Here is a 110,162-nt window from a genome sequence, read left to right on the forward strand (position 1 = left end):
GCCGCGAACAGGCACGCCCCGGTGAAGATCGGCACCGTCGTGGGTGAGGACGACGAACGCGGCGGTGCCGCTAGCGGTCGGCGTCGGTGCGTGGCCGGACTGGGGCCGAGAGGTCGATGCGCCAGCTGTGCCGGCCGTTGCTGTCGACCAGTTCGACGTGGCTGATCTCGACGGGCCGGCGCGGCGGGTCCCCGGCGTCGGATACGCCATCGTCGCTGGTCACCGTGGTGATCTCGTCCCAGGCCGGCGGCGCCAGCCCGGGTATGCCTGGATGCGCCATGTCCCATTCGGCGGGAAGCGTCCGCAGCGCCTCCCAGAGTGACTCGGGTGTCGGTGCGGGATCGTGGGCTGCCGGGTTGAGTGGGCAGAGCTGGCGGGCCAGGGTGTCCGCCAGGCCATCCCGCCGCCGGAGCGTCTCCGCGCACGCGGGCATCGTGGCGATGCGGTGGACGGTGCTGCCCTCCTGGCAGAAGAAGACGAGTCGGCCGAGGAACCCGGCGGCGGGCTCGTCCGCGCTGAGCCGCAGTGGATCCGCGACCAGCGTCCAACCATTCTCTTGGAACTCGGCCACCAGCGCACGACGCGCCGACTCGTCGCCGGCCGCGCCGAGAAGGCCGGCGATGGCACGCCGCACAGGCTCGCGGGCGAGCACCTCGTCAAGGCTCGCCGACGCGGGGCCGCCAACGGCCGGCCCGGAAACCAAGGAGCGGTCGGGCGAGTCAGCGCCGGGCGAGGAGTGGTCAGGCGAGTCAGCGCCGGGCGAGGAGCGGTCGGGCGAGCCAGCGCCGGGCGAGGAGCGGTCGGGCGAGCCAGCGCCGGGCGAGGAGCGGTCAGGCGAGCCAGCGCCGGGCAAGGAGCGGTCAGGCGAGCCAGGACCGGGCGATGAGCGGTCGGGCGAGTCAGCGCCACGGACCAGGAAGCGGTTGATCCACACCGTCGCGTCGCCGTGGTCGGCCGTGGGGATTCGGGCGTGTCGGATTCGTCCCTGTACGGCCGCCAGGAGGTCCTCGCGCCGGCCGTCGTGGTCCAGGGGTGTCACGTCCCAGCCGTCGCCGAGGTCGAGGTCGCCCGGTTCCGGCCCGAACGGGTCGTTGGCGAGCACGACCTTCGGCGTGGTCACTTCGGGTCGGTCGGGCGCTCCACGCACCTCGGCGCTGATGTCGGCGATCGGGCGGACCGGCGAGCGGACGAGCTGCTCGCGCACCGCGGGCAGTTCCCGGTCGGTGACGGCGGCCAGGAAGAACGGCCAGAGCAGGAACGGTACGGGCTCGCCCGTGACGATCCGGTGCCATTCCGGGCCGGAGTCCTGGAACGCGCCGGAGGCGACGGCACCGGGGGAGATCCGCTCGGACCGCCAGAACTCGTCGGTGGTGGCGCCGGTGCCGTGGTCGGTCACCGTACGGTGCAGCAACAACCATCCGGCGGCGGATCCGTGCGGCAGCCAGACGAACCTTGTCGTGACGGTCCTCGACCCGCTGTCCCGGCTCATCCGGCCTCCTGGGGGGTGCGACTCACCGCAAGCAACTTAGCGCCGGAGCGCGGTGGCGTCACCGGTCGCCCGGGATCGGTCTTTTCCGATCTTCGGCGGTGAAGACCTCGGCCAGGAGGGATCTGGCGCTCTAGGGTGGTGGGTAGGGACGGAATTTCCGCAGAACCGGGAGGACATATGCGCATCAGCGACATACTGCGTGACAAGGGCGACGGGGTCGTCACCGTGACCCCTGACCTCACCGTCCAGGACTTACTCGCCACCCTCGCCGAGCACCGGATCGGCGCCGCGGTCGTGTCCGCCGACGGTGTCGGCGTCGAGGGCATTGTCAGTGAGCGTGACATCGTCCGGCAGCTCGCCGCCCGGGGCGCCGCCGTGCTCGCCGAGTCCGTCTCGTCGATCTACACGGCCCAGGTTCACACGGTCGAGCCCGAGGCCGATGTGGCCGACGTGGAGCGGCTCATGACCGAGCATCGCTTCCGGCACGTGCCGGTCGTCTCCGGCGGGCGGTTGGCCGGCATCGTCAGCATCGGCGACGTGGTGAAGAAGCGGATCACCGAGCTGGAGGTGCAGACCACCGCGCTCAGCGGCTACATCACCGGCGAGCGCGTCTGACGGTTGGCGCCGAGGGGCTCCGCGTGGGCTCCCGCCCACACCGCGGGGGTTCGGCTCGACCAGGGGCTGGCGTGCTCCACCCGGGCGGCGAGGCGGAACAGGCGTCCCTCGTGCGCGTACCCGGCGGCGAACTGCATGCCGATCGGCAATCCCGTCCCGGTGTCCACGGCGACGGCACCGTCATGGCGGGAGTGCCTGCCACGTTGAAGGCGGTGGTGAACGGCGAGCGGTCGAGGACGCGCCGGATCCAGCCGAGGCCGTCCAACTCGTCGGCGCCCTCGGCGAGCTCGCCCGCGGGCGGGGGGAGCTCCGGGGTGGTCGGGGTGAGCAGCGCATCGTACGTTTCGAAGACCCTTGGCAGGCCGCGGGCGACCCGGTTGCGGGCCGCCAGGGCGGTGACGAGCTGGGTGCCGCTGACGCGTTGCCCGTAGTGGTAGCGGGCGAGGGTCACCGGTTCGAGGGTCGAGGCGTCCTTGGGCCGGCCGAGGGCGGCGGCGAGCTCGTCGATCGTCGCCGTGAGGTTCGCCGTCCACAGGTGGGTGTTGGCCAGAACGAACTGTTCCCAGTCGAGTCCGAGGTCGACGTCGGCCTCCTCGACCCGGTGGCCGAGGGACTCGAGCATCCGGGCGGTGTGGGAGACGGCGTCGGCCACCGGCGCGGTGGTGCGGCGCCCACCCCAGGCGTGGGTGAGGACGCCGATCCGCAGCGAGCCGGGATGGCGGGTGATTTCTTGCGCGTACGGGCGGGGCGGCTGTTCAGCGAAGTAGGGGTCGCCCGGCTCCGGGCCGCTGATCTAGTCGAGCAGCACCGCGCTGTCCCGCACGGTGCGGCTGACACAGCCCTGCACACCCAGCCCGTTGAAGACCTGTCGAAGTCCGGCCCCGAGGAGATCCGTCCCCGCGTGGGCTTCATTCCGAATAGGCCGTTGTAGGCGGCCGGGATGCGCAGTGACCCGGCGGCGTCGGTGGCGTGCGCGAGCGGCACCATGCCGGCGGCGACCGCGGCTGCCGCTCCACCGCTGGATCCACCCGCGGTGTGCGGAAGGAAGGGGCCCAGGTCAGCACCCAGAACGGCAGCATCGACAACAGCAGTGAGCGGCTGATGCGCATGATCGAGCGGATTGTCGTCAACAGTTCCGTGCTCTGATGTGGCCGGAGCGGGCCTCACCCCGCTGGGCCCGTACCTTTGACCAGCGGGCCTCGGTCGAGGAAGGCGAAGGTCGTCCAGATCGTGGCGTCTCCGACCTCCTGGAGGATGATCCGCTGGTCCTCCTCGGACCATTCCACAGCACCGTACGCGTTGCTGTAGATGTAGTACGTCGGGCGGCCGGCGTCGTCCTTCTTGCCGGTGGCGCTGATCTCGAACACCGTCGCGTCGGTCTGGTGGCACGGCGCCGTGACCAGGATGGCGTTGACGCCGGGGTTGATCCGTACGCCCAGGCAGTGGTCGGGGTAGTCCTCCGAGAGCCATTTGATCTGGTAGTCGACCCCGAACGGTTCGAGCGCGAACAGCGTCTCGTCGTCCTCGCCGCCGGCACCCAGGGCGGTGCCGGTGGTCTCCGCCTCGCCGCCGTTGGGATAGAGGTACATGTTCTCGTCCAGCTCGGCGAAGTGGATGACCGCGCGCCGGCCGCCGGCGAAGAAGCCCTGGACCCGCGAGGGACGCCGCGGGGACGGCGGGACCGAGGCGGACGGCGAGGTCGTGGGCGACGCGGCGACAGATGTGCCCGAGGCGAGGTCGGTGGGGGAACTGTCGTCCGTGAGGTACTTCCCGGCGAAACCCGCCGCGCCCAGCAGGACGAGCACCGCGGCCGCCGCGACGGCCCGGTGCGGGCGGGACGGGCTCGAGGCCACCGCGGGATGCGAGGACGGGGCCGAGACCGGGAGGTCCGCGGCTGGGAGAGTCGAGGCCGGCGACGGGGCCGAGGCCCGGCGTAGCCGGCGGGACCGGCCCGGGCTCGCCGGCGGGTCCGATGGCGTGGGGGCGACCTGCGGATCCGGCTGTGGGTGCACCACGACCGGGCCGCCGTCGACCAGGGCGTCGAGCAGTTGGCGGGCGGTGGGCCGGTCGGCGGGGTCCTTGGCCAGGGCGCGCTCGACGAGATCACGCAGCGGACCGGTGACGCCGTCGAGGTCGGGCTGGCGGGTGAGAATGCGCATGGCGGTCGCCGGCGGGGTGTCGCCGGCGAACGGGGTGCGGCCGGTGGCGGCGTGGGCGATCAGGACACCCCACGCGAAGATGTCGGCCGGAGTGCCGGCGAGGTGGGCGTGTGCCGGTTCGAAGCGCTCCGGCGCCATGTAGGCGATGGTGCCGACCATGTGGTGGGTGGCCGTGTGGTGGCTGGTGAGTTCCTGGGGGCGGGCGATGCCGAAGTCGATGACCTTGATGCCGCCGGGGGGCAGCAGGACGTTGGCGGGTTTGAGGTCGCGGTGGATGACGCCGGCGCCGTGGATGGCGGTGAGCGCGGTGGCGGTGCCGATGGCGAGGGTGTGCAGGGCGGCGCCGGTGAGGGGGCCCTGGTCTTGCAGGATGGTGTGCAGGCTGGGGCCGTTGACGTATTCGACGACCAGGTAGGGCGGGTCGTGGTCGGGGTCGGCGTCGAGAACTTCGGCGGTGCTGAACGGGGGTACCTGTTGGGCGCGGTTGACCTCGCTGCGGAAGCGGCCTCGGTATTCGGGGTCGTGGGCGTGTTCCGGGCGGACCATCTTGAGGGCGACGGGTCGTCCCTCGGGTGTTTCGCCGAGGTAGACGGTGCCCATGCCGCCCTGGCCGAGGCGGGCGAGGAGGCGGTAGCGGCCGATCTGTCGGGTGTCTCCGGGCAGCAACGGCATGGCCATTTCGACTTCTCACCCCCACCCGGCACGGCACGCGACCAGGCACCATACCCCGATTTCCGCCGCGCGCGCCCCGGCCCGGCGGGCAGTTCTCGGCCAGGGCCAGCGGCTACCACCAGCAGCGTTTTTGGCATTACGCAGAGCGACCTCAACGGTGCCGGCGGAGCACCGCCTCGACCTGGGCCGCGGCGTCCCGGTCGATGGCTCGCAGCGCGTTGTCGTCGAGCTGGTGGTCGGTGTGCATCCGTGCGGCGAGCAGGGCGACGGGATCGTGGCCCGGCCGGGGTGTGCGCACCCCCAGCAGGCAGGGACCGGCGGCCACCCGCAGCGTGCTGATCTCGGTGGTCACCGCGCCGGCGACGGCTTCCACGTCGTCGCCGGCGACGGACAGGACCGTCGCGATCGGCGAGCAGTCGGGTGTCTCGAGCCGGTCGCCCCGGCAGAAGAGCACCGGTAGGCAGGCCGCCGCCGGGACCGGGCCGGCGGAGAGGCCGGCGAACACTCCGGCCAGGGGGCCGGGTCCCGGGGCGCAGACCGCGACGATGCGCCGCCGGCCGCCGCGGGCCATGGCCCGCGCGGTCTCCCACGCCTCGGCGGGGTTGTGCGCCGCCGTGACATCTCCGCCGAAGAGCTGGGCCGCGGCGCCGACCGCGCGCCAGGCGCCGCCGTGTCCGGCCGCGACGAGGGCGTCCTGGGGGCCGAGGGCGCTGAGCAGGCCGACGGCGACGGCCTCGTCGCCGGTCCGGATCGCGCGGTGCTCCTCCAGGCGCCGGACCAGGAGCATGCGGTGCAGCAGGTCGGTGCGCTGGGCGGCCGTGGCCGTCGCGTGGTGGCTCATCGCCACTCCTCCCGGGGGCCTGTCCCGCGGCGGCCCTCAGACGCATTCTCCGCCCGCCGGTACGTCGGGACCAGAGCATCCCGGCGGCGACGTCAGGGCCGGGAGCGAGTCGGGTGCGGCCGCGCCAAGGTCCTCACGCCCGTGGTGGCGCGGCCGATCGGCGGATCACGGTGCCCGGCTAGCGAGGGAGGTGGTGCCGGCGATGTGGAGACAGGCCCTGGTCCTTCTCTTCGCCGTCTCCGCGCTGGTCGCGGCCGCGGTGACGGTCGAGAGCTGGCGCCGGCGGTCCGCCAACGCGGCGATCCGGGCCCTCGTGCTCATCGGCGCCAGCACCGTCGTCTGGGCGGTAGCCGACCTGTGCGGCGTCCTCGCCGACGATCCCGCCGGCACGGTGGTGGCCAAGGCCGCGATCTTCCCCGCCGTCTGCGCGATCATCGCGGGCGTCTTCTGCCTGTGCCGGTCCGTGGTCGACCGAGGCTGGCGTCTGCCGCGCCGCACCGTGGCGCTGCTCGCCGTCGAGCCGGCGCTGGTCCTGATCGCCGTCGCGACGAACGGGTGGCATCACCAGTTCGTCCTGGCGGAGGTCCGGCCCGGGCTGGGGGGTCTGGCGGTTCCCGGCTTCGGGCTCCTCTTCACTCTGCACGCCGTCTATTCGAACGTCCTGATCGTGGTCTCGATCGGTCGCTTGATCGCCGCCCGGCGGCAGGCGTCGCCGGCGCACCGGCGTGTGCTGGGGCTCGTGCTGGCGGTCGTGGTGCCGCCGGCGCTGGTCAATGCCGCAGTGAACCTGTCGCCCGTGCCGATGGTGGACGTGACGGTCGCGGTCTTCGCCTTCTCCGCCGCCCTACTGCTGTGGGGCCTGGCCCGGCGGTTCTTCGCCGACCTGGTGCCGGTCGCCCACCAGCGGATCCTCGACACCATCGACGACGCCGTCACCGTGGTCGACCTCTCCGGCCGGATCCTGGACCACAACCCGGCCGCGGAGCGCCTGGCCCGGCGGCTGGTGCCGGAGCTGCCCGAGGTCCTCGTCGGGATGCCGGTGGCGTCGCTGCTGGGCCAGCTCGTGCTCACCGACGCCGGTGCGGAACACGACATCGTCGACGCCCACCACCGCGGCATCGATCTCAACGTGCGGGTCAGCGTCCTCGACGACGGGCGGGGCGGGCATCTGGGCTGGACGCTGGTGGCGCGGGACACGACGGAGGCGAACCGGCAACGGCTGGCGCTGGAGCACGCGAACGAGCAGTTGCGTGGGCAGTTGCACACCATCGAGTTGCTCCGCGCCGACCTCGCCGAGCAGGCTGTCCGCGACACGCTCACCGGCCTGCACAACCGTCGGTACCTGATGACGGCGCTGCACCGCGAGGTCTCTCTCGGCAGCCGGGCCTTCACCGTGGCTCTGATCGACATCGACCACTTCAAGCGGGTCAACGACACCTACGGCCATGCCGTCGGCGACGAGGTGCTCAACCACGTGGCCGGGATGCTCAGCGACGAGATGGGCCACGACGACATCGCCTGCCGCCACGGCGGCGAGGAGTTCGTGCTGGTGCTCTTCGACGCCGATCCGGCGGTGGCGCGTGCCCGCGTCGAGAGCCTGCGGGAACGGCTCGCGACCACGCCCGTACGCGCCGGCGACACCTTCGTCCCGGTGACGTTCAGCGCGGGCCTGACCGGATTCACCGGCGCCGGGACGCCGTCGACGCTACTGGCGTCGGCCGACGAGGCCCTCTACCGGGCGAAGCGTAACGGTCGCAACCGGCTGGAGCTGGCGAGCGCCGAGTCGACGTTGTCGTCGGCGGGCTGAGCCCGTCCTACCCCCGGTCGGCCGGACGGTCCCAGCCGTCGCAGCGGTCGGCGCCCTGCTCGCCGTGCGGGTCGACGTCGAGCAGGTCCAGCAGGTCCGGCCCGGAGTGGCCGGTGTCCACCGTCCTGCCGACGAGGCCCAGCTGCGTGGCGCAGTCGCGGCCGAAGCCCTTGACCATGCGATCCGCGCGGGTCGGGTGCCCGCACCGGGGACACTTTCTCATCGGCGCGGGCGCTCGACCGGTTGTCATGATTCCAGTATTCAAGGCGCGGAGCGCGGGTCAGTGCGAACCCTCCGGTTCCGAGACCGAGGCGGCATCCGATTCTTTCCGGGTACGCCTGCGCGTGCGCAACCAGGAGATCGCCGCGACCGACCCGAGGACCAGCAGGAGGGCCGCCTTGAAGCCGAACTTGGAGAAGCCCAGGAAGGCCGCGGCGCGCACCAGGCCGCCGGTCCACCAGTTGGGATCGGTGAGGCGGTCCCAGTCGTAACGCGGCTCCCAGCCGACGATCCACCAGCCGACCGCGTACAGGGCCAGCCCGGCGGCGCCGGCCATGAGGGCGGCGGCCACGAGATGTCCACGGCGAATGTCCTGCGTCCTGCTCACGGGTTTCACCGTACGGACGTCCGACGCCGCTGCCATCCGGCCCGGGACCGACCGGAGGCCCTATCCAAAGTTGGAGTGAGGGGATGGGTCAGGCGGAGACGGCGACCCGGGCCGGCTGCCACTGCTCCGAGCCGAACACCTCGTAGCGGATCCGGTCGTCGCTCACGCCCCGGCGGTGCAGGCCGGCGCGCACCAGCCGCATGAACGGTACGGGCCCGCACAGGTACACCTCGGCCCGAGGCGCCAGCGGGATCAGGTCGGGGTCGAGGAACCCGGTGTACGCGTGCGCGGCGCCGGCCGGCCGCTCGTACCAGACGAGGTGGCGGAAGCTGCGCAGCCGGGAGCCGTGGCTGGTGATCTCCGCGAGAAGGGGGTGCCGGTCGGGGCCGCGATCAGCGTGCGCGACCGTGACGTCGCGGCTGGGGCGGGTCCGGGCGACGTGGTCGAGCATCGCCGCCATCGGCGTGATGCCCACTCCCGCGCTGATCAGCACCAGGGGCGTGTCGTCGTCGCGCAGGGTGAGGTCGCCGTACGGTCGGCTCAGCCGCAGCGTGTCGCCGGGCCGGACCCGGTCGTGCAGGAAGCCGGAGACCACACCGTCCGGCGCGTCCCCGGTGCCACGCACCCGGCGTACGGTGACGCGCAGCGTGCCGCCGGTGGGGGCCTGCGACAGCGAGTACTGCCGGAGCTGGCGACCGTTGCCGGGCAGGTCGACGGCGACGGTGACGTACTGGCCGGGGCGGAAGGCCGGGGCCGGGCCGCCGCCGACCGGGGTGAGCACGAAGGACACCGTGTCATGGGCCTCGGTCACCTTGCTGACCACGGTGGTCTCGAGCCACGGATCGCCGTCGCCCGCCCCCGCCTGCGCGAACAGGCGGGCCTCGCGGCCGATCAGGCGGGCGGCGAACAGCCAGTAGACCTCGTCCCACGCGGCGGCGACCCGCGGGGTCACGGCGTCGCCCAGCACGTCGCGGATCGCGCCCATCAGGTAGCGACCGACCATCGTGTACTGCTCGGGGCGGACGCCGAGGGCGCAGTGCCGGTGGGCGATCCGCTCGACCACGTGGTCGATGGCCGCCGGCTCGGCGCCGGTCAGGTGCGCGGCGAAGGCGGCCACCGCACCGGCCAGCGCGGAGCGCTGCTCGCCGGTGGCCTGCGCGCTGCGGCTGAACAGGTCGAGCAGGTCGGGGTTCTCGCCGAGCATCGTCGCGTAGAACGCGTCGGAGATCGCCGGCAGGTGGTCGGCGACCACCGGCAGGGTCGCCTCGATCACCGGGGCGCTGGTTGCGGACAGCATGAAGTCCTCCTCGAAGGGGGGTTTGCGGGTCAGCGGCGGCCGAGGCTCAGCAGCACCTGGCGGGCCGGGGGCGCGGCGAGGTCGCCGACCGTGATCGGGTCGAGGCTGGTGTAGAACGCCTCCTGCGCGCGGCGCAACGCTCCGCGGAGCCGGCAGCCGCCGCTGAGCGGGCAGGCCGGTTCGCCGTCGCAGTCCACGACCTCGCTCGCGCCCTCGAGGGCGCGGACTATGCCGCCGAGCGAGGACTCCGCGGCGGTGGCGGCGAGGCGGACGCCGCCGCTGCGGCCTCGCACGGTCTCGAGGAGCCCGAGGTGCTGGAGCCGCTGCACCACCTTGGCGAGGTGGTGGCGGGGCACGGCCAGGGCGTCGGCCAGCTCGTCGATGGTGAGCCGGTCGTCGCGGGTCGCCCCCAGCATGAGGATCCGTAGGCCGATGTCCGTGGAGCGGTTGAGTCGCACGGGAAGGACCCTACGGAAAAGAGAGTCTCAAAGTCCTGTTTTATGGCCGGGATCACGATGGTCGATCATGGACGGCTGTTGCGGGGCAGCGTCGCGAGGCTGCGACCACGGACGAGGGCCTGGCGGCGGCCGATCTCGCGTCCGTCGGAGGTGACCTCGATCCCGTCCACCTCGTACCAGTTGTCGTTGTCGTAATGCACCGGCCGGTTCCAGTCGATGCGTTCGACCCGCATCCGCAGGGGGCCCGCTCCGAACCGGTAGTCCGATTCGGGGAAGAGGCTGACCGGGCCCGCCGGGCCGCGATTCCTGTCCATCCGCCGCTCCTGGAGTCACCGTGCCCGTCGCCGGGACGGCCTGCTCGCCGGCGTCACCGATCACCGGCGACGGCGCCTGAGGGGGCACGCGCCAAGCATGGCCATATGCGCACGCCGATGCAAGTACTCCTGCACGTGCATATGCACAATGAGTCGGAAACGGAAGGTTCGGATGTGCGTCATGCACCGATCGGAGGACACCCCCGCGGATGATCAGCGCCCCGGGTCGCCGATCTCGTCGAGGATGGCGCGTACGAGGGCGGGCGTGCGATCGGGCGGTTCGGCCTCCACGCAGGCGCGGTCCATGGTCTGGGCGTAATGGTCCACGTCATGGGGCTTGTCGAGGTAGAGCGCGCTGGTGAGCTGTTCGATGTAGACGATGTCGGAGAGCTCGGGCTCGGCGAACCGCAGGATCGCGAAGGGCAGCCCGGCGGACGCGTGCGAGGCCGACCGCATCGGTGCCACCTGGATGCGGACGTTCGGCAGGTCCGCCGCCTTGATCAGCGCCTCGAGCTGGCCGCGCATGACCGCCAGGCCGCCGACGTGGCGGCGCAGCACGGCCTCGTCCAGCACCGTCCAGAGCTGCGGCGGGTTCGTCCGATGGAGCACCCGCTGGCGGCCCAGCCGCAGGGCCACCCGCCGGTCTATCTCGGTGGGGGAGGCGGCGGTGTGTCCGCGGGTGATCACCGTACGGGCGTAGTCGGCCGTCTGCAGCAGGCCCGGGACGAAGTGGACCTCGTAGGACCGGATCAGCGCCGCGGCCTCCTCCAGGCCGAGGTACGACAGGAACCAGGGCGGCGCGACGTCGGCGAACTCCTGCCACCAGCCGGGCGCGCTGGCCCGCCGGGCGAGTGCCAGCAGGTCGTCGCGCTCATGCTCCGGAACGCCGTAGAAGGCGAGCAGGTCGGCGACGTCGCGTTCCTTGAACGGCACCCGGCCCAGTTCCATCCGGCTGATCTTCGACTCGGAGGCGCGGATCTCCCAGCCCGCGGCCTCCCGGGTGATGTCGCGGCGTTTGCGCAGGCGGCGAAGTTCAGCGCCCAGGCGGATACGTAGCGCCACGGGGCCGGTACCCCCGTCTCCGCCGAGTGTGGTCATCCGCTTCACCTCGATCGGCCGTCGGTCTCCTCGGTGGTGATAACCAGATGCACGTGCATCCAAACGTGCAGCTTCACCGGACGATGCGCAGTCACCTGCACGATCATAGGGGTGCGCCGTCGCGGCTTCATCCCGTTCACCCGGCCGCCGCCACCAGGACATTCATATTCATAGATGCGCTCGGCCCGATTAAGTGATAGATCGATGGCAGAGGCGGCCCGGTCGGCGGCTGCCGTGGCGTCCTGCAGGGAGCGTGACCATGACGGCGACACCGCAAGGGTTCGGCCGCGGAACGGGGATGTTCCGGCGCAAGCCGGTCGAGGACGTCACCGACGAGCGGGAGACCGACCTGTCCCGCTCCCTGGGGCTGTGGCAGCTCACCGCGATCGGCGTGGGCGGCATCATCGGCGCCGGCATCTTCGCGCTCGCCGGTGCGGTCGCGAACCAGACGGCCGGCCCGGCCGTCCTGATCTCCTTTCTGCTGGCCGGGGTCGCCAGCGCCGCCGCGGCACTGTCCTACGCGGAGTTCGCCGGCATGATCCCCAAGGCCGGATCCGCCTACACGTACGGCTACGTCGTGCTGGGCGAGATCGTGGGCTGGTTCATCGGCTGGGACCTGCTGCTGGAGTACACGGCCATCGTCTCGGTGGTGGCGATCGGCATCTCCGGCTACTTCTCGTTCCTCATGGCCGAGCTCGGCGTCGGCCTGCCGGCCTGGATGCTGGGCGCGCCCGGCACCGGGGACGGGCACGTCGTCGACCTGTTCGCGATGGTGCTGTGCCTGCTGATCGCGTACCTGCTGAACCGGGGGATCCGGACGGCCGCCCGGTTCGAGACGGCCGTGGTGGCGCTCAAGGTCGCGGTGGTCCTGCTGGTCGTCGCCGTCGGCGTCTTCTATATCCGTACGAGCAACTACCAGCCGTTCTTCCCCTTCGGCGTGAGCGGGGCGATCACCGGCGCGGCCACCGTCTTCTTCGCCGTCTTCGGCTACGACGCCATGAGTACTGCCGCCGAGGAGTCGCGCGACGCCCGCCGCCACCTGCCCAAGGCGATCATCTACTCGCTGGTGTTCTCCATGGTGCTGTACGTCGCGGCGACGCTCGTGCTGACCGGCATGCAGAACTACCGCGAGATCGACCCGGAGAGCGGCTTCGCCTCGGCCTTCGCCGCCGTCGGCCTCTCCGGCCTGGCCGACGTCATCGCGGTCGGCGCGATCGTCGGCATCCTCACCGTCATGTTCACCTTCATGCTGGGCGTGACCCGCGTCTGGTACGCGATGAGCCGCGACGGCCTGCTCCCCGCCTGGTTCGCCCGCCTGCACCCGGTGCGTCGGGTGCCGAGCCGGGTGACGTGGATCGTCGGCGTGGCCTCCGCCGTCATCGCGGGCTTCCTGCCCATCCGCGAGGCGGCCGAGCTCACGAACATCGGCATCCTGCTCGCCTTCGTCGTGGTCTGCGTCGCGGTGATCGTGCTGCGCTACCGGCGTCCGGAGCTGCCCCGGACCTTCCGGCTGCCCCTGATGCCGGTGATCCCGGCGGTCGGCGTGATCTTCTCGCTCTGGCTGATCACCTTCCTCGCCCCCGTCACGTGGCTGCGCTTCGGGATCTGGTTCGCGCTGGGCCTGGTCGTCTACCTGGCCTACAGCCGCCGGCACTCGAAGCTGAACAGGTCCGACGCGCCACGGTAGACGCGGCCTCCGGCCGCGGAAGCGCCGCGGTGGCCGTGGCCACCGCGGCGTGGCTCCGCCGTGGTCGTCAGCGGGACCAGTCGTCGAGCACGGCCGCCACCTCGACGCGGTCCCGGACCGGATCCGGGGCCGGGCGCGGCGGTGCGGCGGGCGTCCGGCCGAAGCGCGGCGCCGGCGCAGGATGCACCTCGGCGCCGACGTCCACGAAGGTGCCGCGAGCGACATTGTGCGGATGATCGGGCGCCTCGGCGGGAGACAGCACCGGCGCGACGCACGCGTCCAGGTCGGCGAAGACCTTGGTCCACTCGGCCCGGGTGCGTTGCGCGAACCGGTCCGCGAAACGCCGCCGCAGGTCGTCGCGCCTCGCCGGATCGTCGCGGTCCGGCAGGGTGTCGTCGCCCTCGAGGCCGAGGCCGGCGAGCAGTTGCGCGTAGAAGGCCGGTTCGAGCGCGCCCACCGCCATGTAGTGGCCGTCGGCGGTGGCGTACGTGTCGTAGCAGGGCGACCCGCCGTCCAGCATGTTGGTGCCGCGCGGCCCGCGCCACTGCCCGGCGCCGACCAGACCGTGCAGGAACGCCGTGAGCAGGGCCGAACCGTCCACCATCGCGGCGTCCACGACCTGGCCCGCGCCCGAGCGTTCCCGTTCGAGCAGGGCGGCGAGCACCCCGACCGCCAGCAGCATCCCGCCGCCGGCGAAGTCGCCGAGCAGGTTCATCGGGGCGTGCGGGGGCTGGCCGGCCCGGCCCAGCGGCTCCAGGGCGCCGGACAGCGCGATGTAGTCGATGTCGTGCCCGGCCCGGTGCGCCAGCGGGCCGTCCTGGCCCCAGCCGGTTATCCGGGCGTACACCAGGCGGGGATTGTGCCGCAGGCAGACGTCGGGGCCGAAGCCCAGGCGCTCGGCGACGCCCGGCCGGTACGCCTCGACGAGCACGTCGGCGCGCCCGGCCAGCCGCAGCAGATCGGCGACTCCCGCCGGCGACTTCAGGTCGAGCGCGGTGACCCGGCGGTTGCGTTGCAGCGGACCGCCGCTGGGTGGCGCCGGCGTCGCGGCACGGGGGCCGGGCCGGTCGACGCGCACCACGTCGGCGCCGAGGTCGGCGAGCACCATGCACCCGAACGGGGCCGGCGCCAGGCTGGCCAGTTCGACCACCCGGACGCCGGCCAGCGGTCCCCGAGCGGGTGGGTTCACGACGCCGGGTGACCCGCTCCGGGCTCCACCCGCGCCTCCGGTCCCGGGAAGATCAGGGCCTCGTGCCCGCTGTCCTGCCAGTGCACCCGGTACGGCGGGGTGCCGTCCGGATGGGGCACCTCGACGATCACGCCGACGCGCCGCGGATCGCCGACGTGGATACCTTCCAGGACGAGCCGGTCGCCGACGTGTGCGTTCATCGTTCCTCCTGCGAGTGGTCGCGGCCCCGACGGGCGGGGACGGGATGGAGTCCGGTGCGTGGTGCCGGCACCGGCGGGGCGAACGAGGCCGGGATGACGACGGCGAGCGGGCATTCCGTGGTCCCGATCAGGCCGCGTGCCGTCGTGCCGACGGGATCCGCGGCTCCGGCGGCACGGCTGCGGGACGCCACGACGAGCAGGGCGGCGGCGGCGCTCAAGGCGCGCAGGGCGCACACCGGGTCGTCGTCGTGCAGGATCTCCCGTTCGGCCTCGGCGGCCACCTCCGGGGGGAGGTGGTCGTAGAGGACCGCGGACAGCAGCCGGTCGGCGTCGGACATGCGCGGGCAGCCCCGGGCGCCCGGGCGGGCGTCGCCGCGCGCTCCCCAGACGTGCACGACCCGCAGCGGAGCCGATCGCCGGCGAGCCTCGGCGGCGGCATATCGCAGGATTTGCCCGCAGTTGCCGTCATCCTCGACGGCCGCGACGACGGCCGTTCCCGTCGCGGTGGACGGTCCTATGACGACGGTGTCGCCGGGCCTGGCGGCCCGGATCAGCTCGAGTGGTGTCTCGCCCGCGTCGCCGGGCCGGGAATCGGCCGCGGAGAGCCCAGTGGTCATCGTTGACTCCTCGTGCTCGCGTCCTCACAGTATCGGCCACGGTGGGCGAACGAGTCCACTTAAGGCTGTGCTCACGGGAACGACACGCACTGTTCACTTCGACCGGCGACGATCCGCCGATGACGGTACGCACACCGGTCCTCGCCACCGCCGCCCGGGAGCTCGCGGAGGCGCTGCTCGGCGCGATGGGCGATCGTTGGCGGCACACCCGGGGTGTGGCCGAGCGCGCCGGCGACCTGGCACCCGCGCTGGGCGTCGACGCCGACGTCCTCGTCGCCGCCGCGTGGCTGCACGACATCGGGTACGCCGCGCCGACCGTCGTCACCGGCTTCCATCCCCTCGACGGCGCCGATCATCTCGTCGGGCGGGGCTGGCCGGCGGCGGTGACCGCGCGCGTCGCCCACCACTCCGGTGCCCGGTTCGTCGCCGCGGCGCGGGGCCTGGGGGAGCGGCTCGCGGCGTACCCGTACGAGGAGGGCATGCTGTCGGACGCGCTGACCTACGCCGACCAAACGGTGGGGCCGCGCGGCGAGCGGGTCACCGCCGCGAGCCGGCACGAGGAGATGCTGCGCCGGCACGGGCCCGGCTCGTGGAACGCGAGGGTCGACCACCTGCGCGGCCCCTACCTGCTGGGGGTCGCGGACCGGGTGGAGCGGTGCCTGCGTGCTCAGTCGCCGGTGAGGCGGTGGTAGGCGTACGTCCCCGCCCACAGGACCACGCCGACGAGTAGCAGGACGCCGGCCACGCGGTAGTCGCCGCCGGCGCGCCCGGACAGCGGGCTCGCGAGGTAGGCGCACACGATCGCGCCGAGCACCGGGATGGCCGTCGGCGCGTGGAAATGGCGGTGCTCGACCCGGTCGCGCCGCAGCACCAGCACCGCGACGTTGACGATCGTGAAGACGCAGAGCAGCAGCAGCGACGTCGTCCCGCCCAGCGCCGCCAGGTCGGCGAACCAGATCAGCGCGAACGCGACAAGCGTCGTGAAGACGATCCCGACCCAGGGGGTACGCCGGGAGCGGTGCACGCGGCCCAGCACGCGCGGCAGCACCCGCTCGTTGGCCATGCCGTAGAGCAGGCGGCTGGCCATCAGCATGTTGATCAGCGCGGAGTTGGCCACCGCGAACATGGTGATGAACGCGAAGACCGTCAGGGGGAACGCCGGCGCGCCCGCGGACACGACCTTGAGCAGCGGCGCCTCTCCCTCGCCCAGGTCCGCCGGGGTGACCAGGGCGACCGCCGAGATCGCCACGAGCACGTAGATCACGCCGGTGACGCAGAGCCCGGTCAGCATCACCTTGGGGAAGATCCGGACCGGGTCGCGGGTCTCCTCCGCCATGTTGACCGAGTCCTCGAAGCCGACCATGGCGAAGAACGCCAGGGCGGTCGCCGCGGTGACCGACAGGACGGCGTTCTCGCCGGCGGGCGCGTCGAAGTCGACCAGCCGCGACAGGTCGCCGTTGCCGCCGCCGAGCGCCCAGGCCCCGATGCCGATGACGATCAGCAGGCCGGTCAGCTCCACGAGGGTCAGGACGACGTTGACCTTGACGCTCTCGCCCACGCCCCGGAAGTTGATCAGGGCGATCAGGGTCATGAACGCGACCGCGACGGCGGTCAGCCCCAGTCCCTCGCCGAGCGAGACGTCGAAGGCCTCCGCGAAGTTGCCGGCGAACGCCTTCGACGCGCTGGACGCCGAGGTCAGCCCCGAACACATCACGGCGAAGGTCACCATGAACGTCAGGAAGTGCATCCCGAACGCCTTGTGCGTGTAGAGCGCGGCGCCCGCCGCCCGCGGATACTTGGTCACGAGCTCGAGATAGCTGAACGCGGTCAGCAGGGCCACCGTGAAAGCGAGCAGGAACGGCAGCCACACCGCGCCGCCGACCTCGGCCGCGACCTTGCCGGTGAGCGCGTACACGCCGGTGCCGAGGATGTCGCCGACCACGAAGAGCAGCAGCAGGCCGGGGCCGATGACCCGTTTGAGCGCCGGCTGGTCGGGGGTCGTGATCGTCTCCGGGGTGCCCGCCTCTGCCATGGCCGCGTACCTCCGGCGTGGGTCGTGTCCTGGGTGGCTCGAGCCTCGTACACATCGACGGATCTGTCGAGTGTCCCTTGTCCACGGCCGTGCCGTGCAGCAGGATCGATGCCATGCGTATCGTGCTCGCCGCGAACCCGGAGGCCGACCAGCCGTGGGTCGCCGACGCGGCCGCGGGCCTGGCCCGGCAGACCGGGGGCACGGTGGCGGTGGTGGCCGTCGACGAGGTGGAGCTCGAGCGGCTGGCGGCCGCGCCGCGCGGCGTCTACACCGAGCGTGCCGAGCACGCCGCGTCGGCGGCGGTGGAGCGCCTGACGGCGGCCGGGGTCGAGGCGACCCGCACGGTGCTGCCCGGGCGCGCGCTCGAGCGCATCCTCGCCTTCGCCGACGAGCAGGACGCCGACCTGATCATGGTCGGCTCCAGCACCCGGCCCAGGCTGGCGGAGCGCCTGCTGGGCAGCCTGCCCCTCGACCTGATCAAGAGGTCGTCGCGGCCGGTGGTGGTGGTCACCCACCCACAGTCGTCCTGACCCGGAGCGGGCGGGTGCGCCGTCAGGCGAGCGGCGGCAGGCCGAACACGTCCGCCAGGCCGGTCACCTGGATCGCCTTGCGCACCGGCTGCGACGGGTTGGTCAGCGTCAGCGTGACGCCCTCCGCGGCCGCCGAGTTGCGGGCGCTGACGAGCGCGCCCAGGGCATAGGAGTCGATGAAGGTCAGCCGGCTGACGTCGACGTGCAGATAGCGGCAACCGGTGCCGCGGGCGGCCGAGGCGAGGCTGTCGCGCACCTCGTCGGCACAGTCGAGGTCGAGGTCTCCGTCGAGCGCCGCGGCGAGCAGTCCGTCGGAGGTGACCGGCTCATATGCGACCAAGGTGTTCCTGGACATCTGTCCGAGGATAGTCGGGTTCGGGCGAACCGGCTCGGTGGGCCGGCGCCGGTCACAGTGGGTCACAGCGCGCCGCGGTCCACGAAGCTGACCGTGAGATCGTCGGGAAAGTCGTCGGGGTGCTCGACGTAGACGGCCCGACGCTCCTCGCTCCACTGCACCAGGCCGTACTCCGCGTTGGAGAGCGAGTACGTCGGGCGGCCCTTGTCGTCCTTCTCGCCGGTGGGGGTGATGACGAACAGCGTGGCCTTGGTGACCTCGCAGTCGGTGGCCGTCAGCGACCCCGGCCCGGCGGGGTCGACCCGGACGCCGAGGCACCGCTCGCCGTCCTTGTCCGGCACCACCGACTTGATCAGGTAGTCCACGCCGACGGGGTCGAGGCTGAACAGGGCGTCGTCGCCGGTGCCGGCGGACGCCCGCGCCGGACCCTTTTCCGGCAGGGCCAGGTCGCGGTCGATCTCGGCCAGGTGCAGCAGGGCGCGGCGGTTGCCGGCGAAGATGGCGCTCTCGTCGGTGCTGGGAGTGACGCTGGGTGGCGCGGGCGTTCCCATGCCGCTCGGCCGCACCGGCAACGACCCCGGCTGCCCGCGGAAGACGTCGGTCAGGGTGGCGGCGGCGACCAGCGCGGCGACGGCGAGCACCGCCAGCACCACGGAGACGACCTTTCCTCGGCGCTTTTGGCCGGCGGGAGAGGCGGGCGCCGGCTTCTCCGGCTCCGGGGCCGGTGGCGGCGGCACGGGCGGCTCAACGACCGGTCCGGGGCCGGCCAGCAGCGCGTCGAGCAGCTGGCGGGCGGTGGGCCGGTCGGCCGGATCCTTGGCCAGGGCCCGCTCGACCAGGTCGTGCAGCGCCGAGGGCAGGTCGGTGAGCAGCGGGGGCTCGGTGAGGATCCGCAGGGCGGTGGCGGCTGGGGTGTGCGCGGCGAAGGGAGTGCGACCGGACGCGGCGTGGGCGATGACGGCACCCCACGCGAAGATGTCCGCGGGGTAGCCGACGCTGTGATGGTGCGCCGGTTCGAAGCGCTCCGGCGCCATGTAGGCGATGGTGCCGATCATCTGGTCGGTGGCCGTGTGGTGGCTGGTGAGCTCCTGCGGCCGGGCGATGCCGAAGTCGATGACCTTGATGCCGCCCGGGGGCAGCAGGACGTTCGCGGGTTTGAGGTCGCGGTGGATGACGCCGGCGCCGTGGATGGCGGTCAGCGCGGTAGCGGTGCCGATGGCCAGGCTCTGCAAGGCGGCGCCCGTCAGGGGGCCCTGGTCCCTGAGGATCGTGTCCAGGCTGGGGCCGTTGACGTATTCGACGACCAGATAGGGCGGGTCGTGGCAGGGGTCGGCGTCGAGGACCTCGGCGGTGCTGAACGGGGGCACCTGCTGGGCGCGGTTGACCTCGCTGCGGAAGCGGCCACGGTATTCGGGGTCGTCGGCATGCTCCGGGCGGACCATCTTGAGCGCCACGGGTCGTCCCTCGGGTGTTTCGCCGAGGTAGACCGTGCCCATGCCGCCCTGGCCGAGGCGGGCGAGGAGCCGGTAGCGGCCGATCCGGCGAGGATCACCGGGTAGCAGCGGCCGGCTCATCAGTCCCTCATCCCACCTCTCGGGGCACAGCGCCCGGAGCACCCTACCGTTGCGGCGGGCGGTGCGTCCCGCTACGAACGGTCCGCGGTCAGCACCGCGAGGGCGGACACCAGCCGGTCGATGTCGTCGTCGCAGGTGCCGAGGCCGAAACTCACCCGCAGCAGGCTCGGGGAGCCGGCCTCGCAGGGCGCGGACGCGCTCCCGGCGGTGAGCCTGCGGGTCAGCGGGTGGGCGCAGAACTGCCCGGCGCGGACGCCGATCCCGAACTTGTCCGCGAGCTGGGTGGCCACGACCGAAGGATCACGGCCCGGCAGCGCGAGCGCCACGATGCCGACTCGTGGCGCGGCCCCGCGGAACGCGGTCACCTCGACCACGCCCGGCACCTCGGCCAGCCCGGCGCGCAACCTCGCCAGCAGCTCCTGCTCGCGCTGGTGCAGCGCCACCCGGTCGGCGCGACCGAGCGCCGCGCATACGGCGCCGAGGGCCGCCGCGCCCAGCAGATTCGGGGTGCCGCCCTCGTGGCGCGCCGGCCCGGTCGCCCAGGTCACCTCGCCCGGCTGGTCGCCGACCACCGCGCTCGCCCCGCCGCCGCTGAGGTACGGCGGCGCCGCGTCCAGCCAGTCGGACCGGCCCGCCAGCACGCCGGCACCGAACGGGGCGTAGAGCTTGTGGCCCGAGAACGCCACATAGTCGGCGTCGAGGTCGGCGAGGCCCACGGGGGAGTGCGGGGCGAGCTGGGCGGCGTCGACGGCCACCCGGGCGCCGTGCGCGTGCGCCACGGCGGCGATGCGGCGCACCGGCCAGACCTCCCCGGTGACGTTGCTGGCGCCGGTCACCGCGACCAGCGCGGGGCCCCGTACGGTCGCGAGGGCCTTCTCGACGGCGGCGACGGCCGCGTCCGGGCTCTCCGGGCAGGCCAGCCGCAGCTGCCGCGGCCAGGGCAGGAGGTTGGCGTGGTGCTCGCCGTCGAAGACGATCGTGGTGGTGTCCCGCGGCAGGGCGCGGGCGAGCAGGTTCAGCGCGTCGGTGGTGTTGCGCGTGAAGACGACGGTGTCGCCGGGTCGGGCCCCGACGAACGCGGCCACCCGGTCACGGGCGCGCTCGTAGGCCAGCGTCGAGGTCCGCGCGCGGACGCCGGTGCCGCGGTGCACGCTGCCGTACCAGGGGATCAGGTCCCGGACGGCGTCCTCGGCGGCGCGCACGCAGGGCGCTGACGCGGCGTAGTCGAGGTGGGCGAAGCGGACGCTGTCGCCGTTGGCCAGCGCCACGTTCGCGTTGGGGTCGACGACGTCCAGGTCGTGCCGCACGGTCAGGATCACGGAAACCTCCACGGGGTCGGGGACCCCGCAGGGACCCGCGCTTGCCCGCGTCGTCGTCGACGCCGGCCTGGTCCTCACCCGGGGCACCCCATCGCGGATGGAAGGGTTGCCGGCCAGCGAGCCGGGGCTTGTCGCTGGCACTCATGACCACCGCCGACCGTATCAGACATCCCCCTAGGGTGTTCTCCGGCCGATTTGGCAACTGATTGTGATAACGGAACTACGGTAAGTCCTGGCATCTGTCGGAAAAGAGCGAAAGGTACGACATGAAACTGGTCAAACGTCTGGCAGTCGGCGCCGGAGTGGCCGCCGCGGCGCTCGTGCTGAGCGCCGGACCCGCGAGTGCGGGCCACCGCCACGACCACAACGGCAACACCAATGTGGGCCTGCTGAACGGCAACAGCCTCGAGATTCCGGTGCACATCCCGATCAACTTCTGCGGCAACGGCATCGCCATCCTCGGCATCACCAGCACCAGCGCCACGTGCGTCAACGACGACTGACGACGTAGCACTGTCAACGGCGTCCGGAAGTGGGGTGGCACGCAGGATCACCCCCTCCGGGCGTCGGCTTCGGCGGAAGATCGGCTTACGGCTCAGTGATTTCGCGCACATGCCGATGGGATCAAGTGCGGCAGCTGTACGCCGCCACCCAAGTGGAGGGATGACCACGTGCGGCGGTTCTCAATCGGCACCCGGTTGTTCGGGACCTTCGCCGCTGTACTCGTGCTGCTGCTCGGCGTCGCCGCGATGGCCTTCGCCACGATCGTCGCCCAGCGGGGCTCCGCCAACGACGTCCGGCGGCTCGAGGTGGCGACGCGGCAGGCGGAGGAGATCAAGACCCACGCCGCCACGCTCAACGGCTGGCAGGCGAGTTACATCAACGACATCTACCGGCTCGGGGCCGGGCGCGCGATCGGCGGCGACTCGGTCGCCTTCAAGGCCTGGCAGCAGGAGCGCGACACCTTCAAGACGTTCCTCTCCCAGGTGGACGCGGGCGCCTTCAACGGCACCGAGAAGGCGCTGTTCGAGCAGGTCGGCGGCGAGCTCGACACCTACATCGGGGTCAACGAGAAGCTCGTCTCCGCATACAAGCCGGGCACCCAGCAGGCGCTGTTCAACGCCGACCTGATCGCGATCAACGACAGCTTCAACAGCTACTACCGGATCATGGTCCACGCGCAGAAGCTCGCCACCTCGGTGGACGCCCGCAGCGTCGCGGCCGTGCAGGCTTCCGCCGAGGAGGCCCAGCGGGCCCAGTGGGCCATCGGCGTCGCCACCGTCCTGGCCCTGCTGCTCGGCGCCGGCTCCGCGTGGGTCGTCACCCGCAGCATCGTGCGCCCGGTCGGCGCCGCCCGCGACGCGCTGCGCCGGGTGGCCGACGGCGACCTGACCGAGACGCCGAAGAGCAAGTGGCACGACGAGGTGGGCCAGATGGCCGTCGCGCTCGGGCAGGCGGTCGACTCGGTCCGCGCGATCGTCTCCGACGTCGCGGTGCAGGCCGACGCGCTCACCCGCACCTCCGCCGACCTGGACGCCGTCTCGGCGGCCTTCTCCAAGAGCGTCGGGGACACCTCGTTGCAGGCGGACCTGGTCGCCGGCGCGGCCGAGGACGTCAACCGCAACGTGGACACGATGGCCTCCGGCTCGGAGGAGATGGGCATCTCCATTCAGGAGATCTCCCGCAACGCCACCGACGCCGCCAACGTCGCTTCCGAGGCGGTCGCGGCCGCCGAGACCGCGAACGGCACCGTGGCCAACCTCGGCTCGTCGTCCTCGGCGATCGGCGACGCCGTACGGCTGATCACCAGCATCGCCGAGCAGACCAACCTGCTCGCGCTGAACGCCACCATCGAGGCGGCCCGCGCCGGTGAACTCGGCAAGGGCTTCGCGGTCGTGGCCGGTGAGGTCAAGGATCTGGCGCAGGAGAGCGCCAAGGCCGCCGAGGAGATCGACGGCCTGGTCAAGGCGATCCAGGGCGACACCGAGGCGGCGGTGGTCGCCATCGGGCACATCGGCGGGGTCATCGCCCGCATCAGCGAATACCAGATCAGCATCGCCGGGGCCGTCGAGGAGCAGACGGCCACGACCGTCGAGATGAGCCGTGGCGCCGTGGCCGCCTCGAGCGGCACGGCCAGCATCGCCGAGAACATCCGCGCGGTGGCCGCCGCGACGTCGGTCACCTCGGCGGAGGTGGCCCGCGCCCGCGAGGCCGCGGCCGAGCTGACCCGCATGTCCACCACGCTGCGCGACGCCGTCGGGCAGTTCCGGTACTGAGGGATGCAGATGCGCAGAAGGATCACCGCCGCCCTGCTGGCCGCCTCCGTCGCGACGCTGTCGGCCTGCACCGCCGCGCCGGTCACCGACAAGACCGACGCCAAGCTCATCGGACTCGGCCGGGAGGCGATCCACGTCGGCATCGCGTACGACCACGCCGGCCGTGGCGACAAGAGCTTCAACGACGCGGCCGGCCAGGGCATCGACCGGGCGAAGAAGGAACTGCTCGTCGAGGCGACCGAGGTCACCACGAAGACCGAGGACGACGCGGGCCGTACGGCGGCGCTGCGCGAGCTCGTGCAGGCGGGCAGCAATCCGGTCATCGCCGTCGGCTTCCTCTACGCCGGTGCCGTCAAGGCCGTCGCGGCGGAGCACCCCGACCGGCTGTTCGCCATCATCGACGACGACTCGGTGCAGGCGAAGAACGTGATGTCGCTGATCTTCTCCGAGGAGCAGGGCTCGTTCCTGGTCGGCGTGGCGGCCGGCCTGGCGTCCAAGAGCGGGCGGGTGGGCTTCATCGGCGGTGTGGACGTACCGGTCATCCGCAAGTTCGGGGCCGGGTATGCCGCCGGCGCGAAGAGCGTCGACTCGGGCATCCGGGTCGAGGCGCGCTACCTGACCAAGCCGCCGGACTTCAGCGGCTTCGGTTCGCCGGACAAGGGCAAGGCCGCCGCGGCGGCGATGATCGACGACGGCGCGGACGTCATCTACTCGGCGGCCGGCGGTTCGGGCCAGGGCTCGTTCGAGGCCGTCGCGACCGCGAAGGGCGTGTGGGCGATCGGCGTCGACAGCGACCAGTACGCCACGGCCGACGCCAAGGTGAAGGACCGGATCCTGACCTCGATGCTCAAGCGCGTCGACAACGGCGTCTTCCAGGAGATCCAGGCGTTCATCAAGGGCGACCGGTCCGGCGGCGTGCGGCGCTACGACCTCAAGGTCGACGGCCTCGGGTACGCGACCTCGAACCCGGCGCTCAAGAAGTACATCCCCGGCATGGAGAAGGCCCGGTTCCGCATCCTGCGCGGCGCGGAGAAGGTCCCGACGAGCTAGGTAGTGCGTAGGGCGGCGATGACGTCGTCCTGAACGTTCTCGGCGTCGACCCGGAGGGCGGCCCTCAGCGCTGTCCCGGCGTCGCGGCCGAGCACGCCGCGCAGTGCCACCGCCAGCGCCCGCAGCTCGGGCGAGGGCCGGTCGAGCCAGCGACGCACCTCGCGCCCCAACGCCGAGTCCATCGCGACCGGTTGTCCCTCCCCGCGTGCCGCCCGCGTCAGGGCCGCGTCGAGGCCGGGTGCGTCGGCGACGCCGAGAGCCGTGGCGCGCCGGCGTACCTGGCCGACCGCCACCTCCCGCGTGCGGTCCTCGCCGGCGGCCTCCGCGGCGGCGAACACGGCGGCGAACCGGCGACCGGGACGCAGCAGGTCGCCGGGGCGGGCCGGGCCGACGAACCAAGGCTCGATCCGCGCGGACAGCCGGGGCACGCCGAGCGGATCCTCGGGGATCCGCGCGCCGGTGAGCCGCTGGGCGAGGACCATGGCCTTGGCCTCGGCGTCGCGCCAGGTCTCGTCGTCCTCGCCGTCCGGCTCACGCAGCCCGATCGCCCGCATCAGGTGCCGCAGCAGGTCCGGGTCGGAGCCCCAGGTGAGCTCGGGCGACGGGTACGCCGGGTCGAACGCCACCGTGGTGGTGCCGGCCACCGCGTAGGTGAACCGCGGCGACGCCGCCTCGTCGTGCAGCACCGACAGGGCCTCCGTGCCGCGCGAGACCGCCTCCAGCAGGACATGGTCGGCCCCCTCGGCGCCGCCGGGCTCGATCACCACGCTCCACCGGCCGAGGTCGATGGCGGCGGCCGCGCCGTCGAGGTCCCGGCCGGTGCGCTCCGCGACGGTGTCCGGGTACGCGCCCAGGCGGCCCAGGGCCGCCCGCTCGTCGACGCCCTTGACGAAGGTCAGGCAGAACCGCGGGCCGAGTTCCGCCGCCCGGGCCCGGGCATACGCGAGGTCATCCACGCCGGCAGCCTAAGCCGCCGCCCCAGTTCAGTGCCGGTACGGCGCCGTGGCGCGCTCGAGGACGTCGTCGGCGGGGCAGCGACCGCGCATGACGTGGCGCTCGATGAAGGTCGCCACCGCGTCGCGCAGCTCGCGCGCGACGCCCAGCCGGGTGAGCCCCTCGTAGGCCGCCACGAAGCAGGATCGCGCGGCGGTGGCCAGCGCCGGGTCGGTGAGGGCATCGCGGGAGGCGCGTTCCCACAGGCCCGGGATGGTTCGCAACGGCTCCGTCGCGGCGAGCGCCCGCGCCGCCGCGATCGGGTCGTCCATCAGCGCGGCGGTGACCGCGACCGGGATCCGCCAGCCGGCGCCCGGCTGGCGGTCGGCCACGTCGATCTCCAGGTGCCGGCGGGCGGCGACCGGTGGCCGGAAGGTACGCAGATGGCGGGTGAGGTCGGCGGGATCCGGGCGGCCACCCGGACCGGAGCGCGTCCACTCCCGAAAGGTCCGGGAATCGCGGGCCACCGGCGCGTCCATCACCCGGGCGGCCCAGTCGGCCCGGGGATCGGCGGTGCACGGCGGCAGCCGCCGCAGGGCCTGGCGGTTGCTGCGCCAGCCGGTCGGCCGCCCGTGCCGCAGCGGGGAGTTGGCGAAGGCGGCCGCCAGCACCGGCGCCAGCGCGTGCGCCAGGAACCAGCGTCGGCGCAGGCCCAGGAGCCCGTCCTCGTCGAGGCCCGCCTCAAGAGCCACGCGGACGCCCGCCGTCGCCCAGCCGGGCGAGGCGCCCGGCGCCGCCGGGTCCACAGTGTCGGACGCCTGCTCGAGGACCGTCAGGCCGTGCCCGTCGAAAAGCGGCTGGGGCAACGCCAGGTCGTCGGTCAGGCGATCGAGCGCCGCGTCGATGCCCGGCGACGGCGGACCGCTCACCACGGCGATCCGGGGCGAGCGGGCGGTCAGGTAGCCGTGCCGCAGGCGCGGACGCTCGGTGACCAGCGAGCCCGTCAGCGAGCCGGGCAGGCCCGGCCGCGACACCAGCAGATCCACGGCCGCGCCGACGAAGCCCGGCAGCGCGGGCGCGAACGCGCTGTCGGCGATGAGTGTCTCGGCGGCACGTTCGGTGAGCGACGTCATGGTCAGGTATCCTACCTCGCCCATAGAAATTGAGGGTAGTCTGCCCTCTGTGCATCGACGGGCTTGCATCGCCCGGCCGTGGAATCGATAAGGTGGTCTATCCCCTGTGGAACTATCCGAGGACGGTCATGCGTAGACACGTCTCCCTCATCCTGACCGCGACGATGCTGGTCGGAGCCCTCTCCGCGTGCCAGGGCGGTGGTGGCGGTTCGTCGTCGGCCGCCTTCGATCCGGCGACCTGCCAGGGCGGCACCCTGTCGGTGCTCAACCAGGGCGGCATCACGCACCTCGACCCGGCCCGGCTCTACACCTCCGGCGGTGGCAACATCCCGTCGCTGCTGTTCCGCACCCTCACCACCCGCAACCGGCTGCCCGGCGAGGCCGGCACCAAGCCCGCCCCCGATCTGGCCACCGACCTGGGCACGCCCTCCGACGGCGCCCGCACCTGGACCTACCGGCTGCGCGACGACATCTTCTTCTCCGACGGCACTCCGATCCGGGCGGCCGACGTCAAGTACGGCATCGAGCGCTCGTTCGCGCCCGAGCTGCCCGGCGGCGCGCCGTACCTGCGGGACTGGCTGGCCGGCGCCACCGGCTACCAGGGGCCGTACAAGCAGCCCGAGGGGCTCAAGGCCATCGAGACACCGGACGACCGGACGATCGTCTTCCGGCTCCGCAAGCCCGAGGGCGACTTCCCCTACCTCGCCACGGCCACCCAGTTCGCGCCGGTGCCCAGGGACAAGGACAAGGGCGTCGGCTACGAGAAGCACCCGATCTCGTCCGGGCCCTACATGGTCGCCTCGTACGAGCAGAAGAAGACCCTCTCGCTGGTCCGCAACCCGCACTGGAAGCGCTCGTCGGACACCCTGCGCTACGCCTGCCCCGACAAGATCGAGGTGACCGCCGGCCTCGACGCCGCCGTCATCAACCAGCGCCTGAGCACCGGCGCCGGGCAGGACGCCAACGCCGTCACCACCGACGCGGTCGTCGGGCCCGAGCAGCTCGCCCAGCTCGGCACCGGGTCCGAACTGGACAAGCGGGTGGCCCGCGGGGAGTTCCCGTCGACCACCTACCTGGCCTTCGACACCACCCAGAAGCCGTTCGACGACGAGCGGGTGCGCCAGGCGCTGTCGTACGCGATCAACCGCACCTCGGTCGTCAACGCCCTCGGCGGCAGCGCGGTCGCCGGGCCCTCGACCACCTTCCTGCCCCCGCAGAAGGCCCTCGGCTACCAGCCCTACGACTACTTCCCGGCCGGCGACACCGGCAACCCGGCGAAGGCCAGGGAGCTGCTCGCCGCCGCCGGGCACGGCGGTCTCGCGATCGAGCTGGCCCACGAGAACGACGACGCGCAGGGTCTGGGCCCGAAGGTCGCCGCCGCCGTGCAGGAGGCGTTCAAGCAGGCCGGCGTGACCGTCACGCTCAACGCCGTCGACAGCGCGACCTACCGCGACGTCACCGGCAAGCCGTCCACCCAGCCGGCGCTGTCGCTGCAGAGCTGGGGCGCCGACTGGCCCTCCGGCGGCCCGTTCCTGATCCCGATCTTCGACGGTCGCCAGATCATCACGGCGGGCGGCAACTTCAACCTCGCCCAGTACGACGACGCGGGCGTCAACGCCGAGATCGACGCGATCAACGCGCTGACCGACCCGGCCGCCGCCGCCCCGCGCTGGGGCGCCCTGGACGCCAAGCTCGGCAAGCTCGCCCTGGTCCTCCCGCTCACCCACCCCAAGGACGTCTATCTGTACGGCAAGAACGTGAAGAACGCCGTGCCGGACGGTTGGCGGGGCACCTACGACCTGGCCCGGATCTCCGTCAAGTGATCGTCCCGCGCCGCCTGTTCGGCGACCGCGCCTTCCTCACGGGCGCGGTCGTCGCCGCGGTCATGGTGCTCGTCGCACTGACCGCACCGCTGCTGACCGCCCTGGCCGGGCAGGACCCGACCACCTTCCACAGCGAGCTGCTCGACTCGGCCCGCGGCGGCGTGCCCGTCGGCCGCTTCGGCGGGATCAGCGGCGAGCACTGGCTCGGCGTCGAGCCCGGCACCGGCCGCGACCTGTTCGCCCGGGTCGTCTACGGCGCCCGCGTCTCGCTCGGCGTCGCGGTCTCGGCGCTGCTGCTGCAACTGCTGGTCGGCGTGGGCGTGGGCGTCGCCGCGGGCCTGGGCGGGCGGTGGGCGGACGCCGCCCTGAGCCGGCTCGCCGACCTGGTTCTGGCGTTCCCCAGTCTGGTGCTCGCCATCGCCCTGCTCGCCATCGTGCCGCAGAGCTGGCCCCGACCCGCCCTGCTGGCCGTGGTCATCGCGGTGCTCGGCTGGGGCGGCACGGCGCGGATCACCCGGGGCGAGACCCTGTCGCTCAAGACCCGCGACTATGTGGCCGCCGCGCGGGTCTCGGGTGCGGGGCCGCTGCGGGTCGCACGCCGGGAGATTCTGCCCGGCCTGGCCGCGCCCGTGCTCGCGTACGCGGCCCTGGTGCTGCCCGCCAACATGATCGCCGAGGCCGGGCTGTCGTTCCTCGGCGTCGGGGTGCGGCCGCCGACCCCGTCGTGGGGGCAGATGCTCTCCAGCGCCACGACGTGGTTTCGCGCCGACCCGGCGTACGTGTGGATCCCGGGCGGTCTGCTCTTTCTCACCTTGCTGGCGTTCGTCCTGGTCGCCGACGGGGTCCGCCGGGTCCTCGACCCCCGCCAGAGCGAGCTGCTGCGATGATCGGCTATCTGCTGCGCCGTGTCGGCGGTGCGCTGCTCGTCCTCTTCGGACTCTCGATCGTCGTCTACGGGCTGTTCTACCTCGCGCCGCAGGACCCCGCCGTGCTCACCTGCGGCAAGGGCTGCACCCCGGAGCGCCTCGCCGAGGTCCGCGCCGCGATGGGGCTCGACCGGTCGGTGGTCACCCAGTACGGCGAGTTCCTCCGCGGCCTCGTGCTCGGCCGTGACTATCCGGCCGGCCCGGACGTCCGGCACTGCCCGGCGCCCTGTCTCGGCTACTCCTTCGAGACCGACCAGCCGGTCACCGCGCTGCTCGCCGACCGGTTGCCGGTCTCGGCGTCGCTGGCGCTGGGCGCGGAGATCCTGTCGCTCGCGGTCGGCATCGGCGCCGGGCTGCTCTCCGGGCTGCGCCGCTTCCGCCTCCTCGACCGCCTCGTCAACGGTCTGGTGCTCGCCGGTTACGCCCTCCCGGTCTTCCTCGTGGGGCTGTTCCTGCTCATGCTCTTCTGCGTCCAGCTCCAGTGGCTGCCCTTCCCGACCTATGTGCCGTTGCGCACCGACCCGGTCGCCTGGGCCCAGAACCTGCTGCTGCCGTGGATCGCCCTGGCCGTGATCCAGTCCGCCGCGTACGCCCGGCTCACCCGCGCCGGGGTCCGGCAGACGCTCGCGGAGGACCATGTGCGCACGGCCCGCGCGTACGGCTTCACCGAGCGCCGCATCGTGTTCCGCCGGGCGCTGCGCGGCGCCCTGGTGCCGCTGGTGACCCTCACCGCCGTCGACGTGGCCGCCATCATGGCCAGCGCCGTGCTCACCGAGACCATGTTCGGCCTGCCCGGCGTCGGCCAGCTCCTCGTCGGCGCGGTCAATCAGATCGACCTGCCGGTCGTCGTCGGGGTCACCCTGCTCACCGGCTTCCTCGTCGTGGTGGCCAACGCCGTCGCCGACCTTCTGTACGCCGCCGTCGACCCGAGAGTGCAGCTGCGATGACCCTGCTGTCGGTGCGCGACCTGCGCGTCAGCTTCGGCGAGACCCGGGCGGTCGACGGCCTCTCCTTCGACCTGGCCGCGGGCGGCGCGCTGGGCCTCGTCGGCGAGTCCGGCTCCGGCAAGAGCGCCACCGCCCTGGCCCTGCTCGGCCTGCACCACGATGCCACGCTCAGCGGGCAGGTCGACTTCGACGGCACCGAGCTCACCACCGCCACCGAGCACCGGCTGCGCGCGATCCGCGGTGCCGGGATCGCCATGGTGTTCCAGGAACCCCTCACCGCGCTCAGTCCCTTCCACACCGTCGGGGACCAGATCGCCGAGGTCTACCGGCTGCACACCGGCGCCACCCGGCGGGCCGCCCGGGACCGCGCGGTCGAGGTGCTCGGCCGGGTCCACATCCCGGATCCGGCGCGGCGGGCGGGCGCCTACCCGCACCAGTTCTCCGGCGGCATGCGCCAACGCGCGCTGATCGCCATGGCCCTGGCCTGCCGTCCCCGGTTGATCGTCGCCGACGAGCCGACCACCGCCCTCGACGTGACCGTGCAGGCGCAGATCCTCGACCTGCTCGACGAGGTCCGCACCACGACCGGCGCGGCCCTGCTGCTGATCAGCCACGACCTGGGCGTGGTGGCGGGGGCCACGGAATCGGTCGTGGTCATGCGCGACGGCGTCGCGGTCGAGGAGGGGCCCACCGCCACCGTGCTGACGACGCCGCGGGCCGCGTACACGAAGGATCTGCTCGCGGCCGTGCCCCGGCCGACACCGCCGCGGCGGATCGACGGCGAGCCGTTGCTGCGGTTGCGCGGCGTCCACAAGCACTTCCCGCCGCCGCGCCGCCGGTCCCTGCGGCGCACCGAGAAGGTGCGGGCCGTCCACGACGTCACCCTCGACGTCCGGGAGGGCGAGTCCCTCGGCGTCGTCGGCGAGAGCGGCACCGGCAAGACCACGCTCGCCCGGATGATGGTGGGCCTGATCCGCCCCAGCAGCGGCACGGTCACCTTCGCCGGCACGGACGTCGCCCGTCGGCGTGGCCGCTCGGTGCAGATGGTCTTCCAGGATCCGATGTCCTCGCTCAATCCCCGCCGCACGGTGGGTGAGAGCATCGCCGATCCGCTGCGCCTGCTTGGCGAGCCGGCACCCCGGACCCGGGTCGAGGACCTGCTGGTCCGCGTCGGTCTCACCCCGGCCGCGTACGACCGCTATCCGCATCAGCTCTCCGGCGGCATGCGCCAGCGCGTCGGCATCGCCCGCGCGCTGGCGCCGAATCCCCGGCTGATCGTCTGCGACGAGCCCGTGTCGTCCCTGGACGTCACCACCCAGGCCCAGGTACTGGCACTGCTCTCCGACGTCCGGCGCGAGTTCGGACTGACCCTGGTCTTCGTGTCGCACGACCTCGCCGTCGTGCGCCAGGTCTGTGACCGGGTGGCGGTGCTGCACTCCGGCACGGTCGTGGAGCTGGGAGAGGTCGCGGAGGTGTACGAGCGGCCGCAGCATCCGTACACCCGGGAATTGCTCGCGGCCGTGCCGGTCGCCGACCCGGAAGAGGCCCGCCGGCGCCGCGAGCAGCGTCGAGCCCTCGCCGCGCAACGCTCCTAGAATGGCGATCATGACCGCTTGGTACGAGTCGCACCTCGATCGCAAGATCCGCGAGGCCCAGGAGCAGGGGCAGTTCGACGACCTGCCCGGGGCCGGCAAACCGCTGAGCGATCACGGTCGCGAGTACGACGAGGACTGGTGGGTCAAGGACTGGCTGCGCCGCGAGGGTGCCACCGCCGGCGCGTTACCGCCCACGCTGGCGGTGCGCCGGGAGGCCGAGGACCTTCGGGAGACGGTCGACCGGCGCACCTCGGAGGAGGACGTGCGCCGCTACGTGGCGGATCTCAACGAGCAGCTGCGCAAGGCGCGGGCCGGGCTCCTCGACGGCCCGCCGGTGCTGCTGCCGCCGCTGGATGCCGACGAGGTTGTCCGCGGCTGGCGTGAGCGGCGCCCGCCCGGCACCTGAGGTGCCGTGACGGGCGGTCAGGACTTCTCGGTCAGCTTCAGCGGGTCGGCGGTGAGGGTGTCGCACCGGACGAAGGCCACCTGGATCTTCACGTCGGTGAACCACAGGATCGGCAGGGTCAGCGGCGGCGGCTGGTCCGGGGTGAAGGTGACGGGGATCAGGCCGAACAGCTTGCCCTGGAACTTCGGGGTGTAGAACTTGACGTTGCCCTCGGTGGTGAGCTTGTCGCTGTTGATGACTGTGGCGGCGCCGGTCTGCTCGGGGACGGTCAGCTGGAACGGCTTGGTCACCGACTTCTTCATGCTGAACTTGAGGGCCTTGACGCTGCCCTCGGCGGTGGCCAGGTCGATGACGCCGTCGTAGGTCGAGTTGTACATCGTCAGCGACTTGCCCTCGAGAACGCCGCCCCTGAGGGACACCGCCGGCACGTCGTCCGGTCCGGCGACCTTGAAGACGCGGGGGCCCAGGCAGGGAATGTCCGGCAGGCTCGGCGTCGGCGAGGCGGTCGCGGAGGCCGAGCCCGACGGCGAGCCGCTGGGGTCCTTGCTGTCCGTGGTTTCCGGGGCCGGCTTGTCGATGGGGGGGACGGCGGGACCGGACGGATCGACCGGGGCGGACGGCGGTGCGCTGGGCTCGGTGCTCGTCGAGGGCTCCGCTGCCTCCTCCGCCGTCTCCTTCCGCTGCTCCGCCTCGTCCTTCGCGGCCTCGTCGTCGCGGATGTCGAGAAGGTCGCCGACGCCGTCGACCAGGCCGTTCCAGCCGTCGACGATGACGTTGCCGCTGCCCCCGTCGCCCTCCTCGGCCTCGTCCGCCTTCGCGGGCGAGCTCTTGCCGGCCGTCGAGGACGGCGCGGCACTGCGGCGGGCCGCCTGGGAAGACGTGGACTTGGTGGTGGCCTTCGCCTTCGTCTTCGAGGCGGACGCCGAGGCGGACGACTGCCGTGCGGCCTCCTTCTTGGCGGCCGCGGCCGGACGCGACGGCATTCCCTCCGGGCACTCGTCGTCCGCGCGGGCCGGGGACCGGCCGCCGGCGACGACGATGGCGCCCACCATCAGCGGCACCAGCGTGATCGCGAGTGCCTTGCGGTGGATCCCGCCGAACGGCTGCGGCGGCTGGGCCGGCCCGCCGTCGCCCTCCTGGAAGCCCGGCACGATCCCGCTCTGGCCGTGTCCGTTGTGGCCGTTGTGGTTCGCGGGACGCAGCACCGCGGTCTCGTCCGGGTCCGGCGATCCGTCGTGCGGCGACTGCCCGGCATAGGGCGCCTGGGGCTCGGTCCGCTCGCCGTCGTCCGGGTCCGCGGGGTCGACGGCCTCGTCCACGTCGGCCGGGATCGCGACGTCGGGCTGCGGCCGCTGCGGGGTCCACGCCAGCACGAGGGCGCCGCCGAGGATGCCGAGGAACATGCCGATGAAGAAGCCGCCGAGGTTCAGGCCGATCAGCGAGTAGACCGCGGTCAACAGCCCCAGGATGCCGTAGAAGATCCGCTGGCCCGGCGTGAACCAGGTCAGCAGCCCGCAGAGCACCAGCAGCAGGGGCAGCAGATAGGACAGGAAGCCTTCCGGCCCGAAGTGGACCTGCATGTCGCCCAGCGTCAGATTGGCACTGAGGAACAGCTCCACGCCGGAAAGCACAAGCAGCTTCCCGCCCCAGTATGGCCGGGTGCGCCGCCAGTGGCGGTAGCCGCCTCCGGCCGAGGTCCTTGGTGTTGCCACGTACTCCTCCAGTCAGGTGGTGCTCAGCCGCCCCCGGCATGGGTGAGGCCCGCGGACGGTGCGCGCCGCGGGCCTCGGGTCGTGCGTCAGAAACACTCCGCCGGCGGCTTGCCGTTCGACGGCAGGTTGACCTTCATGTTGAGCCCGGTCAGGGTGAACGTGCCCGCCGTGGTGGACACGGCCGTCTGCTGCAGGCCGGTGATGGTGACGTGCTCGGCCTCCTGGCCGAACTCGCCCGGCTTGCCGTGCGCGTTCTTGCCGCCCTGCTTCAGCTTGCTGGCGTCCTTGCCGATGTCGATGTTCGTGAACACCGCGTCGCCGCTGAGCTCGGTGACACCGATCAGCAGGTCGGTGGCCTTGGCCGGCTTCTTGTCGTCGCGACCGGCCCGGATGGTGAGGACGACGGGCAGGCCCGGCGTCTTCACCGACTGGCACAGGTTGAACAGCTCGGCGGTGGCGATACCCGAGACCGCGACGGGGATCGGCTTGCCGTCGATCGTGTCGTCGTGGCCGCCGTACTGCGCGAAGCCGTAGCCCTCGAGCCGGTCAGCGGAGATCTTGAACGGCTGACCTGAGACGGTGAACGAGGCGGCGAACGCCCCGTTAGCCAGCCCGAAAACCAAGGCACCTACGGCTGCGGTGGGCACCGCCGCCGCGACGGCGAAACGGCGCCAGCTGGTGCGACCGTAAGCCGGATCGCCTTGCGCATCCTTCACGGATCCTCCTCGTACACAATGGGAACGGTCCAGCCGCGATGCGGTCCGCGTCGCGGTCGACCCCAGCCGGCTCCGGATTTGAGACCCGTCAATGTGGCCGTCTGAACGTGGGGGGAATGTTGCCTCTACCGGGTGACAGAGAACAAGAGGCTCCGCTACCCACCGGTAACGTGCCCGACACAAAATCGGTTACGGACGGTAACCGTCTGGCCGGCTCGGCGCCGGTAGATGTGTCGATACTGGACACAAGGGTCGGCAAAGTCACATGTGACCGTCACCACACGTACGCAAACATCAAAGGTTACGGATAGGTAACAACTTTCAGGAAGCTCTCAGGTCTGTGCACTATTCGTGCGGGGAACGCGCGTTCAGATCAGGGCCAGACATGCCGAATTACCTCACGACGGGACTTGCTGACGGGAGGACGGCGGCCGGTGAGCGCAGACGAGCGGCAGCGCCTGGCGGCGTTGCACGAGTACCGCCTGCTCGACGCCCCCGCCGACGACGAACTCGAAGCCGTGGTCCGGGTCGCCGCGATGGTGGCCGACGTGCCGACCGCGACGCTGAACCTCATCGACGAGTATCGCCAGTGCCAGTTGACCACGACCGGTTTCGAGGGCGGCGACTCCGCCCGGTCCGACTCGATGTGCGCGATCCGGTTCTCCAGCGGCGAATTCACCTACGTGCCCGACGCGAGCCTGGATCCCACCTATGCCGGGAATCCCTGGGTCACGGGACTGCTCGCCGACGTCCGCTTCTACGCCTCGGCGCCGCTGGTGACTCCGGAGGGTCACGCGCTCGGCACCCTGTGCGTGTTCGATGCGCGGGCGCGAGAGCTGACCGAGGAGCAGATCGCCCGGCTCAAGGACCTCGCCCAGGTGGTCCTCGCCCTCTTCGAGCGCCGCCGGCAGGCCCGCGTCAACGCCCAGCTGCTGGCCGAGGCCGAGAACGCCCGGCAGTTCACCGACGCGGTCCTGGACACCATCGACGTGGCTGTGGTGGCCGCCGACCCCGACGGGCGGGTGACCGTCTTCAACCGCACCGGACGGGAGTGGCACCCGGGCATCGCCGCGGATCCCCTGGTGCGGCCCGAGGAGGTCGCCGAGCGGTACAAGCTGTTCCGCACCGACGGTGTCACGCCCCTGACGCCCGAGGAGGTGCCCCTGCTGCGCGCGCTGCGCGGCGGCACGGTCTCCGGCGCGGAGATCATCATCCGTTCGCCCGACACCGAACCGCGGCACGTCGTCGTGGGCGGCCGCGCGCTGCGGTCCACGACCGGCGCGCCGCTCGGCGCGGTCATCGCCATGACCGACGTGACCGCCGACCGCGCCCAGCGCCGGGCGCTGGAGAAGGCACACACCGACCTCGCGGTCACCATCGCGGAGCTGCAACGGTCGAACACCGAACTGGAACAGTTCGCCGGGGTGGTCAGCCACGATCTCGCCGCGCCGCTCGCGGTGGTCAACGGCTACCTAGAACTGCTCGCCGAGGAATACCGCGAGCGCCTCGACGAGCAGGCGGAAAAGTGGTTCACCTCCGCCACCCGGGCGGTCGCGCGGATGCAGGGCCTCATCCGGGCGCTGCTGACCTACGCCCGGGCCGGCAGCGAACCGTGCCGCCGGGAGAAGGCGAACCTCGGCGAGGTGGCCGACCACGCGCTGATGGACCTGCGGGACAGCATCCGCACCGCCGGCGCCGACGTTGTGATCGACGGCGAGATGCCGTGGCTGGCCATGGATCCCACGCTGGTGCGCCAGCTCCTGCAGAACCTCATCGGCAACGCGATCAAGTACCGCCACCCGGACCGGCCGAGCCGGGTGGTCGTGGCAGCCGAACCCCGCGGCGGCGACTGGCTGGTGACCGTGACGGACAACGGCATCGGCATCCCCGAATCCGAGCGCCTGCGCGTCTTCGAGATGTTCGCCCAGCTCGACACCGGCCGCGCGGGTCACGGCGTCGGCATGGCCACCTGCCAGCGCATCGTCGAGCGCCACGGCGGCCACATCTGGGCGGACGCCGCGCCCGACTGCGGCACCACCATCACCTTCACCCTCCCGGGCGCCTGACGTGGGATCCATGCGTCGGCGGGCGAACGCCGCGTTCATCACCCTCATGACGCTGTTCGTCGCGGTCGTGGTTACCCAGTTCGTGGTCGGCGACCGGCTGCGGGTCCAGCAGGCCAAGCGCACCGCCCGGCTGGAACAGGCCCGCGACGCCAACGTCGCCGTGCTGCAACACCTGACCGACGCCGAGACCGGGGTGCGGGGCTTCCAGCTCACCGGCGTCCGGGACTTTCTCAGTCCGTACGACCAGGGCCGGGCCGCCGCCTTCACGGCGTTCGACGCGGTCGCCGCCGCCAGCTCCGATCCCGAGGTACGGCGGCTGCTCGCCCAGGAACGGACGGCCGCGTCACAGTGGTTCTACGCGTACGCGACGCCGATCGTCATCGCCGGCCGCGCCGACCCCGCCTTCTCGCAGACCAAGCGCGGCAAGGAGTTGTTCGACCAGCTCCGCGTAGTCAACGCGGCCGTCGACGCCGCGATCCGCCACGAGCAGGAGGAGTACGCCGCCGCAGCCCGGCGCGATTCCGCGCTCGCGCAACTCCTCTTCGCCACGCTGGGCGCGACGGTGCTCGTCGTGGCGCTGGTGGTGGGCGCGTGGGGACGCCGCTTCCTGCTCGCGCCCCTGGAACACATCCGCGAGACCCTGGACCGGCTCGCCGGCGGGGAGCTGTCCGCGCGGGCGGTCCCGGCCGGCCCAGGGGAGATGCGTGCCGTGATCGGCACCCTCAACCGCCTGGCCGCCGAGACCGAGCGGCTGCACGCCGCCGACGAGGCCCGGATCCGGCGCACGGAGTTGCGCGAGGCCGTGGCCGGAGCGCTCCGCGACAGCCGGGAGGCCGCGCTCGGCGCCGCCCGGGTGGCGGAGCTGATCGGTGTGGCGCTCGGCGTGGACGCCGTGCACGGGCGCAGCAGCGTCCGCGCCACCGACATCGTCGAGGTCCACTGGCCGCCCGGAACGCCGCCGCTGCCGCTATCCGCCCTGACGGACGTCATCACCGACGAGCCCGGGACCGTCACCTCCGTCCCGCGGGTCGATGGCGCGCTCGCCGTCTCGCTGGGCGGCGATGCCGAGCACCCGCCCGGATTTCTCTGCGTGGTCCACCGTGACCGTACGCAGTGGAGCGCCGAGGACCGGCGGCTACTGGCCACGATCGGCCGGGAGATCGACCATTCCCTGCGCCAGCACCGCCTGCGCGACCGCCAGGCCCGCCTCATCACCGAGCTGCGCGTGCTCGACGAGCGCAAGGACGACTTCGTCGCCACCGTCACGCACGAGCTGAGGACCCCGTTGTCGAGCATTCTCGGCTATGCGGAGATGCTGACCGAGGGCGACGCCGGCGGGCTGGACCCGATGCATCAGCGCGGCCTGGCCGCTATCCTGCGCAACGCCCACCGCCTGCACGACACCATCTCCGACCTGCTGGTGCTCGATTCGTCCCAGCGCGCGACCACCGGTCTCGCCGTACCCGTGGACCTCGCCGCCGTGGCCGCTGCCGTGCACGCGGAGGTGGCGCCGACGGCGGGGGCCCGGGGCATCGCGCTGAGCGGCGACACCGAGGCCGTCTGGGTGGACGGTGACGCCCGCCGGCTGGAACGGGCCCTGCAGAACCTGCTCGACAACGCGGTGAAGTTCACCGGGACAGGCGGCCACGTCGACTACCGCGTCCAAGCCGTCGACTCCCGGGCGGTCGTGACGGTGTCGGACACCGGCATCGGCATTCCGGACGGTGATCTGCCGGGGTTGTTCACCCCGTTCCACCGCGCCGCCAACGCCATGGACCGGGCGGTGCAGGGCTCGGGGCTCGGGCTCGCCATCGTCCGCTCGATCGTCACGGAGCACGGCGGGACGGTCACGGTGGAGTCGAAGCTGGATCAGGGCAGCACCTTCACGGTCACCTTGCCGCTGCGGCCGCCGCCGAACTGACGGCGGATCGCGGTGCAACCGGTGTGCACCCGCTTCGGCAACCGGGCGGCAACCGACGACACCCAAGCTTGAGATTCCCCTGATCCGAGGAGTACCGCTCGATGCGTATGCGCCGCACCGCTCTCGCCGCCCTGCTCGCCACCGGGATCGTCGTTCCGGCCGTCTCGACCGTCGCCATCGCGGGCTCGAAGTCGCCGGCCTCCGCCGGCGCCTCGGCGTCGAAGGGCAACCCGAAGCCGTCCAGCACGCCGAAGCCCACCTCGTCGGCGAAGGCGCCGAAGTCCACCAAGACCTCCAAGACGACCAAGACCACCAAGAAGGTCAAGGCCGTACGCTTCCAGGCGGCCGGCACGGTCACCAAGATCGACCCGGCGACCGCCACCGTGACCCTGCAGACCAAGGTCAACGTCAAGCGCGGCAAGAAGCTCACCAAGAAGACCGTCGTCACCAGTGTCGTCGTCGCCAAGACCGCCAAGGTCGTGGTCAACGGCGTCAAGGGCACGCTGGAGAACGTCGCCGTCGGCCACCGGATCGTCGTGACCGGCACCCGCAGCGGTGCCGTCTACACCGCCACCAAGGTGGTGACCACGGGCAAGAGGGTCACGCCGGCGCCGAGCCCCACCGTCACCCCCACGCCCACCCCCACGCCCAGCGTCACCCCGACGGACGAGCCGACGGTCGACCCGACCGACGAGCCCACCGACGAGCCGACGGATGAGCCGACCGACGAGCCGACCGACGAGCCCACCGACGAGCTCTCGGGCCAGCCGACCGTGACGCCGTCGCCCCAGCCCGTCTGAGCCGCGCGCACCACCTGACGTAGACACACCGCGGCCGCCCCGGATCACCGGGCGGCCGCGGTGTCGTGCGTTCAGCCCTTGACGCTGCCCGCGAGCAGGCCGCGGACGAAGTAGCGCTGGAGCAGCAGGAAGATCGTCACCGGCACCAGGATGGAGACGAAGGCTCCCGCCGACAGCAGGTGCCACGCCGTCCCCCGGGTGCCGCTGAGGTTGGCCAGCGCCACCGTTACCGGGGCGACCGCGTCGCCGCCGCCGGCGAAGGTGAGGGCGACCAGCAGGTCGTTCCAGACCCAGAGGAACTGGAAGATGCCGAACGCAGCCAGCGCCGGGCGCAGCAGCGGCAACAGCACCCGGAAGAAGATCGCCACGTGGCCGGCGCCGTCCATCCGGGCCGCCTCCAGCAGGGTCGACGGCACCTCCCGCATGAAGTTGTGCAGCAGGTAGATGGCCAGCGGCAGGCCGAAGATGGAGTGGGACAGCCAGATCGTCCAGAAGGTGTTGGCCAGGCCCGCGTCGACGTAGAGGGTGAGCAACGGGATCAGCGTGACCTGCAGCGGCACGATCTGGAGCGCGAAGATCACCAGGAACAGGACGTTGCGGCCCGGGAACCGGATCCACGCGAAGGCGTACGCCGCGATGGTCGCCAACGTCAGCGGGATGAGCACCGAGGGGATGGTGATCACCAACGAGTTGACGAAGTACGCGCCCAGCCCGGCACCGCTCTCCGAGTCGAGCACGGCGCGGTAGTTGTCGAGGGTGACCTTCGGGTCGGTGAAGAACGTCCACCACCCGCTCGTCTTGATCGCCCGCTCGGGGCGGAAGGAGGAGATGAGCAGGCCGAAGGTGGGCAGGGTCCACAGCACCGCGATGAGGATCGCCGCCAGCGACGCCCACGGCGAGGTGAGCTTGCGCTTCGCGAGGGCGGCGGCGGACGGCTGCTCCGCGGCGATCGGCAGGGCCGCCGTGGGCGGGGTGGTGGTGGTCATAGCGCCTCCGAGTGGCGGAGCTGCCGGATGTTGTAGGCCACGATCGGGATGACGAGCAGGAACAGCAGAACGGCAAGCGCCGCGCCGAGGCCTTGGTTGTCACTGCGGAAGCTTTGGCTGTAGAACTCGTTGGCCACGACGCTGGTGTCGAACTGGCCGCCGGTGGCGGTACGCACGATGTCGAAGACCTTCAACGTGCCGATGCCGATGGTGGTCAGCACCACGATCACCGCCGGACGGATCGCCGGCAGGGTGACGAAGCGGAACATGCCCCACGGGGTCACCCCGTCGAGGCGGGCAGCCTCGATGATGTCGTCCGGGATGGCCTTGATGGCCGCGGACAGCACCGTCATCGCGAAGCCGGCCTGGATCCAGATCATGATCACGATGAGCAGGAACGTGTTGAGCGGCGAGTCGACCAGCCACTGCTGGGGAGTGCCGCCGAGCCACACCAGAATCTGGTTGAGCAGGCCGATCTGCTTCACGTTGGGCTGGTCGGGCCGGTACTCGTAGACGAACTTCCAGATGATCGACGCGCCCACGAACGAGATCGCCATGGGCAGGAAGACCAGCGCCTTGGCCGCCGACTCGAACTTCGTCTTGTCGACCAGGATGGCGTAGAGCAGGCCGACCGCGGTGGCCACGAACGGCGTGACGACGACCCAGAACACGGTGTTGCGCAGCACGGTGAGCTGGTCGGCGTCGGTGAAGATGACCTTGTAGTTGTCCAGGCCGATGAACGCGTTGCCGGCGGCGTTGAAGAACGACTGGTAGATCGTGCGCAGCCCCGGATAGACCAGACCGACCAGGAGCATGAGCAGCGTGGGGGTGAGATAGGCGTAGGCGACCCAGCGGTCGGCCCGGCGGCCACGGAACAGGGTGGCGACAAAGAGGATGACGCCCACGACCGCGGCGAAGAGCAGGATCGCGGCGAGCATCAGCCCGATCTTCGCGGTGTTGGTCTCGGCGGTTAACACGCGACCCGTACCTCCTTCGGGGGCAGCGGGGCCGGTCACCTCGCGGCGACCGGCCCCGATGGTGGTTCTAGCTCACTTGGGCCACGCGTTCTCGATGTTGTCGACGGTGGTCTTGGTGTCCTGACCGGTGATCCAGTTGGTCGACTGCTTCCAGAAGGCGTTCGAGCCGATCGCGGCCGGCATCTGGTCGGAGCCGTCGAAGCGGAACACCGTCTTGGGGTCCTTCAGGATGGTCGCGGCGAGCTTGTCGATCGGGTTGCTCAGGTTGTTGGGGTCGATGCCCTTGTTCGCGCTGACCCAGCCCTTCGACACCTTCGCCTTGTTGTTGGCCCAGGTGTCGGTGGACAGGTACGTCTGGAAGGCCTTGACCTCGGGCCGGTCGGCGAACGCCAGGTTGAACTCGCCGCCGCCGAGTACCGGCTTGCTGGCGGCGTCCTTGCCGGGCAGGTAGAAGGCGAAGACGTCGCCGTCCTCGGCCACCTTGACCTCCGGCGGGAAGTTCGCCGCGTAGAAGCTCGCCTGCCGGTGCAGCGAACAGGTGTGCTCGTTGACGATCGGCAGGCCGGCGTCCTGGAACGTGGTGGTGGCGATGCTCTTGACCTCGCCGAGACCGCCGTTGACGTACTTGTCGTTCTTCAAATACGCGCCGACCGCGTCCAGGGCGGCGGTGGACTCGGGGCCATTGAACGGGATCTGGTGGTTGACCCACTTGTCGTAGGTCTCCGGCCCGGACAACCGCAGCATGAAGTCTTCCATCCAGTCGGTGATCGGCCAGCCCGTGGCCTCCCCGCTGGCGATACCCGCGCACCACGGCTTACGGCCGCCGTCCGCGGCGATCTTGTCCGACAGCTCCTTGAGCTGGTCGAGTGTGGTGGGCACCTGGTAGCCCTTGTCCTTGAACTCGGACGGCGAGTACCACACCAGGGACTTGACGCTGGCCCCGGACGGCGCGGCGTAGAACTTGCCGTCGACCGTCGCGTAGCCCTTCCAGTCCTTGCCCCAGAACTTGTCGACGTTCGCGGCGACCTCGGCCGGCGCCTCGACGGCCTTGCCGGTGGCGACGAGCTGCTTGAGCAGGCCCGGCTGCGGCACGATCGCGATGTCCGGCGGGTTACCGGCCTTGGCCTGCACCAACACCTGCGTCTCGAACGACTTGTCGCCCTGATACACGATGTCGACGCCGGTGCAGTCCTCGAACGGCTTGTACGAGTCCGTGTACGCCTTGTCCTCCGGCGTCACGATGCTCGCGAACACCGTGACCTTCTTGCCCTTCAAGTCGCCGTACGAGCTGAAGGCGGAGCAGTCGATGGACTGCTTCGCCGTGGAATCGTCGTCCGAGTCGCCGCTGCCGCCACAGGCACCCAGACCGACCACCAGGCCGACGCCCAGTGTGCCGGCGAGCGCGCCCCGTAGGCGCTGACTCCTGGATTGACCGAACATGCCTCTCCCTATGCCACATCACGCCGGGGCGTGACAAACCCGTCACCGTTTCCGGTTCCCCCGGGAGTCAGTCAAGAGTGGGCAGCCGGCTTTCGCAATGTTTCCGATTGATCAAGCAAGTAACGATTCGGCACCGGAGTAGGCGGGGGCTTGTGGCATGGAGAAATTCGAAGGCGCTTATGTCCTGGCCAGGGGTGGTTATCCAATCAGCATCATCGATGCATACGAGTTGCCGCCGTCGCAAGAATTTTCACGGCCGAACGGCTGGCGACGGCACGCCCCTTCATGGTGTATCGGATCGCAGGAAGGGTGACTATCGGCGCATTCCCCTGGCAGCTGGATGAACGACGTCAATGCCCCGCTTAACGCCGACGGCGCGGGGGCTCGGTGCGCCGGGCACGGACGACTACGCCCTCGGCGCGTAGGCCGAGGGCGGTAGCGTGCGGCTCAAACTCCCTGACGCTGGCCCCGCCGGGGTCTGCGTGGGAGCCTCCGAAGGGCGGATTACTGCCGCGAGGAGCGGTCCCGGTAGGTCCAGCTCGCATCGCTCAGTGACGAGCGGCGCTGCGGCGGGGTCCGTCCGTCGCCGTGCTGCCCGGGCGGGGCGGGTGCCGGGGTGGGCGCCGGGCCCTGGGGCGGTGCGCTCGCCGGGGCGCCGCCGAAGACCGGGTGCGGCGCGGGGGCCGGGCCTCGGGTCGGTGCGCTCGCCGGGGCGCCGCCGAACACCGGGTGCGGTGCGGGTGCCCGCGCCGGCTCGCGCCGCGCGGCTTGCGACGCCAGGTAGGCCGCCGCCTCGCGGTCCTCGTCGGTCGGGATGGCCATCAGCGCGGACACCAGGCCGAGGATGGCGAAGACGGCCGCGAGGCCGATCGGGATGAGCAGCGAGGTTCCGGTCACGCCGGACGGGGAGCCGTCGGGCGCACCGGCGCGCACGGACATCGCCGACATGCCGGTGAAGTGCATGCCGGTCACGGCCGCGCCCATGATCACGGCGGCGCCGGCGATCGCGATCGACCTGCGCACCGTGGCGGCCAGCCAGAGCGCCACGGTGGCCGCCACGACCGCGATGATCACCGAGGCGGCGACCTTCAGCGAGTCGTACAGGATCTCGCCGTTGAGGTGCACGCCGTCCATGCCCACGTAGTGCATCGCGGCGACGCCCAGGCCGGCGAGCAGGCCGCCGAGGACGATGCGCAGGGTGCGGGCCTGTTCGCCGCCGAAGACGATCAGCAGGCCGGCGCCGACCGCCACGATCGCCAGGATCGCGCTGAGGGCGGTCATCTGGGTGTCGTAGCGGATCGGCGTGCCGACCACGTCGAAGCCCAGCATGGCGACGAAGTGCATGGTCCAGATGCCGGTGCCGCCGATGGCGACCGCGGAGAGCGTGAGCCACCAGGCGCGGCCGCCGCCGGTCCGGGCCCCGCGCAGGCGCACCGCGCACATGAGTCCGAGCAGCGAGCCGAGCACCGACAGCAGGTAGCTGGCGGTGGGGGTCACCCAGCCGTGCTCGAAGTGGTGGATCTCCATGTCGGTCTTCTCCCAAATCTGCGTACCGATGCATCTTGCCCGGTGACGGGGGAAGGCGGGCAGTCAGCGAGGGGATATTAGGGCAGAACCGGCCGTTGAGACGAGGCGTCGACGCCTTTCCGGATGATCAATGCCGTGATCTCGGCCTCGGGATCGTCGCCCGTCGATGTTGACACTGAGTGCCACATTTGTCGTACAGTGAAGAAATGACGCCTGTGGACTACCGCCGCCAGACCACTTTGATCACCGGAACCAGCTCCGGAATCGGTGCCGAGTTCGCCCGACAGCTGGCCGCGCGCGGTTCCGCTCTGGTCCTCGTCGCACGCCGCGAGGACAGGCTGCGGGCCATGGCCGCCGAGCTGACCGCCGCCCATGGGGTCGAGGTGGCCGTCCTGCCCGCGGACCTGAGCCTGCCGGACGCCGGGCCGGCCCTCGCCGCGGCGGCGGCCGAGCGCGGGCTGGCGGTGACCAGCGTGATCAACAACGCCGGCCTCGGCAATTACGGGCCGTTTCACACCGCGGACCCGGCCCAGCTGACCACCATGATCAACGTCGACCTGACGGCGCTCGTCGGCATCACCCGGGCCTTCATCGGACCGCTGCGGGAGGCCGGCAACGGCGTGCTCGTCAACGTCGCGAGTCTGACCGCCTATCTGCCGATGCCGTCCATGGCCGTGTACGCCGCCGCCAAGGCCTTCGTGCTCAGCTTCACCGAGTCGCTCTGGCAGGAGTCGCGGGGCACCGGCGTGCGCGTGCTGGCCCTCTCGCCGGGCGCGACCAGCACGGAGTTCTTCGAGGTCGTCGGCACCGACGCGGCCGACGGCGGCACCCCCCGCCAGACGCCGGCCGAGGTCGTCGGCGTCGCGCTGCGCACCCTCGACCGCCGCAACCCGCCGCCGAGCGTCATCTCCGGCGGCCGTAACCGGCTGATGGTCGCGGCGAGCCGCCGGGTGCCCCGCCGCGTGGTGCTCGCCGTGAGCGGGGCGGTGGCCGCCCGCAACGCCGACCGGCCCGCCGGCGGGCCGGCCGAGCGGGCGCCGTCCACCTGACGGGACGGCGTCCGCTGAGTGAGTCGATACGACCGCGTTCGGGTACTCTTGTGCGCCAGGCCGAGGGGCGCTGCGACGGGGGAAACCCCGCCACGCTCGGACTGGGAACACCGACCAAGGGCGCCTCCGAGATATCCGCGGAGGTGGTCCCTGTGTCAGTCCCAACGCAGAGCCGGGACGGTAATACGCTGCGTCGGCAGATGGCCGAGCGGGTCCTGGTGCTCGACGGCGCCTGGGGCACCATGCTGCAGGGCGCGAAGCTGACCCCCGCCGACTATCGCGGGGACCTCATCGGCGCGGACCACCCCAAGGACGTCACCGGCGACCCCGACCTGCTCAACCTGACCCGGCCCGACGTCATCCTCGACGTCCACCGGCAGTACCTGGCCGCGGGCGCCGACATCACCACGACCAACACCTTCACGGCGACCGGCATCGCCCAGGCCGACTACGGCCTCGAGGCGCTCGTGCGCGACATGAACCTCCGCGGCGCCCAGCTTGCCCGGCAGGCTGCCGACGAGGCCGGCGGCAAGTTCGTCGCCGGGTCGGTGGGCCCGCTCAACGTGACCCTCTCGCTCTCGCCGCGGGTCGAGGACCCGGCCTACCGTACGGTCAGCTTCGACCAGGTCAAGTTCACCTACGCGGAGCAGATCTCGGCGCTGGCCGAGGGCGGCGTGGACCTGCTGGTGGTCGAGACGATCTTCGACACGCTCAACGCCAAGGCCGCGATCGCCGCCGCCCGCGAGGTGGCGCCGCAGCTGCCGCTCTGGATCTCGGTGACCATCGTCGACCTGTCCGGACGCACGCTGTCCGGGCAGACCGTCGAGGCGTTCTGGCGCTCGATCGAGCGGGCCGAGCCCCTCGTCGTCGGCGTCAACTGCTCGCTGGGCGCGGCCGAGATGCGCCCGCACGTCGCCGAGCTGTCCCGGATCGCCGGCACGCACGTCGCCTGCCACCCCAACGCCGGCCTGCCCAACGCGTTCGGCGGCTACGACGAGACGCCGGCGCAGACCGCGGCGCTGATCCGCGAGTTCGCCGCCGCCGGCATGGTCAACATCGTCGGCGGCTGCTGCGGCACCTCCCCGGCGCACATCGCCGCGATCGCGGACGCGGTGCGCGCGAGCAGCCCCCGCCCGGTCGCGGAGCCGGAGCGCACCACCCGGTTCAGCGGCCTCGAGCCGTTCGCCATCGGCCCGGACACCGGCTTCGTCATGATCGGCGAGCGCACCAACGTCACCGGCTCGGCGAAGTTCCGGCGCCTGATCGAGGCGAACGACCACCAGGCCGCCGTGGACGTCGCCCTCGAGCAGGTGCGCGGCGGCGCCAACCTGCTCGACGTCAACATGGACGCCGACCTGCTCGACAGCGAGCGGGCGATGACCACCTTCCTCAACCTGATCGCCACCGAGCCCGAGGTGGCCCGCATTCCGGTGATGATCGACAGCTCGAAGTGGAGTGTGCTCGAGGCCGGCCTCAAGTGCGTGCAGGGCAAGGGCGTGGTCAACTCGATCAGCCTCAAGGAGGGCGAGGAGCCGTTCCTCGCCCAGGCCGCCAAGATCCGCGACTACGGCGCCGGCGTGGTCGTCATGGCCTTCGACGAGCAGGGCCAGGCCGACACCGCCCAACGCAAGGTCGACATCTGCGGACGGGCGTACGACCTGCTGGTGACCAAGGCGGGCTTCGCGCCCGAGGACATCATCTTCGACCCCAACGTGCTGGCCGTGGCCACGGGCATCGCCGAGCACAACGGCTACGCCAAGGCCTTCATCGACGCCCTGCCGCTGATCAAGCGGCGGTGCCCGGGCGCGCGCACCAGCGGCGGCATCTCCAACCTGTCCTTCGCGTTCCGCGGCAACGACGTCGTCCGTGAGGCCATGCACTCGGCGTTCCTGCTGCACGCCGTGCGCGCCGGGCTCGACATGGGCATCGTCAACGCCGGCCAGCTCGCCGTCTACGCCGACATCCCGGCCGACCTGCTCGAGCTCGTCGAGGACGTGATCTTCGACCGCCGCGAGGACGCCACCGACCGGCTCGTCACCTTCGCCTCCACGGTCACCGGCTCCGGCACCAAGCGCACCGTCGACCTGTCCTGGCGCGAGACCCCGGTCGCCGAACGCCTGTCGTACGCCCTCGTCCACGGCATCGTCGACTTCGTCGAGGAGGACACCGAGGAGGCCCGGCAGCTGCTCGACCGCCCCCTCGACGTCATCGAGGGCCCGCTGATGGACGGCATGAAGATCGTCGGCGACCTGTTCGGCGCCGGCAAGATGTTCCTGCCGCAGGTGGTCAAGAGCGCCCGCGTGATGAAGCGCTCGGTCGCCTACCTCGAGCCGTTCATGGAGAAGGAGAAGGCCGGCGGGCGCGGGCAGGGCAAGGTCGTGCTCGCCACGGTCAAGGGCGACGTCCACGACATCGGCAAGAACATCGTCGGCGTGGTCCTGGGCTGCAACAACTACGAGGTGATCGACCTCGGCGTGATGGTGCCCGCCGCGAAGATCCTCGACATCGCGATCGCCGAGGACGCCGACGCGGTGGGCCTGTCCGGACTGATCACTCCGTCGCTCGACGAGATGGTCGCGGTCGGCGCCGAGATGCAGCGCCGGGGAATGACCATGCCGCTGCTCATCGGCGGCGCGACCACGTCGCGGCAGCACACGGCGGTGCGGATCGCTCCGGTGTACGAGGGGGTGACCGTGCACGTGCTCGACGCCTCCCGCGTCGTCGGCGTGGTCTCGGACCTGCTCGACCCGGGCCGCGCCCGGACGCTGAACGAGACCAACCGCGCCGAGCAGGAGCGGCTGCGCGAGCAGCACGCCAACCGGCACAGCCAGCCGATGCTCACCGTCGAGCAGGCCCGGGCCAACCGTGAGGCCGTCGACTTCGACGACCTGCCGACGCCGACGTTCACCGGCGTGCGCACGGTCGAGCCGGATATCGCCGCGCTGCGCGAGATGATCGACTGGCAGTTCCTGTTCCTGGCCTGGGAGCTCAAGGGCAAGTACCCGGCGATCCTGGATCAGCCGGTCGCGCGCGAGCTCTTCGACGACGCCAACGCCATGCTCGACAAGATCATCGCGGACGGCGCGTTCCAGGCCCGGGGGGCGTACGCGTTCTGGCCGGCCCACGCCGACGGCGACGACATCGTCCTGGACAACGGCGTGCGCTTCCCGATGCTGCGCCAGCAGACGGTCAAGCCGGAGGGCCGCGCCAACCGCTGCCTCGCCGACTACATCGCCCCGGCCGGCGAGCACCAGGACCACCTGGGCGGCTTCGCGGTGGCGATCCACGGCGCCGAGGAACTGGCATCCCGCTACGAGGCCGAGCACGACGACTACCGCGCGATCATGGTCAAGGCGCTGGCCGACCGCCTCGCCGAGGCCTTCGCCGAGCACCTGCACCTGCGGGCCCGCCGCGACTGGTTCGAGCCGGACGCCGAACCGGCCATCGAGGACCTGCACGCCGAACGCTTCCGCGGCATCCGCCCGGCGCTCGGCTACCCGGCCAGCCCCGACCACAGCGAGAAGAAGGACCTCTTCGAGCTGCTCGGCGCGCAGGAACTGGGTATCGGCCTCACCGAGTCGTACGCGATGACCCCCGCGGCGGCCGTCAGCGGCCTGATCTTCGCCCACCCGCGGTCCCGGTACTTCACCGTGGGCCGCCTCGGCAAGGACCAGATCGAGGATTACGCGGCCCGGCGCGGTCTCAGCGTCGACGAGGTCGAGCGGTGGCTGCGGCCCAACCTGGCCTACGAGATCTCCTGAGTCGATCGGGTCCTAGGGTGAGCCGATGACGGAACGCCGGGTGGACGTGCTGGTCGTGCGCTGGTACGAGCGCCGCGCCGGCACGCCCGCCGTCGTTCCCCGCTGGCTGCGCGCGGCCCGCGAGCACCTGCCCGAGGCCGTCCCGCGCCGGTACGGCGAGACCGAGCCCCTGCGCGGCCGGCTCGACCGCGACGGCGAGGACGGCCTGACCCGGGCGTACGCGAAAGCCGACCCCTTGCTGTTCCTCAACGGCACGCCGCCGGTCTACCACGGCTCGCTCGCCGCGGTCGACGCCCGGCTGCGTGGCCCGGTGGTGGTCCACTCCCTGCACGCGATTCTCGGCCCGGACGACGAACGGGTACGCCGGTTCGCGCTCGCGCTGACCCACCCGGGCACCCTGTACGTCTCCGCCTCGATCGCCGGCGACGTGATCCTCGACGGCGCCACCCTGGTCGGACCCGCCGGGCGGCCCGAGGAGCCGTACCTCGCCCCGATGGGGGACTGGCTGGGTCTGCCCCCGCGGCCGCCGGCCTGGTGCTGGTTCGGCCCCGCCTATGCCCGGCTCGTCCGGCGCCAGGTCGAGGGGCGCGAGGTCGCGGGTGGACTGTTGCGCACCGGCGGGCCGTGGGCGGCCGAACGGCTGCGCGCCCGGCTATGCGAGGCCGACCCCGCCCGCAAGCACGCGCCGCGCATGCCCCGGGGCCTGCGCCGATCCTCGCTGCGCCTCATGCTCGACGCCGCTCGCTGACGTCCGCGTCCCGCCCGCCTGTCTGGATCTTCCCGGCCCGCCCGGTGAACCGCGCGGGGTGTGTCATCCGTATCAGCGGCCATGAGGGTCCTGCTGGTCGCGCACGACGAGTCCATCGCCGAACCGTTGGTCGGCGGCCTGGCCGATTACGGCATCGTGGCCGAACACGTCACGTCCGGCGCCGCGGCGCTCGCCGCCCGGCCCGCCGACCTGGTGCTGCTGGACGCCGGGCTGCCGGACATCGACGGCATCCAGGCCCGCCGGCGCACCGACGACATCCCGCTCATCATGCTGACAGCGCCCGGCGACGACGCGGAACGGATCCTCGGCACGGCCCTCGGCGCCGACGACTACCTGCCCAAGCCGGTCGTCGTCCGCGAACTCGTCGACCGGATGCGAGCCGTCGGTCGCCCCCCGGTCCGCGCCTGCGGCCCGCTGACCATCGACGTCCGTACGCACGAGGTCCGGGTGCACAAGATCCCCATCTCCCTGAGCCCCAAGGAGTACGACCTGCTCGCCCTGTTGGCGGATGTCCCGGGCGCGGTGGTCGCCCGCCGTCAGATTCTCGATCGGGTGTGGGGACCGCGGTTCGCGGGGCCGGGCAGGACGCTCGACTTCCACGTCGCCAGCCTGCGCCGCAAGCTCGGTGACCCGGGCTGGATCGAGAACCGGCGCGGGGTCGGCTTCCGGCTGGCCGTTCCGGCCTGAGCCGCTTCATTCCGCTCGGGATGCTGGTGCCCGCGCTCAGGACGGCGGCGCGAGCGCCTCGTCGAGCGTGGGATGCACGTTCAGGTACGCGTCGAGGTGCGACACGTTCAGCGTGAACCGGACCGGTGCCTGCGGGCCCGCCAGCCGCAGCCAGCCGCCCCGGGCCGTGGTGCGGCGGTGGGTCTCGACGAACAGGCTCAGGCCGCCCGAGTCGCAGAACGGCACGGCCGAGAGGTCGGCCACCAGGCGGTCCCGGCCGTCGGCCAGGGCCTGCTCCACCGCGTCGCGCAGCACGTCGACGCTGTCGTGGTCGATCTCTCCGGCCACCGACAGCACCCTGATCCCGTCGCCCGGGTCCTGGATGGTCACGCTGAGAATGTCGGGATTCATTCTTGTCGTTCGTCCGCTCGTGAGGTCGGCGGCACCGTCCGTCGTGCAGCGCCCGCCGACCATTCCACCAGCAGGAGGGTGAGGTCGTCGGTCGGGGGTCCGCTCTGGTGGGCGAGGATGGTGTGTGACAGCCGCCGCAGGGTCTCGGGAACCGGCAGCCCCACGGCGTGCCGCTCCACGGTGTCGGCGAGGCGGTTCTGGCCGAACTGTTCGCCGGCGGCGTCCCGCGCCTCGGTGACGCCGTCGGTGTAGAGCACCAGGCGGTCGCCCGGCCGCAGGGTGACCTCACCGCAGCTGGCGCGGGGGTCCGCGATGCCCAGCGGCAGCCGACGCCCGTCGGTCAGCGTCTCGACGACCGCGCCGGCCCGCAGCACGAGCGGTGGCGGATGGCCGGCGTTGAGATAGCGCAGGACGCCGGTGTCGAGGTCGAGCTCGGCGAGGACCGCCGTGACGAACCGGGCGTCCGGGAACTGTCGCAGCAGTTCGCCGTCGGCGGCGCGGGCCTGGGCCGGCAGGTCGCCGCCGGAGCGCCGGGTCGCGCGGATGCAGGAGAGCGCGACCGCCGCGGCCAGCCCGGCCCTCAATCCGCGGCCGGCGGCGTCGAGGACGATGAACTGCGGCCGGCGGCCGTCCACCGTGTAGTCGAAGGCGTCGCCGCCGACGTCGTACGCCGGCTCCAGCACGGCGGCGACGGTGAAGTCGGCGACGCTGACGGTCAGTGGGGGCAGCAGCTGCCAGAGCAGTTCGGCCCCGGCCGTCATGGGCCCCGAGCGGCGGGCCAGGTGGAGGCTGTCGCCGCGGGGGAGCGAGGTGGTGATCAGGTGCCCGACCAGGCCGGCGAGGGTCTCGCAGGGCCGGGCCAGGCTCTCGTCCCGCGCCGTCTGACCCGGTGCCTCCACCTCGAGGACGCCGATCCGGTCGGTGCCGTTGACCATCGGCACCCACCGTCGACCGTCCGCGACGACCGACTCGACCATCGCGAAGGCGCTTCCGGCGGCATGGGAGTCGATGGGCAGCGGGGCGGGCGTGGCCCGGCCTGGCACGGCGAGCGCCCGCAGCGAGCGCTGCTCGGCGTCCGCGACCCACACGGTCATCCGTAGGCCGAGCGGGGCGGCGGCCCGGTCCAGCACGCCGCCGAGGTCCTCGGGCCGCCACAGGTGGGAGCGGTCCAGGAGCTCGGCGACGAGCGTGTGCCATGGGTCCGCCTCGACAGCCATGTCACCCACCCTACGAACGCCGGCGCACTTTCGTACAGATCAAGGAAAAGTTCCCCCATGGAATAGAGAAGTTTCTCGATATCGAGGGTTTCCTTTGGTGCCGGGACTGGGCTAGCGTCGCCTCACGTAACGCAAAAGACACATCGCGTTACCGCGAGGCGCGTCTATGTCCTTTCCCGGGAGGGATGCCGCATGCGTACCGGAGTCTGGCTGATCGGCGCGCGCGGCTCCGTCGCCGTGACCGCGCTGACCGGCGCACTCGCCCTGCGGGCCCGCCTGGTCGCGCCCACCGGCTGCGTCACCGAGCTGCCCGAGCTGCGCGGCGCCGCCCTGCCCGGCTGGACGGACCTGGTGTTCGGCGGCCACGACGTGGTGACCCTGCCGGTGGCGAAGAAGGCCGAGGCCCTAGCCTGCGCCGGGGTGCTGCCCGGCCGCCTCGTCGCCGCCCTCGCCGACGAACTCGGGCGCGCCGAGCGGGAGCTGCGCCCGCTGCCGGCCCACGACACCCAGGCGCGGACGGCCGAGGCGATCGCCGCCGACCTGCGGGACTTCCGCCGGCGTCACGCCCTGGACCGGGTCGTGGTCGTCAACGTCGCCACCACCGAGCCCGTCGCGGCCCGGCATCCCGCCCACGCCCACCTCGCCGGGTTGCGCGAGGCGCTCACCGGACCTGAGCCGGTGCTGCCGCCGAGTTCGCTCGCCGCGTACGCCGCGTTCTCGGCCGGGTGTTCCTTCGTGGACTTCACCCCCTCGACCGGCGCCCGCCTGCCCGCGCTCGCCGAGCTCGCCGCCGAGGCCGGCGTGCCCTACGCCGGCAACGACGGTAAGACCGGCGAGACGCTGGTCAAGTCGGTGCTCGCGCCGATGTTCGCCCAGCGCCATCTGCGGGTCACGAGCTGGTCCGGCCTGAACCTGCTCGGCGGCGGCGACGGCGCCAACCTCGCCGACCCGGCCGCGAACGCCGCCAAGGTGGCCAGCAAGCAGCGGGTCCTCGGCGACGCGCTCGGCTATCAGCCGGAGGGCACGAGCCGCATCGACTACGTCGCGGAGATCGGCGACTTCAAGACCGCCTGGGACCTGGTCACGTTCGCCGGCTTCCTCGGCACCGGCATGCGCATGGAGTTCACCTGGCACGGCTGCGACTCCGCACTCGCCGCTCCGCTCGTGCTCGACCTCGCCCGGCTCACCGCCGCTGCGCATCGGGCCGGACGCCACGGTCCCCTGACCGACCTGGGCTTCTTCTTCAAGGATCCGCTCGGCGACGGTCCCTGCGCGCTCGCCACGCAGTGGGACGCGCTCGCCGCGTTCGCCGCCGGGCTGGGGCGATGAAGGCGCCGCTGCGCACCTTCGCCGAGCTCGTCCGGGCGCCCGCCGCGCTGTCGGTGCCCGGCGACGTGGTGGCGGGCGCCGCCGCCGCGGGCACGCTCGGCGCCCGCAGCGCGGGGCTCGCGGCCGCGTCGGTCTGCCTCTACTGGGCCGGGATGGCCGCGAACGACTGGGCCGACCGCGACCTCGACGCCGTGGAGCGGCCGGAGCGTCCCATCCCGTCGGGTCGCGTCCCCGCCCCGGTCGCGCTGGGCGTCGCGGCCGGCCTCACCGCAGCCGGGCTGGCCGTCGCCGCGCGCTCGGGCGGGTCCCGAGCGCTCGCCGTGGCCGTGCCGCTGGCCGGCGCGGTGTGGGCGTACGACCTGCGGCTCAAGAACACCGCCGCCGGGCCGGCCGGGATGGCGGCCTGCCGGGCTCTCGACGTGCTGCTGGGCGCGAGCGCCGGAAATCCCGTCCGGGCCCTGCCAGCGGCCACCGCGATCGCCGTGCACACGTACGTGCTGACCGTCCTGTCCCGGCACGAGGTCGCGGGCTGCCCCTCGCCGAGGTCGCCCGCCGCCGCCCTGGCCACGACCGCGGCGGTCGCCGGTGTGGTCGGCGCCCGCGGTGGGCCGGGCGCCGCGCTGCTCGCCGGGCAGTACGCCGTCGGCTTCGGCCGGGCGCAGGCCGCGCTCTTCACCGACCCCGGCCCCGCCCGGGTGCGTGCCGCCGTCGGGGCCGGCATCACCGCCCTGCCCGCGTTGCAGGGCGCGCTCACCGCCCGGGCCGGGAGAGCCCTCGCCGGGCTCGCCGTCGCCGCCGCCGTGCCGATCGGCCGGCTGCTCGCCCGCCGGGTGTCGCCCACATGAGCACCCTCCGGTACGGCTACGGCACCAACGGCTTCGCCGGCCACCGCCTCCCGGAGGCGATCGGGGTCATCGCCGACCTCGGCTACCACGGGGTCGCGCTCACCCTCGACCACCACCATCTCGACCCGTTCGCCCCCGGCCTCGCGCGGCGGGTCGCCGAGGTCGCCGACCAGCTCCGTGACCGCCACCTCGGCGTGGTCGTCGAGACGGGCGCCCGCTATCTGCTCGACCCCTGGCGCAAGCACGCGCCCACCCTGCTGCACGACGACCGCAAGTCGCGGCTCGACTTCCTGCGACGAGCCGTCGCCGTCGCCGCCGACCTCGGCGCCGAGGCGGTGTCGTTCTGGGCCGGGGTGCGCCCCGCCGAGGTGGACCCGGTCACGGCCTGGCGCCGCCTGGTCGACGGGTGCGCCGAGATCACCGAGGTCGCGGCGGCACTCGGCGTGCTGATCGGGTTCGAGCCCGAGCCGGGCATGTTCGTCGAGGACCTCGCCGGGTGGCACCGGCTGCGTGACGAGCTGGGCGCTCCGCCCGGGTTCGGGCTCACCCTCGACATCGGGCACTGTCGCTGCCTCGAGCCCGAGCCCGTGCCGGACTGCGTCGCGGCGGCGGCGCCGCACCTGGTCAACGTGCAGATCGACGACATGCGCCGGGGCGTGCACGAGCACCTGGAGTTCGGCACCGGCGAGATCGACTTCCCACCCGTGCTGCGGGCCCTGATCGACGGCGGATACCGCGGCCTGGTCGCCGTCGAACTGCCCCGGCACTCCCACGCGGCGCCCACCGTCGCGCGGGAGTCGCTCGCCTACCTGCGGGCCGCCGAGCGGGAGGGGCAGGAGGTACACCCATGAACCTCGACGAGTTGCGGGCCGTGGTGGCCGGCGTACCCGGCAAGGCCTGGTTCGACGAGGCGGAGGCCCGGGTGCGTGCCGACCCGGACACCGCCGGGCCGCTGTTCGCCCGCGCGGCGCGCAAGCTCGGCCGCCAGCCGCTGCCGGATCGTCCGGGCTGGACCGCCGGGCAGGCCGGGCGGATCCTGCTGCTGCTCGCCCTCGGCGAGGCCGACGGCGCGGCCGGACGGATCGCCGAGCTCTACTGGTACGGCGACCCGCCCGAACGCCTGGCCGTGCTGCACGCCCTGCCCCTGCTCGACATCGGCGCCGCCGGGGTGCCGCTGGTCGAGGACGCGCTGCGGACCAACGACCCGCGGCTCGTGGCGGCCGCGCTCGGGCCGTACGCGTCGCATCTGGACGCCGCCACCTGGCGCCAGGGCGTCGTCAAGTGCGTGTTCATGGGCATCCCGCTCAGCGGGGTCGACCGCCTCGACGACCGCGCCGACGAGACGCTCGCCGCCATGCTCGCCGCCCTGGCAAGCGAGCGCGCCGCCGCAGGCCGCCGGATGCCGGCCGACGCCGTCGCGCTGCTCAACCGGCACCTGCTGCGCAAGGAGGACTGATGCGCGTCTTCGACCCGCACATCCACATGACCTCACGGACCACCGACGACTACCGCAGGATGGCGGAGAGCGGCGTACGGGCGGTCGTCGAGCCCGCCTTCTGGCTCGGACAGCCGCGCACCAACCCGGGATCCTTCGCCGACTACTTCGACTCGCTGCTGGGGTGGGAGCCGTACCGGGCCTCGCAGTTCGGCATCCGTCACCACGCCACCCTCGCGCTCAACCCGAAGGAGGCCAACGACCCGCGCTGCAAGGGCGTGCTCGACCTGCTGCCGCGCTACCTCGACAAGGACGGCGTGGTCGCGGTCGGCGAGATCGGGTACGACGCGATGACGCCGGCCGAGGACGAGGCCTTCGCCGCCCAGCTGGAGCTCGCGGTGCGCTACGAGCTGCCCGCGCTCGTGCACACCCCGCACCGCGACAAGGCGGTCGGCACCCGCCGGACGCTGGACGTCGTCGCCGCCTCGGGCATCGAGCCCGGCCTGGTCGCCGTCGACCACCTCAACGAGGTCACCGTGGCCCTGGTGCGCGACTCCGGCTGCTGGCTGGGCTTCTCCATCTACCCCGAGACCAAGATGTCGCCGCCGCGGATGGTGGAGATCCTCCGCGAGTACGGCACCGAGCGGGTCCTGGTGAACTCCGCCGCCGACTGGGGGCACTCGGATCCGCTGCTGACCGTCGCCACGGGGCGGGCGATGCTCGCGGCCGGGTTCACCGCCGACGAGGTCGACCGGGTGCTCTGGCGCAACCCCGCCGAGTTCTACGGCCAGTCGGGGCGCCTCGACCTCACCGTGCCCGACGGATCGGGGGCGTACGCCGGCAGCTCGATCGCCCGGGGAGGCAGCTGATGCGCCTGTACCACCCCGACGGGACCACCGTGCACCTGTCGTACTGCACCAATGTGCACGCCGCCGAGAGCCTCGAGGGAATCCTGGAGCAGCTCGACACGTACGCGGTGCCGATCCGCGAGCGCCTCGGCGCCGACGTGCTCGGGCTCGGGCTGTGGCTGGCCGCGCCGGTGGCCGCCGGGCTGGCCGGCGATCCGGCGGACCGGCAGCGCCTGCGCCGGGCCCTCGACGCGCGGGGGCTGGAGGTGGTGACGCTCAACGGGTTCCCCTACCAGGCGTTCCAGGAGCCCGTCGTCAAGCACGCCGTCTACCAGCCCGACTGGACCACCCCGCACCGGCTCGCGTACACGCTGGACCTGGCCCGGGTCCTGACCGACCTGCTGAGCGACGACGCCGCGCGCGGGTCGATCTCGACGCTGCCGCTGGCCTGGCGGGATCCCTGGGACGCGGGCCGGGCGAGCGCCTGCCGGCGTGCCCTCGACGACCTGGCCCGCGGCCTGCGTGAGCTGCCGCGTCCGGTGCGTGTGGCCTTCGAACCCGAGCCCGGCTGCGTCATCGAGACGACCGCGGAGGCGGTCGCCCTACTCGGCGCGGCCGACACGTCGGTGCTCGGCGTCTGCCTCGACCTCGCCCACCTCGCCTGCGCCTGGGAGGACCCGGCGGACGCTCTGCGGCGGCTACGCGAGGCGCGGCTGCCCGTCGTCAAGACCCAGGTGTCGGCCGCGCTGGCCACCGCCGATCCGCGCCGCGACGCCGCCGTGCTCGGCGAGTACGTCGAACCGCGCTTCCTGCATCAGACCCGGGGCTCGGCCGGTCTCGCCACCGACGACCTCGACGAGGCGCTGGCCACGCCCGGCGGCGACGCGCAGCCGTGGCGGGTGCACTACCACGTGCCGCTGCACGAGGCACCGGTGGCGCCGCTGCGGTCCACCGTCGACGTGCTGGTGGACGCCCTGCGGGAACTGCTCGGTGGCGACACGGCGGACTGCGACCACTTCGACGTGGAGACGTACACGTGGCATGTGCTGCCGGCGGCGTCGCGCCCGGCGGGCCCGGCGGAACTGGCGTCCGGCATCGCCGCGGAGCTCTTCTTCGCCCGCGCCCAGCTGACGGCGCTCGGGCTCGCGACAGCCCAGGGGGTGCCGTCGTGAGACCGGTGGTGGTGCTCGACGTCGTCGGCTTGACGCCCCGGCTGCTGCGGCACATGCCCCGGCTCTCGCGGCTCGCCGAGTCCGGCTTCCAGGCGCCGCTGGCCACCGTGCTGCCGGCCGTGACGTGTGCGGTGCAGTCCACGTTCCTCACCGGCGCGATGCCCAGCGGGCACGGCGTCGTCGGCAACGGCTGGTACTTCCGCGACCTGGGCGAGGTGTTCCTCTGGCGCCAGCACCACGCCCTGGTGCGGGGCGAGAGGGTGTGGGACGCAGCCCGGACGCTCGCCCCCGGCTACACCGTCGCCAACATCTGCTGGTGGTACGCGATGGGCGCCCCCACCGACTGGACGGTGACGCCGCGGCCGATCTACCACGCCGACGGGCGCAAGGATCCGGACTGCTACACGTACCCGCCGGAGCTGCACGACGCGCTGACCGCCGAGCTCGGCACGTTCCCGCTGTTCAGCTACTGGGGTGCGAACGCCGGGATCGCCTCCTCGGCGTGGATCTGCGCCGCCGCCCGGCACGTCATGGCGGCGCACCACCCGGACCTGACCCTGGTCTACGTCCCGCACCTCGACTACGACCTGCAACGCTACGGTCCCCACTCGCCGCGGGCCGTCGCGGCCGCCGCCGAGCTGGACGTCACTCTCGGCCCGCTGCTCGACGCCGCGTCCGAGCGCGGCGCGGCCACCGTCGTCCTGTCGGAGTACGGCATCACCGAGGTGTCCCGGCCCGTCGACATCAACCGGCTGCTGCGCGCCGAGGGGCTCCTGCACGTCTACACCCAGGCCGGCATGGAGTACCTCGACCCCTGGACCTCGCGGGCCTTCGCCGTGGCCGACCACCAGATCGCCCACGTGTACGTCGCGGCGGCCGACGACGTCCCGGCCGTGGCGAAGCTCTGCGCCGGCCTGCCCGGCGTGGCCGAGGTGCTGGACCGGCCCGCACAGGCCGTGCGCGGGCTCGACCACGAACGCTCGGGCGAGCTGGTGCTCGTGGCCGAGCCGGACGCCTGGTTCACCTACTACTACTGGCTCGACGACGCCGCCGCGCCGGATTTCGCGCGGCTGGTCGAGATCCACCGCAAGCCCGGCTACGACCCGGCCGAGCTCTTCTTCGACCCGGCCGGCCCGGCCGCCGCCAAGGGCCGCGCCGCGCTCGCCCTGCTCCGCAAGAAGCTGGGCATGCGCTACCTGATGAGCGTCGTCGGACTGGACGCCGGCGCCCGCGCGGTCCGCGGTTCGCACGGGCGCCTGCCCACCGACCCGGCCGACGCGCCGGTGCTGCTCTGCTCCGACGCGACCGCCGCCCGTCCGGCGATCGCCGCCACCGAGGTGAAGGGACTGCTGCTCCAGCTCGCGGGGCTGACCCCGTGACGATCCGGACGGCCGCCGAGACCGACGCCGCCGGGTTGGCCCGCCGGTGCGAGGCGGCGCTCGTCGCGTACCTGGACCGGCAGCGCCCGCACTGGCCCGACGGCACGCCCCGCGGGGTGCTCGACGCCGTCCGCCGGTTCGTGCTCGCCGACGGCAAACGCCTGCGCCCCATGTTCTGCTACTGGGGCTGGCGGGGCGCCGGACAGCCCGACAGCCAGGCGATCGTCGCCGCCGCCGCGGCGCTCGAACTGTTCCACGCCTTCGCCCTCATCCACGACGACATCATGGACGGCAGCACGCTGCGCCGGGGCCAGCCGACCGTGCACCGCCACTTCGCCGACGTCCACACCCGGCACAGCTGGCGAGGCGAGGCCGTCCGGTACGGACACAGCGCCGCCCTGCTCTGCGGTGACCTCTGCGCCGCATGGGCGGACCACATGTTCCACGACTGCGGGCTACCCATCGAGTGGATCCACCGCGGCTACAAGCTCTTCACGGTGATGCGCACGGAGGTCATCGCGGGGCAGTATCTCGACCTGGTGTCGGGCGTCGGCGACGGCTCGGTCGCCGGGGCGCTCACCGTGATCCGGATGAAGGCCGCGCGCTACACCGTCACCCGGCCGTTGCAGATCGGCGCCGGACTGGCCGGGGCCGGCCCGCGGGTGCAGGCGGCGCTCCAGGCCTTCGGCGATCCGCTCGGCGACGCCTTCCAGCTGCGCGACGACGTGCTCGGCGTCTTCGGCGACCCGGCCGTCACCGGCAAGCCGGTCCTCGACGACCTCCGCGAGGGCAAGCCGACCGCGATGGTGGCGATGGCCCGCGACCGCGCCGACCGGGCCCAGAACGCCCGGATCCGCGAGCTCTTCGGCGCTCCCGGCCTCGACGACGCCGGCGCCGGGGAGCTGCGGACGATCATCGAGGCCACCGGCGCGCGGGAGGGGATCGAGGATCTGATCAACCGGCGCGCCGCCGCGGCGACCGCGGCCCTGGACCGGGCGCCGCTCACCCCGGACGCCCGGACGGCGCTGGCCGCGCTGGCGGCGACGGTCGTCGCCCGCCATCGGTGATCCTTCCCCCGGCTGCCGGGCTCCGGATGGCATCATCACGCCATGCGTGAAGTGGTGGACGGCGTCTTCGAGCTCGGCATCGGCTATGTCCACGTGCACCTGGTCGTCACCGACGACGGCGTCGTGCTCGTCGACACGGGACTGCCGGGCAAGTCCGCGCGGATCGGGCGGGCCCTGCACGACATCCGCCGCACGATCGGCGACGTCACGACCGTGCTGCTCACCCACCACCACCCCGACCACACCGGCGGCCTCGCCGAGGTGCGCCGCCGCTCGGGGGCGCGGGTCGTCGCCCACCGCGACGACGTGCCGTACGTGACCGGCGAGGCCCAGGTCGTCACGCGGCACCCGGTGGTTCGGCTCGTGGGCCTCATCATGGGCCGGGCCGAGCCCGCGCCGGTCGACGAGGTGGTGACCGTCGACGGTTTCTCGCCCCTGCCGGGCTTCACCGCGCTGCACACCCCCGGGCACACCCCGGGCCATCTGTCGTACCTGCTGGACCGCTCCGGCGGTGTGCTCTTCGCCGGCGACGCGGCGGCCGGCAAGCGTGGCGGGCGGATCGGCAGCACCCCGAAGATGGTCTCGGTGGACCTCGACGCCCAGCACCGCAGCGTCGAACGGCTCGCCGGACTCGACTTCGACCACGCCGTCTTCGGCCACGGCCCCGCCGTCACCGGGCGCGCAGTCGACGCGTTCCGCACCTACGTGTCGGCCGGTCGCTGAGGTCGACCTCCTAGCTTGGTTCTTAACGCCTCGGCGAGGCTGACCGGTCTTGCTACACACCGTGACTTTCCTGGCGACACTTTCGGGCTGCTGGCCAAGCAATCAATGACGAATGTCCGAGCTCGGGCCTAGCTCCAGGGATCGTTGCATCTCACCCTTTCGGGCCAAGCAAACCGACCCAAAGCGGCTAGATGGGCTTGGACCATCCCATCGCACGCAGGGCATCTCGCGGCCGATAACCGCCGGAAAGCTTTCCGCGCGGGATGGAACCTTCAGCGCGCGGCATGCGTCTAACCCACCCAGCGAAATGATGTGCTATCGATGAGGAGCGCGGTCTGTCCCCCCGAAGCTTTATGAGCGGATCGGTGCGCCCCATTGATGAATAAGATGCGACTGGGGATCTTTGGCCTGGCCGTCGGAATGTTGATGACATCTGCGTGCTTGCAAGGCGCGAATGTCAAGAACAGCCCCGTAGCCGAACCCACATCGGTATCAGCGGCCGAACTGGACAAGAACTTCGCGGACGACGCGAAGTTCTACGCGCCGATGGCAGCCCGGATGGAGGGCGCTCTCATGGCCCGACCTCCTGCGGACGTGTCCGCCGCCACCCAGGACGCCACGGTCGTCGTGGCTGCTCGAATCGGTGACATCAAGGCGCAGCGAGTCATCGGCGATATCCAGACATTGGCCATCAGCTTGACGGACGTCGACGTGTTGAGCGGAGAGCTGGAGCCGAGCCTGGGTCAGCAAGTGAATGTGGAACTGGCGCTTGGAGACCCGGCGGACGTCGGGAAGAACGTCAACTCGTTTCGCGCCGTCCTGCCCAAGGGCTATGGAATCTGGTTCTTGAGGTGGCAGGGCGACAAGAAGCCGGTTACCAAGAAGGGCGCCAGCCCGTCGGAGGACCCCGCGGACAGCAGCCTCTACGCCCTTGTGCACAGGCAGAGCATGTTCACTCAGGGCAGGAACGGTGCGGTCAACCCGATCGCCGAGCACGACCACGACGGCGGCTCGCTTCCCGGTCTGCAGGCAGACGGCGAGCGCTTCTCGAAGCTGAGTGAGATCGCCGACAAGGTTCGCGCTTCGAAGAAGTAGAACCTCGACCTCGTTCCGGAGTCGCCATAATCCGCGATACACCCTAGAGGGTCGAGGGTGGACACGGGCGGGTTGCACGGTGCTAGCTTGCTGGGGTGTCCGAGCTTTCGGGGATGTCCGAGGAGGAGCGCGACCGGCTCCTGGCCGAATACGACGCGCTGCGCGAGGACATCGCGGTGCGCGCGGTCAACCGTGACCTGGCCGCCCTGGAGGCGGCCGACGCCCAGCACGCCGCTCACCGCGACGAGCGGCTGGCCTGGGAGCTGCTCACCGTGCTGCGCGACGCGCGCCGCGAGGAGCCCGACAATCTGCGGCTCGTCGCGCAGGTCGACCAGGCGGAGGCGGCGTACGAGTCCGCCCGGGAGATCGCCGAGACGGTCAGCCGCGCCGCGGCCGAGATCGCCACCCGGGCGATCGAGCACAGCCGGGCCGACACCCGGCGGCTGTTCGAGCTGGGCATGCGGGTGCGCGCGGCGCGGACGCCCCCGCCGGAGATGCGGACGCCGCCGCCGGAGATCAGGACCCCACCTCCGTGAGGCGGTCCGGGTCGAAGAGCCCGATCGGGTGCGCCGTCGTGCCCGTCATGACCAGGTCGGCGAGAATCTCACCGACGACCGGGACGAACTTGAAGCCGTGCCCGGAGAAGCCGCACGCCACCGTCACCGACGGGTGGGCCGGATGCGCGGCGATGACGAAGTGCTCGTCCGGGGTATTGCAGTAGAGGCAGGTCTTGGCGCGCAGGAAGGCGCCGGGGAGATCGGGCAGGTGCTGCCGGGCCCGGGCGGCCATCGTGGCGATCTCGCTCTCGTCGACCTCGCGGTCGACGGTTTCCGGGGTGGTGGGCACGCCGCGCCGGAAGAAGGCGATCTTCGCGCCGCCGTCCGGACCGTCGATCGCCGGGAAGCCGTACACCTGGCTGCCGTGCCGGTCCTCCCAGATGTAGACGCCGAGCGCCTCGGGCCGGAACGGATCGACGCCGCCGGACGGCTGGAACCAGTACTGGACCTGGCGTTCGACGACGAACGGGAGGCCGAGGTCGGCGAGCAGCCGCGGCGCCCACGGCCCGGGCGCGAGCACGAGCCGACCCGCCGTGTACGTGCCGGATTCCGTGTCCACCCGCACGCCGCCGTCCGCGGTGGGCTCCCACCGGGTCATCGGCTCGTGGAAGCGCAGGTCGGCGCCGTGACGTGCGGCCAGGTCGAGGTGCGCACGCACGGTGAGCTCCGGGCGTACGAATCCGGCCCTGTCCTCGTGGAGCGCGATTTCCCCCGGCGCCGGCGTCATGACCGGGAACCGGCGACGCAGGTCGGCCGCGTCGAGCAGTTCGTGTGGCAGGTCCCACTGCTCGGCGCTGCGGCGGCTGCCCGCCACCGTCACGCTGTCCGGCAGCCCCACCATGATCCCACCGGTCAGCGTCATCACGTCCCGGCCGGAGTCGTGCGCCAGGGCCTCCCAGAGTTCGTACGCCCGCAGCAGCAGCGGCACATACTCCGGGCTTTCGAAGTACGACTGCCGAATGATGCGGGAACCGCCGTGGCTGGCGCCACGATCGTGCGCGGGTCCGAACTGCTCCAGCCCCAGCACCCGCTGTCCGCGCGCGGCGAGATGGTACGCGGCGGCGCTACCCATCCCGCCCAGCCCGATCACGATGACGTCATGAATCGCCACATCAGCCTCCTACCGGACAGCTTCGAGCATCGAATCGCGACGGTCAATGTCTGGGCGGACCTCGGCGACTCTCGTAGGATGCCTCCATGCTCGCGGTCTCTTGGCGTGACGTCGTCCTCGCCGTGCTGCCCGGCGCCACGCTTGCCGGCGGCGTGTCCGCGCGAGCCGTCGACGCCGCGGGCGAGTTGCTCGGTGCGCCCCTCCCGGAAGACCTCGCCGAGCTGCTGCGCGAGACGGGCGGCATCATCGCCGGCGACGGCCTGGCCGTGGTGTGGCCGGTCGAGCGCATCGTGCGCGAAAACCTCGAGCTCCGCGCCGGCGCGGAGCTCGACGGCGATCTTCTCTTCTTCGGCGGCGGCGCCGACGACGGCGCGGGGGAGCGGTACGCGTGCGTCCCCACCGATCCGTCGCGCGGCATCGTGGCCTGGCGGCAGCGGACCGGCAAGCGCCGGACGGTCGCCACCGACCTGGCGGACTATGTGATCGGCGTCCTCGCCGCCTGATCTCCCGCTCAGTCCTTTAGCGGGCCGAGGAGCAGGGCGGACTGCGGCCACAGGTCGTCGAGGATGGCGGGGTCGTTGGCCACCTTGGCGAACAGGACCATGCCTTCGAGGTGGGCGAGCAGGGAGCGCGCCGTCCTGGGCGTCGCGCGGTCGGCGGTGATGGTGCCCTCCCGGGCGGCCTGGTCGAGCGTGTCCTGGATGAGGGCGGCCTGCTCGGCGAAGATCTCGTCGAGGTGCGCCCGCACGACGTCGTCCTGAGTGCTCAGTTCCAGGGCGAGGTTGGCCAACAGGCAGCCGTTGACGGTGCCGGCGGCGCGCTGGGCGAGGGTCTGTGCCTCCGCCTGTGCCCGAAACAGGGCTTCGAGTCGCTCCAGGGCGGGCGGCTCGCTGCCGAGGATGGTCGTCCATTCCTCGCGTCGGGTCTGCCAGTAGCGCTGCAGCACCTGGACGGTGAGCGCCTGTTTGGACTCGAAGAAGTGGTAGAAGCTGCCCTTGCGCACGTCGGCGCGCGCGCAGACCTCGGCCACGCCGAGGCTGTTGTAGCCACGGTGGTGGATCAGTTCGCCGGCCGCGTCCACGAGCCGCTCGCGGGCCGTGCTCGTCCTTCCCATGTGACCGACTATACAACCGGTCAACTATCCCGCCGTTGACTAATAGTTGACCGGTCGTCTAGAAAGAGATCCAGCACCCCGTGCTCCGATGAGAAGGCAGGACTATGACGAAGACCCACTGGGCCAGGACCCGGGTCAGCGAGCTGTTCGATACGCCGTACCCGATCGTGCAGGGCCCCTTCGGCGGTGGTGTCTCCACCGTCGCGCTGGCCGCGGCGGTGTCGGACGCCGGCGGTCTCGGCTCCTTCGGCGGCCACCATCTGCCGCCCGAGCGGCTCGACGCGACGCTGCGGGAGCTGGCGGCGGCAACCGGGCGGCCGTTCGCGGTCAATCTCTGGGTGCCGACCGAGGACCAGCCGCGCGGGATCGACCCGGAGACCTTCCGGGCCGGAACAGCCCGCCTGCAACCCTGGTACGACGCGCTAGGCCTGCCATTGCCGGAGTATCAACCGCAGGCGTTGCCGGACTTCGACTCCCAGGTCGAGGTCGTTCTCGAGCGCCGGCCCCGGGTGTTCAGCTTCGTCTTCGGCATCCCCGACCCGAAGGTGCTCGCCGAGTGCCGCCGCCGGGGGATCGTCACCGTCGGCGCGGCCACCAACCTCGACGAGGGACGGGCGCTGGAGGCGGCCGGCGTGGATGTCGTGGTCGCCTCCGGCATCGAGGCCGGCGGCCACCGTCCGTCCTTCCTGCGTCCGGCGCCGGACTCGGTATCCACCGGACCGCTCACCGCGCAGCTCACCAGCGTCCTGAGCGTGCCGGTGATCGCCGCCGGCGGTCTCGCCGACGGCCGGGGCATCGCCGCGGCGTTCGCGCTCGGCGCCGAGGGCGCGCAGCTCGGCACCGCGTTCCTGGCCACCGAGCAGTCCGCGGCGCCGGCCGTCCACCGGGAGATGCTCTTCTCGGACCGCGCCCGCCACACGACGCTCACCCGCGCGTTCTCCGGGCGGCATGGCCGTGGAATCCGTAACGAGTTCCTCGACGCCCTCGCCGACGCCTCCGACATCCCGCCCTATCCACAGCAGCTGTGGCTCACCGCGCCGCTCCGCGCCGCCGGCGCCGAGCGGGGCGACCCCGAGGTCCTCTTCCTCTACGCCGGCCAGGGCGCACCGTTGCTCCGCAGGGAGCACACCGATGCCGGGCAGCTCCTGCGCTTCCTCGTCGCCGACACCGACCGCGTCCTCACCAACCTCGCCTGAAAGGCACCGTCATGAGCAATCCGATCAGCGTCGTCATCGCCTACCACAGCGGCTACGGCCACACCGCCCGGCAGGCCGAGGCCGTCGCCCGCGGCGCCCGCTCGGTCGACGGCGTCACCGCCGACCTCCGCGACGTGTCCACCCTCGACGAGGGACTGTGGGCCGCCCTCGACCGCGCCGACGCCATCATCTTCGGCACTCCCACCTACTTCGGCGGCCAGTCCGCCGCCTTCCAGAGCTTCGCCGAGGCCACCGCCGGGATCTGGGCCGAGCAGGGATGGAAGGACAAACTCGCCGCCGGCTTCACCAACTCCGCGGGTATCAACGGCGACAAGTCCCACGTGTTGACGTCGCTCGCGGTCTTCGCCGCCCAGCACGGCATGCAGTGGATCCCGCTCGGGCTGCTCCCCGGCTGGAACACCACCGGCGGCTCCGTCGAGGACCTCAACCGCCTCGCCGGATTCATGGGCGCCCTCGCCCAGTCCCACGCCGACGCCGGCCCCGACCTCGCCCCACCGGCCACCGACCTGCGCACCGCCGAACACCTCGGCCGGCGCGTCGCCGAGAAGGCCACGCAATGGGCCCACGCCCGCCGGGCCACCGCCACCCTGCTCGAGGCGGCGTAAAGTCCACTAAGTTCTACCCTTCCGCGATCGGAGCAGACCGCATCGCACACCGGAGGGGAGATTTCTTAGCGTGAGCAGTCCACCATCGCCGGGAGCGGAACGAGCCGGCGAGGCATCCGTTCGGATCGGCGCGCTCGTTCCGCTGACCCGGCCCGGCTGGGTCGAGGCGGGCCGATCCTTGCTCGCCGGCCTGGAGCTGGCCGTTCGCGACGTCAACGAAGCCGGCGGAATTCTCGGGAAACCACTCGAGCTGGTGGTCCGGGACACCGCGGCCGATCCGCGGAGCGCCGCGGCGGCCGTGGATGAACTGGCCCGCCAGGGCGTGGCTGCCCTGGCGGGGGAGTACCACAGCGTCGTCGCCCGGACCGCCGCTGCCCGGGCCGACGCGCTCGGCCTGCCGTTCCTCTGCTCGTCGGCGGTTCTCGACGCGCTCACCGACCGGCCGACGGACTGGGTCGCGCGCCTCGCTCCGGCGCAGTCGCACGGCTGGCGGATCTACGCGGACTTTCTCCTCGGCGCGGGCCACAGCCGCATCGCCGTAGCGACCGAGCCGAGTGTCTACTGGGCTTCCGGGACCCGCATACTGCGGGACCACCTCGCTGCGCGCGGCGGCACCGTCATCGACCTCGACATGCGTACGCTCGCGCCCACGGCCGTGCCCGACGAACTCGTCGAGAGTCGCGCGACAGCCCTCCTTCTTCTGGTCGGCTACCCCGAGCCGGCCGTGTCGATCGTCCAGGCCGTCCGCCGCGACCGGCGCCTCGCCGGGATCATGATCGGTGCTCCGGCCGGGCAGCCGGAGTTCGCCGGCTGGACGACCTCGCTGGGCGACGACGGCGCCGCGATCCCGTTCCTCCGCTACCTGCCCGAGCGCCTCAGCCCACTGGGCGCGCGGGTCGAGGCGGCCCTGCGCGAACGGCTGGCCGGAACGCCCTCCTTCATCGCCTTCGAGGGCTATGACACGGTCGCGGTCCTCGCCGAGGTGCTGCGTTCCGGCGGCGCGGACCGGGCGCGCACGGCCGAGTCCTGGCCGCGTGTCGCCGTCGAAGGCACCCGCGGCGAGATCCGGTTCTCCTGCCAGCCGGGCATCAGCGTCTGGCAGTGGGCGTGGGCGCCCACCCAGATCGTCGACCGAGACCCGGCGCGGCCGGATCGCTTCCGGATCCTGCACTCGACCTGACAGAGCACGAACGCCGGCCTCTGCCGCGCGTCCTAGCGAGAGCCGCGCGTCCTAGCGAGAAAGGAGCACGCATGGCCTGGATGAGCGCGGGGGCGTCTCGGCTGGTCGGCCCGACATTCGTGGACGACCTCACCCGGGCGGACCTGATCCCCGAACTCGGTCCGGTGGCTACCGAAGGCTGGATCGTGGTCGACGAGGCGGTCCTGCTCAAAGGCCTCTACGAGAGCTATTCCGGCGATCGGTCACGTTTCCCGGACGTCCTGGGCTACGAAGTGGCGGTCAACGGCCGTGGTATCCCGAGGTTCGGCCTGCCCGACCGCGGCGTAGGGTGCGTTCCGCCGCTCCTTCGGTGGGGCACGGCCTTCGCCTGGGCCGCCTTGCACCAACAACACCGACAGTTCCCGGGGTTCGAGGTGATGGCCTATGTCTCGGTCGCGGAGCTGATGTTCGACCCCGGAGAGTTCAGCGGGAACGTGACTTTCTGCACGAAGCACCCCGGCGGTCCGGTCTGGACGACCCGCGCAAGCGCGGGAGACGACATCGTGATCAGCCTCTCCACGGCCGACTGCCACGAACCACTACCGGACCGCTGAGCGAGCACGCCTGTTCGTCAGTTCCTAGGCATGCGCCGCCAGGACGGACAGCAGGCGGTCGATGTGCTCCTCGGTGGTGCCGATGCCGGCGCTGGCGCGGATCGCCGCCGCGGGCGGCTCGGCCGTCGGGTCGAGGCGGTCGGTGGCCTCGCGCAGCAGGCGGCGGGTGAGCGGGTGGGCGCAGAACAGCCCGGTGCGTACGCCGATGGCATGGTCGCGTCCCAGCACGGTGCTGAGCTCGTCGGGATCGCGGCCGAGCACCGCGAACGACACGATGCCCACCCGGGGCGCCTCGGGACCGAACAGGCGTAGCTCTTCGACGCGGGGCAGGGCGGCGATGCCGGCGCGCAGCCGCGCCACGAGGCGGTGTTCGTCGCTCAGGTCGACCTCGGCCAGGGCGCGGCAGGCGGTCGCCAGGGCCACCGCCCCGATCAGGTTGGGCGTGCCGGCCTCGTGCCGGGCCGGGCCGTCGTGCCACCGTACGGTGAAATCACCCGACACCGCCGCGGTCGCGCCACCACCGGCCAGGTAGGGCGGGGCCGCGTCGAGCCAGTCGGCGCGGCCGGCGAGCACGCCCGCGCCGAACGGCGCGTAGAGCTTGTGTCCCGACAGGGCCAGGTAGTCGGCGCCCAGGGCGGTGAGGTCCACGGGCGCGTGCGGGGCCAGTTGCGCGGCGTCGACGGCGATCCGGGCGCCGTGGCGGTGTGCGGTTTCGGTCAGCTCCGTGATCGGCCACAGCTCGCCGGTGACGTTGCTGGCCGCGGTGACCGCCACCAGCACCGGTCCGGGCAGGGTGCGCAGCGCCTGGTCCAGCGTGGAGACGGCTTCCTCGGCCGAGCGTGGCACGCCGAGGCGCACCGGCTCGCGCCAGGGCAGCAGGTTGGCGTGGTGCTCGGCGTCGAAGGTCACCACGGTGGTGCCGGCGGGTACGACGTGGGCGAGCAGGTTCAGCGCGTCGGTGGTGTTGCGGGTGAACACTACTGTGTCCCGCGGGCCGCAGCCGAGGTGCTCGTAGAGCGTCTCGCGGGCCTGCTCGTACTCCAGGGTGCTGCGCCGGGCGAGAGCTCCGGCTCCTCGGTGGACACTGCCGTACCACGGCAGCAGGTCGGCCACCGCCTCGGCGACGACGTCGAGGCAGGGCGCGGTGGCCGCGATGTCGAGGTTGGCGAACTCGATGCTGCTGCCGTCGGGAAGTTTGACCTCTGCGGGGCTCAGGACGCTGACCATGGGTACCACGCTAATCGGTCGAAACCATACCTGCAAGATAGGAATTTGTATGCGCGGAATTACCCACTGTCGAGGGGTGGACGAACCTCGCTAATCTGACGGCACTCGAGCGGCAACGGCGCCGGGCTCGGAGAGGAAGCGATGACACTCGGAACCGCAGTGGTGGAGACCTCGTCCCTCGGTGACCGCACCTACCTCGTGCACGACGGCGAGGTCGCTGTGGTCGTCGACCCGCAACGGGACATCGACCGCGTCCTGGCCGTCGCCGGCCGGCTCGGGGTCCGGATCACCCACGTGGCGGAGACGCACCTGCACAACGACTACGTCTCCGGCGGCCTCGCCCTGGCCCGGGTCACCGGCGCGACCTATCTGGTCGCCGCCGCCGAGCAGGTGGAGTTCGACCGGCACCCGGTCGCCGACGGCGACCGGATCGCGGTCTCCGACCGGCTCGCCCTCACCGTGGTGGCCACTCCCGGTCACACCTTCCACCACCTGTCGTACGTGGTCACCCACGACGGCGAGGTGGCGGGAGTCTGCACCGGCGGCTCGCTGCTGTTCGGTACGACCGGACGCACCGACCTGCTCGGTGCCGACCACGCCCGCACCCTCGCCCACCACCAGCACGCCTCGGCGCGCCGCCTCGTCGACCTCCTGCCCGACGGCACGCCGGTCTGGCCCACGCACGGCTTCGGCAGCTTCTGCTCGGCCACCCCGCCGGACGCGGACATCTCCACGATCGGCCGCGAGAAGAGCGTCAACCCGGCGCTGCGGCTGCACGCGGACGCGTATGTCGAGCACCTGCTGGCGGGTCTGGGGGCGTACCCCGCGTATTACGCGCACATGGGCGTCCGCAACGCCCGGGGCGCCGAGCCGATCGACCTGACGCCGGCCCGGCGCGCCGACCCGGACGAGCTGCGCGAGCGGATCGACGCGGGGGAGTGGGTGGTCGATCTGCGCTCCCGCAAGGCGTACGCCTACCGTCACCTGACCGGGACGCTCAGTTTCGGCCTCGACGGGCCCCTTGCGACCTGGCTCGGCTGGACCCTGCCGCACGGCACCCCGCTGACCCTGCTCGGCGACTCGCCCCAGCAGGTCGCCGCCGCCCAGCGCGAACTGGCCCGCATCGGCATCGACCGCCCGACGGCCGCGGCGGCCGGCACCCCCGACGACTGGGCACGCGGCCCCGGCGACCTCGCCGAGGGCCGCAGCGCGACCTTCGCGGATCTCGCCGCCGCGACCTCCGCGGATCTCGCCATGGAGCGAGTGGATCTCGCCGTGGAGCGAGCGGATCTCGCCGTGGAGCGAGCGGACGTCATCCTCGACGTCCGCGCCGACGGGGAGTGGCGGGCCGGTCACCTTGCCGGGGCGATCCACATTCCCCTCTCTGACCTGACCGCCCGCCTGGCGGAGGTGCCCGAGGGGACGGTCTGGGTGCACTGCGCGGCCGGCTACCGCGCGGCGGCGGCCGCCAGCCTGCTGACCCGTGCCGGGCGCCGCGTGGTGGCCGTCGACGACGATTGGGCGAACGCAGCCATCGCCGGCCTGCCGATCGTCTGACCGCCGCCGCGGCCCGTATCTACTGCGCGGGCTCGGACGCGTCCGTCATGCGCCGGACGAGTTCGCGGGCGCGGGCCCGCTGCACCGACCGCGCCTGACTCAGCACGAGGCTTCGCAGCGGCCGGGGGAAGGACACGGTCACGGACTCCGTGACCTGGGTGCCGCCGCCCTCCGCGACCAGCTCCACGGTGGCGACCAGCCGCACCCGCCCGGGGCTGTGCACGTCGCTGACCAGCCGCCGGTCGGGCACCGGGAAGGTCATGGTCACCCGGATCGGGTTGTCCCACCGCAGCGGCCCCAGCCGGAACCGCTCCACCGCCACGTACGACACCGCGTCGCCCGTACGCCGGATGTCGCGGACCGCCACGACGAGCGGTGACAGGCCGACGTAGCTCTCCGGACGGCTGAGGTGTGCGTAGATAGGGCCGGCCGGGGCCGGCACGCGAAAGGTGTGACTGAACTGTTCGGTGGACACGACGGGCATGGTCGCACGTGTCGGCCATAGGCCCGAACCTGTGGAAAACCTTTCCTCGAAAATTGCTTTGAACCGCTTCGCGGGCCGCTTCGTACTGATGGCTGTCGACGACATCTGTCCGGGCAACATTCCCGATTTGCGCCGATGAAGGGGAGACCCTCGTCAGCGCGTGACGAAAGGCCGAGCATGAGTCGAGTCCACTACGGCACGCGGGCGGTAGGCCGCCTGTCGCGCCGTAAGGTTCTTACGATCGCCGCGACCGTGGGCGTCGGTGCCTCCGCCGCCGGCGTGGCCGGCCTGAGCCTCGCCGGTGAGAAGCCGGGCAAGGCCGACGCCGAGCCGCTGGTGCTCTCGCTGCGCGACGCCGAGAAGGGCACGTTCGACGTGTTCTCCGGGAGCAGCAAGGTGACCATCACCGACGCCGACCTGGCGAAGAAGCTGCTCAAAGCCGTCAAGCGCTGATCAGGAAAGGCTGAACAATGTCCTCGCACCGCGAAGCCCCGGAGATCAGCAAGGATCCCGTGGCCGACAGCTCCGACCTGTACGCGTTCGTCAGCCCGGACCACCCGGACACCGTGACGCTCATCGCCAACTACGTGCCGCTGCAATTGCCGGCGAGTGGGCCGAACTTCTTCGAATTCGGTGACGACGTACTCTACGAGATTCACGTCGACTCCAACGGCGACGGCCGCCCCGATCTGACCTACCAGTTCCGGTTCCGCACCGAACTGCGCAACGATCGGACATTCCTCTACAACACCGGTCCGATCGAATCGCTGGACAGTGAGAACTGGAACCGGCGACAGTTCTTCTCGGTGACCCGGGTGGACGCGAGCGGTAAGCACACCGTGCTCGCCGAGAAGCTGCCCTGCCCGCCGTGCAACGTCGGTCCGCTGTCCATTCCGGATTACGACAAGCTCGCCGCCGACGCGGTGCACAAGCTGAAGACCGGCGAGAAGGTCTTCGCCGGTCAGCGGGCGGACCCGTTCTTCGTCGACCTCGGCGCCATCTTCGACCTGGGCACGCTGCGCCCGTTCCAGGACAAGCACCTGGTCGGCCAGAAGCTGTTCAACTACGCCGGCAAGGCGGTCAACGCCACCGACAAGATGAACGTGCACAGCATCGCGATCCAGGTCCCGTTGCACATGGTCCGCAAGGACGGCAAGAAGAAGGTGCGCGGACGCGACCCGGGCGCGGTCATCGGCGTGTGGACCTCCGCCAGCCGCCGCCAGGTGCAGGTCCGGCACGGCAAGAAGAACGACGACGTGTACGTCGGCCCGCACGTGCAGGTCTCGCGCCTGGGTAACCCGCTGTTCAACGAGGTCATCGTGCCGATGGCGCAGAAGGACCTGTGGAACAGCCTGCCGCCGAGCGAGGACAAGCGCTTCGCGGAGTTCGTCGAGCAGCCGGAGCTCGCGCAGCTGCTGCCGGTGCTCTACCCGGGCCTGTTCGACCGGCTCGCCGAGCTCAACGAGGCGAAGACCGCCCGCGCCGACCTGGTCGCGATCCTGCTGACCGGCATCCCGGACGGCCTGATCGACGACTTCCAGAACAACACCGGCGAGACCCAGGCGGACATGCTGCGGCTCAACACCGCGGTGCCGCCGTCCAAGGACGAGAACGCCTTCGGCATCATCGGCGGCGACCTCGCCGGCTTCCCGAACGGGCGCCGGGTCGCCGACGACGTGGTGTCCATCTCGCTGCGGGCGATCGCCGGCGTGACCGTGCCCCTGGTCGACGAGAAGTTCAAGCCCGACGAGGCGGCCGCGCTGGTCGAGCAGGGTCTGTCGGCCAAGGACGCCAGCTCCAAGCTGCTCAAGAAGTTCCCGTACCTCGGTGTGCCGTTCGACGGCTTCAACAACCCCTCGGCGGAGGACGGAAAGTGAGCGTCGGAGTTCACCACCACCACACCCTCGCCCCCTCCGGGCAGGGCACGGTGGTGCTCAACATCGGCGCCGGGATCGGTGCCCTGGTCATCCACACCCCGGGTAGCCTGCACGGCCATGAGATCGAGGTCAGCCCGGTCACGGACTCGACCCGGCGTACCCACGCGGCGGTCCGCGCGCGCTACGTCAGCGACGGCGTGATGTTCAGCGTCGTCATCGACAACCTGCCGGCCGGCCGGTACGTCATCTGGCGCGATCCGGTCACGGCGCTGGCCGAGGTCGACGTGTCCGGCGGGGCAGTCACCGAGTACGGATGGCCGGAAGCGGCCATCCTGTAACACCCGGTGACCCCCTTGTCGGTCTAGGGTGAGCGGATGGACACGGCAGGGGAGGCCGATCGGGATTCGGGTCCGGCACTGACGGGTCCGGATGTGGCGGGGCGCTCCGCGCTGCGGACGACGGATGTCGACCAGGCGCGGGCCTTCTGCCGCCGGATGTTCTACGGCCCGCTCGAGGTGAAACCGGCCGGCAGCATCGAGGGCTTCGCGTTCTCCGGTGACGTGGTGCAGCTGGGCCCGCTGACGGTGGGCGAGGTCAGCTACGGCGTGGAGATCTGTGTGGCCATCGGCGACCTGCGGACGGCCTATCACGTGCTGGCCCCGCTGACCGGGCAGGTCTACGTGTTGCACCGCGGCACGGCGACGACCGCGGACCCGGGCCGTGCCGCGGTCTTCCAGCCGATCGGCGACATCGATCTGCGCTGGTCGGCGGACTGCCGCCTGTTCAGCGTCAAAGTGGAGCGGCTCGCCTTCGAACGCGAGCTGGAGGCCCTCGACCCGCCCGGCGGCGCGCTGCTGCCGCTGGGCGCCACGTTCGGCACGGCCGCCGGCCCCGGCCGCAGCTGGATGGGGCTGATCCGGCTGTTGCACACCGAGTTGCGCGAGGCCGACGGCCTGAACACCCTGCCCTGGTTGCTGCGCCGCTGGCGTGACCTGGCGATCAGCGGCCTGGCCGGTGCCGTCGAACACGCCTCCGGCGACGGCAGTGCCGGCCACCCGACGGCCCGGCGTCCGCGGACGGTCAAGCGCACCCTCGACGCGATGCATTCGGAACCGGGCCGTGCCTTCACCGCGACGGAGCTGGCGGCCATCGCGGGGGTCGGCATTCGCGTGTTGCAGGAGTCCTTCCGTCAGCACGTGGGCGTGCCCCCGCTGACCTACCTGCGCCGGCTGCGCCTGGAAGGCGTGCACGCCGAGCTGAGCCGGTCGGACCGGCACGAGGTCAGCGTCAGCGAGGTCGCCTACCGCTGGGGATTCACCCACCTGGGTCGCTTCGCGGGCGCCTACCGCGACCGCTACGGCGTCTCTCCCTCCCAGACCTTGCGCGGCGACCGCGTATAGGCGTCGGCGGCCGGTGGGGGGAACTTGCGCAGGATCCACATCTGCTGGCCGAGGGCGAACAGGTTCTGCGTCACCCAGTAGAGGATGACGCCGATCGGAAGCAGCGCCCCGGAGACGAGCAGGGACAGCGGGATGCCGTAGAGCATCAGCCGCTGCACCATCCTCGCCTGCGGCTCGGTGGCCCATCCGGTCCTGAGGATCAGCTGACGGCTGGTGACGTAGGTGGTGACGACCATGACGGCGATCAGGACCCCCGCCACGACCGTGACGATGCCGGGCTGGGCGACCGTCGAGCCGAAGGTCGCGGCGATGGGTGCGCCGAACAGCTTTGCCTGCGCCGCGCTGTCGAACTGGGTCAACGTCCAGCCGTACAGGGTGCGGGCCGCGTCGCCGGTGACGCTCGGCCGTAGGTGGCGCAGCACGTGCAGAAGTCCTAGAAAGACCGGGGCCTGCACCAGCATCGGCAGCACGCTCATCAGCGGATTGACCTTCTCCGCCCGGTAGAGCTCCACGAGCTCCGTGCGCAGCTTCTCCCGATCCCCTCGGTGCTTCTCCCGCAGGGCTTCGACCTTGGGACGCAGCGCCTGCACCGCGCGTTGTGAGGTGATCTGCCTGACCGCCATCGGGATCAGCGCCGTGCGGACGGTCAGCACCAGGAAGACGATGCCGAGCACCCACGACCAGTTCGTGAGCCACCCGCTCGCGTCACCGAGCACCATGTCCCAGACGGAATGCCAGAACAGCAGGACCGCCGAGATCGCCGTGTAGACCAGGGCCATCAGTGGGCTGAACAGCGAACTCATCGGTGTGCACCCCGTCCGTCGGCGGCGGGTGACGACGCGACGGCGGGATCGGGCAGTACGGACGGCATGATGAACCCCTCGAGGGACGACCGGTGGCTGGATCAGGACGTGGCGAGTCACCAGCGGCCGCGACGAGCGGGGTGAAGAGGCAGAGCGAGGAGAAGGAGACGCTCAGGCGGCCGCGACGCGGCCCGTGGGCCCTCGCGGACGCGTGCGTCCCGAAGCGTCGGGATCGCGGTGGCGCGGCACGCCGGTGCGCCCGGCGCGCGTGCGCAACACCCGGACGATGACCCGCGGATCAGCGACCGGGGCGCGGCGGCCCAGCAGCACACCGGCGGTGACCACGGCGGACAGCAGCACGCCGGCCATGACACCGGTGCCGACGAGCAGACCGGTCGGGCCGGCCTCGGTCAGCACGCTGACCAAGCGCCACAACGCCTCCCACCAGATCACCCGGTCAGCCTAGAACCCATTCGCAACACTCGATCACGGCCGGGTGGCCTCGCGGATGACATCGGCGTAGAGCTGGAACAGGCGGGGCCTCGCGGTCGTCGCCTCGGGTCGGTGTGCGAGCAGGCCCGTCCAGCAGCGGGCCGCGAGGTGTCGGGCGTGTGCGCCGGACCAGGGCTGGGGGAGGAGCTCCGGCGGCAGCAGCGGATCGGGGTCCATGGCGTGGGTGAACTCGGCGGCGAGTTCGAGGGCGATGACCAGCTGGTCGGTGTCGGACAGCGGCGCCGGGCCGGCGAGCCGGTCGAGGCCGGCCTGGGCGAGCGCGGCCAGCCGGTCGTAACGGGCGGCCAGGTCCTCGAGCGGCCATAGCGTGCCGGCCAGCGCGGCGGGGTCGCGGTGATCGCCGACGCGCAGGTCGCGGCTGGTGAGGAAGGTGACGGAGCCCAGGACGCCCAGGTGCCGGGCCGCGGCCTCGACGCTCGGGGCGACGGGGTTGGCGGTCACGTACAGTCCGCCCTGGACGGCCGCGGCGCCGAGCCGCAGGATCGTGTCGCGCAGCGTGTCGCGGGCCGCGCGGGCCGACTCGGGGATCGCGAACGCGAAGAGGTGCCAGGTGCCGTCCCACGGGGCGTCGCCGCGGTCCTGCCGGTACGCGTACCGGACGTAGCCGATCTCCGGTGCGATGGCGCCGGTGACGTCGGCGCTGGTGCGCAGCACCGCCTTGCGGCCCCGGCCCTCGTGGGTGAAGCGTCCCTCGGCGACGAGCCGCTTGACGCACAGGCGCACCTGCTGGTCGGTCATGCCCAGGGCGCCGGCGACGGTGTACAACCCGTCCGCGTCGACGGTGCCGTCCTCGCGGACCATCGCGTGCACGAGCAGCCGGGTGGTGATCACCGGTCGCCGACCGCGCGGTGCATGGTGGTGACGGCGCCGAAGCCCATCAGCCGCCGCAGGTAGGGGGTCTGCTCGGTGCGGCCCGCGGCGAACCCGTGTCGTTCGTAGAGGGCACGGGCCCGGGGGTTGACGTCGATGACGTCCAGGCGGACCTGGCCGCATCCGTTCTCGGCGGCGACGCGGGCGACCTCCTCGAGCAGGGCACCGCCGATGCCGCGTCCACGGTGACCCGCGTCGACGGCGATGCCGTCCATGACGAGCTGCCCGGGCGTCGCGGTGCGTTCCAGGAGCGCGAGCAGCGCGAGCCGGGGCAGGCCCCGCACCCTGCCGTAGGTGCCGAGGACGTCGGCGGCGCCGCCGCCGGTGAGCCCACGGTCGCCGAGCTTGAAGCCGGCCACGCCGACCACCCGGTCCCCGGCGAGCGCGACCACGGCGCGGTCGTGGCGCAGGTGCGAGGCGATGAAGCGCCGTCCGGTGTCCGGTGGGTTCAGCGCGGCGCCCAGCTTGCGCCCGAACGCCTCCCAGTAGAGCTCGGCCACCCTCGGCTCGGCGCCCGCCGGCACCCCGCGTCGCACGGTGATCCCGCCTGTGTCGTGCCCGTCTCCGGTGTGCACCGTCACGTCTCCTCGCCCGCTCAGCTCACTTCCCCGATCCTATCATTCCATGTACGTTCATCGGCGAAACGATCGTTCGAGATTCAATAGATTGAGGCGGCATGACACTCGTGACAGAGGCGGCACAGCGGAGACGCATTCCGGTCGTCGACGCGCTGCGGGGCTTCGCCCTCTTCGGCATCCTGATGGTCAACATCACCTACTTCGCGTCGGCCTACCACGGCACCGGCCTGGAGGATCCCGGGTTCTCCGGCCCACTCGACCGCGGCGTGCGCTACCTGGTGGCGGTGCTGTTCGAGACCAAGTTCTATCTGCTGTTCTCGTTCCTTTTCGGCTACAGCTTCACCCTGCAGCTGGCCTCGGCGGCGCGCAGTGGCAGCCGCTTCGTGCCCCGCTTCCTGCGCCGCCTCGCGGTGCTGTTCGCGATCGGCGCGTTCCACGCCGTCGTGCTCTTCCCGGGCGACATCCTCACCACGTACGCCTGCCTGGGCCTGCTGCTGCTCGCCGCGCGCCGCGTCCGGCCGGCCCGGGCGCTGCGCACGGCGATCGCGTTGCTGACCGTCACCGCGGGCGCGTACATGATCGTGGCCGCCGTCCAGTCGGCGGCCGGCGGCGGTGGGCTCGACCCCGTCGCGGTCGGCGCCCAGGCCCAGCGGGCGACCGAGGGGTTGCGCGGCGGCCCCGGTTCGGTGATCGCCACCTATCTGGGTGAGCTACCGGATGTGGTGGCGCTGCTGGTCTTCTTCCAGGCCCCGGCAGCTCTGGCCGCCTTCCTGCTCGGCCTGGCCGCCGGCAAGCGCACCCTGCTGGCCGACCTGACCCACAGCGGACCGGCGCTGCGCCGGATCATCCGGATCGGCGTGCCGGTGGGTCTGATCGGCGGGATCGTCTACGCCCACGCCAGCCTGGAGCACCCGGGCACCGCCTACCAGTTGTTCGCGCTCGGCGTGGACATGCTCACCGCACCATTTCTCGCGGCCGCGTACGCCGCCATCGTGCTGAGGTGGGCCTCCAGCGCCCAGGGCCGCCGGACGGCCGAGGCGCTGTCGCCGGCCGGCCGGATGACCCTGACCGCCTACCTCACCCAGTCACTCGTCTGCGCGCTGATCTTCACCGGCTACGGCGCTGCCATGGTCGGCCGTCTGTCACCGCTGGCGGTGCTGGCGCTGGCACTCGTCCTGTTCGCCGTCCAACTGGCCGCCTGCCGGTGGTGGATGAGCCGGCACCCGTACGGTCCGCTCGAATGGTTGCTCCGGGCGGCGACCAACGCCGAGTGGCCGCGCTGGCGAACTCGCCCGGGAGTCTCCAGTGGCGCCTGACCAGCGGGCCTACGGCTCCACGCGCTGGCCCTTGCCGACGACGACGATGCCGCTGTCGCTGACGGTGTAGAGCTTGCGGTCCTTGTCGAGGTCGACGCCGATCCGCGCACCCTCGGGAATGGTGACGTTCTTGTCGATGATCGCGTTGCGGACGACCGCGCGCCGACCCACCGACACGCCCTCCATGATCACCGAGCCCTCCACGTGCGCCCACGAGTTGACGCGCACGTTGGGGGAGATCACCGAGCGTTCCACCAGGGAGCCGGACACGACGACGCCGGGGGAGATCATCGACTCGACGGCGCGGCCCTGGCGGTCGTCGTAGCCGTGGACGAACTTCGCCGGCGGCCAGGAGCCGTAGTTGGTGTAGATGGGCCAGTCCATGTTGTAGAGGTTGAAGACCGGCAGGGTCGCGATGAGGTCCATGTGGGCCTCGTAGAACGAGTCCAGCGTGCCCACGTCGCGCCAGTAGCCGCGGTCGCGGTCGGTGCTGCCCGGGACCTCGTTGTCGCGGAAGTCGTAGACGTTGGCCTCGCCCTTCTCGACCAGCATCGGGATGATGTTGCCGCCCATGTCGTGCTTGCTGTCGGGGTTCGCCGCGTCGGCGGTGACCGCCTCGCACAGGGCGCGGGTGGTGAAGACGTAGTTGCCCATCGAGGCGTAGATCTCGTCCGGCGAGCCGGGCAGGCCGTCGACCTCGGTGGGCTTCTCCCGGAACGCGCGGATGCGCCTGCCGTCCTCCGCCACGTCGATGACACCGAACTGGTCGGACATCGCCTTCGGCTGCCGGATGCCGGCCACGGTCACGGCGGCGCCCGAGGCGATGTGGTCGTTGACCATCTGCTTCGGATCCATGCGGTAGATGTGGTCGGCACCGAACACGATGACGTAGTCGGGGTTCTCGTCGTTGATCAGGTTCAGGCTCTGGTAGATCGCGTCCGCCGACCCGGCGAACCAGCGCGGGCCGAGCCGCTGCTGCGCCGGCACCGGCGTCACGTAATTGCCCAGCAGCGTCGACATCCGCCACGTCTTGGTGATGTGCCGGTCCAGGGAGTGCGACTTGTACTGGGTGAGCACGACGATCTTCAGGAAGCCGCCGTTGGCCAGGTTCGAGAGGACGAAATCGATCATGCGGTAGATGCCGCCGAACGGGACGCCGGGCTTGGCCCGGTCCGCGGTGAGGGGCATCAGGCGCTTGCCCTCGCCCCCGGCCAGAACGATCGCGAGCACCTTGACAGCCATGACCGTGACGCTAACTTTCCTACCGCACTCACGCCAGTCGAAAGGCTTATTCTGCCTGACGTGACTGACTCGCGTACGGAACTCCGCGTCGACCTGTTCACCCGGGAGTACCCGCCGGAGGTGTACGGCGGCGCGGGCGTGCACGTCGAGTACCTCGCGCGGGATCTGCGCCCCCTCACCGACGTCCGGGTGCACTGCTTCGGCGGCGCGCGCGACGAGCCGGGAGTGACCGCGTACCCGGATCCCGTCGGCCTCGCCGGGGCGAACGCGGCCCTACGCACGATGGGCGTCGACCTGGAGATGGCGGCGGGCGCCGAGGGCACGGACATCGTGCACAGTCACACCTGGTACGCCAACCTGGCCGGGCACACCGCCAAGCTGCTGTACGGGGTCCCGCACGTCGTCACCACGCACAGCCTGGAGCCGCTGCGCCCGTGGAAGGCCGAGCAGCTCGGCGGCGGCTACGCGCTCTCGTCGTTCATCGAGCGCACCGCGATCGAGTCGGCGGACGCGATCATCGCGGTCTCCGGCGGGATGAAGCGCGACGTGCTGACGGCGTACCCGAGCGTCGACCCGGAGAAGATCAGGGTGGTCTACAACGGCATCGACACCGAGCAGTACGCCCCGAACCACGGCACCGACGTGATCGAGCGGCTCGGCATCGACCTGAACCGCCCGAGCGTCGTCTTCGTCGGGCGCATCACCCGGCAGAAGGGCCTGCCCTACCTGATGCGGGCCTGCCACGACCTGCCCCCGGAAACGCAGATCGTGCTGCTCGCCGGCGCACCGGACACCAAGGAGATCGCCGCCGAGGTGGAGGGGCTCGCGATCCAGCTGCGTAACGCCCGCGACGCGCGCGGGGTGGTCTGGGTGCAGGAGATGCTGCCCAAGCACGAGGTCGTGCAGGTGCTGACGCACGCGACCGTCTTCGTCTGCCCGTCGGTCTACGAGCCCATGGGCATCGTGAACCTGGAGGCGATGGCCTGCGAGACCGCCGTGGTCGCGACCGCGACCGGCGGCATCCCCGAGGTGGTCGCGGACGGTGAGACCGGCCTGCTCGTGCCGATCGACCAGGTCGCCGACGGCACCGGCACCCCGGTCGAGGAGGACAAGTTCGTGGCGGACCTGGCCTCAGCGATCCAGCGGCTCGTCGAGGACCCGGCCCGGGCCCGGGAGCTGGGCCTGGCCGGACGCCGCCGCGCCGTGGAGAAGTTCTCCTGGGGCACCATCGCCCAGGACACGCTCGAGGTCTACCGCTCGGTCCTCTGAATGAGGGCGGCGGCGACCGCGCGTCCGGACAGCCAGGCGGTCTGGACGCGCGGCCTGCCGAACGCGTCCCCGGCCAGCCACACCCGGCCGTCGACCGCGTAGGCGGCGGACTCCCGCGACACGGGCTGCGCGGAGGTCCAACGACGCACCTGGATCTCCGGTTCGGCCGCGATCCCGAGTATCTCGCCGACCGCGCGGGCCAGCGGCGGCCCGGCGGCGGACGGGTCGGCGAGGTGCTCGCGCGCCAGCTCCGGGGTCGAGTGCGCGACCAGGACCGGCGCGCGGTCGCCGCGCCGGTCGCCGTCGTCGCACACCGTCGCCAGCACCGGGTGGTCGTTCACGAACGCGCCGTGGAAATCACCCCAGACCCTCTCCGGGTACGCCAGAACGGCGGTGAGCACCGGCTGCCACTCCTGCCGCCGGGTGGCCGCCGCGACCCCGGCGGGCGGCGCCAGGCGCAACGCCTGGGGGCCGGGCATGGCCAGCACCACCGCGTCCGCGTCGTCCGGGACGGCCCGCACCTCGTGGTCCAGCGTCACGTCGAGCCCCCGGGCGAGGTCCACCGCGAGCGAGCGCAGGCCGCCCGGCGCCGCCCACCGCATCGGCCCCCGGGCGGGCGAGCCGGGAAAGACGGCGAACGTGTCCGTCCAGGGCCGGGCCAGCCCCGCGGCCCGCCACCGCTCGGCGAGCACCGCGAAGTCCGGGTCGTCCGCGACGAAGTAGGCGGCGCCGATGTCGGCGTACCGGCCGGCGTGGCGCTCGCTCGCGAGCCGTCCGCCGACCACCCGGTCGCGCTCGAGAACGCGGACCCGCACGCCGGCCGCGGTGAGCTCCCGCGCACACGCCAGACCGGCGATACCCGCCCCGACCACGACCACGTCCATGGGACGACTCTAGGGAGCGGGCACACTGGGTGGGTGCCCCGTCCCCCCGTCAGGCTCATCCTGATCGCCGCAGTCGTGCTGCTCGCCGTCGTCGCGCTCGGCTTCGCCCTCGTGCGGGCCGCCTCCCACGACGAGCCGCCACCCGCCCCGATCGCCGGCCCGGCGGCGGTCAGCAGCCCCGGGCGCTGCGGCGCGGTGCCGGCCCGGGCCGCCCGCGAGCTGCGCGGCATGTGGCTGACCACTGTCATGAACATCGACTGGCCCAGCCGGCCGGGCCTGCCCGAGGCGCGGGTCCGCGCCGAGTACCTGCGCTGGCTGGACCTGGCCGTCGCCCAGCGCCACAACGCGATCTTCGTGCACGTCCGGCCGTCCGGCGACGCGTTCTGGCCGTCGGACCACGCGCCCTGGTCGGAGTGGCTCACCGGCAAGCGGGACGGCAGGTCGCCCGGATGGGACCCGATGGCGTTCATGGTCGCCGAGGCGCACGCGCGCAACCTGGAGTTCCACGCGTGGTTCAACCCGTACCGGGGAACCCAGCCCGGGCCGAGCGGGCCCGGCGCCGACTTCGCGAAGCTGGCGCCGAACCATCCGCTGCTCAAGCACCGCGACTGGGCCATCGCCTACCCCGACGGCGAGCGGGCCCGGCTGTACTTCGACCCGGGTAACCCCGACGCCCGCAGGTTCGTCGAGGAGGCGATGCTCGAGGCCGTTCGCGAGTACGACGTGGACGGCGTGCACTTCGACGACTTCTTCTACCCGTACCCGGAGGGTGGCGGGAACACCTTCGACGACGACGCGAGCTTCGGCCGGCGCCCGGACAAGTCGCTGAACCGTGACCAGTGGCGGCGGGACAACGTCAACACGCTGGTCCGGGAGATGAGCGAGCGGATCAAGCAGCTCAAGCCGTGGGTCAAGTTCGGGATCAGCCCGTTCGGCATCTGGCGCAACAAGGCCACCGACCCGGCCGGCTCCGACAGCCGGGGCCTGGAAAGCTACGACAGCATCTACGCCGACACCCGGACCTGGGTGCGCGAGGGCTGGCTCGACTACGTGGTGCCGCAGCTCTACTGGGCGATCGGCTTCGACAAGGCCGACTACGCCAAGGTTCTCCCGTGGTGGTCGAAGCTCGTCGCCGGCACCGGCGTGCAGCTCTACATCGGCCAGGGTGACTACCGGGTCGGCGAGAAGGGCCCGTGGCGCGAACCCGACCAGTTGGAGCGCCAGCTGTCCCTCAACGACACCTACGGCGTGCAGGGCAGCGTCCACTTCAGCGCCAAGCAGATCCGCGCCGACCGGCTGGGCGCGGTCACCCGCTACCGCACCCGCCACTACGCGGCGCCGGCGCTGCTGCCGACCATGAACCGGCTTCCGGCGCGGCCCCCGATCGCGCCGAGGACGACCGGCGCCCGGCACGCGGACGGCGGGGTGTCCGTCGAATGGCAGGCCGGCGGTGGCGGCGAGCCGGTGTCCTGGGCGCTCTACCGGGTCGACGGCCCGGCGGCGAACCTGGTCGCCACCGGCCGCGTGGGCTCCGGCAAGGTCGTGGACCCGGCGCCGCCCGCCGGCGGCGCCACCTACTGCCTGAGCGCCCTGGACCGCTCCGGCAACGAGAGCGCGCTCAGCAACCCCGTCACGGCCGCGTCGGCCGGCTAGCCCGTCACCACGCCGTCGGACACCGCGAAGTGGCGGTTGGTGCGGACCGCCTCCAGCATCCGCCGGTCGTGGGTGACCAGCAGCAGCGTCCCCGGATAGTCGGCCAGGGCCGACTCGAGCTGCTCGATGGCCGGCAGGTCGAGGTGGTTGGTCGGCTCGTCCAGCACCAGCAGGTTGACGCCGCGCGCCTGCAGCAGCGCCAGCGCCGCCCGGGTCCGCTCGCCCGGCGACAGGGTGCCCGCGGGCCGCAGGACGTGCGCCGCCTTGAGCCCGAACTTCGCGAGCAGCGTCCGCACCTCGGCGTCGGGGAGGTCCGGCACGGCCGCGCCGAACGCGGTCAGCAGCGCCTGGTCGCCGAGGAACAGCCCTCGGGCCTGGTCGACCTCGCCCACCACCACCTGCGGTCCGAGGTGGGCGCTGCCCTCGTCCAGCGCGAGCCGGCCGAGCAGGGCCGCGAGCAGCGTCGACTTGCCGGAGCCGTTCGCGCCGGTGATCGCCACCCGGTCCGCCCAGTCGATCTGCAGCGTGACCGGGCCGAGGGTGAACGCTCCCCGGCGTACCAGAGCGTCGCGCAGGGTGGCCACGACGGCGCCGGCGCGGGACGCGACGGCGATCTCCATCCGGAGGTCCCATTCCTTGCGGGGTTCCTCCACGACCTCCAGCCGCTCGATCATCCGTTGCGTCTGGCGGGCCTTCGCCGCCTGCTTCTCGGTGGACTCGGAGCGCAGGTTACGGCCGATCTTGTCGTTGTCCTTGGTCTTGCGGCGGGCGTTGCGGACGCCGTGCTCCATCCAGTTGCGCTGCATCCGGGCCCGGTCCTCGAGCGCCGACACCCTGCCGGCGTACTCGTCGTAGTTCTCGCGGGCGTGCCGGCGCAGGGTCGCGCGTTCCTCCAGGTAGGCCTCGTAGCCGCCGCCGTAGAGGGTGACCCGCTGCTGGGCGAGGTCGAGCTCGAGGACCTCGGTGACCGTCCGCGACAGGAACTCGCGGTCGTGGCTGACCAGCACCGTGCCGGCGCGCAGCCCGGTGACGAACTCCTCCAGCCGGCGCAGCCCGTCCAGGTCGAGGTCGTTGGTGGGCTCGTCGAGCAGGAAGATGTCGTAGCGGCTCAGCAGCAGCGACGCCATGGAGGCCCGCGCGGCCTGCCCGCCGGACAGCGCCGTCGTGGGATGGTCCAGCGACACGGCCAGGCCCAGATCCGCGGTGACCTGCTCGGCCCGCTCGTCGAGGTCCGCGCCGCCGAGGTCCAGCCAGCGCTCCAGCGCCGCGGTGTACGCCTCTTCGGCCCCGGGCTTCCCCTCGGCGAGCGCCTCCGCGGCCGTGTCCATCGCGACCTGCGCGGGCCCCACGCCCGTGCGGCGGGCCAGCAGGTCGCGGACCGTCTCGCCCGCCCGGGCCTCGCGTTCCTGCGGCAGGTAGCCGACGGTGGCGGTGGGCGGGCTGAGCGACACCGAGCCGGACTCCACCGGCAGCAGGCCCGCGAGGGTGCGCAGCAGCGTCGTCTTGCCGGCACCGTTGGCCCCGACCAGTCCGATGGTGTCGCCGGGGGCGACGACCAGGTCGAGGTCCGAGAACAGGGCGCGGTCGCCGTGCCCCGCGGCGAGGTTCCGGGCGATCATTTCGCTCATCGGGGCCCGACTCTATCGCCGCCTCATCCTGCGATCGGCACCGCCGTGCCGCTGACCCGCACCCCGGCCTCGCCGGGTAGCAGCGTGACCGTGAGGTGTCCGGGGCGACCCAGGTCCGCTCCCTGGGACAACTCGATCACCGCGTCGCCCTCGACCAGCCACAGGTCGCGCAGGTAGCCGCCCAGGGCCGCCGCCGCGGCACCTGTCGCCGGGTCCTCGTAGACGCCGCCGACCGGGAACGGGTCGCGCACGTCGAAGTGGTGTTCGTCCTCGCGCCAGACCAGCTGGACGGTGGTCCAGCCGCGGAGCTCCATGAGCGCCTTGAGCGCCGGCACGTCGTAGTCCAGGTCCGCAAGGCGCTGCCGGGTGGTCACGGCGAGGATCGGGTGGTACGCCCCGGCGTACGCCACCCGCGGCGGCAGGGCGGTGTCGAGGTCGGATCGGGCCCAGCGCAGCGCGGTGAGCAGCGCCGTCAGGTCGTCCTCGGCGAGCTCGGCCACCCGGGCGCCCACGCTGGTCAGGGTGGCGCGCCGGTGCTCGTCGACGGTGACCGGCACCTCGCCGGCGTTGGTGACGAAGACGTACGTGCCCGGCCCGTGCCGGTCGGCGAGCGCCACCGCCGTGGCGACGGTGGCGTGCCCACAGAACGGCACCTCGGCGAGCGGGCTGAAGTAGCGGACGCGCAGCACCCCGTCCCCGCGCCGCTCGGTGACGAAGGCGGTCTCGGAGTAACCCACCTCCGCGGCGACGGACAGCATGTCGGCGTCGGACAGGGCGGCCGCGTCCAGCACCACGCCGGCCGGGTTGCCGCCGGAGGGGTCGGCGCTGAAGGCGGCGTACCGAAGGATGTCGAGGTCTGTCATGGGGTCGAGCCTGCCTCGCGCCGACGCGGGGAACCAGGGCCAATCGCCGGGCTCTGGTCTTGGGCGAACGTCGCGGGCCGGGGGTAGCGTCTCCGAGGTGACGAAGGCTCCCCTCCCGCCCACGGATCTTCCCCGCACGCTCGGTGATCTGCGCGCCTCCGGGCACGAGTTCCGCACCGTGAAGCAGGAGCTGCGCGACAACCTCCTCGACCGGCTGCGCCGCGGCGAGCCGCGGTTCCCCGGCATCGTCGGCTTCGACGAGACCGTGCTGCCCGAGGTCGAGCGGGCGCTGCTCGCCGGCCACGACCTGGTCCTGCTCGGCGAGCGCGGGCAGGGCAAGACCCGGCTCCTGCGGGCGCTGGCCGGCCTGCTCGACGAGTGGACGCCGGCCATCGCCGGCTCGGAGCTGCGCGAGCACCCCTACCAGCCGCTCACCCCGGCGTCGCGCCGCCTGGCCGACGAGACCGGCGACCTGCTGCCGATCACCTGGCTGCACCGCTCGGAGCGCTACGGCGAGAAGCTCGCCACGCCCGACACGAGCGTCGGCGACCTCATCGGCGACGTCGACCCGATCAAGGTGGCGCAGGGGCGCGCCTTGGGCGACCCGGAGACCATCCACTTCGGCCTCGTACCCCGCACCAACCGGGGCATCTTCGCCGTCAACGAGCTCCCCGACCTCGCCGAGCGCATCCAGGTGTCGCTGCTCAACGTCCTCGAGGAGCGCGACATCCAGGTGCGCGGCTACCAGCTGCGGCTGCCGCTCGACCTGCTGCTGGTCGCCTCGGCCAACCCCGAGGACTACACCAACCGGGGCCGCATCATCACCCCGCTCAAGGACCGCTTCGGCGCCGAGATCCGCACCCACTACCCGGTGGACCTCGAGCTCGAGACCGCGCTGATCCGGCAGGAGGCGGCGCTGGTCGCCACCGTGCCCGACCACCTGATCGACGTCCTGGCCCGCTACACCCGCCAGGTGCGCGAGTCGCCGGCGGTGGACTCCCGCTCCGGCGTCTCGGCGCGGTTCGCGATCGCGGCCGCCGAGACCGTGGCGGCGTCGGCGCTGCGGCGCTGCGGCCTGCGCGGGGAGACTGAGGCCGTCGCCCGCATCGGCGACACCGTGTCGGTCACCAGCACCCTGCGCGGCAAGGTCGAGTTCGACAGCGGCGAGGAGGGCCGCGAGACCGAGATCCTCGCCCACCTGCTGCGCCTGGCCACCGCGGAGACGTTCCGGGCCCGGCTGTCCGGTCTCGACCTCTCCGGCTTCACCGCTCTCGTCGCCGAGGGCGCGGTCATCGAGAGCGGCGACCTGGTCTCGGCCGAGGAGCTGCTCGCGCAGATCGGCACCGTGCCGGGCCTGGCCAAGGTCCTCGACCGCCTCGGCCTGGGCGACGCGCCCAGCCCGGGACAGGCCGCGTCCGGTGTGGAGTTCGTCCTCGAGGGACTGCACCTCACCCGCCGGCTGGCCAAGGAGCTGACCAACGACGGCCGCACCCGCTACGGGAGCTGACTCATGCCCGAACGCAGTGAGGGCATCATTGAGCTCAGCGCCTTCGTGCCTCATGGCGGCACGGAGCGAAGCGGAGTGCCGGCATGAGCGGAAACCGCTTCCGATACGGGGTGTGGCATGACGGGCCGGATCCGCTCGCCCCGCCGTACGACGTGCGGGCCGCGGTCGACGAGGTGGGCGAGCGCGTCCTCGGCGGCGAGAGCCTGCGGAACGCGCTGCGCGACCTGATCCGCCGTGGCCCGCGGGACGGCCGTGGCCTGGACGACCTGCGGGCCCGCGCCCAGCGGATGCGCCGCGACGCGCTGCGCCGCGGCAACCTCGACGGCGCGGTCACCCGTGCCCGGCAGCTGCTCGACCAGGCGCTCGCCGCCGAGCGCGACGAACTGCGCGGCCGCGAGGACCCTTTCCGCGAGACGGTCCTGGACAACCTGCCCCGCTCCACGTCGCGGGCCATCGAGGAGCTGTCCGGATACGACTGGGCCAGCGCCGAGGCCCGCGATCTCTACCAGCGGATCCTCGACGGCCTGCGGAGCGAGGTCGTCGAGCAGCGGTTCGCCGGGTTGCGGGACGCCCTGCGGGGTCAGGACCCGGCCGCCGACGCCCGGTTGGCGCGGATGATCGCCGACCTCAACGACCTGCTCGGCCGGCACGCCCGCGGCGAGGACACCGACGACGCGTTCCAGCGGTTCATGGACAAGCACGGCGATCTCTTCCCGGAGCGGCCCGGAAACGTCGAGGAGCTGATCGACTCGCTGGCCCGGCGGGCCGCCGCGGCGCAGCGGCTGCTGCGCTCGCTCAGCCCGCAGCAGCGCGAGGAGTTGTCGCGGCTCATGGACCGGGCGCTGGGCGACGCGCTGCGTGCTCAGCTCGCCGAGCTGACCGATAGTCTGCGCTCGCTGCGACCCCACCTCGGTTGGGGCCGTGGCGAGCGGCTGCGTGGCACCGACGACCTCGGCTACGGCGACGCCGCCGCCGCGCTGGGGGAGATCGGCGAGCTGGACGAACTGCTCGAGCAGTTGGGCCAGGACCATCCCGGCGCCACCCTCGACGACGTCGACGTCGAGGCGGTCGAACGCCGGCTCGGCCGGGACGCCGCCGACGACGTCCGGCGCCTGCGCGAGCTGGAGCGCGAGCTGCGGCGCCAGGGCTGGGTCACCCGGGACGACGAGGGTCTGACACTGTCGCCCAAGGCGCTGCGACGGCTGGGGCACACGGCGCTGGCCCGGGTGTTCGACGACCTCGGCGGCAAACGGCACGGCGAGCACGACCTGCGCGACGCCGGCGCGGCCGGTGACCTGATCGGTTCGTCGCGCCGCTGGCGCTTCGGCGACGAGCAGCCGCTCGACGTGGTGCGCACGATCGGCAACGCGGTCCGCCGGCGGGCGGGGCAAGGCGGGGGATCCCTACCGGTGGCTCTGGAGCCGGAGGACTTCGAGGTGGCGGAGACCGAGCGGCGCGCCTCGGCGGTGGTGGCGCTCTGCGTCGACCTGTCGTACTCGATGTTCGCCGACGGTCGCTGGGGCCCGATGAAGCAGACGGCACTGGCCCTGTCCCACCTGGTGGAGACGCGATTTCCCCAGGACTCGCTGCAGATCGTCGGCTTCGGCCGCCACGCGATGTCGCTGTCGCAAGGTGAGCTGGCCGGCATCGAGCCGGATCTGGTGCAGGGCACCAATCTGCAGCACGCGCTGAAGCTGGCCGGGCGGCATCTGCGCCGGCATCCGGGCGCGGAGCCGGTCGTGCTGGTGGTGACCGACGGCGAGCCGACCGCGCACCTGGAGGCGGACGGGGAGGCGTTCTTCACCTGGCCGACCACGCCGGAGACCGTCCGACTCACCGTGCGGGAGGTCGATCAACTCACCCGGTACGGCGCCACGCTGAACCTGTTCATGCTCGGGGAGGATCCCGGCCTGCGGCGGTTCGTCGACGCCGTGGCCCAGCGCAGCGGCGGGAGGGTGTTCAGCCCGGACGTGGGCGAGCTCGGCCGCTACGTGGTCGACGACTATGTGCGCAGCCGACGCGGCAGACGTCCTTCCTAGGACGGCTGAGGCGAGGTGCGTCCGGCCACGCGGCCGCGCCGCGGCACGGGGTGGTCCAGGGTCGTGGCGAGGCTGGATATAGTGACTCGGCGAGTGAGCGACCCGGCTGTCCGGGGGGACGGCGGTCAGCCGACGGCGCCGAGCGGGCCGGGCCGGTGACGTCCGTGGGTGTGGGACTCGCGGACGGGTTCGGGGGAGAAGGGGGCGCCATGTCGCAGCACGCCGCGCCCATCACCGCCAGCAATCGCATCTGGACGATCCCCAACATGATCAGCTTCGTGCGGTTGTTGGGCGTGCCGCTCTTCCTCTACCTGCTGCTCGGCCCGGAGAACGACGTCGCCGCGGTGATCGTGCTCGCCCTCGGCGGCACCACCGACTGGGTCGACGGGTACGTCGCCCGCCGGATGAACTCGGTCAGCCGCCTCGGCGAACTGCTCGACCCGTTCGCCGACCGGCTCTACATCCTGGCCACCCTCACCGGCTTCACCGTGCGCGAGATCGTACCCTGGTGGCTGGCCGCCGCCCTGCTGCTGCGGGAGGTGGTCCTGGCCGTCGTCCTGCTGGTGCTGCGCCGCCACGGATACGGGCCACCGCCCGTGCACTACGTCGGCAAGACCGGCACGTTCATGCTGCTCGGCGCGTTCCCCGTGCTGCTGCTCGCCAAGGCGGTGCCGTCGATCGCGGCCGTCGCCGGTCCGCTCGGCTGGGCCATCGCGTGGTGGGCCCTCGGCCTCTACTGGGCGGCCGCCGCGCTCTACCTGGCCCAGGCGCGGACGATGCTGCGCGCCGACCGGGCCCTCGCCGGATGACCTCGCCCGACGACGGCGGCGCGCAGCCCCGGACCTTCACCCCGGACTTCCTCACCGAGCTGTTCCGCAACCCGCTCGACCCGGGATACGCCGAGGCGGCCGAGCGCCGCGCCCGGGGCGAGGGCCCGTCGGCCGCCCGCCGGAAGCTGCTCAGCGCGATCAGCGCGCTGACCCTGGCCGGCGTCGGCTTCCTGCTGGTCGTGGCCTACCGGCAGACCGTCGCCGACGAGCCGGCCCGGGCACAGGCCAGAGACACCCTCATCGAGCAGGTGCAGAACCGCCGCGAGGAGACCGCCGAGTTGCAGGCCCGTGCCGAGCGGCTCCGCGCCGAGGTCGCGGACCTGCGGGAGCGTGAGCTCGGCGGCGCCGCCGTGGCGCGGATGCGCGACCTCGAGGCGGAGACCGGGCTGGCGCCGGTCCGTGGATCGGGCGCCCGGATCACCGTCGGGGACGGCCCGACGCCGGTCGACCCGGCGACCGGGGAACACCGCGGCGAGGCCCGGGTCCGCGACACCGACCTGCAGCTCGCGACCAACGCGCTGTGGGCGGCCGGCGCGGAGGCGGTCGCGGTCAACGGCCAGCGGCTCACCTCGACCTCGACGATCCGCCAGGCGGGCCAGGCGATCCTGGTCGACTTCCGGCCGGTGACCACGCCCTACCAGGTCGTCGCGATCGGGCCGGAGTCGCTCGTGGAGTCCTTCCGCGACGGCTCGGCCGGCCGGTTCTTCCGGGCCCTCAACGCCAAATTCGGCATGTCGTACGACGTCGCCGAGGTGCACGACGTGACCCTCGACGCCGCCGCCGAGCCGAACCTGCGCCAGGCGACCCCCTCCGCGCCCCCGTCGTCACCCGCGCGGTCGTCCCCGTCGTCCACTCCGTCCAGCTCTCCGTCGAAAGGCGGCTGATGATCGCCGTACTCGCCCTGATCGCCGGTGTCGTCCTCGGGATCGTGTTCCATCCCACGGTGCCGCCGGCGTTGCAGCCGTACCTTCCCATCGCGGTCGTGGCCGCGCTCGACGCGGTCTTCGGCGGGGTACGGGCGAAGCTCGACGGGATCTTCGACGACAAGCAGTTCGTCGTGTCGTTCATCGCCAACGTGGTGGTGGCGGCGCTGATCGTCTACCTGGGTGACCAGCTCGGCGTGGGCGGGCAGCTCTCCACGGGCGTCGTGGTGGTCCTCGGCGTCCGCATCTTCGGCAATGTGGCGGCGATTCGCCGGCACCTGTTCCGGGCGTAGGCGGGCGATGAACGACGAGAAGGATCCCCCGGATCTGCCCGGCGACACCCCGCCGGAGCCCTCGACGCCGGGTGGCGACGACGAGCCGACCGTCGTCTCGACGCCGTCGGCGGACGCAGGGGAGGCCGGGGACGACGGGCCGACCCTGGTCACGTCGACGGTGGTTCCGGCGCCGTCCGTGGACCCGGTGGACGGTGGGGACGATGGGCCGACCGTGGTCACGGCGCGGTTCGCGGGCGAGGGGACGCCGACCGCCTCTGAGGCGGCGGAACCGGGCGCACCGTCCGTACCCGATGATCCGGAGCCCGCGCCGTCACCCGAACCGGTGAGCACCGGGGCGGTCGCCGCGCCGTGGCGTCGACTGTCCTCGGCGGGCGCGCTCATCTGGGTGCTGCTGGCGCTGTTCGGCTTCACCCTCGTGGTCCAGCTGCGCAGCAACGACGCCGACTCCGGCCTGGCTTCGGCCCGGCAGGAGGATCTGGTCCGGATCCTGTCCGACCTGGAGGCCCGCGACCAGCGGCTGCAGCAGGAGATCAGCACCCTGGAGGACAGCCAGCGGCAGCTGACCTCCGGCGTCGCCGGGCGACAGGCCGCCCTGGCCGAGGCCGACAAGCGGGCGCAGGAACTGGGTCTGCTCTCCGGCACGCTCCCGGCCCGCGGACCCGGGTTGAAGATCACGATCGATCCCCGTGGGCAGCCGATCAAGGCGTCGTCGATCCTCAACGCCGTGCAGGAGCTGCGCGGCGCCGGCGGGGAGGTCATGGAGCTCATCGGCGACAACGGCGTCTCGGTGCGCATCGTGGCGTCGTCCTACTTCGTCGACGCGGACGGCCGCAACGTCATGGTCGACGGCAAGCAGCTCAGCGGCCCGTACACGCTCTGGGTGATCGGGGTGCCGTCGACTATGCAGACGGCTTTACAGATCCCCGGTGGGGTGGTGGCGTCGGTGAGCCAGGCCGGCGGTAACGTGACCATGGAGCAGCGCGCCACGGTCGAGGTGACCGCGGTGCGTCAGCCAGCCAGCCTGCAGTACGCGCGTCCGGTCTCGTGAGCGGGCGCGCTTCTCAACGGAGGAATGCGTGATTCCCGAGGATCTGCGGTACACGGCCGAGCACGAGTGGGTGTCCGGCGACGGCACCGGGCCCGTGCGGGTGGGCATCACCCACTTCGCGCAGGACGCGCTCGGCGACATCGTCTTCGTGCAGTTGCCCGAGGAGGGCACCACGGTGCAGGCCGGTGACCAGCTCGGCGAGATCGAGTCGACGAAGAGCGTTTCGGAGATCTACGCGCCCATCGCGGGCACCGTGGTCGCCCGCAACGCGACGCTCACCGACGAACCCGAGCTGATCAACGCCGAGCCGTACGCCGCCGGGTGGCTCGTGGAGATCGCCCCGGAGGATCCGGCGGCGGTTTCCGGCCTGCTGGACGCCGAGGCGTACAAGGCACTGACCGACGGCTGAGCCGCACCGGTCGGGCATCGCCCGCGCGTCTGGTTGCCCGGTATTTCGGCGCTGACTAGGCTCGCGGGGCACATGAAGAACTGTTATTACTTCGAAACCGATAGTCGTACGTCCGGAGCACCGGGCAGCGGCGGCGGGGGCGCTGCGCTCCGGACCTCACGTCCGGCTCGCTACCCTTCGTCGTCGGGCGGCGACCGAAACAGATCCGTGAGGTGGTCCATGACGCGCCCAGACGACGAGTTCCCCCCGCTCGACGTCACGTCCACGCTGAACCTCGGAGCGCTCGACGAGGTGCTCGAGGGACCAGAGACCGACGTGGTGCCGAGCCGGATGTCCGGCTCGCTGCCACCCGGAATGGCCCTGCTGGTGGTGCGCCGGGGTCCCAACGCGGGCGCGCGGTTCCTGCTGGACCATGACGTGACCACGAGCGGGCGGCACCCCGACAGCGACATCTTCCTCGACGACGTGACGGTTTCGCGCCGGCACGCCGAGTTCCACCGCGACGGGGGTACGTTCACGGTGCGTGACGTCGGCTCGCTCAACGGTACGTACGTGAACCGTGAGCGCGTCGAGTCCGCGACCCTGAGCAACGGTGACGAGGTCCAGATCGGCAAGTTCCGCCTGGTCTTCATCGCCGGTCCGCGGCCGGAGGGCGAGGGCAGCGGGGCGTGAACCCGGCGGGGGCGGCCGCACACGACCCGGGTTCCCGCCCGGGTCGTGACGTCGCGCTGATGAGCATCGGGGAGGTGCTGGCCCAGCTGCGCACGGAGTTCCCCGACACAACGATCTCCAAGCTCCGGTTCCTGGAGGCGGAGGGGCTGGTCGACCCGCAGCGCACCGCCTCCGGCTATCGCAAGTACTCGTGGAACGACGTGGCCCGGCTGCGGTTCGTGCTGACCGCCCAACGCGATCAGTACCTGCCGTTGCGGGTCATCCGCGAGCAGTTGGAGGCCCTGGAACGCGGCGACGAACCGCTGAGCCGTCAGCGGCCGTCGCTGGTCGCGGTCGGTTCGGAGGCGGAGGTCGCCGCGGACGCGGCCGACGCCCGGGTGGCCCGGGCCGACCTGGTCGAGCGGACGGGCGTCGACGAGCCGATGCTCGCCGAGCTCGAACGCATCGGCCTGGTCACCTCCCGCCCGCCGGGCTGGTACGACGGGGACTCGGTGGTGATCGTCGAGGCGGTCGCCGGGCTGATCCGCCACGGTCTCGAGGTGCGGCACCTGCGGGCGTTCCGCACCGGCGCGGACCGCGAGATGGCGTTGTTCACCCAGCTGCTGGCGCCGTTGGTCCGTCAGCAGGACCCGGCGGCGCAGGCGCGGGCGGCGGAGACCGCTCGAGAACTGCAGGCGCTGTCGCAGCGGCTGCACGCCGCGCTGGTGCGGGCGGGTCTGCGCGACACGCTCGGTCGCTGACCGCGTCGATACCCCGCGTCACTGTTTTGATCAATGGTTCGGTTACGCCGAGCGCTTAACCGCGCCGATGCGGGCCCAGCGGGACGAACAGAGCCGGGCGTCGGCGTCCGACCCGGGCGTTGACCTGCGGTTCGGCCCGATGCGGCGGGGTATGGCCTCAGGGATCGGACACGGACCTCGTGTGGCGCTTGTCCTGCGGCGTCCGTGTACCGTGCAGGATAGGGCGGGAAACAGCCTGACGGTCGCCGCTGTGGTGTGGCGACCGACGGGGCGGCGAACGACGTGCGACACGGAGGCGGGCGGTGCGCGAGCTGAGCGTGGTCGGTGTTCGGGTGGAGCTGCCCAGCAACCAACCGATCGTCCTGCTCAGGGAGGTCGACGGCGATCGGTACCTGCCGATCTGGATCGGCGCGGTGGAAGCGACCGCCATCGCGTACGAGCAGCAGGGCGTGAAGCCGGCGCGACCCCTGACCCATGATCTGCTCCGGGACGTCCTCGCGGCGCTGGAGGCACCGCTGAAGGCGGTGGAGATCACGGAGCTGAAGGAGAACGTCTTCTACGCCGACCTGCTGATCGGCGACGGCCTGCGCATCTCGGCACGCCCGAGCGACTCGATCGCGCTGGCGCTGCGGGTGGGCGCCCCGATCCGCTGCGCGGACCAGGTGTTGACCGAGGCCGGCATCGTCATCCCGGACGAGCAGGAGGACGAGGTCGAGAAGTTCCGCGAGTTCCTCGACCAGGTGCGCCCGGAGGACTTCGCCGGCTGAGCCGGGGTTTTCGCGCCGAATGTATCGACGTTCGCCACATGTCCGGTCGTCCGTACGCGGCGTGTCGCACTATTACCTCCCTGTTTCCGGGCACACTGAGTTATAGGCTCGTGAGGTCAAGGTGAAGCGGCACCGCGCAGCGGGGAGGTAGTCGCGTGCACGGCTCAGATCCTCAGGAGGGCCCTCTCGTCGGCGAGGACGGTGAGGTCGGCTATCGCGGGGTCACCGCGTGTCAGGCGGTCGGCATCAGTTACCGCCAGCTCGATTACTGGGCCCGCACCACGCTCGTCGTGCCCAGCATCCGTGACGCGTCGGGTTCGGGCACGCAACGCCTCTACTCGTTCCGCGACCTGGTGGTACTCAAGGTTGTCAAGCGGCTGCTCGACGCCGGGGTCTCCCTGCAGAACATCCGCAAGGCGATCGAGACGCTGCGCTCGCGCGGCGTCGACGACCTGGCCGGCATCACGCTGATCTCCGACGGCACCACCGTGTACGAGTGCCGGTCGCCGGAGGAGGTCGTCGACCTGCTCCAGGGCGGCCAGGGTGTCTTCGGGATCGCCATCGGCGGCGCCTTCAAGGAGATCCAGGGCTCGCTGTCGCACCTGCCCGCCGAACCGGCCGCCGGACCGCAGCCGGTCGGCGCCCAGGCCGAGCCCGCGGCCGGCGACGAACTCGCCGCCCGCCGCGCCCGCCGCCGCGCGGGCTGAGAAACCCCGCCCGCCGCCGCGCGGGCTGAGAAACCCCGCCCGCCGCCGCGCGGGCCGAAAAGTGGTCATCCGTCCGGGGCGGCCCGCAGCAGGCGCAGCACCAGGGCCAACGGAGGCCAGGCGGCCCGGCCGCGCCGGACCACGGCATAGCTGCGCAGCGATACGGGCGTGCCCAGCGGCAGCAACCGCACGCCCGGCGCCACCGGCCGTCCGGCGGGCAGCAGCCCCACTCCGAGCCCGGCCACGATGAGGTCCTCGACCAGGTCGAGGCTGTCGGCGCGATGCGCGACGCGCGCCTCGACACCCTCCAGGGACGCCACCGTCCGCACCACCTCCTCGTCCGCCGTGTTGCGCGAGTTGACGATCCAGTCCGCGGCGGCGAAGTCCGCGAAGCGGGTGCCGGGCGCCCCGGCCGGCACGGCGAGCCCCCAGGGCGCCGACCACAGCGGGATCGTCTCCAGCGTGGCGTCGAAGGCCGCCGGGGCGAGGTTGTAGTCGTAGGTCAGCGCCAGGTCGACGGCGTCGGCGGCGAGCAGGTCGAAGGCCTCGAACGGCTCGTGCTCGTGGATGAGCAGCCGGACCTCGGGATGGTCGGCGGCGAGGACGGCGGCGGCCGGCAGGAGCGAGCGGCGTACGGCGGTCGCGAAGCCCGCCACTCGCACATTCCCGGACGGTGTCGCGCCGGGGTCCAGGTCCAGCCGCGCCGCGTCGACGGCGGCGAGGATGGTCACCGCGTGGGCGGCCAGCCGTATCCCGGCGGGGGTGAGCCGGACCCGCCGCCCTTCGGGTTCGATGAGGGCCGCGCCGGCCTCCTTGGCCAGGACGGCGAGCTGCTGGGACACCGTCGAGGTGGTGACGTGCATCGCATCCGCGACCTCGCGCATCGACCCGCGTCTCGACAGCTCGAGCAGAAGACGCAGGCGACGGGTTTCCATCGCCCCATCGTCCAGGATTGCTGAACGGTCTGTCCATGATTCTCACGTGGACGTGAACGGTTTGCCCCGCGTGTACTGGGCCCATGCGCAACAACGCCCGTACCGGTACGGCGATGGCCCTCGCCGCGATGCTGCTCGTGCAGTTCGGCCTCGCCGCCTCGACCGGCCTGCTCGATCGCCTCGGCGCCGAGGGGACCGCCTGGCTGCGGCTCGCCTGGGCGGCGGTCATCCTGCTCGTGATCGTCCGGCCCCGGCCGCGCTCGTTCACCCGGGAGGCGTTGCTCGCCTGCGTCGCGCTGGGAGTCGTCACCGCCGGCCTGACGATCCTGTTCATGGCGGCCATCGCGAGGCTGCCGCTCGGCACCGCCAGCGCCCTGGAGTTCCTCGGCCCGCTCGGCGTTGCCGTGGTCCGTGGGCGGCGGGGAGCGAAGCGGTGGCCGGCGCTGGCGGCGGTGGGCGTGGTGCTGCTGACCGAGCCGTGGCACGGTGGCGTCGACCCGGTCGGTGTGGGGTTCGCGCTCGCGGCCGCGGCGTGCTGGGCGGCGTACATCGTGCTGACCCAGCGGGTGGGCGACGAGGTCTCGGGGCTGCGCGGCCTGGCGGTGTCGATGCCGGTCGCGGCCCTGGTCGCGACCGTGGTCGCGGGTCCGTCGGTGCTCGGCGACCTCACCTGGCCGGTGGTGTTCGCCGGCCTCGGACTGGCGGTGATCCTGCCCGTCGTGCCCTTCGCGCTGGAGCTGCTGGCGTTGCGCCGGCTCACCACCGCCGCGTTCGGCACGCTGATGAGCCTGGAGCCCGCGTTCGCCCTCGTCATCGGCCTGGTCGTGCTGGGACAGCGGCCGGGCTGGGCCCCGGTCGCCGGCATCGCGGTCGTCGTCGTGGCGGGCATCGGCGCGGAACGCACCGGCACCCGCCCAGTCCCCGCCGTTCCCGCCGGGCACCCCGTCGCCGTCGCTGAGTCCCCGACGCGGTCAGCCCCGAGCGTGGGGCCAACGGTCCGGCCAGGACGGGTGACGGCCGCAAAAGGTTGACATCGTTCGAGATCAACTTTTCGGGTCCCTCAGGGGTCTTCTCCCTCGCACCGCCCCTCGTGCGAAGGAGATCCCATGCCCGTACGCGGTCCCGCCGCCCCGGCCGTCCTGGCTGTCGCGATGCTCGCCGGATGCGCTCCCGCTGCCGCCGTCGGCGGCGCTGAGCCCCCGTCCTGGCCGATCTCACCGCCGTCGGCGGCCGCTCCTCAGCCGCGTCCCGAGAAGATCACCTATCCGGCCGACGGCACCGGTGCGTTCGCCGCCGCCGGCGCCGAGTCCGCCGGGAAGGGACGGGGCACCGTCATGCGCTACCGGGTGCTCGTCGAGGAGGGCATCAGGGGCATCAGCGCGGGTACGTTCGCCGACGCCGTCCGCCGGACGCTCGCTGACCCCCGGGGCTGGACCGCCGACGCCGACCGCTCGTTTCGTCGGGTGGAGCGGGACGAGCCGCGCGACTTCACGGTCTACCTCGTGACTCCCGGCACCCGCGACGAGCTGTGCCAGGACGGCGGCGACGGCTACACCTCCTGCCGCAACGGCGACAAGGTCGTGATCAACGTGGCGCGGTGGGCCAAGGGTGTGCCGGGTTACCGGGCCGGTCTCGGTGCCTACCGGCAATACCTCATCAATCACGAGGTCGGGCACCGGCTGGGCCAGGGGCACGAGCTGTGTCCGGGCAGGGGAGAGCCGGCCCCGGTCATGCAGCAGCAGACCCTCGGCCTGCACGGGTGCAAGCCGAGCTCCTGGCCGTACCGCGAGGGCGAACGGTACGCGGGCCCGCCGGGCGCCTATGACGACGAGGTGCCCCCACGGGAAGGCGGCTCGGCATCCTGAACCGCCGGGCGCGTCACCCGCGCTCAGGCGCCGCGGCCACCCTCGCGACCCGGCGGCGCGTCGTCGTACGCGCCGGTGGCACCGGCGTAGCGCTGCCCGTCCCGGTAGGGCCACGGATTCGGCTCGCAGCCGTGCAGCCCGAGGGTCTGCTGCTGCATGACCGGTGCGGGCTCGCCCTCCTCCGGGCAGAGCTCGTGCCCCTGGCCCAACCGGTGACCGACCTCGTGATTGACCAGATACTGCCGGTAGACCGGCAGCGCGGCGCCGTAGTCCGGCACGCCCTTGGCCCACCGCGCGACGTTGACCACGACGTCATCGCCGTTGCGGCAGGAGGTGTAGCCGTCGCCGCCGTCCTGGCACAGCTTGTCGCGGGTCGTCGGAGTGGCCAGGTAGATGGTGAAGTCGTACGGCTGCCCCGGCCCGACGCGCCGCAGCCGCAGCGTGCCCCCGGCCGTCCACCCGCGGGGGTCGTCGAGGGCGGCCGTGACCGCGCCGGCGAAGGCGGTCGGCGTGATCCCCTTGATGTCCTTCTCCACCCGTATCCGGTAGCGCAAGAGCTTGCCGCTCTTGCCCCCGGTGCGGGTCGCCTCGGGCGCCGTCAACCAGTCACCGTTCCCGCTCGCCGGATAGGTGATCTTCTCGACCCGCACGGCCCGGTCCGGCTTCGGCGTCGGCCGGGTGGGCACTGGCGGCGCGGGCGCGGCCGCCGCCGACCGACCGACCGGAGTCCGCGGTTGGTACCAGGCGAAGCCGATCAGGGCGAGTCCGGGCAGCACGAGCAGCACCAGCGCCGCCAGTGCCCATCGTGACCGTCCCATGCCTGACCATCGGCTCGGGCGTCGGTGCGCTGAGCGCCTGCTCATGGCGCGGCGCATACGCTCCGACCACGCATAGTGTTACTCCTGTCAGTCGGCACCGGGTGTCAGGCGCCAGACAAGATAAAGAACGCGATGTAAGGCGGATGTGAAAAAGTCTCCGCACGCCGGGCCGCTACCGTCAACCGGTGACCGCACCCATCGACGACTTCTACCGTGATGTCGCCACCATCGCCCTCGGCGTGGCGGACAAGCACGGCTTCGTGCTCGGCGGCGGCGTGGCCTGGCTGGTCAACGGCCTGGTCCGGCGCCACACCGAGGACATCGACCTGTTCACCGACACCGCCGGCGCGGTCGAGGCGGCGGCCGCCGGGGTGACCGAGGCCCTCACCGCCGCGGGATACCAGGTGTTCCGCGAGGTCGGCGACGAGCTGTTCGCGGGCATGGACGAGGACCTGCGGGAATATCACGTCGCCGACGGCCGCCGGGCGCTGCGGCTGACACTGACCCGGCTCGACCGGCGCCGGGCACCGGTGGTCATGGACGTCGGCCCGGTCATGCACCTCGACGACCTGGTCGCCTCCAAGGTCGCCGCCCTGGTCAACCGGCGCGAGGTGCGCGACTACATCGACGTCGCCGCCGCCCTGGAGCGGTATTCGCTGCAGCGGGTGCTCACGCTGGCCCGTGCCCTCGACGGCTCCCTCGCCGACGAGGACATCGCCGACGCCGGGCGCTACCTGGACCGCCTCGACGACGCCCGCTTCGCGGTGTACGGCCTCGGCCCCGCCGAGGTGGCGGCGCTGCGGCGGCGACTGGCCCCCTGGCCCCGCTGACGCCGCCGGCAACCGGTTCGCAACCGAGCGTGTCCCGCGCCGCAACCGGCGGGTCCGAACCTTGCTGTCAGCGAGGCCAAGTCACACCGGAAAGGCTCCCGACATGCGCTCGAGAACGGGTTCCACCCTGGTCGTCGTCGTCGCCGTCATCGGCCTCGCGGGCAGCGTCGCCGGCCCGATCTATACGGCGTTCGCCGCGTAGGTCACGCTCCAGCTCCACAGCACGGTCCCTTCCGTGGCCGGGCGCGGTTCGCGCCCGGCCACGGTGCTGTGCGCGGTCGGGCTGCTCATAGACTGAACGAATCATGACGCTGACCGAACGCCTGCCCGGCACCGCCGAACCCGACGCCGTCTTCGACGCCTTCCAGACCTGGGCGACCGAGCAGGGCCTGACGCTCTATCCCCACCAGGAGGAGGCGCTCATCGAGATCGCCACCGGGGCGAACGTCATCCTCAACACCCCGACCGGCTCCGGCAAGAGCCTGGTGGCGACCGGCGCGCACTTCGCGGCGCTCGCCGACAAGCGCACCACCTTCTACACCGCGCCGATCAAGGCGCTGGTGTCGGAGAAGTTCTTCGCCCTCTGCGCGACCTTCGGCGCGCACAACGTCGGCATGCTGACCGGCGACGCCAGCGTCAACGCCGACGCCCCGATCATCTGCTGCACCGCCGAGATCCTGGCCAACCTGGCGCTGCGCGAGGGCGCCGCCGCGGACGTCGGCCAGGTCGTGATGGACGAGTTCCACTTCTACGCCGAGCCCGACCGCGGGTGGGCCTGGCAGGTGCCGCTCATCGAGCTGCCGCAGGCGCAGTTCGTGCTCATGTCGGCGACGCTCGGCGACACGACCCGCTTCGTCGACGACCTGAGCCGGCGCACCGGCCGGGCCACCGCGGTGGTCGCCAACGCCGAGCGGCCGGTCCCACTGCTCTTCTCCTACGCGATGACCCCGCTGCACGAGACGATCGAGGAGCTGCTCTCCACCCGTCAGGCCCCGGTCTACATCGTGCACTTCACGCAGGCGGCCGCCCTGGAGCGGGCCCAGTCGCTGATGAGCATCAACATGTGCACCCGCGCCGAGAAGGACGCGATCGCCGCCGCCCTCGGCGCGTTCCGGTTCACGGCCGGCTTCGGCCGCACGCTGTCGCGCCTGGTCCGCCACGGCATCGGCGTGCACCACGCCGGCATGCTGCCCAAGTACCGCCGCCTGGTGGAGACCCTCGCGCAGGCCGGCCTGCTCAAGGTCATCTGCGGTACGGACACCCTCGGCGTCGGCATCAACGTCCCCATCCGCACGGTGCTCTTCACCGGCCTGTCGAAGTACGACGGGGTGCGGACGCGGCTGCTCAAGGCCCGCGAGTTCCACCAGATCGCGGGCCGGGCGGGCCGGGCCGGCTTCGACACCCTCGGCACGGTCATCGTGCAGGCGCCGGAGCACGTCATCGACAACGAGCGCATGCTGGCCAAGGCCGGCGACGACCCCAAGAAGCGCCGCAAGGTGGTCCGCAAGAAGCCGCCGGAGGGCACCATCGGCTGGGGCCAGCCCACGTTCGACCGCCTGGTCGCGGCCGACCCGGAGCCGCTGACCTCGTCGTTCCAGGTCTCGCACGCGATGCTGCTCAACGTCATCGCCCGCGGCGGCGACCCGTTCGCCTCGATGCGGCACCTGCTCACCGACAACCACGAGGAGCCCGGCGCCCGGCGCCGGCACATCCGCCGTGCCATCGCCATCGCCCGGGCGCTGCTCGCCGGCGGTGTCCTCGAGAAGGTCGACGGCGCCTACCGCCTCGTGGACGATCTGCAGCTCGACTTCGCCCTCAACCAGGCCCTGAGCCCGTTCGCGCTGGCCTGTCTCGAGCTGCTCGACGCCGAGTCGCCCGACTACCCGCTCGACGTGGTGTCGGTCATCGAGGCGACCCTCGAGGACCCCCGCCAGGTGCTGTCGGCCCAGCAGTTCAAGGCCAAGGGCGAGGCGGTCAACGCCATGAAGGCCGAGGGCATCGAGTACGACCAGCGCATGGAGCTGCTCGAGGAGGTCACCTACCCGAAGCCCCTGGTGGAACTCCTCGAGGCGGCGTACGAGACGTACCGGCGCGGACACCCGTGGGTGGCCGACCACGAGCTCAAGCCCAAGGCCGTCGTCCGCGACATGTACGAGCGCGCGATGACCTTCACCGAGTACGTGTCCTTCTACGGCCTGTCCCGCTCCGAGGGGCTCGTGCTGCGCTACCTCGCCGACGCGTTCCGGGCGCTGCGCCAGACGGTGCCGGAGGACGCGCGTACCGAAGAACTGACGGACCTCATCGAATGGCTGGGTGAGCTGGTCCGCCAGGTCGACTCCAGCCTGCTCGACGAGTGGGAGCGCCTGCGCAACCCGGGCGCGGAGGTCACCGAACGCACTCCGCTGGACGACAAGCCGCCGGCGGTCACCCGCAACACCCGCGCCTTCCGCGTCCTGGTCCGCAACGCCATGTTCCGTCGCGTCGAGCTCTTCGCGCTGCGCCGCGCCGAGGACCTGGGCGAGTTGGACGCGGAGTCGGGCTGGACGACGGACCGCTGGATCGAGGCGCTGGAGGACTACTACGCCGAGTACCCGGTGGTCGGCACCGGCCCGGCCGCCCGCGGCCCGGCACTGTTGCACATCGACGCCGGCCCTCAGGTGTGGAAGGTCCGCCAGGTCTTCGAGGACCCGGAGGGCGACCACGACTGGGGCATCGAGGCCGAGATCGACCTCGCCGAGAGCGACGAGGCCGGCGCCGCCGCGATCCGGATCACCGCGGTGGGACCACACTGACGACGGTCACGCCAGGAAGCGGCCCCGGTAGCGCCACAGCAGCGACCCACCGATCACGGCGATCACGACACCGGCGGTAAGCAGACCGGCGATGGGCCCGTCCTCGCTGAACTCGTCGCGGACCGCGATGATGCCCCGGATTACGCCGCTGATGAGGAAGATCGTCATCAGCACGCTCGTCGCCCGGATCTGCCGCCGCTCCGGCTCCACCGCCGGCGCGACGCGGGAGTGGGCGACCGGTTCGGGCTCAGGCCGGGGGATGGCCCGCGGATCACGTGCCGCCTCGTCGACGCGCAGCGCCGGTGGGCAGTGCGTGTCGATCCACGCCACGGCGTGGTGGCCGTCGCGGTACAGCGTGGGTTCGATGTTGACGACGACGCCGTCGTGGCCGATGAGCATCCGGGCACCGTGCGGCCAGGCGCGGACGATCGCGCAGTCGTCGAAGCGGACGGTGGCGCGACGGTCGTCGCCGGCGAGGCTGACCCCGTCGGCGGCGACGATCAGGTGGGTGCCGGGCTCTTCCAGGGAGGCGTACGGCGTACCGGTCACGACCGTCTCCGACGCGGTGGGCGCGGCGGTGAAGCCGGCCCAGGTGCCCGTGGTTTCCGGCGGCGTCATCAGCAGGCCGGTCGCGTACGCCTGCTGAGCCAGGGCGGTGACGTCGTCCGGGGTGACCGCGGCGAGTGCCGCTAGTTCCGCCTCGATCGGCGGGATGTCCCGCCCCGCCAGCAGCGCACGCGCCTGCTCCGGCAGCCGGTCGCCCTGCTGTTCGGCGAGCAGCATGGCCTCGTGCCGCTTGCGGATCACCGCTTGCACGTCGGCGGGGTCGATCCGGCCGACCCGCAGCGCCGCGAGCTCGTCGACGAACCCGCCGAGCACGGCACCCTGCTTGTCGGGCAGGCAGTCGGCGAGTGCGGTGACGAGGGCGGTGCCCGTACCCATCGGGTGGTAGTTGGTATTGGCGGCGTAGGAGAGTCCGGCTTCCTGGCGCAGCGTCCGGAACATCGTCCGTTCCAGCACGTCCGCGAAGACGACGGCGGCCGGGCCGGCGCCCACGACGGCGCTCCAGCCCACGACTCCGTCGGGCCCGGCGAAGCAGGCCGGGGTGACGGGCAGGGCTGAGGACTGCGCGGGTGACGGCTGCCGGGTTCCGCCCGGCAGGGGCAGTCGGATGCCCACGGGCACCTGATCGCCGGCAACCCACAACACGGCGTTGTCCCGGGTGAAGTACCGCGCCACCCAGTAGCGCAGGTCGTCCGGGGTGATGGCGGCGAGGCCCCACTCCGGATACGCGAGCACACCATGGTCGCGGGCGCCGTGCCGCCACAGCGCCAGCGGCTCGTGGGCGCTGTGCGACCGCGAGTGCGCCTCGGCCCGCAGGATGTCCCTTTCGGTGTCGAGGCGGTGCAGGGGCAGGTCGTGCAGGGCGGCGCAGACGCCGTCGACGAAGCCGGCCAGTTCGTCGGGCGTGCCGGTCATGTGGAACGAGGTGAACTGGGTGCCGGTCGAGCCGTTGTAGTGGAAGTCGGCGAGTCCCAGTGGGGACAGCGCGAGGTGCTCGACCAGGTGGGTGATGCCCCGGCGGGTCATCGGCTCGTCGGCCATGCCGACCCGGAACACCAGTCCCGCGCGGGCGGGCCCGGTGGTGGGGCCGTGCAGGACCGGTACCCCGCCGATCTCACTCCGGGCGATCACCGGACGGCTCCGGAGGCCAGCGCGGCGCGCCGATACCGTTTGATCGTCGAGACCACGTCGTCCTCCAGATAGCGCCAGGGATGCTCGGCGGCCAGGTCGCCGAGCATGGCGAACAGCGGCGCGGAGGCGGCGTGGTCCCGGCCGACGGCGAACACCATCGCGAACGTACTGGCGGCGCCGACCCAGCCCGGCTCGCGGCGGAAGTCCGGATGCCACACCGAGCGGTGCGCGGCCTCGTACAGTTCTTCCCTCACGGTGGCGTCGGTCAGGTAGGCCGCGGGATCGGTCTGCTCCAGCCCGATCATGTGCTCCACATGCGCTTCGGCCACCAGCCTGCCCTGAAGCGCGCCGGGCGGTGCGGCCAGCATCGATTCTCGCGCCCAGGAGTGCAGCCGTTCCCAGCTCCCGCCCCACTTGGGACACAGACTCTGCAGGTACTGCAGTTGCCCCGGGAGGTGATGCGGGTCGGCGGCGGCGAGCCGGTCGTAGCGTCGGCGGGTTTCGGCCTGGCCCACCGAGAGGCCCCGGGCGGTCAGTAGCCGCGCCACCCACAGCGCCGGATCCCGCGGCTGCCGCGCCGTCGCGTCGATCAGCACCGCCTCGGCGCGCCGTAGGTAGTCGTGGAAGCGCTCAAACTGGTCCCGGCTGACGTACTGGGCTCGGGCCGCGGAGCGGATTTCCCAGCCGGTGTGGATGAGACGCAGGCCGAGCAGCGCGGCGGCCGTGTTGTCCCTGGCGTCGGCTTCCCAGACCGCCTGCGCGAAGTCGCCGATCTCCTCCTCCGCGGCCCAGTGCAGCAGTCCGGAGCGGGCGCCCGGCGTGGCACCGTCGAGCACGGCCCGGCAGCCCCACCAGTCTCGTCGCGCGAGTGCGTCGCGCAGGGTGGTCAGCTCGGGATGGGCTGCTGCCGGGTCGAGGACCACGTCGCCGGGGTTCATGAGCACCGGGAAAGGGTGAGGACGGTCGGTTGCGAAACCGGGTGCCGCCGGGTTGCGGGCTGGTTGCCGGGTCAGTTGGCGAGGGCGGCCCGGCGCAGCCCGGGGTGGCGGGCCTCCCATGCGGCACGGACGCCGCGTGGCAGGTTCAGCTCCGGCCAGACCCGCACGAGCGTGGCCGCGTCGAGGTGCTCGCGCAGCTCGTCGACCCGGACAGCCTCCCGCAGCACGTTCTCGTACATCCACAGCAGCATGGTGTGCTCGCCGAGGTCGAAGGCCCGGTGTGGATGCCACCAGAGCCGCAGGGGCAGCTCGACCAGCCCGCGGGTCGGCCCGGTCAGCTCGGCCAGAGTGCCGGCGACCAGCACGGGACGGTGCGGGCGCGCCAGATGGACGACCGGAGCGTCGAGCGCGCGGGTGGACATGGTGACCAGCGTAGACCGCCGCCCGCCCCGACGGATAACCCCTAGGTTCCTAGGATGCTCTAGGCGCAGGGCGCCGCCCCACACCAAACACGACGGCTTCGCCGACTCAGGCCTCCAGATCGACGAGGAAGCCGCGGGCCTGCCACTGCTCCTCGGGCAGCTTGTCGCGGACCAGCCGGAACCACTCCTCGGGGCTGAAGAGCCGCATGGTGCCGGGTTCGGGTTCCCAGTCCGGGGGCGTCGGCTCCGCGTCGAACAGGGGAGGGTCGTCGGGGAGGTCGTCGGTGTCGGGCACGTCAATCAGGCGGGGGCCCACCGGGCGGCGGACCCAGTCCTCGGCGCCGCGGTCATACAGGTACTGCACGAGGCGGATCCGCCGGACGACGCCCACCGTGACAGGCAGGTCACTGAGGCCCTCGAAGAACGTGTCGTGGGCCAGGCACCCGTCGAGCGTGACCTCTCCCGTCCGGTAGTCGCCCTGCAGAACCGCGCGCAGATCGCCTGAGGTGATGAGGTTCGCCCACTGCTCCCCAAAGACATTGCGCAACGGGCTGGACCGCACGACGGTCTCGCGCAGCACCAGATCGTCGGGAAGTTCCGGGTCGTGAATCCATCTCAGGGGAGTCGACACCCGTTTACCCACCGCCCACGGGGTGTCGCAGGGACAAGCGTCGAGCAGGACCGGCCACAGCATCGCGCCATCGTGCCAGCTCACCCCGCGAGGCGGGCCCGGACCACGAGCTCGTGCAGCGCCTCGACCGCCGCCGGGTCGGCCTGGTCGGGCAGGCGGGACGAGTCGCGGGCCGCCTCGAGCTCGGCGCGGAGCCGCGCCACGTCGGTCTCGACCGCCTCCTTGAGCTGCTCCGGGAACGCGCCGTGTTCCGCCGCGCGCTTGTTGGCGATCAGCTCCGGCACGTACGGCAGTTCGCTGAGCGCGCTGAGGTCGGCGATCACCTCGCCGGTGCGCATGAGGTGGATGCCGGTGTGCAGCACGCGCAGTGTGTAGAGGGCGGGCTTGAGTTCGCCGGTCTCGGCGAACAGCCGTGCCTGGGTGGCGGCGAAGCCGAGGTAGTGGTGGGCATGGTGTCGGGTGATCAGCCCGGGCGCGAGCGTGACCAGCTCGCGGTGCGTGGCCGAGGTCGTGACGACCAGCGGGGACAGCAGCTGTTCGAGGACGTAGCCGTTGCGGCTGTGCAGCAGCCGGGCGAACTTGAGCAGGTCGTGGCTGACCACGTCGAGTTCGACGCCGTCGCGCCAGGTGTCGGAGCTGATCGTCTCGGGGCCGGTGCGCAGGCCGACCACCTCCGCGGCGGGCAGCAGGTGGCAGGCCCGCAGGTCGAGGTCGCTGTCGACGGACGCGAAGCCGTACAGGTGGGCGCCGCTGACCGTCACGAAGATCGTGGGGTAGGGCAGGTCCGCGGCTTCCGCGGCCCAGGCGGGCACGTCGACGGTCACGTCAGACCCCTTTCGCGTACGCCGGTCAGCAGCGCGTCGATCGTCTGGCGGTCGGGTTCGGCCGGCAGGACGGTGGCGGCCTCGGCCGCGTCCAGGTCGGCGAGCAGTTCGTCGGACCACGAGACCACGGATTCCCAGGCCTCTCCACCGGTTTTGATCCGCAGGAGGCGGTCACGCCGGGCGCTGACGTCGAGGAGGATGTCGCCGGTGCGCAGGACGTGGGCGCCGGCGAGGAGCAGCCGGATCATGTGCATGGCCTGCTTGTGGTTGGTCTCGCCGGTGCGGGCCCGCCGGGAGGCGACGCGTTTGAGCTGGTCGCGGGCGTACGCGCCGTACGTGTGGGCGAGGCGTCGGGAGAGGAAGGCCGTGCGGGCCGCGCGCAGCTCGTGGCCGTCGGGGGTCGCGTGTTCGATCAGCGGTGACCAGAGGACCTCCAGGACCGTGGGGTTGGCCTGCAGGGCGAGGGTGCAGAACCGTTCGATCTCCCAGGAGAACTGCTCCTGCTGGGGGCCGTCGAGGTGGGTGGGCGGCTTGTCGAGGTGCCAGAAGGCGCGGGTGGGCGCGGCGTAGACGCCTCGGCGGTCGTGGTCGGAGTCGGGTCCGTCGAGCCCGTAGGCGCGGGAGCCGGTGACGACCGCGAGGATGGTGTGAGGCGGATAGGTCACACGCCACAGCCTAGGTCGGGTGATCGGGACAACCGCGCTGGTAGGTTGTTCGCAGCCGTACCACCCACGCGGGAGAGACCACCGGTTCGCCGGCGGCGCCGAAGGGGCAAATCCTCCCCGGAACCTCTCAGGCAAAAGGACCGCGGGGGCAGGCGACTCTGGAGTGCGCTCGTGGGTATGACAGAGGGGGAGGTTGCCCGTCGACCTCTGTAGCCCTCTGGAGCCGCCATGACGTTCGCACATCGCCACATCGGTCCCGATTCGGACGCGCAGACCCAGATGCTCAAGGCCATCGGGTACGCGTCGATGGAGGCGCTGATGGATGCCGCGATCCCGGAGGTCATCCGCTGGCACGGGACGTTGGAGTTGCCGCCGGCCGCCTCCGAGGAGGAGGCGATCGCCGAGCTGCGGGAGATCGCGGGGCGTAACGAGGTCAGCGCGTCGATGATCGGGCTGGGCTACTACGGCACGGTGACGCCGGCGGTGATCCGGCGCAACGTGCTGGAGAACCCGGCGTGGTACACGGCGTACACGCCGTACCAGCCGGAGATCAGTCAGGGGCGCCTGGAGGCGCTGCTGAACTTCCAGACGATGGTCACGGACCTGACCGGCATGACCACGGCGAACGCGTCGATGCTGGACGAGGGCACGGCGGTCGCGGAGGCGATGACGCTGGCGCGCCGTTCGTCGAAGAGCAAGAGCAACGTGTACGCGGTGGACGCGGACACCCTGCCGCAGACCCTCGCCGTGTTGCGGACCCGCGCGGAGCCGCTGGGCATCGAGCTGCGCCTGGTGAACCTGGACGCGGACGGGGAGCTGCCGGCGGAGTTTTTCGGCCTGCACCTGCAGTATCCGGGGGCTTCCGGCGCGGTGCGTGACCACGCGGCGCTGGTCGAGGCGGCGCACGCGGCGGGCGCGTTGGTGACGGTGGCGGCGGACCTGCTGGCGCTGACGCTGCTGCGGGCGCCGGGTGAGATCGGTGCGGACATCGCCGCCGGGACGACGCAGCGGTTCGGGGTGCCGCTGGGCTTCGGTGGCCCGCACGCGGGTTACCTCGCGGTGCGTGCCGGTCTGGAGCGTTCGCTGCCGGGCCGGCTGGTGGGTGTGTCCCGCGACGCGGACGGCGCCCCGGCCTACCGGCTCGCCCTGCAGACGCGGGAGCAGCACATCCGCCGGGAGCGGGCGACGAGCAACATCTGCACCGCCCAGGTTCTGCTGGCGGTTATGGCGAGCATGTACGCGGTCTATCACGGCCCGCGTGGGCTGCGGGCGATCGCCGAGCGGGTGCACGACCACGCGCTGGCGCTCGCGGGTGGCCTGACGGCGGCGGGTGTCGAGGTGGCGCACGCGGCGTTCTTCGACACGGTGACCGCGGTGGTGCCCGGTCGGGCGGCGGCGGTGGTCGCGG

General features: G+C 72.2%; 108 protein-coding genes, 1 pseudogene and 3 riboswitches (1 of these 112 only partly in view). Of the genes and pseudogenes, 61 read left to right on the forward strand and 48 right to left on the reverse strand.

Going from position 1 to position 110,162, the window contains the following annotated elements; all coding sequences use genetic code 11:
• Positions 1-70 precede the first annotated feature (70 nt).
• Complete coding sequence (locus AB0M36_RS13245) at positions 71-1,489, reverse strand: hypothetical protein (protein WP_364156148.1); 1,419 nt, start codon at positions 1,487-1,489, stop codon at positions 71-73.
• Positions 1,490-1,666: 177 nt separating this feature from the next.
• On the opposite strand from AB0M36_RS13245, the gene AB0M36_RS13250 reads away from it, so the two are divergent.
• Positions 1,667-2,104 (forward strand): CBS domain-containing protein, encoded by a 438-nt coding sequence (locus tag AB0M36_RS13250; protein ID WP_364156150.1) that lies wholly within the window; start codon positions 1,667-1,669, stop codon positions 2,102-2,104.
• On the opposite strand, the gene AB0M36_RS13255 is transcribed toward AB0M36_RS13250, so the two are convergent.
• Entirely contained in the window at positions 2,085-2,897 is an 813-nt protein-coding gene (locus AB0M36_RS13255) for an amidase family protein (RefSeq protein WP_364156624.1), read from the reverse strand. The genes AB0M36_RS13250 and AB0M36_RS13255 overlap by 20 nt on opposite strands.
• 143 nt (positions 2,898-3,040) lie before the next feature.
• Positions 3,041-3,091 (reverse strand): annotated as a pseudogene (locus tag AB0M36_RS13260) (hypothetical protein); the annotation flags it as partial.
• Here AB0M36_RS13260 and AB0M36_RS13265 point away from each other — a divergent pair.
• Positions 3,074-3,250 carry a hypothetical protein gene (locus tag AB0M36_RS13265; RefSeq protein WP_364156642.1) on the forward strand — a complete coding sequence of 59 codons (177 nt, stop codon included), beginning with the start codon at positions 3,074-3,076 and terminating at the stop codon, positions 3,248-3,250. The pseudogene AB0M36_RS13260 and the gene AB0M36_RS13265 sit on opposite strands and share 18 nt — an antisense overlap.
• 17 nt (positions 3,251-3,267) lie before the next feature.
• Here the strand turns inward: AB0M36_RS13265 and AB0M36_RS13270 are convergent, their stop codons facing one another.
• Both AB0M36_RS13270 and AB0M36_RS13275 read right to left on the reverse strand, forming a co-directional pair.
• Positions 3,268-4,941: a protein kinase gene (locus AB0M36_RS13270; protein ID WP_364156153.1), complete on the reverse strand. Its 1,674-nt coding sequence runs from the start codon at positions 4,939-4,941 to the stop codon at positions 3,268-3,270.
• Positions 4,942-5,086: 145 nt separating this feature from the next.
• Positions 5,087-5,776 (reverse strand): hypothetical protein, encoded by a 690-nt coding sequence (locus AB0M36_RS13275; RefSeq protein ID WP_364156155.1) that lies wholly within the window; start codon positions 5,774-5,776, stop codon positions 5,087-5,089.
• Between the two features lie 202 nt (positions 5,777-5,978).
• Between AB0M36_RS13275 and AB0M36_RS13280 the strand changes: the two genes are divergently transcribed.
• Positions 5,979-7,583 (forward strand): diguanylate cyclase, encoded by a 1,605-nt coding sequence (locus tag AB0M36_RS13280; RefSeq protein WP_364156158.1) that lies wholly within the window; start codon positions 5,979-5,981, stop codon positions 7,581-7,583.
• A 7-nt stretch (positions 7,584-7,590) separates the two neighbouring features.
• Here the strand turns inward: AB0M36_RS13280 and AB0M36_RS13285 are convergent, their stop codons facing one another.
• The 6 genes from AB0M36_RS13285 to AB0M36_RS13310 all read right to left on the reverse strand — a co-directional run bounded on the left by AB0M36_RS13285 (position 7,591) and on the right by AB0M36_RS13310 (position 11,357).
• The gene (locus tag AB0M36_RS13285) at positions 7,591-7,833 is read right to left on the reverse strand and encodes a hypothetical protein (RefSeq protein ID WP_364156161.1); all 243 of its coding nucleotides are present in this window, start codon (positions 7,831-7,833) and stop codon (positions 7,591-7,593) included.
• A 30-nt stretch (positions 7,834-7,863) separates the two neighbouring features.
• Positions 7,864-8,190 (reverse strand): hypothetical protein, encoded by a 327-nt coding sequence (locus AB0M36_RS13290; RefSeq protein ID WP_364156164.1) that lies wholly within the window; start codon positions 8,188-8,190, stop codon positions 7,864-7,866.
• Between the two features lie 88 nt (positions 8,191-8,278).
• Complete coding sequence (locus AB0M36_RS13295; protein ID WP_364156166.1) at positions 8,279-9,487, reverse strand: globin domain-containing protein; 1,209 nt, start codon at positions 9,485-9,487, stop codon at positions 8,279-8,281.
• Between the two features lie 29 nt (positions 9,488-9,516).
• Positions 9,517-9,945, reverse strand: coding sequence for an Rrf2 family transcriptional regulator (locus AB0M36_RS13300; protein WP_364156169.1), 429 nt, complete (start codon positions 9,943-9,945; stop codon positions 9,517-9,519).
• 65 nt (positions 9,946-10,010) lie between these two features.
• A complete protein-coding gene (locus AB0M36_RS13305; protein ID WP_364156172.1) occupies positions 10,011-10,259 on the reverse strand; it encodes a hypothetical protein in 249 nt (82 codons plus the stop codon).
• Between the two features lie 213 nt (positions 10,260-10,472).
• Positions 10,473-11,357 (reverse strand): helix-turn-helix transcriptional regulator, encoded by an 885-nt coding sequence (locus AB0M36_RS13310; protein WP_364156174.1) that lies wholly within the window; start codon positions 11,355-11,357, stop codon positions 10,473-10,475.
• 259 nt (positions 11,358-11,616) lie between these two features.
• On the opposite strand from AB0M36_RS13310, the gene AB0M36_RS13315 reads away from it, so the two are divergent.
• The gene (locus AB0M36_RS13315; protein ID WP_364156176.1) at positions 11,617-13,044 is read left to right on the forward strand and encodes an amino acid permease; all 1,428 of its coding nucleotides are present in this window, start codon (positions 11,617-11,619) and stop codon (positions 13,042-13,044) included.
• Between the two features lie 67 nt (positions 13,045-13,111).
• Here the strand turns inward: AB0M36_RS13315 and AB0M36_RS13320 are convergent, their stop codons facing one another.
• From AB0M36_RS13320 to AB0M36_RS13330, 3 genes are read right to left on the reverse strand one after another with little or no spacing between them, the layout of a single operon-like run.
• A complete protein-coding gene (locus tag AB0M36_RS13320; RefSeq protein WP_364156178.1) occupies positions 13,112-14,233 on the reverse strand; it encodes a CaiB/BaiF CoA-transferase family protein in 1,122 nt (373 codons plus the stop codon).
• Positions 14,230-14,433, reverse strand: a complete 204-nt coding sequence (locus AB0M36_RS13325; protein WP_364156181.1) for a DUF1918 domain-containing protein — start codon at positions 14,431-14,433, stop codon at positions 14,230-14,232. The genes AB0M36_RS13320 and AB0M36_RS13325 overlap by 4 nt, the downstream gene beginning before the upstream one ends.
• Positions 14,430-15,050, reverse strand: coding sequence for a universal stress protein (locus AB0M36_RS13330; protein ID WP_364156183.1), 621 nt, complete (start codon positions 15,048-15,050; stop codon positions 14,430-14,432). Before AB0M36_RS13330 ends, AB0M36_RS13325 begins: the two co-directional genes overlap by 4 nt.
• A gap of 119 nt (positions 15,051-15,169) precedes the next feature.
• On the opposite strand from AB0M36_RS13330, the gene AB0M36_RS13335 reads away from it, so the two are divergent.
• Positions 15,170-15,742 carry an HD domain-containing protein gene (locus tag AB0M36_RS13335; RefSeq protein WP_364156185.1) on the forward strand — a complete coding sequence of 191 codons (573 nt, stop codon included), beginning with the start codon at positions 15,170-15,172 and terminating at the stop codon, positions 15,740-15,742.
• On the opposite strand, the gene AB0M36_RS13340 is transcribed toward AB0M36_RS13335, so the two are convergent.
• Entirely contained in the window at positions 15,718-17,082 is a 1,365-nt protein-coding gene (locus AB0M36_RS13340) for an APC family permease (protein ID WP_364156187.1), read from the reverse strand. The genes AB0M36_RS13335 and AB0M36_RS13340 overlap by 25 nt on opposite strands.
• A 113-nt stretch (positions 17,083-17,195) precedes the next feature.
• On the opposite strand from AB0M36_RS13340, the gene AB0M36_RS13345 reads away from it, so the two are divergent.
• Positions 17,196-17,612 (forward strand): universal stress protein, encoded by a 417-nt coding sequence (locus tag AB0M36_RS13345; RefSeq protein WP_364156189.1) that lies wholly within the window; start codon positions 17,196-17,198, stop codon positions 17,610-17,612.
• A 22-nt stretch (positions 17,613-17,634) separates the two neighbouring features.
• Here the strand turns inward: AB0M36_RS13345 and AB0M36_RS13350 are convergent, their stop codons facing one another.
• From AB0M36_RS13350 to AB0M36_RS13360, 3 genes are all read right to left on the reverse strand, one after another.
• Positions 17,635-17,967, reverse strand: a complete 333-nt coding sequence (locus AB0M36_RS13350) for an STAS domain-containing protein (protein WP_364156191.1) — start codon at positions 17,965-17,967, stop codon at positions 17,635-17,637.
• Positions 17,968-18,029: 62 nt separating this feature from the next.
• Entirely contained in the window at positions 18,030-19,541 is a 1,512-nt protein-coding gene (locus AB0M36_RS13355) for a serine/threonine-protein kinase (protein WP_364156193.1), read from the reverse strand.
• Between the two features lie 71 nt (positions 19,542-19,612).
• Positions 19,613-20,809, reverse strand: coding sequence for an aminotransferase class V-fold PLP-dependent enzyme (locus AB0M36_RS13360; RefSeq protein WP_364156627.1), 1,197 nt, complete (start codon positions 20,807-20,809; stop codon positions 19,613-19,615).
• Between the two features lie 83 nt (positions 20,810-20,892).
• A riboswitch (SAM riboswitch) is annotated at positions 20,893-21,009 on the reverse strand.
• 117 nt (positions 21,010-21,126) lie between these two features.
• On the opposite strand from AB0M36_RS13360, the gene AB0M36_RS13365 reads away from it, so the two are divergent.
• From AB0M36_RS13365 to AB0M36_RS13375, 3 genes are all read left to right on the forward strand, one after another.
• Entirely contained in the window at positions 21,127-21,363 is a 237-nt protein-coding gene (locus AB0M36_RS13365) for a chaplin (protein ID WP_364156195.1), read from the forward strand.
• Positions 21,364-21,531: 168 nt separating this feature from the next.
• On the forward strand, positions 21,532-23,136 hold the full coding sequence (locus tag AB0M36_RS13370) for a methyl-accepting chemotaxis protein (RefSeq protein ID WP_364156198.1): 1,605 nt from the start codon (positions 21,532-21,534) through the stop codon (positions 23,134-23,136).
• Between the two features lie 9 nt (positions 23,137-23,145).
• On the forward strand, positions 23,146-24,186 hold the full coding sequence (locus tag AB0M36_RS13375) for a BMP family ABC transporter substrate-binding protein (protein ID WP_364156201.1): 1,041 nt from the start codon (positions 23,146-23,148) through the stop codon (positions 24,184-24,186).
• Here the strand turns inward: AB0M36_RS13375 and AB0M36_RS13380 are convergent.
• Entirely contained in the window at positions 24,183-25,142 is a 960-nt protein-coding gene (locus tag AB0M36_RS13380; protein WP_364156203.1) for a DUF6461 domain-containing protein, read from the reverse strand. The genes AB0M36_RS13375 and AB0M36_RS13380 overlap by 4 nt on opposite strands.
• 27 nt (positions 25,143-25,169) lie before the next feature.
• On the reverse strand, positions 25,170-26,276 hold the full coding sequence (locus AB0M36_RS13385) for a glutamate-cysteine ligase family protein (RefSeq protein WP_364156206.1): 1,107 nt from the start codon (positions 26,274-26,276) through the stop codon (positions 25,170-25,172).
• Positions 26,277-26,380: 104 nt separating this feature from the next.
• Here AB0M36_RS13385 and AB0M36_RS13390 point away from each other — a divergent pair, with 104 nt between their 5' ends.
• From AB0M36_RS13390 to AB0M36_RS13410, 5 genes are read left to right on the forward strand one after another with little or no spacing between them, the layout of a single operon-like run.
• The gene (locus tag AB0M36_RS13390; protein WP_364156209.1) at positions 26,381-28,075 is read left to right on the forward strand and encodes an ABC transporter substrate-binding protein; all 1,695 of its coding nucleotides are present in this window, start codon (positions 26,381-26,383) and stop codon (positions 28,073-28,075) included.
• A complete protein-coding gene (locus AB0M36_RS13395; protein ID WP_364156212.1) occupies positions 28,072-28,962 on the forward strand; it encodes an ABC transporter permease in 891 nt (296 codons plus the stop codon). Before AB0M36_RS13390 ends, AB0M36_RS13395 begins: the two co-directional genes overlap by 4 nt.
• On the forward strand, positions 28,959-29,948 hold the full coding sequence (locus AB0M36_RS13400; RefSeq protein WP_364156214.1) for an ABC transporter permease: 990 nt from the start codon (positions 28,959-28,961) through the stop codon (positions 29,946-29,948). Before AB0M36_RS13395 ends, AB0M36_RS13400 begins: the two co-directional genes overlap by 4 nt.
• On the forward strand, positions 29,945-31,543 hold the full coding sequence (locus AB0M36_RS13405; RefSeq protein ID WP_364156217.1) for an ABC transporter ATP-binding protein: 1,599 nt from the start codon (positions 29,945-29,947) through the stop codon (positions 31,541-31,543). Before AB0M36_RS13400 ends, AB0M36_RS13405 begins: the two co-directional genes overlap by 4 nt.
• Positions 31,544-31,553: 10 nt before the next feature.
• Positions 31,554-31,949: a DUF1992 domain-containing protein gene (locus AB0M36_RS13410; RefSeq protein ID WP_364156220.1), complete on the forward strand. Its 396-nt coding sequence runs from the start codon at positions 31,554-31,556 to the stop codon at positions 31,947-31,949.
• A gap of 17 nt (positions 31,950-31,966) precedes the next feature.
• Here the strand turns inward: AB0M36_RS13410 and AB0M36_RS13415 are convergent, their stop codons facing one another.
• Both AB0M36_RS13415 and AB0M36_RS13420 read right to left on the reverse strand, forming a co-directional pair.
• The gene (locus AB0M36_RS13415) at positions 31,967-33,661 is read right to left on the reverse strand and encodes a DUF6114 domain-containing protein (protein ID WP_364156222.1); all 1,695 of its coding nucleotides are present in this window, start codon (positions 33,659-33,661) and stop codon (positions 31,967-31,969) included.
• 86 nt (positions 33,662-33,747) lie between these two features.
• Complete coding sequence (locus AB0M36_RS13420; protein ID WP_364156224.1) at positions 33,748-34,377, reverse strand: DUF6230 family protein; 630 nt, start codon at positions 34,375-34,377, stop codon at positions 33,748-33,750.
• 434 nt (positions 34,378-34,811) lie between these two features.
• On the opposite strand from AB0M36_RS13420, the gene AB0M36_RS13425 reads away from it, so the two are divergent.
• The 3 genes from AB0M36_RS13425 (at position 34,812) to AB0M36_RS13435 (ending at position 39,164) form a co-directional block, all read left to right on the forward strand.
• Positions 34,812-36,443, forward strand: a complete 1,632-nt coding sequence (locus AB0M36_RS13425) for an ATP-binding protein (protein ID WP_364156227.1) — start codon at positions 34,812-34,814, stop codon at positions 36,441-36,443.
• 10 nt (positions 36,444-36,453) lie between these two features.
• Positions 36,454-38,364: an ATP-binding protein gene (locus tag AB0M36_RS13430; RefSeq protein ID WP_364156229.1), complete on the forward strand. Its 1,911-nt coding sequence runs from the start codon at positions 36,454-36,456 to the stop codon at positions 38,362-38,364.
• A 101-nt stretch (positions 38,365-38,465) separates the two neighbouring features.
• Positions 38,466-39,164 carry a PT domain-containing protein gene (locus tag AB0M36_RS13435; RefSeq protein WP_364156231.1) on the forward strand — a complete coding sequence of 233 codons (699 nt, stop codon included), beginning with the start codon at positions 38,466-38,468 and terminating at the stop codon, positions 39,162-39,164.
• 71 nt (positions 39,165-39,235) lie between these two features.
• Here the strand turns inward: AB0M36_RS13435 and AB0M36_RS13440 are convergent, their stop codons facing one another.
• The 4 genes from AB0M36_RS13440 to AB0M36_RS13455 all read right to left on the reverse strand — a co-directional run bounded on the left by AB0M36_RS13440 (position 39,236) and on the right by AB0M36_RS13455 (position 44,094).
• The gene (locus AB0M36_RS13440) at positions 39,236-40,150 is read right to left on the reverse strand and encodes a carbohydrate ABC transporter permease (protein ID WP_364156234.1); all 915 of its coding nucleotides are present in this window, start codon (positions 40,148-40,150) and stop codon (positions 39,236-39,238) included.
• Positions 40,147-41,088: a sugar ABC transporter permease gene (locus AB0M36_RS13445; protein ID WP_364156630.1), complete on the reverse strand. Its 942-nt coding sequence runs from the start codon at positions 41,086-41,088 to the stop codon at positions 40,147-40,149. Before AB0M36_RS13445 ends, AB0M36_RS13440 begins: the two co-directional genes overlap by 4 nt.
• Positions 41,089-41,199: 111 nt before the next feature.
• Complete coding sequence (locus AB0M36_RS13450; protein WP_364156237.1) at positions 41,200-42,567, reverse strand: ABC transporter substrate-binding protein; 1,368 nt, start codon at positions 42,565-42,567, stop codon at positions 41,200-41,202.
• 504 nt (positions 42,568-43,071) lie between these two features.
• Positions 43,072-44,094: an MHYT domain-containing protein gene (locus tag AB0M36_RS13455; protein ID WP_364156239.1), complete on the reverse strand. Its 1,023-nt coding sequence runs from the start codon at positions 44,092-44,094 to the stop codon at positions 43,072-43,074.
• A 206-nt stretch (positions 44,095-44,300) separates the two neighbouring features.
• Here AB0M36_RS13455 and AB0M36_RS13460 point away from each other — a divergent pair, with 206 nt between their 5' ends.
• The 4 genes from AB0M36_RS13460 to AB0M36_RS13475 all read left to right on the forward strand — a co-directional run bounded on the left by AB0M36_RS13460 (position 44,301) and on the right by AB0M36_RS13475 (position 50,360).
• Positions 44,301-45,143 (forward strand): SDR family NAD(P)-dependent oxidoreductase, encoded by an 843-nt coding sequence (locus AB0M36_RS13460; RefSeq protein WP_364156241.1) that lies wholly within the window; start codon positions 44,301-44,303, stop codon positions 45,141-45,143.
• Between the two features lie 56 nt (positions 45,144-45,199).
• Positions 45,200-45,276: riboswitch (S-adenosyl-L-homocysteine riboswitch) on the forward strand.
• A gap of 19 nt (positions 45,277-45,295) precedes the next feature.
• Positions 45,296-48,904, forward strand: coding sequence for a methionine synthase (gene metH / locus AB0M36_RS13465; RefSeq protein ID WP_364156244.1), 3,609 nt, complete (start codon positions 45,296-45,298; stop codon positions 48,902-48,904).
• A gap of 25 nt (positions 48,905-48,929) precedes the next feature.
• Positions 48,930-49,652: a hypothetical protein gene (locus AB0M36_RS13470; protein WP_364156247.1), complete on the forward strand. Its 723-nt coding sequence runs from the start codon at positions 48,930-48,932 to the stop codon at positions 49,650-49,652.
• Positions 49,653-49,733: 81 nt separating this feature from the next.
• Entirely contained in the window at positions 49,734-50,360 is a 627-nt protein-coding gene (locus AB0M36_RS13475; protein ID WP_364156249.1) for a response regulator transcription factor, read from the forward strand.
• A 36-nt stretch (positions 50,361-50,396) separates the two neighbouring features.
• Here the strand turns inward: AB0M36_RS13475 and AB0M36_RS13480 are convergent, their stop codons facing one another.
• Positions 50,397-50,729 (reverse strand): STAS domain-containing protein, encoded by a 333-nt coding sequence (locus AB0M36_RS13480; protein ID WP_364156252.1) that lies wholly within the window; start codon positions 50,727-50,729, stop codon positions 50,397-50,399.
• Between the two features lie 17 nt (positions 50,730-50,746).
• The gene (locus AB0M36_RS13485; RefSeq protein ID WP_364156254.1) at positions 50,747-51,967 is read right to left on the reverse strand and encodes a PP2C family protein-serine/threonine phosphatase; all 1,221 of its coding nucleotides are present in this window, start codon (positions 51,965-51,967) and stop codon (positions 50,747-50,749) included.
• 192 nt (positions 51,968-52,159) lie between these two features.
• Here AB0M36_RS13485 and AB0M36_RS13490 point away from each other — a divergent pair, with 192 nt between their 5' ends.
• From AB0M36_RS13490 to AB0M36_RS13540, 11 genes are all read left to right on the forward strand, one after another.
• A complete protein-coding gene (locus tag AB0M36_RS13490) occupies positions 52,160-53,296 on the forward strand; it encodes an inositol-3-phosphate synthase (RefSeq protein WP_364156257.1) in 1,137 nt (378 codons plus the stop codon).
• Positions 53,293-54,141 carry an SCO3242 family prenyltransferase gene (locus tag AB0M36_RS13495; RefSeq protein WP_364156259.1) on the forward strand — a complete coding sequence of 283 codons (849 nt, stop codon included), beginning with the start codon at positions 53,293-53,295 and terminating at the stop codon, positions 54,139-54,141. Before AB0M36_RS13490 ends, AB0M36_RS13495 begins: the two co-directional genes overlap by 4 nt.
• The gene (locus AB0M36_RS13500; protein WP_364156262.1) at positions 54,138-54,992 is read left to right on the forward strand and encodes a sugar phosphate isomerase/epimerase family protein; all 855 of its coding nucleotides are present in this window, start codon (positions 54,138-54,140) and stop codon (positions 54,990-54,992) included. Before AB0M36_RS13495 ends, AB0M36_RS13500 begins: the two co-directional genes overlap by 4 nt.
• Positions 54,989-55,597, forward strand: coding sequence for an EboA domain-containing protein (locus AB0M36_RS13505; RefSeq protein ID WP_364156263.1), 609 nt, complete (start codon positions 54,989-54,991; stop codon positions 55,595-55,597). Before AB0M36_RS13500 ends, AB0M36_RS13505 begins: the two co-directional genes overlap by 4 nt.
• Positions 55,597-56,445 (forward strand): TatD family hydrolase, encoded by an 849-nt coding sequence (locus tag AB0M36_RS13510; protein WP_364156266.1) that lies wholly within the window; start codon positions 55,597-55,599, stop codon positions 56,443-56,445. Before AB0M36_RS13505 ends, AB0M36_RS13510 begins: the two co-directional genes overlap by 1 nt.
• Entirely contained in the window at positions 56,445-57,596 is a 1,152-nt protein-coding gene (gene eboE, locus AB0M36_RS13515; protein WP_364156269.1) for a metabolite traffic protein EboE, read from the forward strand. Before AB0M36_RS13510 ends, eboE begins: the two co-directional genes overlap by 1 nt.
• Positions 57,593-58,975 carry a nucleotide pyrophosphatase/phosphodiesterase family protein gene (locus AB0M36_RS13520; protein ID WP_364156272.1) on the forward strand — a complete coding sequence of 461 codons (1,383 nt, stop codon included), beginning with the start codon at positions 57,593-57,595 and terminating at the stop codon, positions 58,973-58,975. The genes eboE and AB0M36_RS13520 overlap by 4 nt, the downstream gene beginning before the upstream one ends.
• Positions 58,972-60,042, forward strand: coding sequence for a polyprenyl synthetase family protein (locus tag AB0M36_RS13525; RefSeq protein WP_364156275.1), 1,071 nt, complete (start codon positions 58,972-58,974; stop codon positions 60,040-60,042). Before AB0M36_RS13520 ends, AB0M36_RS13525 begins: the two co-directional genes overlap by 4 nt.
• A gap of 42 nt (positions 60,043-60,084) precedes the next feature.
• On the forward strand, positions 60,085-60,765 hold the full coding sequence (locus AB0M36_RS13530) for an MBL fold metallo-hydrolase (protein ID WP_364156278.1): 681 nt from the start codon (positions 60,085-60,087) through the stop codon (positions 60,763-60,765).
• A 387-nt stretch (positions 60,766-61,152) separates the two neighbouring features.
• Complete coding sequence (locus AB0M36_RS13535) at positions 61,153-61,860, forward strand: hypothetical protein (RefSeq protein ID WP_364156281.1); 708 nt, start codon at positions 61,153-61,155, stop codon at positions 61,858-61,860.
• A gap of 95 nt (positions 61,861-61,955) precedes the next feature.
• Positions 61,956-62,396, forward strand: coding sequence for a hypothetical protein (locus AB0M36_RS13540; protein WP_364156284.1), 441 nt, complete (start codon positions 61,956-61,958; stop codon positions 62,394-62,396).
• Here AB0M36_RS13540 and solA read toward each other — a convergent pair.
• A complete protein-coding gene (solA, locus tag AB0M36_RS13545; RefSeq protein WP_364156286.1) occupies positions 62,377-63,528 on the reverse strand; it encodes an N-methyl-L-tryptophan oxidase in 1,152 nt (383 codons plus the stop codon). The two genes, AB0M36_RS13540 and solA, sit on opposite strands and share 20 nt — an antisense overlap.
• 86 nt (positions 63,529-63,614) lie before the next feature.
• On the opposite strand from solA, the gene AB0M36_RS13550 reads away from it, so the two are divergent.
• Positions 63,615-64,031 (forward strand): SMI1/KNR4 family protein, encoded by a 417-nt coding sequence (locus AB0M36_RS13550; RefSeq protein ID WP_364156288.1) that lies wholly within the window; start codon positions 63,615-63,617, stop codon positions 64,029-64,031.
• A gap of 8 nt (positions 64,032-64,039) precedes the next feature.
• On the opposite strand, the gene AB0M36_RS13555 is transcribed toward AB0M36_RS13550, so the two are convergent.
• Entirely contained in the window at positions 64,040-64,642 is a 603-nt protein-coding gene (locus tag AB0M36_RS13555; RefSeq protein WP_364156291.1) for a TetR/AcrR family transcriptional regulator, read from the reverse strand.
• Positions 64,643-64,746: 104 nt separating this feature from the next.
• On the opposite strand from AB0M36_RS13555, the gene AB0M36_RS13560 reads away from it, so the two are divergent.
• The 4 genes from AB0M36_RS13560 to AB0M36_RS13575 all read left to right on the forward strand — a co-directional run bounded on the left by AB0M36_RS13560 (position 64,747) and on the right by AB0M36_RS13575 (position 68,237).
• Positions 64,747-65,838 (forward strand): nitronate monooxygenase, encoded by a 1,092-nt coding sequence (locus AB0M36_RS13560; RefSeq protein WP_364156294.1) that lies wholly within the window; start codon positions 64,747-64,749, stop codon positions 65,836-65,838.
• An 11-nt stretch (positions 65,839-65,849) separates the two neighbouring features.
• The gene (locus AB0M36_RS13565) at positions 65,850-66,464 is read left to right on the forward strand and encodes a flavodoxin family protein (RefSeq protein ID WP_364156296.1); all 615 of its coding nucleotides are present in this window, start codon (positions 65,850-65,852) and stop codon (positions 66,462-66,464) included.
• Positions 66,465-66,534: 70 nt separating this feature from the next.
• The gene (locus tag AB0M36_RS13570) at positions 66,535-67,644 is read left to right on the forward strand and encodes an ABC transporter substrate-binding protein (RefSeq protein ID WP_364156299.1); all 1,110 of its coding nucleotides are present in this window, start codon (positions 66,535-66,537) and stop codon (positions 67,642-67,644) included.
• 71 nt (positions 67,645-67,715) lie between these two features.
• Complete coding sequence (locus AB0M36_RS13575; protein WP_364156301.1) at positions 67,716-68,237, forward strand: hypothetical protein; 522 nt, start codon at positions 67,716-67,718, stop codon at positions 68,235-68,237.
• Positions 68,238-68,261: 24 nt separating this feature from the next.
• Here the strand turns inward: AB0M36_RS13575 and AB0M36_RS13580 are convergent, their stop codons facing one another.
• The gene (locus AB0M36_RS13580; protein WP_364156304.1) at positions 68,262-69,464 is read right to left on the reverse strand and encodes an aminotransferase class V-fold PLP-dependent enzyme; all 1,203 of its coding nucleotides are present in this window, start codon (positions 69,462-69,464) and stop codon (positions 68,262-68,264) included.
• A 141-nt stretch (positions 69,465-69,605) separates the two neighbouring features.
• Between AB0M36_RS13580 and AB0M36_RS13585 the strand changes: the two genes are divergently transcribed.
• On the forward strand, positions 69,606-71,021 hold the full coding sequence (locus AB0M36_RS13585; RefSeq protein WP_364156307.1) for an MBL fold metallo-hydrolase: 1,416 nt from the start codon (positions 69,606-69,608) through the stop codon (positions 71,019-71,021).
• Between the two features lie 19 nt (positions 71,022-71,040).
• Here AB0M36_RS13585 and AB0M36_RS13590 read toward each other — a convergent pair whose 3' ends face one another.
• Positions 71,041-71,496 (reverse strand): SRPBCC family protein, encoded by a 456-nt coding sequence (locus AB0M36_RS13590; protein WP_364156310.1) that lies wholly within the window; start codon positions 71,494-71,496, stop codon positions 71,041-71,043.
• Positions 71,497-71,757: 261 nt separating this feature from the next.
• On the opposite strand from AB0M36_RS13590, the gene AB0M36_RS13595 reads away from it, so the two are divergent.
• Genes AB0M36_RS13595 through AB0M36_RS13610 form a run of 4 tightly spaced genes read left to right on the forward strand, consistent with a single transcriptional unit; the run spans position 71,758 to position 74,782 of the window.
• Positions 71,758-71,958, forward strand: a complete 201-nt coding sequence (locus AB0M36_RS13595; protein ID WP_364156313.1) for a hypothetical protein — start codon at positions 71,758-71,760, stop codon at positions 71,956-71,958.
• A 17-nt stretch (positions 71,959-71,975) separates the two neighbouring features.
• Entirely contained in the window at positions 71,976-73,382 is a 1,407-nt protein-coding gene (locus AB0M36_RS13600) for a DUF4331 domain-containing protein (RefSeq protein WP_364156316.1), read from the forward strand.
• Positions 73,379-73,720: a phospholipase gene (locus tag AB0M36_RS13605; protein ID WP_364156319.1), complete on the forward strand. Its 342-nt coding sequence runs from the start codon at positions 73,379-73,381 to the stop codon at positions 73,718-73,720. Before AB0M36_RS13600 ends, AB0M36_RS13605 begins: the two co-directional genes overlap by 4 nt.
• 36 nt (positions 73,721-73,756) lie before the next feature.
• Positions 73,757-74,782: an AraC family transcriptional regulator gene (locus tag AB0M36_RS13610; protein WP_364156322.1), complete on the forward strand. Its 1,026-nt coding sequence runs from the start codon at positions 73,757-73,759 to the stop codon at positions 74,780-74,782.
• Here the strand turns inward: AB0M36_RS13610 and yidC are convergent.
• From yidC to AB0M36_RS13630, 4 genes are all read right to left on the reverse strand, one after another.
• Entirely contained in the window at positions 74,737-75,561 is an 825-nt protein-coding gene (gene yidC, locus AB0M36_RS13615) for a membrane protein insertase YidC (RefSeq protein ID WP_364156633.1), read from the reverse strand. The genes AB0M36_RS13610 and yidC overlap by 46 nt on opposite strands.
• 195 nt (positions 75,562-75,756) lie before the next feature.
• Positions 75,757-76,038, reverse strand: coding sequence for a DUF6412 domain-containing protein (locus AB0M36_RS13620; protein ID WP_364156325.1), 282 nt, complete (start codon positions 76,036-76,038; stop codon positions 75,757-75,759).
• A 33-nt stretch (positions 76,039-76,071) separates the two neighbouring features.
• A complete protein-coding gene (locus AB0M36_RS13625) occupies positions 76,072-76,929 on the reverse strand; it encodes a PaaX family transcriptional regulator C-terminal domain-containing protein (protein ID WP_364156328.1) in 858 nt (285 codons plus the stop codon).
• Positions 76,926-77,549, reverse strand: coding sequence for a GNAT family N-acetyltransferase (locus tag AB0M36_RS13630; protein WP_364156331.1), 624 nt, complete (start codon positions 77,547-77,549; stop codon positions 76,926-76,928). The genes AB0M36_RS13625 and AB0M36_RS13630 overlap by 4 nt, the downstream gene beginning before the upstream one ends.
• 95 nt (positions 77,550-77,644) lie before the next feature.
• Between AB0M36_RS13630 and AB0M36_RS13635 the strand changes: the two genes are divergently transcribed.
• The gene (locus AB0M36_RS13635; protein ID WP_364156334.1) at positions 77,645-78,862 is read left to right on the forward strand and encodes a DUF418 domain-containing protein; all 1,218 of its coding nucleotides are present in this window, start codon (positions 77,645-77,647) and stop codon (positions 78,860-78,862) included.
• Positions 78,863-78,871: 9 nt separating this feature from the next.
• On the opposite strand, the gene glgC is transcribed toward AB0M36_RS13635, so the two are convergent.
• A complete protein-coding gene (gene glgC, locus AB0M36_RS13640) occupies positions 78,872-80,104 on the reverse strand; it encodes a glucose-1-phosphate adenylyltransferase (RefSeq protein WP_364156337.1) in 1,233 nt (410 codons plus the stop codon).
• A 60-nt stretch (positions 80,105-80,164) separates the two neighbouring features.
• Here glgC and glgA point away from each other — a divergent pair, with 60 nt between their 5' ends.
• Positions 80,165-81,373, forward strand: coding sequence for a glycogen synthase (gene glgA / locus AB0M36_RS13645; RefSeq protein WP_364156339.1), 1,209 nt, complete (start codon positions 80,165-80,167; stop codon positions 81,371-81,373).
• Here the strand turns inward: glgA and AB0M36_RS13650 are convergent.
• Positions 81,355-82,257: an FAD-dependent oxidoreductase gene (locus AB0M36_RS13650; RefSeq protein ID WP_364156342.1), complete on the reverse strand. Its 903-nt coding sequence runs from the start codon at positions 82,255-82,257 to the stop codon at positions 81,355-81,357. The genes glgA and AB0M36_RS13650 overlap by 19 nt on opposite strands.
• A gap of 33 nt (positions 82,258-82,290) precedes the next feature.
• Here AB0M36_RS13650 and AB0M36_RS13655 point away from each other — a divergent pair, with 33 nt between their 5' ends.
• Positions 82,291-83,910, forward strand: a complete 1,620-nt coding sequence (locus AB0M36_RS13655) for a family 10 glycosylhydrolase (RefSeq protein WP_364156345.1) — start codon at positions 82,291-82,293, stop codon at positions 83,908-83,910.
• Here the strand turns inward: AB0M36_RS13655 and AB0M36_RS13660 are convergent.
• Both AB0M36_RS13660 and AB0M36_RS13665 read right to left on the reverse strand, forming a co-directional pair.
• On the reverse strand, positions 83,907-85,538 hold the full coding sequence (locus AB0M36_RS13660; RefSeq protein WP_364156348.1) for an ABC-F family ATP-binding cassette domain-containing protein: 1,632 nt from the start codon (positions 85,536-85,538) through the stop codon (positions 83,907-83,909). The genes AB0M36_RS13655 and AB0M36_RS13660 overlap by 4 nt on opposite strands.
• 23 nt (positions 85,539-85,561) lie before the next feature.
• Positions 85,562-86,401, reverse strand: a complete 840-nt coding sequence (locus tag AB0M36_RS13665) for a PhzF family phenazine biosynthesis isomerase (RefSeq protein ID WP_364156351.1) — start codon at positions 86,399-86,401, stop codon at positions 85,562-85,564.
• Positions 86,402-86,498: 97 nt separating this feature from the next.
• Here AB0M36_RS13665 and AB0M36_RS13670 point away from each other — a divergent pair, with 97 nt between their 5' ends.
• From AB0M36_RS13670 to AB0M36_RS13720, 11 genes are all read left to right on the forward strand, one after another.
• Positions 86,499-87,908, forward strand: coding sequence for a sigma 54-interacting transcriptional regulator (locus AB0M36_RS13670; protein WP_364156354.1), 1,410 nt, complete (start codon positions 86,499-86,501; stop codon positions 87,906-87,908).
• Positions 87,909-87,991: 83 nt separating this feature from the next.
• Complete coding sequence (locus AB0M36_RS13675) at positions 87,992-89,947, forward strand: hypothetical protein (protein ID WP_364156357.1); 1,956 nt, start codon at positions 87,992-87,994, stop codon at positions 89,945-89,947.
• A 209-nt stretch (positions 89,948-90,156) separates the two neighbouring features.
• On the forward strand, positions 90,157-90,756 hold the full coding sequence (locus AB0M36_RS13680) for a CDP-alcohol phosphatidyltransferase family protein (protein WP_364156360.1): 600 nt from the start codon (positions 90,157-90,159) through the stop codon (positions 90,754-90,756).
• Positions 90,753-91,661, forward strand: coding sequence for a DUF881 domain-containing protein (locus AB0M36_RS13685; protein WP_364156363.1), 909 nt, complete (start codon positions 90,753-90,755; stop codon positions 91,659-91,661). The genes AB0M36_RS13680 and AB0M36_RS13685 overlap by 4 nt, the downstream gene beginning before the upstream one ends.
• Positions 91,661-91,993, forward strand: coding sequence for a small basic family protein (locus AB0M36_RS13690; RefSeq protein ID WP_071803906.1), 333 nt, complete (start codon positions 91,661-91,663; stop codon positions 91,991-91,993). Before AB0M36_RS13685 ends, AB0M36_RS13690 begins: the two co-directional genes overlap by 1 nt.
• Before the next feature lie 7 nt (positions 91,994-92,000).
• Positions 92,001-93,044 (forward strand): DUF881 domain-containing protein, encoded by a 1,044-nt coding sequence (locus tag AB0M36_RS13695; protein WP_364156366.1) that lies wholly within the window; start codon positions 92,001-92,003, stop codon positions 93,042-93,044.
• A 28-nt stretch (positions 93,045-93,072) separates the two neighbouring features.
• Positions 93,073-93,453, forward strand: coding sequence for a glycine cleavage system protein GcvH (gene gcvH, locus AB0M36_RS13700; protein ID WP_364156369.1), 381 nt, complete (start codon positions 93,073-93,075; stop codon positions 93,451-93,453).
• Between the two features lie 219 nt (positions 93,454-93,672).
• Entirely contained in the window at positions 93,673-94,125 is a 453-nt protein-coding gene (locus AB0M36_RS13705) for an FHA domain-containing protein (protein ID WP_023362861.1), read from the forward strand.
• 59 nt (positions 94,126-94,184) lie between these two features.
• Entirely contained in the window at positions 94,185-94,865 is a 681-nt protein-coding gene (locus tag AB0M36_RS13710) for a MerR family transcriptional regulator (RefSeq protein WP_364156372.1), read from the forward strand.
• A 302-nt stretch (positions 94,866-95,167) separates the two neighbouring features.
• On the forward strand, positions 95,168-95,632 hold the full coding sequence (locus tag AB0M36_RS13715; protein ID WP_364156375.1) for a bifunctional nuclease family protein: 465 nt from the start codon (positions 95,168-95,170) through the stop codon (positions 95,630-95,632).
• A gap of 155 nt (positions 95,633-95,787) precedes the next feature.
• Entirely contained in the window at positions 95,788-96,339 is a 552-nt protein-coding gene (locus AB0M36_RS13720; protein ID WP_364156377.1) for a MerR family transcriptional regulator, read from the forward strand.
• A gap of 65 nt (positions 96,340-96,404) precedes the next feature.
• On the opposite strand, the gene AB0M36_RS13725 is transcribed toward AB0M36_RS13720, so the two are convergent.
• The gene (locus tag AB0M36_RS13725; protein WP_364156380.1) at positions 96,405-97,274 is read right to left on the reverse strand and encodes a LysR family transcriptional regulator; all 870 of its coding nucleotides are present in this window, start codon (positions 97,272-97,274) and stop codon (positions 96,405-96,407) included.
• A gap of 83 nt (positions 97,275-97,357) precedes the next feature.
• On the opposite strand from AB0M36_RS13725, the gene AB0M36_RS13730 reads away from it, so the two are divergent.
• Both AB0M36_RS13730 and AB0M36_RS13735 read left to right on the forward strand, forming a co-directional pair.
• Positions 97,358-98,305, forward strand: coding sequence for an EamA family transporter (locus tag AB0M36_RS13730; RefSeq protein ID WP_364156382.1), 948 nt, complete (start codon positions 97,358-97,360; stop codon positions 98,303-98,305).
• A gap of 75 nt (positions 98,306-98,380) precedes the next feature.
• The gene (locus AB0M36_RS13735; protein ID WP_364156385.1) at positions 98,381-99,139 is read left to right on the forward strand and encodes a DUF3152 domain-containing protein; all 759 of its coding nucleotides are present in this window, start codon (positions 98,381-98,383) and stop codon (positions 99,137-99,139) included.
• A 23-nt stretch (positions 99,140-99,162) separates the two neighbouring features.
• Here the strand turns inward: AB0M36_RS13735 and AB0M36_RS13740 are convergent, their stop codons facing one another.
• Complete coding sequence (locus AB0M36_RS13740) at positions 99,163-99,957, reverse strand: DUF3152 domain-containing protein (protein WP_364156388.1); 795 nt, start codon at positions 99,955-99,957, stop codon at positions 99,163-99,165.
• Positions 99,958-100,142: 185 nt separating this feature from the next.
• On the opposite strand from AB0M36_RS13740, the gene AB0M36_RS13745 reads away from it, so the two are divergent.
• Both AB0M36_RS13745 and AB0M36_RS13750 read left to right on the forward strand, forming a co-directional pair.
• Positions 100,143-100,787 carry a nucleotidyl transferase AbiEii/AbiGii toxin family protein gene (locus AB0M36_RS13745; RefSeq protein ID WP_364156391.1) on the forward strand — a complete coding sequence of 215 codons (645 nt, stop codon included), beginning with the start codon at positions 100,143-100,145 and terminating at the stop codon, positions 100,785-100,787.
• Positions 100,788-101,092: 305 nt separating this feature from the next.
• A complete protein-coding gene (locus tag AB0M36_RS13750) occupies positions 101,093-103,579 on the forward strand; it encodes a DUF3516 domain-containing protein (protein WP_364156394.1) in 2,487 nt (828 codons plus the stop codon).
• Between the two features lie 6 nt (positions 103,580-103,585).
• Here AB0M36_RS13750 and AB0M36_RS13755 read toward each other — a convergent pair whose 3' ends face one another.
• The 6 genes from AB0M36_RS13755 to AB0M36_RS13780 form a co-directional block, all read right to left on the reverse strand.
• The gene (locus AB0M36_RS13755; RefSeq protein ID WP_364156397.1) at positions 103,586-105,274 is read right to left on the reverse strand and encodes an insulinase family protein; all 1,689 of its coding nucleotides are present in this window, start codon (positions 105,272-105,274) and stop codon (positions 103,586-103,588) included.
• Entirely contained in the window at positions 105,271-106,212 is a 942-nt protein-coding gene (locus AB0M36_RS13760) for a hypothetical protein (protein ID WP_364156636.1), read from the reverse strand. Before AB0M36_RS13760 ends, AB0M36_RS13755 begins: the two co-directional genes overlap by 4 nt.
• A gap of 71 nt (positions 106,213-106,283) precedes the next feature.
• Positions 106,284-106,634 carry a hypothetical protein gene (locus tag AB0M36_RS13765; RefSeq protein ID WP_364156400.1) on the reverse strand — a complete coding sequence of 117 codons (351 nt, stop codon included), beginning with the start codon at positions 106,632-106,634 and terminating at the stop codon, positions 106,284-106,286.
• 106 nt (positions 106,635-106,740) lie between these two features.
• Positions 106,741-107,328, reverse strand: a complete 588-nt coding sequence (locus tag AB0M36_RS13770) for a hypothetical protein (RefSeq protein ID WP_364156403.1) — start codon at positions 107,326-107,328, stop codon at positions 106,741-106,743.
• 17 nt (positions 107,329-107,345) lie between these two features.
• Positions 107,346-108,089, reverse strand: coding sequence for a nucleotidyltransferase domain-containing protein (locus AB0M36_RS13775; protein WP_364156406.1), 744 nt, complete (start codon positions 108,087-108,089; stop codon positions 107,346-107,348).
• A complete protein-coding gene (locus tag AB0M36_RS13780) occupies positions 108,086-108,754 on the reverse strand; it encodes a nucleotidyltransferase domain-containing protein (protein ID WP_364156409.1) in 669 nt (222 codons plus the stop codon). The genes AB0M36_RS13775 and AB0M36_RS13780 overlap by 4 nt, the downstream gene beginning before the upstream one ends.
• A gap of 59 nt (positions 108,755-108,813) precedes the next feature.
• A riboswitch (glycine riboswitch) is annotated at positions 108,814-108,907 on the forward strand.
• A 75-nt stretch (positions 108,908-108,982) separates the two neighbouring features.
• Between AB0M36_RS13780 and gcvP the strand changes: the two genes are divergently transcribed.
• On the forward strand, positions 108,983-110,162 hold the 5' end (the start) of the coding sequence (gene gcvP / locus AB0M36_RS13785) for an aminomethyl-transferring glycine dehydrogenase (RefSeq protein ID WP_364156412.1). Its footprint extends 1,625 nt past the window's final position; 1,180 of the gene's 2,805 nt are visible here — the first part of the coding sequence; its start codon is at positions 108,983-108,985; its stop codon lies beyond the right edge, outside the window.

This window comes from Actinoplanes sp. NPDC051346 (genome assembly GCF_040682215.1).
Classification (GTDB): Bacteria; Actinomycetota; Actinomycetes; order Mycobacteriales; family Micromonosporaceae; genus Actinoplanes.

What these genes read in the sequence shown, in the direction of transcription:
- AB0M36_RS13445 (WP_364156630.1), bottom strand. Translation starts at nt 41,088, where the DNA reads ATGCTCGCCGCGATCCTGCTCTTCGCCGCGGTCGTGGGCGTCATCCTC.
- AB0M36_RS13750 (WP_364156394.1), top strand. Translation starts at nt 101,093, where the DNA reads ATGACGCTGACCGAACGCCTGCCCGGCACCGCCGAACCCGACGCCGTC.
- AB0M36_RS13710 (WP_364156372.1), top strand. Translation starts at nt 94,185, where the DNA reads ATGAGCATCGGGGAGGTGCTGGCCCAGCTGCGCACGGAGTTCCCCGAC.
- AB0M36_RS13580 (WP_364156304.1), bottom strand. Translation starts at nt 69,464, where the DNA reads ATGGTCAGCGTCCTGAGCCCCGCAGAGGTCAAACTTCCCGACGGCAGC.
- AB0M36_RS13585 (WP_364156307.1), top strand. Translation starts at nt 69,606, where the DNA reads ATGACACTCGGAACCGCAGTGGTGGAGACCTCGTCCCTCGGTGACCGC.
- glgC (WP_364156337.1), bottom strand. Translation starts at nt 80,104, where the DNA reads ATGGCTGTCAAGGTGCTCGCGATCGTTCTGGCCGGGGGCGAGGGCAAG.
- AB0M36_RS13765 (WP_364156400.1), bottom strand. Translation starts at nt 106,634, where the DNA reads ATGTCCACCCGCGCGCTCGACGCTCCGGTCGTCCATCTGGCGCGCCCG.
- AB0M36_RS13695 (WP_364156366.1), top strand. Translation starts at nt 92,001, where the DNA reads ATGAACGACGAGAAGGATCCCCCGGATCTGCCCGGCGACACCCCGCCG.
- AB0M36_RS13400 (WP_364156214.1), top strand. Translation starts at nt 28,959, where the DNA reads ATGATCGGCTATCTGCTGCGCCGTGTCGGCGGTGCGCTGCTCGTCCTC.
- AB0M36_RS13440 (WP_364156234.1), bottom strand. Translation starts at nt 40,150, where the DNA reads ATGACCACCACCACCCCGCCCACGGCGGCCCTGCCGATCGCCGCGGAG.
- AB0M36_RS13330 (WP_364156183.1), bottom strand. Translation starts at nt 15,050, where the DNA reads ATGACCACTGGGCTCTCCGCGGCCGATTCCCGGCCCGGCGACGCGGGC.
- AB0M36_RS13550 (WP_364156288.1), top strand. Translation starts at nt 63,615, where the DNA reads ATGCTCGCGGTCTCTTGGCGTGACGTCGTCCTCGCCGTGCTGCCCGGC.
- AB0M36_RS13705 (WP_023362861.1), top strand. Translation starts at nt 93,673, where the DNA reads ATGACGCGCCCAGACGACGAGTTCCCCCCGCTCGACGTCACGTCCACG.
- AB0M36_RS13475 (WP_364156249.1), top strand. Translation starts at nt 49,734, where the DNA reads ATGAGGGTCCTGCTGGTCGCGCACGACGAGTCCATCGCCGAACCGTTG.
- AB0M36_RS13575 (WP_364156301.1), top strand. Translation starts at nt 67,716, where the DNA reads ATGGCCTGGATGAGCGCGGGGGCGTCTCGGCTGGTCGGCCCGACATTC.
- AB0M36_RS13690 (WP_071803906.1), top strand. Translation starts at nt 91,661, where the DNA reads ATGATCGCCGTACTCGCCCTGATCGCCGGTGTCGTCCTCGGGATCGTG.
- AB0M36_RS13355 (WP_364156193.1), bottom strand. Translation starts at nt 19,541, where the DNA reads ATGAGCCGGCCGCTGCTACCCGGTGATCCTCGCCGGATCGGCCGCTAC.
- AB0M36_RS13275 (WP_364156155.1), bottom strand. Translation starts at nt 5,776, where the DNA reads ATGAGCCACCACGCGACGGCCACGGCCGCCCAGCGCACCGACCTGCTG.
- AB0M36_RS13650 (WP_364156342.1), bottom strand. Translation starts at nt 82,257, where the DNA reads ATGGACGTGGTCGTGGTCGGGGCGGGTATCGCCGGTCTGGCGTGTGCG.
- AB0M36_RS13675 (WP_364156357.1), top strand. Translation starts at nt 87,992, where the DNA reads ATGAGCGGAAACCGCTTCCGATACGGGGTGTGGCATGACGGGCCGGAT.
- AB0M36_RS13555 (WP_364156291.1), bottom strand. Translation starts at nt 64,642, where the DNA reads ATGGGAAGGACGAGCACGGCCCGCGAGCGGCTCGTGGACGCGGCCGGC.
- AB0M36_RS13350 (WP_364156191.1), bottom strand. Translation starts at nt 17,967, where the DNA reads ATGTCCAGGAACACCTTGGTCGCATATGAGCCGGTCACCTCCGACGGA.
- eboE (WP_364156269.1), top strand. Translation starts at nt 56,445, where the DNA reads ATGCGCCTGTACCACCCCGACGGGACCACCGTGCACCTGTCGTACTGC.
- AB0M36_RS13315 (WP_364156176.1), top strand. Translation starts at nt 11,617, where the DNA reads ATGACGGCGACACCGCAAGGGTTCGGCCGCGGAACGGGGATGTTCCGG.
- AB0M36_RS13385 (WP_364156206.1), bottom strand. Translation starts at nt 26,276, where the DNA reads ATGGGCGAGGTAGGATACCTGACCATGACGTCGCTCACCGAACGTGCC.
- AB0M36_RS13685 (WP_364156363.1), top strand. Translation starts at nt 90,753, where the DNA reads ATGACCTCGCCCGACGACGGCGGCGCGCAGCCCCGGACCTTCACCCCG.
- AB0M36_RS13455 (WP_364156239.1), bottom strand. Translation starts at nt 44,094, where the DNA reads ATGGAGATCCACCACTTCGAGCACGGCTGGGTGACCCCCACCGCCAGC.
- AB0M36_RS13610 (WP_364156322.1), top strand. Translation starts at nt 73,757, where the DNA reads ATGGACACGGCAGGGGAGGCCGATCGGGATTCGGGTCCGGCACTGACG.
- AB0M36_RS13485 (WP_364156254.1), bottom strand. Translation starts at nt 51,967, where the DNA reads ATGGCTGTCGAGGCGGACCCATGGCACACGCTCGTCGCCGAGCTCCTG.
- AB0M36_RS13460 (WP_364156241.1), top strand. Translation starts at nt 44,301, where the DNA reads ATGACGCCTGTGGACTACCGCCGCCAGACCACTTTGATCACCGGAACC.
- AB0M36_RS13335 (WP_364156185.1), top strand. Translation starts at nt 15,170, where the DNA reads ATGACGGTACGCACACCGGTCCTCGCCACCGCCGCCCGGGAGCTCGCG.
- AB0M36_RS13280 (WP_364156158.1), top strand. Translation starts at nt 5,979, where the DNA reads ATGTGGAGACAGGCCCTGGTCCTTCTCTTCGCCGTCTCCGCGCTGGTC.
- AB0M36_RS13295 (WP_364156166.1), bottom strand. Translation starts at nt 9,487, where the DNA reads ATGCTGTCCGCAACCAGCGCCCCGGTGATCGAGGCGACCCTGCCGGTG.
- AB0M36_RS13725 (WP_364156380.1), bottom strand. Translation starts at nt 97,274, where the DNA reads ATGGAAACCCGTCGCCTGCGTCTTCTGCTCGAGCTGTCGAGACGCGGG.
- AB0M36_RS13490 (WP_364156257.1), top strand. Translation starts at nt 52,160, where the DNA reads ATGCGTACCGGAGTCTGGCTGATCGGCGCGCGCGGCTCCGTCGCCGTG.
- AB0M36_RS13600 (WP_364156316.1), top strand. Translation starts at nt 71,976, where the DNA reads ATGTCCTCGCACCGCGAAGCCCCGGAGATCAGCAAGGATCCCGTGGCC.
- AB0M36_RS13250 (WP_364156150.1), top strand. Translation starts at nt 1,667, where the DNA reads ATGCGCATCAGCGACATACTGCGTGACAAGGGCGACGGGGTCGTCACC.
- AB0M36_RS13435 (WP_364156231.1), top strand. Translation starts at nt 38,466, where the DNA reads ATGCGTATGCGCCGCACCGCTCTCGCCGCCCTGCTCGCCACCGGGATC.
- AB0M36_RS13325 (WP_364156181.1), bottom strand. Translation starts at nt 14,433, where the DNA reads ATGAACGCACACGTCGGCGACCGGCTCGTCCTGGAAGGTATCCACGTC.
- AB0M36_RS13410 (WP_364156220.1), top strand. Translation starts at nt 31,554, where the DNA reads ATGACCGCTTGGTACGAGTCGCACCTCGATCGCAAGATCCGCGAGGCC.
- AB0M36_RS13310 (WP_364156174.1), bottom strand. Translation starts at nt 11,357, where the DNA reads ATGACCACACTCGGCGGAGACGGGGGTACCGGCCCCGTGGCGCTACGT.
- AB0M36_RS13730 (WP_364156382.1), top strand. Translation starts at nt 97,358, where the DNA reads ATGCGCAACAACGCCCGTACCGGTACGGCGATGGCCCTCGCCGCGATG.
- AB0M36_RS13500 (WP_364156262.1), top strand. Translation starts at nt 54,138, where the DNA reads ATGAGCACCCTCCGGTACGGCTACGGCACCAACGGCTTCGCCGGCCAC.
- AB0M36_RS13405 (WP_364156217.1), top strand. Translation starts at nt 29,945, where the DNA reads ATGACCCTGCTGTCGGTGCGCGACCTGCGCGTCAGCTTCGGCGAGACC.
- AB0M36_RS13565 (WP_364156296.1), top strand. Translation starts at nt 65,850, where the DNA reads ATGAGCAATCCGATCAGCGTCGTCATCGCCTACCACAGCGGCTACGGC.
- AB0M36_RS13470 (WP_364156247.1), top strand. Translation starts at nt 48,930, where the DNA reads ATGACGGAACGCCGGGTGGACGTGCTGGTCGTGCGCTGGTACGAGCGC.
- AB0M36_RS13450 (WP_364156237.1), bottom strand. Translation starts at nt 42,567, where the DNA reads ATGTTCGGTCAATCCAGGAGTCAGCGCCTACGGGGCGCGCTCGCCGGC.
- AB0M36_RS13430 (WP_364156229.1), top strand. Translation starts at nt 36,454, where the DNA reads ATGCGTCGGCGGGCGAACGCCGCGTTCATCACCCTCATGACGCTGTTC.
- AB0M36_RS13740 (WP_364156388.1), bottom strand. Translation starts at nt 99,957, where the DNA reads ATGGGACGGTCACGATGGGCACTGGCGGCGCTGGTGCTGCTCGTGCTG.
- AB0M36_RS13285 (WP_364156161.1), bottom strand. Translation starts at nt 7,833, where the DNA reads ATGACAACCGGTCGAGCGCCCGCGCCGATGAGAAAGTGTCCCCGGTGC.
- AB0M36_RS13305 (WP_364156172.1), bottom strand. Translation starts at nt 10,259, where the DNA reads ATGGACAGGAATCGCGGCCCGGCGGGCCCGGTCAGCCTCTTCCCCGAA.
- AB0M36_RS13345 (WP_364156189.1), top strand. Translation starts at nt 17,196, where the DNA reads ATGCGTATCGTGCTCGCCGCGAACCCGGAGGCCGACCAGCCGTGGGTC.
- AB0M36_RS13390 (WP_364156209.1), top strand. Translation starts at nt 26,381, where the DNA reads ATGCGTAGACACGTCTCCCTCATCCTGACCGCGACGATGCTGGTCGGA.
- AB0M36_RS13560 (WP_364156294.1), top strand. Translation starts at nt 64,747, where the DNA reads ATGACGAAGACCCACTGGGCCAGGACCCGGGTCAGCGAGCTGTTCGAT.
- AB0M36_RS13635 (WP_364156334.1), top strand. Translation starts at nt 77,645, where the DNA reads ATGACACTCGTGACAGAGGCGGCACAGCGGAGACGCATTCCGGTCGTC.
- AB0M36_RS13530 (WP_364156278.1), top strand. Translation starts at nt 60,085, where the DNA reads ATGCGTGAAGTGGTGGACGGCGTCTTCGAGCTCGGCATCGGCTATGTC.
- AB0M36_RS13535 (WP_364156281.1), top strand. Translation starts at nt 61,153, where the DNA reads ATGCGACTGGGGATCTTTGGCCTGGCCGTCGGAATGTTGATGACATCT.
- yidC (WP_364156633.1), bottom strand. Translation starts at nt 75,561, where the DNA reads ATGGCCCTGGTCTACACGGCGATCTCGGCGGTCCTGCTGTTCTGGCAT.
- AB0M36_RS13505 (WP_364156263.1), top strand. Translation starts at nt 54,989, where the DNA reads ATGAACCTCGACGAGTTGCGGGCCGTGGTGGCCGGCGTACCCGGCAAG.
- AB0M36_RS13660 (WP_364156348.1), bottom strand. Translation starts at nt 85,538, where the DNA reads ATGAGCGAAATGATCGCCCGGAACCTCGCCGCGGGGCACGGCGACCGC.
- AB0M36_RS13510 (WP_364156266.1), top strand. Translation starts at nt 55,597, where the DNA reads ATGCGCGTCTTCGACCCGCACATCCACATGACCTCACGGACCACCGAC.
- AB0M36_RS13770 (WP_364156403.1), bottom strand. Translation starts at nt 107,328, where the DNA reads ATGCTGTGGCCGGTCCTGCTCGACGCTTGTCCCTGCGACACCCCGTGG.
- AB0M36_RS13760 (WP_364156636.1), bottom strand. Translation starts at nt 106,212, where the DNA reads ATGAACCCCGGCGACGTGGTCCTCGACCCGGCAGCAGCCCATCCCGAG.
- AB0M36_RS13495 (WP_364156259.1), top strand. Translation starts at nt 53,293, where the DNA reads ATGAAGGCGCCGCTGCGCACCTTCGCCGAGCTCGTCCGGGCGCCCGCC.
- AB0M36_RS13340 (WP_364156187.1), bottom strand. Translation starts at nt 17,082, where the DNA reads ATGGCAGAGGCGGGCACCCCGGAGACGATCACGACCCCCGACCAGCCG.
- AB0M36_RS13665 (WP_364156351.1), bottom strand. Translation starts at nt 86,401, where the DNA reads ATGACAGACCTCGACATCCTTCGGTACGCCGCCTTCAGCGCCGACCCC.
- AB0M36_RS13680 (WP_364156360.1), top strand. Translation starts at nt 90,157, where the DNA reads ATGTCGCAGCACGCCGCGCCCATCACCGCCAGCAATCGCATCTGGACG.
- AB0M36_RS13375 (WP_364156201.1), top strand. Translation starts at nt 23,146, where the DNA reads ATGCGCAGAAGGATCACCGCCGCCCTGCTGGCCGCCTCCGTCGCGACG.
- AB0M36_RS13270 (WP_364156153.1), bottom strand. Translation starts at nt 4,941, where the DNA reads ATGGCCATGCCGTTGCTGCCCGGAGACACCCGACAGATCGGCCGCTAC.
- AB0M36_RS13365 (WP_364156195.1), top strand. Translation starts at nt 21,127, where the DNA reads ATGAAACTGGTCAAACGTCTGGCAGTCGGCGCCGGAGTGGCCGCCGCG.
- AB0M36_RS13245 (WP_364156148.1), bottom strand. Translation starts at nt 1,489, where the DNA reads ATGAGCCGGGACAGCGGGTCGAGGACCGTCACGACAAGGTTCGTCTGG.
- AB0M36_RS13735 (WP_364156385.1), top strand. Translation starts at nt 98,381, where the DNA reads ATGCCCGTACGCGGTCCCGCCGCCCCGGCCGTCCTGGCTGTCGCGATG.